Origin of the sequence: Variovorax sp. 38R, assembly GCF_014843395.1 — a bacterium.
Taxonomy (GTDB): Bacteria; Pseudomonadota; Gammaproteobacteria; order Burkholderiales; family Burkholderiaceae_C; genus Variovorax; species Variovorax paradoxus_H.
In genome coordinates this window covers 5,082,912-5,192,323 of sequence record NZ_CP062121.1, presented here as the reverse complement: position 1 = coordinate 5,192,323, position 109,412 = coordinate 5,082,912, and the positions used below count along the sequence as shown (strand labels likewise).

General features: G+C 68.1%; 114 protein-coding genes, 1 tRNA gene and 2 pseudogenes (2 of these 117 cut by a window edge). 64 read left to right on the top strand and 53 right to left on the bottom strand.

Annotation, left to right across the window (positions count from 1 at the left end; all coding sequences use genetic code 11):
- The 3 genes from pilB to IG196_RS24135 all read right to left on the bottom strand — a co-directional run.
- Positions 1-1,056, bottom strand: the 5' portion of a protein-coding gene (gene pilB / locus IG196_RS24145) for a type IV-A pilus assembly ATPase PilB (protein WP_101488972.1). 678 nt of this gene lie to the left of the window's left edge; 1,056 of the gene's 1,734 nt are visible here — the first part of the coding sequence; the start codon lies at positions 1,054-1,056; its stop codon lies beyond the left edge, outside the window.
- Positions 1,057-1,171: 115 nt separating this feature from the next.
- Positions 1,172-1,248 (bottom strand) — tRNA-Pro (locus tag IG196_RS24140).
- 49 nt (positions 1,249-1,297) lie between these two features.
- A complete protein-coding gene (locus tag IG196_RS24135; protein ID WP_192193332.1) occupies positions 1,298-2,290 on the bottom strand; it encodes a polyprenyl synthetase family protein in 993 nt (330 codons plus the stop codon).
- A 182-nt stretch (positions 2,291-2,472) separates the two neighbouring features.
- On the opposite strand from IG196_RS24135, the gene rplU reads away from it, so the two are divergent.
- From rplU to proB, 4 genes are all read left to right on the top strand, one after another.
- The gene (rplU, locus tag IG196_RS24130) at positions 2,473-2,784 is read left to right on the top strand and encodes a 50S ribosomal protein L21 (protein ID WP_042578903.1); all 312 of its coding nucleotides are present in this window, start codon (positions 2,473-2,475) and stop codon (positions 2,782-2,784) included.
- A gap of 12 nt (positions 2,785-2,796) precedes the next feature.
- Entirely contained in the window at positions 2,797-3,057 is a 261-nt protein-coding gene (gene rpmA / locus IG196_RS24125; protein WP_013543198.1) for a 50S ribosomal protein L27, read from the top strand.
- A 73-nt stretch (positions 3,058-3,130) separates the two neighbouring features.
- Positions 3,131-4,207, top strand: coding sequence for an Obg family GTPase CgtA (gene cgtA / locus IG196_RS24120; RefSeq protein ID WP_192193331.1), 1,077 nt, complete (start codon positions 3,131-3,133; stop codon positions 4,205-4,207).
- 80 nt (positions 4,208-4,287) lie between these two features.
- Positions 4,288-5,427 (top strand): glutamate 5-kinase, encoded by a 1,140-nt coding sequence (gene proB, locus IG196_RS24115; protein WP_192193330.1) that lies wholly within the window; start codon positions 4,288-4,290, stop codon positions 5,425-5,427.
- A 34-nt stretch (positions 5,428-5,461) separates the two neighbouring features.
- Here proB and IG196_RS24110 read toward each other — a convergent pair whose 3' ends face one another.
- Complete coding sequence (locus IG196_RS24110; protein ID WP_192193329.1) at positions 5,462-6,055, bottom strand: CNP1-like family protein; 594 nt, start codon at positions 6,053-6,055, stop codon at positions 5,462-5,464.
- Positions 6,003-6,671: an RNA pyrophosphohydrolase gene (locus tag IG196_RS24105; protein WP_099792345.1), complete on the bottom strand. Its 669-nt coding sequence runs from the start codon at positions 6,669-6,671 to the stop codon at positions 6,003-6,005. The genes IG196_RS24110 and IG196_RS24105 overlap by 53 nt, the downstream gene beginning before the upstream one ends.
- Before the next feature lie 135 nt (positions 6,672-6,806).
- On the opposite strand from IG196_RS24105, the gene IG196_RS24100 reads away from it, so the two are divergent.
- Both IG196_RS24100 and IG196_RS24095 read left to right on the top strand, forming a co-directional pair.
- The gene (locus IG196_RS24100; protein ID WP_192193328.1) at positions 6,807-8,552 is read left to right on the top strand and encodes a proline--tRNA ligase; all 1,746 of its coding nucleotides are present in this window, start codon (positions 6,807-6,809) and stop codon (positions 8,550-8,552) included.
- A complete protein-coding gene (locus IG196_RS24095) occupies positions 8,549-9,217 on the top strand; it encodes a lytic transglycosylase domain-containing protein (protein ID WP_192193327.1) in 669 nt (222 codons plus the stop codon). Before IG196_RS24100 ends, IG196_RS24095 begins: the two co-directional genes overlap by 4 nt.
- A 10-nt stretch (positions 9,218-9,227) precedes the next feature.
- Here IG196_RS24095 and IG196_RS24090 read toward each other — a convergent pair whose 3' ends face one another.
- From IG196_RS24090 to hemA, 5 genes are all read right to left on the bottom strand, one after another.
- Positions 9,228-10,547: a hemolysin family protein gene (locus tag IG196_RS24090; protein ID WP_192193326.1), complete on the bottom strand. Its 1,320-nt coding sequence runs from the start codon at positions 10,545-10,547 to the stop codon at positions 9,228-9,230.
- A gap of 92 nt (positions 10,548-10,639) precedes the next feature.
- The gene (grxD, locus tag IG196_RS24085; protein WP_056578246.1) at positions 10,640-10,969 is read right to left on the bottom strand and encodes a Grx4 family monothiol glutaredoxin; all 330 of its coding nucleotides are present in this window, start codon (positions 10,967-10,969) and stop codon (positions 10,640-10,642) included.
- Positions 10,970-11,000: 31 nt separating this feature from the next.
- Positions 11,001-11,849, bottom strand: a complete 849-nt coding sequence (gene prmC / locus IG196_RS24080; RefSeq protein WP_192193325.1) for a peptide chain release factor N(5)-glutamine methyltransferase — start codon at positions 11,847-11,849, stop codon at positions 11,001-11,003.
- Complete coding sequence (gene prfA / locus IG196_RS24075) at positions 11,849-12,937, bottom strand: peptide chain release factor 1 (RefSeq protein WP_192193324.1); 1,089 nt, start codon at positions 12,935-12,937, stop codon at positions 11,849-11,851. The genes prmC and prfA overlap by 1 nt, the downstream gene beginning before the upstream one ends.
- Positions 12,938-13,035: 98 nt before the next feature.
- A complete protein-coding gene (hemA, locus tag IG196_RS24070) occupies positions 13,036-14,307 on the bottom strand; it encodes a glutamyl-tRNA reductase (protein ID WP_192193323.1) in 1,272 nt (423 codons plus the stop codon).
- Positions 14,308-14,418: 111 nt separating this feature from the next.
- Here hemA and IG196_RS24065 point away from each other — a divergent pair, with 111 nt between their 5' ends.
- Complete coding sequence (locus IG196_RS24065) at positions 14,419-14,697, top strand: hypothetical protein (RefSeq protein ID WP_192193322.1); 279 nt, start codon at positions 14,419-14,421, stop codon at positions 14,695-14,697.
- Positions 14,698-14,868: 171 nt separating this feature from the next.
- On the opposite strand, the gene IG196_RS24060 is transcribed toward IG196_RS24065, so the two are convergent.
- The 4 genes from IG196_RS24060 to IG196_RS24045 form a co-directional block, all read right to left on the bottom strand.
- Positions 14,869-15,387: a GNAT family N-acetyltransferase gene (locus IG196_RS24060; protein ID WP_192193321.1), complete on the bottom strand. Its 519-nt coding sequence runs from the start codon at positions 15,385-15,387 to the stop codon at positions 14,869-14,871.
- A complete protein-coding gene (locus tag IG196_RS24055) occupies positions 15,387-16,181 on the bottom strand; it encodes an ABC transporter ATP-binding protein (protein WP_192193320.1) in 795 nt (264 codons plus the stop codon). The genes IG196_RS24060 and IG196_RS24055 overlap by 1 nt, the downstream gene beginning before the upstream one ends.
- On the bottom strand, positions 16,181-17,077 hold the full coding sequence (locus IG196_RS24050; protein WP_192193319.1) for an ABC transporter permease: 897 nt from the start codon (positions 17,075-17,077) through the stop codon (positions 16,181-16,183). The genes IG196_RS24055 and IG196_RS24050 overlap by 1 nt, the downstream gene beginning before the upstream one ends.
- Before the next feature lie 78 nt (positions 17,078-17,155).
- Entirely contained in the window at positions 17,156-18,133 is a 978-nt protein-coding gene (locus IG196_RS24045) for an ABC transporter substrate-binding protein (protein WP_180288568.1), read from the bottom strand.
- A gap of 211 nt (positions 18,134-18,344) precedes the next feature.
- Here IG196_RS24045 and IG196_RS24040 point away from each other — a divergent pair, with 211 nt between their 5' ends.
- Positions 18,345-18,815: an Lrp/AsnC family transcriptional regulator gene (locus IG196_RS24040; RefSeq protein ID WP_056578260.1), complete on the top strand. Its 471-nt coding sequence runs from the start codon at positions 18,345-18,347 to the stop codon at positions 18,813-18,815.
- 13 nt (positions 18,816-18,828) lie between these two features.
- On the opposite strand, the gene IG196_RS24035 is transcribed toward IG196_RS24040, so the two are convergent.
- The 6 genes from IG196_RS24035 to ugpB form a co-directional block, all read right to left on the bottom strand.
- Entirely contained in the window at positions 18,829-21,345 is a 2,517-nt protein-coding gene (locus IG196_RS24035) for a DUF3772 domain-containing protein (protein WP_192193318.1), read from the bottom strand.
- 51 nt (positions 21,346-21,396) lie between these two features.
- Positions 21,397-22,143, bottom strand: coding sequence for a glycerophosphodiester phosphodiesterase (ugpQ, locus tag IG196_RS24030; RefSeq protein ID WP_192193317.1), 747 nt, complete (start codon positions 22,141-22,143; stop codon positions 21,397-21,399).
- Positions 22,144-22,146: 3 nt separating this feature from the next.
- Positions 22,147-23,154 carry a sn-glycerol-3-phosphate import ATP-binding protein UgpC gene (locus tag IG196_RS24025; protein WP_192193316.1) on the bottom strand — a complete coding sequence of 336 codons (1,008 nt, stop codon included), beginning with the start codon at positions 23,152-23,154 and terminating at the stop codon, positions 22,147-22,149.
- A 2-nt stretch (positions 23,155-23,156) separates the two neighbouring features.
- Entirely contained in the window at positions 23,157-24,008 is an 852-nt protein-coding gene (gene ugpE, locus IG196_RS24020) for a sn-glycerol-3-phosphate ABC transporter permease UgpE (protein WP_099792315.1), read from the bottom strand.
- A 39-nt stretch (positions 24,009-24,047) separates the two neighbouring features.
- Positions 24,048-24,929: a sn-glycerol-3-phosphate ABC transporter permease UgpA gene (gene ugpA / locus IG196_RS24015; protein ID WP_101488987.1), complete on the bottom strand. Its 882-nt coding sequence runs from the start codon at positions 24,927-24,929 to the stop codon at positions 24,048-24,050.
- Positions 24,930-25,027: 98 nt separating this feature from the next.
- On the bottom strand, positions 25,028-26,338 hold the full coding sequence (ugpB, locus tag IG196_RS24010; RefSeq protein WP_101488988.1) for a sn-glycerol-3-phosphate ABC transporter substrate-binding protein UgpB: 1,311 nt from the start codon (positions 26,336-26,338) through the stop codon (positions 25,028-25,030).
- Between the two features lie 227 nt (positions 26,339-26,565).
- Between ugpB and serA the strand changes: the two genes are divergently transcribed.
- The 3 genes from serA to IG196_RS23995 all read left to right on the top strand — a co-directional run bounded on the left by serA (position 26,566) and on the right by IG196_RS23995 (position 32,297).
- The gene (gene serA / locus IG196_RS24005; protein ID WP_192193315.1) at positions 26,566-27,798 is read left to right on the top strand and encodes a phosphoglycerate dehydrogenase; all 1,233 of its coding nucleotides are present in this window, start codon (positions 26,566-26,568) and stop codon (positions 27,796-27,798) included.
- 186 nt (positions 27,799-27,984) lie between these two features.
- The gene (locus IG196_RS24000; protein WP_192193314.1) at positions 27,985-31,863 is read left to right on the top strand and encodes a DUF3683 domain-containing protein; all 3,879 of its coding nucleotides are present in this window, start codon (positions 27,985-27,987) and stop codon (positions 31,861-31,863) included.
- A complete protein-coding gene (locus IG196_RS23995) occupies positions 31,860-32,297 on the top strand; it encodes an HIT family protein (protein ID WP_192193313.1) in 438 nt (145 codons plus the stop codon). The genes IG196_RS24000 and IG196_RS23995 overlap by 4 nt, the downstream gene beginning before the upstream one ends.
- Before the next feature lie 15 nt (positions 32,298-32,312).
- On the opposite strand, the gene IG196_RS23990 is transcribed toward IG196_RS23995, so the two are convergent.
- Positions 32,313-33,101, bottom strand: coding sequence for a hypothetical protein (locus IG196_RS23990; protein WP_192193312.1), 789 nt, complete (start codon positions 33,099-33,101; stop codon positions 32,313-32,315).
- Positions 33,102-33,206: 105 nt separating this feature from the next.
- Between IG196_RS23990 and IG196_RS23985 the strand changes: the two genes are divergently transcribed.
- The 18 genes from IG196_RS23985 to IG196_RS23900 all read left to right on the top strand — a co-directional run bounded on the left by IG196_RS23985 (position 33,207) and on the right by IG196_RS23900 (position 47,830).
- Positions 33,207-33,620 carry a gamma-butyrobetaine hydroxylase-like domain-containing protein gene (locus tag IG196_RS23985; RefSeq protein WP_192193311.1) on the top strand — a complete coding sequence of 138 codons (414 nt, stop codon included), beginning with the start codon at positions 33,207-33,209 and terminating at the stop codon, positions 33,618-33,620.
- Positions 33,621-33,788: 168 nt separating this feature from the next.
- Positions 33,789-34,520 carry a bifunctional demethylmenaquinone methyltransferase/2-methoxy-6-polyprenyl-1,4-benzoquinol methylase UbiE gene (ubiE, locus tag IG196_RS23980; protein WP_056578284.1) on the top strand — a complete coding sequence of 244 codons (732 nt, stop codon included), beginning with the start codon at positions 33,789-33,791 and terminating at the stop codon, positions 34,518-34,520.
- A 41-nt stretch (positions 34,521-34,561) separates the two neighbouring features.
- Positions 34,562-35,575 (top strand): Tim44 domain-containing protein, encoded by a 1,014-nt coding sequence (locus IG196_RS23975; protein ID WP_192193310.1) that lies wholly within the window; start codon positions 34,562-34,564, stop codon positions 35,573-35,575.
- A 164-nt stretch (positions 35,576-35,739) separates the two neighbouring features.
- Positions 35,740-36,306 (top strand): hypothetical protein, encoded by a 567-nt coding sequence (locus tag IG196_RS23970; protein ID WP_192193309.1) that lies wholly within the window; start codon positions 35,740-35,742, stop codon positions 36,304-36,306.
- A complete protein-coding gene (gene ubiB, locus IG196_RS23965) occupies positions 36,303-37,868 on the top strand; it encodes a ubiquinone biosynthesis regulatory protein kinase UbiB (RefSeq protein ID WP_192193308.1) in 1,566 nt (521 codons plus the stop codon). Before IG196_RS23970 ends, ubiB begins: the two co-directional genes overlap by 4 nt.
- A gap of 19 nt (positions 37,869-37,887) precedes the next feature.
- Entirely contained in the window at positions 37,888-39,336 is a 1,449-nt protein-coding gene (locus IG196_RS23960) for a sodium:solute symporter family protein (protein ID WP_192193307.1), read from the top strand.
- A 105-nt stretch (positions 39,337-39,441) separates the two neighbouring features.
- Positions 39,442-39,777, top strand: coding sequence for an FmdB family zinc ribbon protein (locus IG196_RS23955; RefSeq protein ID WP_192193306.1), 336 nt, complete (start codon positions 39,442-39,444; stop codon positions 39,775-39,777).
- Between the two features lie 15 nt (positions 39,778-39,792).
- Complete coding sequence (locus IG196_RS23950; RefSeq protein WP_101488999.1) at positions 39,793-40,425, top strand: DUF502 domain-containing protein; 633 nt, start codon at positions 39,793-39,795, stop codon at positions 40,423-40,425.
- Positions 40,426-40,462: 37 nt separating this feature from the next.
- Positions 40,463-42,271, top strand: a complete 1,809-nt coding sequence (aspS, locus tag IG196_RS23945) for an aspartate--tRNA ligase (protein WP_192193305.1) — start codon at positions 40,463-40,465, stop codon at positions 42,269-42,271.
- 65 nt (positions 42,272-42,336) lie between these two features.
- Positions 42,337-42,606 (top strand): type II toxin-antitoxin system prevent-host-death family antitoxin, encoded by a 270-nt coding sequence (locus IG196_RS23940; protein ID WP_192193304.1) that lies wholly within the window; start codon positions 42,337-42,339, stop codon positions 42,604-42,606.
- A 6-nt stretch (positions 42,607-42,612) separates the two neighbouring features.
- Entirely contained in the window at positions 42,613-42,930 is a 318-nt protein-coding gene (locus IG196_RS23935) for a CcdB family protein (protein ID WP_192193303.1), read from the top strand.
- 8 nt (positions 42,931-42,938) lie between these two features.
- Positions 42,939-43,400, top strand: a complete 462-nt coding sequence (gene nudB, locus IG196_RS23930; protein ID WP_412556353.1) for a dihydroneopterin triphosphate diphosphatase — start codon at positions 42,939-42,941, stop codon at positions 43,398-43,400.
- Complete coding sequence (locus IG196_RS23925; RefSeq protein WP_192193302.1) at positions 43,397-44,161, top strand: endonuclease/exonuclease/phosphatase family protein; 765 nt, start codon at positions 43,397-43,399, stop codon at positions 44,159-44,161. Before nudB ends, IG196_RS23925 begins: the two co-directional genes overlap by 4 nt.
- A gap of 139 nt (positions 44,162-44,300) precedes the next feature.
- Positions 44,301-45,032, top strand: a complete 732-nt coding sequence (folE, locus tag IG196_RS23920; protein WP_192193301.1) for a GTP cyclohydrolase I — start codon at positions 44,301-44,303, stop codon at positions 45,030-45,032.
- Positions 45,033-45,035: 3 nt separating this feature from the next.
- Positions 45,036-45,458 (top strand): BLUF domain-containing protein, encoded by a 423-nt coding sequence (locus tag IG196_RS23915; RefSeq protein WP_101489005.1) that lies wholly within the window; start codon positions 45,036-45,038, stop codon positions 45,456-45,458.
- A 16-nt stretch (positions 45,459-45,474) separates the two neighbouring features.
- Positions 45,475-46,356, top strand: a complete 882-nt coding sequence (locus IG196_RS23910; protein WP_192193300.1) for a DMT family transporter — start codon at positions 45,475-45,477, stop codon at positions 46,354-46,356.
- Between the two features lie 13 nt (positions 46,357-46,369).
- Positions 46,370-47,191, top strand: a complete 822-nt coding sequence (locus IG196_RS23905; RefSeq protein WP_192193299.1) for a DUF429 domain-containing protein — start codon at positions 46,370-46,372, stop codon at positions 47,189-47,191.
- 135 nt (positions 47,192-47,326) lie between these two features.
- Positions 47,327-47,830: a BON domain-containing protein gene (locus IG196_RS23900; protein WP_192193298.1), complete on the top strand. Its 504-nt coding sequence runs from the start codon at positions 47,327-47,329 to the stop codon at positions 47,828-47,830.
- An 81-nt stretch (positions 47,831-47,911) separates the two neighbouring features.
- Here the strand turns inward: IG196_RS23900 and IG196_RS23895 are convergent, their stop codons facing one another.
- From IG196_RS23895 to IG196_RS23875, 5 genes are all read right to left on the bottom strand, one after another.
- Positions 47,912-48,424 (bottom strand): hypothetical protein, encoded by a 513-nt coding sequence (locus IG196_RS23895; RefSeq protein WP_192193297.1) that lies wholly within the window; start codon positions 48,422-48,424, stop codon positions 47,912-47,914.
- A complete protein-coding gene (locus IG196_RS23890) occupies positions 48,411-48,794 on the bottom strand; it encodes a hypothetical protein (protein WP_101489010.1) in 384 nt (127 codons plus the stop codon). Before IG196_RS23890 ends, IG196_RS23895 begins: the two co-directional genes overlap by 14 nt.
- A 57-nt stretch (positions 48,795-48,851) precedes the next feature.
- Entirely contained in the window at positions 48,852-49,226 is a 375-nt protein-coding gene (locus IG196_RS23885; protein ID WP_101489011.1) for a hypothetical protein, read from the bottom strand.
- Positions 49,227-49,280: 54 nt separating this feature from the next.
- Complete coding sequence (locus tag IG196_RS23880) at positions 49,281-49,445, bottom strand: DUF1328 domain-containing protein (protein WP_070063586.1); 165 nt, start codon at positions 49,443-49,445, stop codon at positions 49,281-49,283.
- Positions 49,446-49,649: 204 nt separating this feature from the next.
- Positions 49,650-51,020, bottom strand: a complete 1,371-nt coding sequence (locus tag IG196_RS23875) for a CHASE3 domain-containing protein (protein ID WP_192193296.1) — start codon at positions 51,018-51,020, stop codon at positions 49,650-49,652.
- Between the two features lie 130 nt (positions 51,021-51,150).
- On the opposite strand from IG196_RS23875, the gene IG196_RS23870 reads away from it, so the two are divergent.
- Complete coding sequence (locus IG196_RS23870; RefSeq protein ID WP_007837167.1) at positions 51,151-51,783, top strand: response regulator transcription factor; 633 nt, start codon at positions 51,151-51,153, stop codon at positions 51,781-51,783.
- A gap of 10 nt (positions 51,784-51,793) precedes the next feature.
- On the opposite strand, the gene IG196_RS23865 is transcribed toward IG196_RS23870, so the two are convergent.
- The gene (locus IG196_RS23865) at positions 51,794-52,195 is read right to left on the bottom strand and encodes a response regulator (RefSeq protein WP_192193295.1); all 402 of its coding nucleotides are present in this window, start codon (positions 52,193-52,195) and stop codon (positions 51,794-51,796) included.
- Positions 52,196-52,452: 257 nt separating this feature from the next.
- On the opposite strand from IG196_RS23865, the gene IG196_RS23860 reads away from it, so the two are divergent.
- Positions 52,453-54,474 carry an AsmA family protein gene (locus IG196_RS23860; RefSeq protein WP_192193294.1) on the top strand — a complete coding sequence of 674 codons (2,022 nt, stop codon included), beginning with the start codon at positions 52,453-52,455 and terminating at the stop codon, positions 54,472-54,474.
- A gap of 27 nt (positions 54,475-54,501) precedes the next feature.
- Here IG196_RS23860 and IG196_RS23855 read toward each other — a convergent pair whose 3' ends face one another.
- From IG196_RS23855 to gpmA, 3 genes are all read right to left on the bottom strand, one after another.
- Complete coding sequence (locus tag IG196_RS23855) at positions 54,502-55,266, bottom strand: HesA/MoeB/ThiF family protein (protein ID WP_192193293.1); 765 nt, start codon at positions 55,264-55,266, stop codon at positions 54,502-54,504.
- An 80-nt stretch (positions 55,267-55,346) separates the two neighbouring features.
- Positions 55,347-56,789: a S41 family peptidase gene (locus IG196_RS23850; RefSeq protein ID WP_153286197.1), complete on the bottom strand. Its 1,443-nt coding sequence runs from the start codon at positions 56,787-56,789 to the stop codon at positions 55,347-55,349.
- 123 nt (positions 56,790-56,912) lie between these two features.
- Positions 56,913-57,656, bottom strand: coding sequence for a 2,3-diphosphoglycerate-dependent phosphoglycerate mutase (gene gpmA, locus IG196_RS23845; protein WP_013543140.1), 744 nt, complete (start codon positions 57,654-57,656; stop codon positions 56,913-56,915).
- A gap of 105 nt (positions 57,657-57,761) precedes the next feature.
- On the opposite strand from gpmA, the gene IG196_RS23840 reads away from it, so the two are divergent.
- The 6 genes from IG196_RS23840 (at position 57,762) to nadA (ending at position 62,104) form a co-directional block, all read left to right on the top strand.
- On the top strand, positions 57,762-58,145 hold the full coding sequence (locus IG196_RS23840) for a rhodanese-like domain-containing protein (protein ID WP_412556395.1): 384 nt from the start codon (positions 57,762-57,764) through the stop codon (positions 58,143-58,145).
- 21 nt (positions 58,146-58,166) lie between these two features.
- On the top strand, positions 58,167-58,427 hold the full coding sequence (gene grxC / locus IG196_RS23835; RefSeq protein WP_101489017.1) for a glutaredoxin 3: 261 nt from the start codon (positions 58,167-58,169) through the stop codon (positions 58,425-58,427).
- 128 nt (positions 58,428-58,555) lie between these two features.
- Positions 58,556-59,020, top strand: a complete 465-nt coding sequence (gene secB, locus IG196_RS23830; protein WP_099792246.1) for a protein-export chaperone SecB — start codon at positions 58,556-58,558, stop codon at positions 59,018-59,020.
- A gap of 28 nt (positions 59,021-59,048) precedes the next feature.
- Positions 59,049-60,083 (top strand): NAD(P)H-dependent glycerol-3-phosphate dehydrogenase, encoded by a 1,035-nt coding sequence (locus IG196_RS23825; protein WP_192193292.1) that lies wholly within the window; start codon positions 59,049-59,051, stop codon positions 60,081-60,083.
- Positions 60,084-60,103: 20 nt separating this feature from the next.
- Positions 60,104-60,982: a carboxylating nicotinate-nucleotide diphosphorylase gene (gene nadC, locus IG196_RS23820; protein WP_192193291.1), complete on the top strand. Its 879-nt coding sequence runs from the start codon at positions 60,104-60,106 to the stop codon at positions 60,980-60,982.
- A 6-nt stretch (positions 60,983-60,988) separates the two neighbouring features.
- The gene (nadA, locus tag IG196_RS23815) at positions 60,989-62,104 is read left to right on the top strand and encodes a quinolinate synthase NadA (RefSeq protein ID WP_192193290.1); all 1,116 of its coding nucleotides are present in this window, start codon (positions 60,989-60,991) and stop codon (positions 62,102-62,104) included.
- A gap of 88 nt (positions 62,105-62,192) precedes the next feature.
- Here the strand turns inward: nadA and IG196_RS23810 are convergent, their stop codons facing one another.
- The 7 genes from IG196_RS23810 to IG196_RS23780 form a co-directional block, all read right to left on the bottom strand.
- The gene (locus IG196_RS23810; protein ID WP_192193289.1) at positions 62,193-62,594 is read right to left on the bottom strand and encodes a 6-pyruvoyl trahydropterin synthase family protein; all 402 of its coding nucleotides are present in this window, start codon (positions 62,592-62,594) and stop codon (positions 62,193-62,195) included.
- A gap of 57 nt (positions 62,595-62,651) precedes the next feature.
- Positions 62,652-63,290 (bottom strand): 7-carboxy-7-deazaguanine synthase, encoded by a 639-nt coding sequence (gene queE / locus IG196_RS23805; protein WP_192193288.1) that lies wholly within the window; start codon positions 63,288-63,290, stop codon positions 62,652-62,654.
- Positions 63,287-64,129: a pantoate--beta-alanine ligase gene (gene panC, locus IG196_RS23800; protein ID WP_192193287.1), complete on the bottom strand. Its 843-nt coding sequence runs from the start codon at positions 64,127-64,129 to the stop codon at positions 63,287-63,289. The genes queE and panC overlap by 4 nt, the downstream gene beginning before the upstream one ends.
- A gap of 19 nt (positions 64,130-64,148) precedes the next feature.
- A complete protein-coding gene (panB, locus tag IG196_RS23795; protein ID WP_192193286.1) occupies positions 64,149-65,054 on the bottom strand; it encodes a 3-methyl-2-oxobutanoate hydroxymethyltransferase in 906 nt (301 codons plus the stop codon).
- A gap of 72 nt (positions 65,055-65,126) precedes the next feature.
- Positions 65,127-66,710: an L-aspartate oxidase gene (nadB, locus tag IG196_RS23790; protein WP_192193285.1), complete on the bottom strand. Its 1,584-nt coding sequence runs from the start codon at positions 66,708-66,710 to the stop codon at positions 65,127-65,129.
- 20 nt (positions 66,711-66,730) lie between these two features.
- Positions 66,731-67,567 (bottom strand): segregation and condensation protein A, encoded by an 837-nt coding sequence (locus tag IG196_RS23785; RefSeq protein WP_192193284.1) that lies wholly within the window; start codon positions 67,565-67,567, stop codon positions 66,731-66,733.
- 68 nt (positions 67,568-67,635) lie between these two features.
- Positions 67,636-67,842, bottom strand: a complete 207-nt coding sequence (locus IG196_RS23780) for a DUF3460 family protein (protein ID WP_056578352.1) — start codon at positions 67,840-67,842, stop codon at positions 67,636-67,638.
- Positions 67,843-67,881: 39 nt separating this feature from the next.
- Between IG196_RS23780 and IG196_RS23775 the strand changes: the two genes are divergently transcribed.
- Positions 67,882-68,385 carry an outer membrane protein assembly factor BamE gene (locus IG196_RS23775; protein ID WP_192193283.1) on the top strand — a complete coding sequence of 168 codons (504 nt, stop codon included), beginning with the start codon at positions 67,882-67,884 and terminating at the stop codon, positions 68,383-68,385.
- Between the two features lie 3 nt (positions 68,386-68,388).
- Here IG196_RS23775 and IG196_RS23770 read toward each other — a convergent pair whose 3' ends face one another.
- Positions 68,389-70,068: a SulP family inorganic anion transporter gene (locus IG196_RS23770; RefSeq protein ID WP_192193282.1), complete on the bottom strand. Its 1,680-nt coding sequence runs from the start codon at positions 70,066-70,068 to the stop codon at positions 68,389-68,391.
- A gap of 134 nt (positions 70,069-70,202) precedes the next feature.
- Between IG196_RS23770 and IG196_RS23765 the strand changes: the two genes are divergently transcribed.
- A complete protein-coding gene (locus tag IG196_RS23765; RefSeq protein WP_192193281.1) occupies positions 70,203-71,915 on the top strand; it encodes a hydrogenase maturation protein in 1,713 nt (570 codons plus the stop codon).
- A 7-nt stretch (positions 71,916-71,922) separates the two neighbouring features.
- Here IG196_RS23765 and IG196_RS23760 read toward each other — a convergent pair whose 3' ends face one another.
- Genes IG196_RS23760 through IG196_RS23745 form a run of 4 tightly spaced genes read right to left on the bottom strand, consistent with a single transcriptional unit; the run spans position 71,923 to position 75,114 of the window.
- A complete protein-coding gene (locus IG196_RS23760) occupies positions 71,923-72,147 on the bottom strand; it encodes a hypothetical protein (protein WP_192193280.1) in 225 nt (74 codons plus the stop codon).
- Between the two features lie 34 nt (positions 72,148-72,181).
- Positions 72,182-73,345 (bottom strand): CaiB/BaiF CoA transferase family protein, encoded by a 1,164-nt coding sequence (locus IG196_RS23755; protein ID WP_192193279.1) that lies wholly within the window; start codon positions 73,343-73,345, stop codon positions 72,182-72,184.
- Positions 73,342-74,316: a Bug family tripartite tricarboxylate transporter substrate binding protein gene (locus IG196_RS23750; protein ID WP_192193278.1), complete on the bottom strand. Its 975-nt coding sequence runs from the start codon at positions 74,314-74,316 to the stop codon at positions 73,342-73,344. Before IG196_RS23750 ends, IG196_RS23755 begins: the two co-directional genes overlap by 4 nt.
- Before the next feature lie 42 nt (positions 74,317-74,358).
- Positions 74,359-75,114, bottom strand: a complete 756-nt coding sequence (locus IG196_RS23745; RefSeq protein ID WP_192193277.1) for an enoyl-CoA hydratase/isomerase family protein — start codon at positions 75,112-75,114, stop codon at positions 74,359-74,361.
- Between the two features lie 58 nt (positions 75,115-75,172).
- On the opposite strand from IG196_RS23745, the gene IG196_RS23740 reads away from it, so the two are divergent.
- Positions 75,173-75,844 (top strand): GntR family transcriptional regulator, encoded by a 672-nt coding sequence (locus IG196_RS23740; RefSeq protein WP_192193276.1) that lies wholly within the window; start codon positions 75,173-75,175, stop codon positions 75,842-75,844.
- Positions 75,845-75,866: 22 nt separating this feature from the next.
- Here IG196_RS23740 and metG read toward each other — a convergent pair.
- Positions 75,867-77,898 (bottom strand): annotated as a pseudogene (metG, locus tag IG196_RS23735) (methionine--tRNA ligase).
- 90 nt (positions 77,899-77,988) lie between these two features.
- Here metG and IG196_RS23730 point away from each other — a divergent pair.
- The 5 genes from IG196_RS23730 to IG196_RS23710 all read left to right on the top strand — a co-directional run bounded on the left by IG196_RS23730 (position 77,989) and on the right by IG196_RS23710 (position 81,860).
- Entirely contained in the window at positions 77,989-78,621 is a 633-nt protein-coding gene (locus IG196_RS23730; protein ID WP_192193275.1) for an LpxA family transferase, read from the top strand.
- 159 nt (positions 78,622-78,780) lie between these two features.
- Positions 78,781-79,812 (top strand): isocitrate/isopropylmalate dehydrogenase family protein, encoded by a 1,032-nt coding sequence (locus IG196_RS23725; protein ID WP_192193274.1) that lies wholly within the window; start codon positions 78,781-78,783, stop codon positions 79,810-79,812.
- A 32-nt stretch (positions 79,813-79,844) separates the two neighbouring features.
- The gene (locus IG196_RS23720; protein WP_192193273.1) at positions 79,845-80,567 is read left to right on the top strand and encodes a phosphodiester glycosidase family protein; all 723 of its coding nucleotides are present in this window, start codon (positions 79,845-79,847) and stop codon (positions 80,565-80,567) included.
- A gap of 41 nt (positions 80,568-80,608) precedes the next feature.
- Entirely contained in the window at positions 80,609-81,319 is a 711-nt protein-coding gene (locus IG196_RS23715) for a YceH family protein (RefSeq protein ID WP_192193272.1), read from the top strand.
- 85 nt (positions 81,320-81,404) lie between these two features.
- On the top strand, positions 81,405-81,860 hold the full coding sequence (locus tag IG196_RS23710) for a hypothetical protein (protein WP_192193271.1): 456 nt from the start codon (positions 81,405-81,407) through the stop codon (positions 81,858-81,860).
- Positions 81,861-81,870: 10 nt separating this feature from the next.
- On the opposite strand, the gene IG196_RS23705 is transcribed toward IG196_RS23710, so the two are convergent.
- Positions 81,871-82,344 carry an Lrp/AsnC family transcriptional regulator gene (locus tag IG196_RS23705; RefSeq protein WP_099792200.1) on the bottom strand — a complete coding sequence of 158 codons (474 nt, stop codon included), beginning with the start codon at positions 82,342-82,344 and terminating at the stop codon, positions 81,871-81,873.
- A gap of 87 nt (positions 82,345-82,431) precedes the next feature.
- Here IG196_RS23705 and IG196_RS23700 point away from each other — a divergent pair, with 87 nt between their 5' ends.
- The 3 genes and pseudogenes from IG196_RS23700 (at position 82,432) to IG196_RS32130 (ending at position 86,086) form a co-directional block, all read left to right on the top strand.
- Positions 82,432-83,613, top strand: coding sequence for a M20 aminoacylase family protein (locus tag IG196_RS23700; protein WP_192193270.1), 1,182 nt, complete (start codon positions 82,432-82,434; stop codon positions 83,611-83,613).
- Positions 83,614-83,641: 28 nt separating this feature from the next.
- Positions 83,642-84,811: pseudogene (locus IG196_RS32135) on the top strand (diaminopropionate ammonia-lyase); the annotation flags it as partial.
- A gap of 69 nt (positions 84,812-84,880) precedes the next feature.
- Positions 84,881-86,086, top strand: coding sequence for a M20 family metallo-hydrolase (locus IG196_RS32130; protein ID WP_225617098.1), 1,206 nt, complete (start codon positions 84,881-84,883; stop codon positions 86,084-86,086).
- Positions 86,087-86,117: 31 nt separating this feature from the next.
- Here the strand turns inward: IG196_RS32130 and IG196_RS23690 are convergent, their stop codons facing one another.
- Positions 86,118-87,323: a patatin-like phospholipase family protein gene (locus IG196_RS23690; RefSeq protein ID WP_192193268.1), complete on the bottom strand. Its 1,206-nt coding sequence runs from the start codon at positions 87,321-87,323 to the stop codon at positions 86,118-86,120.
- A gap of 93 nt (positions 87,324-87,416) precedes the next feature.
- Between IG196_RS23690 and apbC the strand changes: the two genes are divergently transcribed.
- From apbC to tsaA, 4 genes are all read left to right on the top strand, one after another.
- Positions 87,417-88,508, top strand: a complete 1,092-nt coding sequence (gene apbC, locus IG196_RS23685; RefSeq protein ID WP_192193267.1) for an iron-sulfur cluster carrier protein ApbC — start codon at positions 87,417-87,419, stop codon at positions 88,506-88,508.
- A gap of 296 nt (positions 88,509-88,804) precedes the next feature.
- Positions 88,805-89,755: a LysR substrate-binding domain-containing protein gene (locus IG196_RS23680; RefSeq protein ID WP_192193266.1), complete on the top strand. Its 951-nt coding sequence runs from the start codon at positions 88,805-88,807 to the stop codon at positions 89,753-89,755.
- A 52-nt stretch (positions 89,756-89,807) separates the two neighbouring features.
- Positions 89,808-90,155 (top strand): winged helix-turn-helix domain-containing protein, encoded by a 348-nt coding sequence (locus tag IG196_RS23675; protein ID WP_062478989.1) that lies wholly within the window; start codon positions 89,808-89,810, stop codon positions 90,153-90,155.
- Positions 90,152-90,649 (top strand): tRNA (N6-threonylcarbamoyladenosine(37)-N6)-methyltransferase TrmO, encoded by a 498-nt coding sequence (tsaA, locus tag IG196_RS23670; RefSeq protein ID WP_101489045.1) that lies wholly within the window; start codon positions 90,152-90,154, stop codon positions 90,647-90,649. The genes IG196_RS23675 and tsaA overlap by 4 nt, the downstream gene beginning before the upstream one ends.
- Here tsaA and IG196_RS23665 read toward each other — a convergent pair.
- Positions 90,610-91,290, bottom strand: coding sequence for a nitroreductase family protein (locus IG196_RS23665; RefSeq protein ID WP_192193265.1), 681 nt, complete (start codon positions 91,288-91,290; stop codon positions 90,610-90,612). The genes tsaA and IG196_RS23665 overlap by 40 nt on opposite strands.
- A gap of 7 nt (positions 91,291-91,297) precedes the next feature.
- On the bottom strand, positions 91,298-91,537 hold the full coding sequence (locus IG196_RS23660) for a hypothetical protein (RefSeq protein WP_192193264.1): 240 nt from the start codon (positions 91,535-91,537) through the stop codon (positions 91,298-91,300).
- Between the two features lie 115 nt (positions 91,538-91,652).
- Here IG196_RS23660 and modB point away from each other — a divergent pair, with 115 nt between their 5' ends.
- The 8 genes from modB (at position 91,653) to fdhD (ending at position 98,171) form a co-directional block, all read left to right on the top strand.
- Complete coding sequence (modB, locus tag IG196_RS23655; protein ID WP_192193263.1) at positions 91,653-92,339, top strand: molybdate ABC transporter permease subunit; 687 nt, start codon at positions 91,653-91,655, stop codon at positions 92,337-92,339.
- A gap of 28 nt (positions 92,340-92,367) precedes the next feature.
- Positions 92,368-93,117 (top strand): molybdate ABC transporter substrate-binding protein, encoded by a 750-nt coding sequence (modA, locus tag IG196_RS23650; RefSeq protein WP_192193262.1) that lies wholly within the window; start codon positions 92,368-92,370, stop codon positions 93,115-93,117.
- On the top strand, positions 93,114-93,902 hold the full coding sequence (locus IG196_RS23645; protein WP_192193261.1) for an ABC transporter ATP-binding protein: 789 nt from the start codon (positions 93,114-93,116) through the stop codon (positions 93,900-93,902). The genes modA and IG196_RS23645 overlap by 4 nt, the downstream gene beginning before the upstream one ends.
- A 34-nt stretch (positions 93,903-93,936) precedes the next feature.
- Positions 93,937-94,218: a YlcI/YnfO family protein gene (locus IG196_RS23640; protein ID WP_192193260.1), complete on the top strand. Its 282-nt coding sequence runs from the start codon at positions 93,937-93,939 to the stop codon at positions 94,216-94,218.
- The gene (locus tag IG196_RS23635; protein WP_192193259.1) at positions 94,215-94,529 is read left to right on the top strand and encodes a type II toxin-antitoxin system RelE/ParE family toxin; all 315 of its coding nucleotides are present in this window, start codon (positions 94,215-94,217) and stop codon (positions 94,527-94,529) included. Before IG196_RS23640 ends, IG196_RS23635 begins: the two co-directional genes overlap by 4 nt.
- A gap of 78 nt (positions 94,530-94,607) precedes the next feature.
- Positions 94,608-96,950: an FdhF/YdeP family oxidoreductase gene (locus IG196_RS23630; RefSeq protein WP_192193258.1), complete on the top strand. Its 2,343-nt coding sequence runs from the start codon at positions 94,608-94,610 to the stop codon at positions 96,948-96,950.
- Complete coding sequence (locus tag IG196_RS23625; protein WP_192193257.1) at positions 96,947-97,234, top strand: hypothetical protein; 288 nt, start codon at positions 96,947-96,949, stop codon at positions 97,232-97,234. The genes IG196_RS23630 and IG196_RS23625 overlap by 4 nt, the downstream gene beginning before the upstream one ends.
- Positions 97,235-97,253: 19 nt before the next feature.
- Positions 97,254-98,171: a formate dehydrogenase accessory sulfurtransferase FdhD gene (gene fdhD, locus IG196_RS23620; protein WP_225616773.1), complete on the top strand. Its 918-nt coding sequence runs from the start codon at positions 97,254-97,256 to the stop codon at positions 98,169-98,171.
- On the opposite strand, the gene mnmH is transcribed toward fdhD, so the two are convergent.
- Genes mnmH through IG196_RS23595 form a run of 5 tightly spaced genes read right to left on the bottom strand, consistent with a single transcriptional unit; the run spans position 98,096 to position 102,545 of the window.
- Positions 98,096-99,175: a tRNA 2-selenouridine(34) synthase MnmH gene (gene mnmH, locus IG196_RS23615; protein ID WP_192193255.1), complete on the bottom strand. Its 1,080-nt coding sequence runs from the start codon at positions 99,173-99,175 to the stop codon at positions 98,096-98,098. The two genes, fdhD and mnmH, sit on opposite strands and share 76 nt — an antisense overlap.
- A gap of 35 nt (positions 99,176-99,210) precedes the next feature.
- Positions 99,211-100,008 (bottom strand): phosphonate ABC transporter, permease protein PhnE, encoded by a 798-nt coding sequence (gene phnE / locus IG196_RS23610; protein WP_192193254.1) that lies wholly within the window; start codon positions 100,006-100,008, stop codon positions 99,211-99,213.
- Entirely contained in the window at positions 100,005-100,847 is an 843-nt protein-coding gene (locus IG196_RS23605; protein WP_192193253.1) for a PhnE/PtxC family ABC transporter permease, read from the bottom strand. The genes phnE and IG196_RS23605 overlap by 4 nt, the downstream gene beginning before the upstream one ends.
- Complete coding sequence (locus IG196_RS23600; RefSeq protein ID WP_192193252.1) at positions 100,844-101,668, bottom strand: phosphonate ABC transporter ATP-binding protein; 825 nt, start codon at positions 101,666-101,668, stop codon at positions 100,844-100,846. The genes IG196_RS23605 and IG196_RS23600 overlap by 4 nt, the downstream gene beginning before the upstream one ends.
- Positions 101,669-101,681: 13 nt before the next feature.
- Positions 101,682-102,545 (bottom strand): putative selenate ABC transporter substrate-binding protein, encoded by an 864-nt coding sequence (locus IG196_RS23595; RefSeq protein WP_192193251.1) that lies wholly within the window; start codon positions 102,543-102,545, stop codon positions 101,682-101,684.
- Between the two features lie 115 nt (positions 102,546-102,660).
- Here IG196_RS23595 and selD point away from each other — a divergent pair, with 115 nt between their 5' ends.
- The 3 genes from selD (at position 102,661) to IG196_RS23580 (ending at position 108,068) form a co-directional block, all read left to right on the top strand.
- Positions 102,661-103,740: a selenide, water dikinase SelD gene (gene selD, locus IG196_RS23590; RefSeq protein WP_101489057.1), complete on the top strand. Its 1,080-nt coding sequence runs from the start codon at positions 102,661-102,663 to the stop codon at positions 103,738-103,740.
- Positions 103,741-103,949: 209 nt separating this feature from the next.
- On the top strand, positions 103,950-106,466 hold the full coding sequence (locus IG196_RS23585) for an ABC transporter permease (protein WP_192193250.1): 2,517 nt from the start codon (positions 103,950-103,952) through the stop codon (positions 106,464-106,466).
- Between the two features lie 117 nt (positions 106,467-106,583).
- Entirely contained in the window at positions 106,584-108,068 is a 1,485-nt protein-coding gene (locus IG196_RS23580; protein WP_192193249.1) for an AAA family ATPase, read from the top strand.
- A gap of 21 nt (positions 108,069-108,089) precedes the next feature.
- On the opposite strand, the gene IG196_RS23575 is transcribed toward IG196_RS23580, so the two are convergent.
- Positions 108,090-109,010, bottom strand: a complete 921-nt coding sequence (locus IG196_RS23575; RefSeq protein ID WP_192193248.1) for a LysR family transcriptional regulator — start codon at positions 109,008-109,010, stop codon at positions 108,090-108,092.
- A gap of 127 nt (positions 109,011-109,137) precedes the next feature.
- Between IG196_RS23575 and IG196_RS23570 the strand changes: the two genes are divergently transcribed.
- On the top strand, positions 109,138-109,412 hold the 5' end (the start) of the coding sequence (locus tag IG196_RS23570) for an MFS transporter (RefSeq protein ID WP_192193247.1). It continues 1,249 nt past the right edge of the window; the window shows 275 of its 1,524 coding nt (coding positions 1-275); its start codon is at positions 109,138-109,140; its stop codon lies beyond the right edge, outside the window.

Here is a 109,412-nt window from a genome sequence, read left to right as displayed (position 1 = left end):
CAGATTCAGGCAGGTGTAGAGCGACACGGTTTTGCCCGAGCCCGTGGGGCCGGTCACCAGCACCATGCCGTAGGGACGGCCGATGGCATGGAGGAGCCGTTCCTTCTCGTCGGCGTCGTAGCCGAGGGCGTCGATGCCCATGCGCGCGCTGCTCGGGTCCAGGATACGCACGACGATCTTCTCGCCGAACAGGGTGGGCAGCGTGCTCACGCGGAAGTCGATCACGCGGTCGGGGCCGATCTTGAGCTTCATGCGGCCGTCTTGCGGCACGCGTTTTTCCGAGATGTCGAGTCGCGAAATGACCTTGATGCGCGAGGCGAGCTTGTCCTTGATGACGGTGGGCGGGGAGGCGATTTCGCGCAGCTCACCGTCGACCCGGAAGCGCACCCGGTAGTGGTGTTCGTAAGGCTCGAAGTGAATGTCCGAGGCCCGCATGCTCACTGCGTCGAGCAGCATCTTGTGCAGGAAGCGCACCACGGGTGCGTCTTCGACTTCGGCGATGGCCTGCTCATTCGCGTCGCCCGAGGTGTCAGCCGTGACATCGTCGAATTCGAACTCGGTGCCGACAATGCTGTTGATGGTTTCGGCTGCACTGGCTGCGGCGGCCTCGATCATGCGCGAGAGCTTGTCGTACTCCGCGATGACCCAGTCGACGCCCATCTGCGAGGCGAACTTGATCTTCTCCGCAGCCTGCTGGTCCGACGGGTCGGCCGTCGCGACGATCAGGCGGTTGTTGCGCTTGCTGAGAACGACGATGCGATAGGCGTGGCAGAGCTTCGGATCGAGCAGGTCCTTGGGCAGGCGCTGGTGATCGATGGCATCGAGGTCGAGCAGTGGGGCGCCGAAGGCGCTGGACAGGGTGTGGGCGAGGTCCGCGGCCGAGACGGCGCCGGTGCCGGTCAGTTCGGCGATGAAACTGGTGCGCCCGCTCAGCGACTTCTGATAGATCTCTTCGGCTGATTTCGCTGCAAGCTTGCCGGCGGACACCAAGGCGCGCGCCAAGCCGGGAAGGGCGATCTGCGTAGTTTCTTTAACGGGAATTTCGGCAGCGGCCATTCAGCGAATGCAAAAGATGTGAAAAAGTGCTTCACGATCATCGCTGAACACGCCTGTGCTGTAAATCGTTACACAGCAACAGGAGCTGACATTAACTGGACCAGTCGAGAAAAACTGGTCGGGGTGAGAGGATTCGAACCTCCGGCCTCTACGTCCCGAACGTAGCGCTCTACCAGGCTAAGCTACACCCCGATTGGTTGCAAAAATGAAATCGTCCTAGAGGCCAACTCTGGTGAGGTGTTCAGGCACGTCGCTCAAGCAACTGAGCCGCTAATTGTAGCAAACCTGAAGCGTGCAAATTCGACGGAAGGTCGCGCAACGCGTGAATTGCGCGTTTGGCCTCTGCGGCTGCGGCGGCGCGCGAAGCTTCCAGGGCGCCGGTTTCGCGAACGATCTCGACGATTTTTCCCAGCTGCGCGGTGTCACCGGCCTCGATGGCGGCGCGCACCAGTGCGCTCTGTTTGGGTGTGCCGCGCTGCATGGCGAAGATCAGCGGCAAGGTGGTCTTGCCTTCGCGCAAGTCGTCGCCGACGTTCTTCCCGGTCTCGTGGGCGTCGCCCGCGTAATCAAGTACGTCATCGATCACCTGGAAGGCCGTGCCCAGCGCCTGTCCATAGGTGGCGCAGGCTTCTTCGACTTCAGGCGTGGTGCCGGCCAGCACGGCCGCCAGCCGGGTGCTTGCCTCGAAGAGCTTGGCGGTCTTGGAGCGGATGACGCGCAGGTACGCTGCTTCGTCCAGCGAGGCGTCGTGCATGCTCATCAACTGCAGCACTTCGCCTTCCGCGATCACGTTGGTCGCTTCGGCCAGGATCTGCATGATGCGCATGTTGTTTGCATCCAACATCATTTGGAAGGCGCGCGAGTACAGGAAGTCGCCCACCAGCACGCTGGCGGGGTTGCCGAAGGATTCGTTGGCGGTGGCGCGGCCCCGGCGCAGGGTCGATTCGTCGACCACGTCATCGTGCAAAAGGGTGGCGGTGTGGATGAACTCCACCACGGCCGCCAGATTGAAGCGTTGGTCGCCGGTGTAACCGAGCGCGCCTGCCATGAGCAGCAGCAGTGCTGGCCGCAACCGCTTGCCGCCCGCCGAGATGATGTATTGCGAAACCTGGCTGACCAGTGGGACGCCGGTGTTCAGGCGCAGGGCGATCACACGGTCGACTTCGACCATGTCGCCGGCAATCAGGTCCAGCACAGTGGCGGTGGGGGAGGTGTCGGCGGCGGGAACTGGCAAAGCGAAGGCGCGGGGCGCTGCGAAGATGAGGGCGGCCCTGGAGGCCGGAACGCCGGAATTATAGGGAGCCGTGCACGAATCCCAGGTGCGTGTCAGAGTTGGGGTGGTGAGCGATCGCAAAGCGCGCTATAATCTTGGGCTCTGCGGAATTCGCTGCGGGGACTCATTTCTAAGAGGTTTACATGTACGCGGTCATAAAAACCGGCGGCAAGCAATATCGCGTTGCTTCCGGCGAAAAAATTAAAGTAGAACAGATTGCTGCGGACGTAGGCCAGGAAATCGTGATCGACCAGGTTCTGGCTGTCGGAAACGGCGCTGAAATCAAGGTTGGCACGCCCCTGGTGTCCGGCGCAACGGTGACAGTCACGGTACTGTCGCACGGCAAGCACGACAAGGTCGGCATCTTCAAGATGCGCCGTCGCAAGCACTATCAAAAACGTCAAGGCCATCGCCAGCAGTTCACCGAACTGCAAATCGGCGCGATCGCCGGCTAAGGAGCACATTCCATGGCACAGAAAAAAGGCGGCGGCTCAACGCGAAACGGGCGCGATTCCAAGCCCAAGATGCTCGGCGTGAAGGCCTTCGGCGGCGAACTGATCAGCGCAGGCTCGATCATCGTGCGCCAGCGCGGCACCCAGTTCCACCCCGGCGTGAACGTCGGCGTGGGCAAGGACCACACGCTCTTCGCCCTGGTCGACGGCCACGTGTCGTTCGGTCACAAGGGTGCGCTGAACAAGCACATGGTCAACGTGACGCCCGCGGCCTAAGCCCCGCTAGTCACTTCGATCTTTCCGAGGCCCCGCATTGCCGGGGCTTCTTCATTTGTAAACTGGACATCCCATGAAGTTCGTCGACGAAGCCTTCATCGACATCGCCGCGGGCGATGGCGGCAACGGCTGCGTGTCGTTCCGACATGAGAAGTACAAAGAGTTCGGCGGCCCCAACGGCGGCGACGGCGGCCGTGGCGGCCACGTGTTCGCGGTGGCCGACTCGAACCTCAACACCCTGGTCGACTTCCGCTACTCGCGCCGGCACGAAGCCAAGCGCGGCGAGCACGGCATGGGCTCCGACATGTTTGGCGCCGCGGGCGATGACATCGTCCTCAGGATGCCCGTCGGCACGATCATCACCGACGCCGAAACCGGTGAGGTTCTGTACGAGATGCTCACGGAAGGTGAGGTCGTCACGATCGCCAAGGGCGGTGACGGCGGTTTCGGCAACATGCGCTTCAAGAGCGCGATCAACCGTGCGCCGCGCCAGAAGACGCCCGGCTGGCCCGGCGAGAAGAAGAGCCTCAAGCTCGAGCTCAAGGTGCTGGCCGATGTGGGCCTGCTGGGCATGCCCAACGCGGGCAAGTCGACCCTGATCAGCGCCATCTCGAATGCCCGTCCCCGTATCGCGGACTACCCCTTCACCACGCTGCACCCCAACCTGGGTGTGGTGCGCGTCGGCCCCGAGCAAAGCTTCGTGGTCGCCGACCTGCCCGGCCTGATCGAGGGTGCGTCCGAAGGCGCCGGCCTCGGTCACCTGTTCCTGCGGCACCTGCAGCGCACGCGCCTGCTGCTGCACGTGGTCGATATGGCACCGTTCGACGATGCTGTTGACCCGGTCGCCCAGGCCAAGGCCATCGTGGGCGAACTGAAGAAGTACGACGCCGCGCTCTACGAAAAGCCGCGCTGGCTGGTGCTGAACAAGCTCGACATGGTGCCTGGCGACGAGCGCGCGGCACTGGTCAAGGACTTCGTCAAGCGCCTGCGCTTCAAGGGCCCGGTCTTCGAGATCTCGGCGCTCACGCGCGAGGGTTGCGAGCACCTGATCAAGGCCGTGTACCAACAGGTCAAGGCGCAGCAGGTGGCCGAGCACGAAACCGTCGTGGTCGATCCGCGCTTCGTTCCGCTGCCGCCCGAAGGAAACTGAGGGCGTCGCGGCGCCTTCGGTGCTGCAAAATGGATGGCAAGCAGCGCAGGCTGCATCCCTGAAACACGCCTTCTTCCTTCATGACCTCGAATTCCGGTTCCACTGCCTTGCGGGATGCCCGCCGTATCGTCGTCAAGGTGGGCTCCAGCCTTGTGACCAACGAGGGGCGGGGCCTCGATGAAGCCGCCATCGGCGAGTGGTGCCGGCAGCTGGCGCAGTTGGTGCGCGACGGACGCGAGGTGGTCATGGTGTCGAGCGGCGCGATCGCCGAAGGCATGAAGCGCCTGGGCTGGAAGACCCGGCCGCACGCAATCCACGAACTGCAGGCCGCAGCGGCCGTCGGGCAGATGGGCCTGGCCCAGATGTACGAGACCAAGCTGCGCGAGAACCAGATCGGCAGCGCGCAGGTGCTGCTGACCCATGCAGACTTGGCCGACCGCGAGCGCTACCTCAATGCGCGCTCGACCCTCGTCACGCTGCTGCGCCTGGGTGTGGTGCCGGTGATCAACGAGAACGACACCGTCGTCAATGACGAGATCAAGTTCGGCGACAACGACACGCTCGGCGCGCTGGTTGCCAACCTGGTCGAGGCCGATGCGCTGATCATCCTGACCGACCAGAAGGGCCTGTACACGGCCGACCCGCGCAAGGACCCCGACGCCAAGTTCGTGCACGAAGCCGCCGCGGGCGACCCGGCGCTCGAAGCCATGGCCGGCGGCGCCGGGTCGAGCATCGGGCGGGGCGGCATGATCACCAAGATCCTCGCGGCCAAGCGCGCGGCGGGTTCCGGTGCTTCGACGGTCATCGCCTGGGGCCGCGAAGCCGACGCGCTGCTGCGGCTCACGCGTGGCGAATCCATCGGCACGCTGCTGGTGGCGCAGACCGCCAAGCACCAGGCGCGCAAGCGCTGGATGGCCGATCACCTGCAGCTGCGCGGTGCCGTCATCGTCGATGCCGGCGCGGCCGCGAAGGTGCGCGGTGAAGGCAAGAGCCTGCTGCCGATCGGCATGACGAGCGTGTCGGGTGAGTTCTCGCGCGGCGACGTGATCGCGGTGCGCGATGTCGACGGTGTCGAGCTGGCCCGCGGGCTGGCCAACTATTCGAGCGTGGAGGCCCGGCTGCTGTGCCGCAAGCCCTCGGCGGAATTCGAGCGGCTGCTGGGCTACGCTGCCGAGCCGGAGATGGTGCACCGCGACAACATGGTGTTGATGCCGGGTTGATCGCCAAGGCGGGGTGCCATGCCCCGCCGCCGCTTCACGGCAGTTCGCGGAGCGGATTGCGGATGTTCTGCACCATCTCGTTGACCGAGCTGCGCGGCGCGTTGCCCCGGCACAGGCCCTGCGATGTCAACGCCGGCACGTAGCTGGAGTTCATGTCCTTCACGCGCTTCCACTCGGGCGACTTCGTTTCCTGCCAGGCGCCGTTGTTGTAGCGGGCATAGCTCTTCATCTCGGCCGTCGAGCAGCGCACACCTTCGTAGAACGCATTGACCGCGCCGCCGGCCCGGTTCTGTGCCACCACCACGTAACGCACGATGCCGTCCTTCGTGATGGCGATGGTGTTCGGGTCGACGCCGAACTTCAGCGTCATGTACGGCGGCATCGCGATCGGCAGCAGACGGCTTTCGCTGAAGGCAGGCGGCGGCGGCACCGCGGTTTCTTCCCACTCCTTGTCCTGCTCCGTGCTCTTGGGTGCGGGCGGCATGCCGGCCTGGGCCCAGTCGGGGTTGTCGGTGTCGTAGCCGCGGGAGGCGCAGGCGGCCAGCAGGCTGACGCAGGCGATGACGAGCGCACGCTCAGCGTGGCGTCGGGAAAGAAGAAGGCGCGCTGTTCTTGGGAGGAGGTTCATCGCTCGCAGAAGGAAGGTCGGGATGCGGATCGAAGCTGCCGCCGGGCGGCAGGTCGAGGCCCGCAGGTGCTCCATGGTCCAGCGTGTGGCGCTCGAATTCTCGGGCGCGCACGTTGCTGCGCAGGAAGCGGTTGCGGAAATCCTGCCGGGGCAGGTAGCGAGCAAGCTCGGTAAGCGCCATCTCGTAGACGCCGCGCTTGAACTCGACGACCACGTCGAGCGGGACCCAGTAGTCATGCCAGCGCCAAGCGTCGAATTCGGGATGGTCGGTGGCACGCAGGTTGAGATCCCAGTCGTGGCCGACAAGTTGCAGCAGATACCAGATCTGCTTCTGGCCTTTGTAGTGGCCCCGTGCGTCACGGCGGATGAACCGATCCGGCACCTCGTAGCGCAACCAGTCGCGGGTACGGGCCACGATGCGCACATGCTCCGGGTGGAGCCCGACTTCCTCGTGCAGTTCCCGGAACATGGCTTGCTCGGGACTTTCGCCACGGTCGATGCCGCCTTGCGGAAACTGCCAGGAATGCGTGCGTATGCGCTTGCCCCAGAAAACCTGGTTTCTCTGGTTGAGCAGGATGATGCCGACGTTGGGCCTGAAGCCGTCCCGGTCGAGCATAATCAAACCCCAATTTTTGAACTGAGTCGATTATGCATGCCGGGTTGCCCTCGGCAAGCGACCGGTTCCGGGCTCTCAGGGTCTATCCGGGGTGCCTGTCTCCCTCCTCACTTCGAACCCACCTGCGCGATCCCGATGAAAGCTTCCCGATTTTTTGTCTCCACCCTGAAGGAAGCGCCCGCTGACGCGGAGGTCGCGAGCCATCGGCTCATGATGCGCGCCGGCATGATCAAGAAGCTCGGCACGGGCATCTACACGTACATGCCCATGGGCCTGCGCGTGATCCGCAAGGTCGAGGCCATCGTGCGCGAGGAAATGAACCGCGCCGGCGCCGTCGAGCTCGCGATGCCCGTGGTCCAGCCGGCCGAGTTCTGGCAGGAGACCGGCCGCTTCGACAAGATGGGCCCCGAGCTGCTGCGCATCAAGGACCGCCACGACCGCGACTTCGTGATCCAGCCGACCAGCGAAGAGGTGGTGACCGACATCGCGCGCCAGGAAATCCGCAGCTACAAGCAGCTGCCGAAGAATTTCTACCAGATCCAGACCAAGTTCCGCGACGAGCGCCGTCCGCGCTTCGGCCTGATGCGCGGGCGCGAGTTCATCATGAAGGACGCTTACAGCTTCGACCGCGACCTCGACGCGGCCAAGGCCAGCTACCAGGTGATGGCCCAGGCGTACCGCAACATCTTCGACCGCTTCGGCCTGCGCTACCGCGCCGTCGCGGCCGACAGCGGCGCCATCGGCGGCGACCTGAGCGAAGAGTTCCAGGTGATCGCCGCCACCGGCGAGGACGCCATCGTCTACTGCCCCGACAGCACCTACGCGGCCAACATGGAAAAGGCCGAGGCACTGGCCCCGGCCGGTCCGCGTCCGGCTGCCGCCAACGCGCTCGAGAAGACGCCCACGCCCGGCAAGGCGACCTGCGCCGACGTGGCCGAGCTGCTCGGCGTGCCGCTGGCCACCACGGTCAAGTCGCTGGTGCTGGCCACCGACGTCCTCGACGCGGCCGGCAACATCAAGGGCGCGCAAGTCTGGCTGCTGCTGCTGCGCGGTGACCACGACATGAACGAGATCAAGGTCAGCAAGCTGCCTGGCCTCGACAAGGGCTTCCGCTTTGCCACCACCGCCGAGATCGACGAGCACTTCGGCTGCAAGCCGGGCTACCTCGGTCCGCTGAACCTCAAGAAGCCCGTCAAGCTCGTGGCCGACCGCGAGGCCGCCGTGCTGGCCGACTGGATCACCGGTGCCAACGAGGTCGACTTCCACATGACCGGCGTCAACTGGGGCCGCGACCTGCCCGAGCCCGACCTGATTGCCGACCTGCGCAATGTGGTCGCCGGCGACGCCTCGCCCGACGGCAAGGGCGTGCTGGCCATCGAGCGCGGCATCGAAGTGGGCCACGTCTTCGTGCTCGGCACCAAGTACAGCAAGGACATGAACGCCACCTACCTCGACGAAGGCGGCAAGCCGCAGTTCCTCGAGATGGGTTGCTACGGCATCGGCATCACGCGCCTGCCGGCCGCCGCCATCGAACAGAACCACGACGAGCGCGGCATCATCTGGCCCGACGCGCTGGCGCCGTTCACGGTGGTGGTCTGCCCGATCGGCATGGACCGCAGCCCCGAGGTCAAGGTCGCGGCCGAAGCGCTCTACGAAGAGCTGCTGGCCAAGGGCGTCGACGTGCTGCTCGATGACCGCGGCGAGCGCCCCGGCGCGATGTTCGCCGACTGGGAACTGATCGGCGTGCCGCACCGCGTGGTCATTTCCGACCGCGGCCTCAAGGAAGGCCAGCTCGAGTACCAGGGACGGCGCGACACCGCCGCCACCAAGGTGCCTGCGGCCGGCATCGCCGACTTCATCGCCGGCAAGCTCGCGGCATGAGCGTGGCGGGCGGCTTGTCGCGACGCAGCTGCCTGCTGGGCAGCACTGCGGCCAGCGCCCTCACGGCTCTGTCGCTGCCGCAAACGGCCTGGGCCGGCGCGCAGATCGAAGAGCCGCTGATCGACTCGGTGCGCACCGCGCTGAGCTCGGCCGTTCACAACAAGGCGCCACCGGTGCCGCAGTTTGCCGACACCGAGGCCCGCCTTGCGTACCTGCGGTGGCTCGGCGAGATGAGCGAGCGCCTGCGCAAGAAAGTGGCCGATGCGTCCACGCGCATCGAGTTCCTGCAGACCGTCTGGTACGAGGCCAAGCGCTCGGGGCTCGACGTGAGCCTGGTGCTGGGCCTGATCCAGGTCGAGAGCAACTTCCGCAAGTTCGCGGTCTCCAGTGCGGGCGCGCGCGGCTACATGCAGGTGATGCCGTTCTGGACCCGCGTGATCGGCGACAGCGACTCCGCCAAGCTGTTCCACATGCAGACCAACCTGCGCTTCGGCTGCGTGATCCTGCGCCACTACCTCGACCGCGAGAAGGGCGACCTGTTCATGACGCTGGGTCGCTACAACGGGAGCCGCGGCCGCGCGCCGTACCCGAACGCCGTGTTCGCGAACCAGCGGCTCTGGGCGTACGTCGACAAGGAACGCGAGCGCGACCGCTCGGCGGCCTGAACGCCTTCGCTCAGTCGGCGACCACGGCCTTGGCGGTGGTCGAGCCCCTGGTCACCATCACCTGGTCGATGCGGTAGCTGTCGACGTCCATCACCTCGAAGGTGTAGCCGCCCCAGGTCACGCTGTCCGTGCGCTTGGGCACGCGGCGCAGCATCACCATGAGGAAGCCCGCGAGCGTTTCGTACTCCTCGGCGTGCGGCAGCTCGTCGATGTGCAGCGCGCGCTGCACGTCCTGGATGGGCGTGATGCCGTCGATCAGCCATGAGTTCTCGTCGCGCTTCACGATCTGTTCTTCTTCGGGTGTCGACGTCGACACCAGGTCGCCCATCACCGTGCTCATCACGTCGTTGAGCGTGATCACGCCGACCACCAGGCTGTACTCGTTGACGATGATCGCGAAGTCTTCGCGCGCCTGCTGGAACTGCTCGAGCACCTCGGTGAGCGAGAGCCGGTCGGGAATCACCAGCGCCTTGTGCAGCGTCAGGCCCTGGTCGAAGGCCAGCGGCTGGCCGCTGAGCACGCGCTGGAACATGTCCTTGGCGTCCACGTAGCCCAGCACGTGGTCGATGTCGCCGTCGCACACCGGGTAGGCCGAGAACGGCTCGGCCACGATGCGCGCGCGCAGCACCGACTCGGGGTCGTCGTGCAGGAACCAGGCGATGCTGTCGCGCGCCGTCATCACGCTGCTGACGAGGCGCGTTTCCAGCTCGAACACGTTGGCAATCACCTGTTGCTCGCGCACCGCCAGCACGCCGGCCCGCGCGCCGGCCTCGGTCATGGCGAGGATGTCGGCCGAGGTGATCTTGTCGTCGCGCGCCATCGGCATGCCGAGCAGCTTGAAGAGCAGGTCGGTGCACCGCGTGAAGAACCACACCAGCGGCTTGAAGGTGGTGATCAGCAATTGCATGGGACCGACCAGGCGCACCGCCAGCTGCTCGGGGTTGCTCATGCCGAGCCGCTTGGGGAACAGGTCGGCGAACACCAGAAACACCGCAATCACGATCACGAATGAGCACAGGACGGCGATGTTGGCCGCAACCTCCACGCTCAGCCAGTTCTCGAAGAAGCGTGCGAAATACGGGCTCAGCGAGCCTTCGCCGACCACGCCGCCGAGGATCGCCACCGCGTTCAGGCCGATCTGCACCACGGTGAAGTAGTGGCCCGGCTGCTCCTGCACGCGCAGCACCTTTTCCGCGCGCGGGTCGCCCTCGTCGGCCATCTGGCGCAGACGCAGGCGGCGCGAGGCGGCCAGGCAGATTTCGGCGAGGGAGAAGAAGGCGCTCATCGCGATCAGCAGCGCGATGATGAGCAGGCTTTGGGTGAGAGTCATGGCGGCACGTTGTAGACCGCCATGGTGCCATGACTGGCACCGGGTTCGGGCGCGCGCGGGGCGCGGCGCCCGTCAAACAAGAAGCGAAAGGCTCAGGCGGACGCGCCGCCGCCGATCACCTGCTGCAGCTCGCCCGATTCGTACATCTCCATCATGATGTCCGAGCCGCCCACGAACTCGCCCTTGACGTAGAGCTGGGGGATGGTGGGCCAGTTGCTGTATTCCTTGATGCCCTGGCGAATGCCGTCGTCTTCGAGCACGTTGACGGTCTTCAGCGCCTTGGTGTCGACACCCACGGCCTTGAGGATCTGGATGGCGCGGCCCGAGAAACCGCACATCGGGAAGCTGGCGTTGCCCTTCATGAAGAGCACGAGTTCGTTGGATTTGACGAGGTCGTCGATGCGTTGTTGAGCGTCGGACATGGGGACTCCTGAAGAAAAGTGGGCTGGGGGATTATTTCACCGTGCGCCAGATGCCGCCGGAGCAGCGCGCGATGCCGGCAAGGTCGTCGCGGCTTTGCACTTCGGCAAAGCCGCGTTCGGCCAGCAGTTGGCGCACCGCCTCGGCCTGGTCGTGGCCGTGCTCCAGCAGCAGCCAGCCGCCGTCGGCCAGGTGGGCGGGCGCGTCGCGCACGATCTGGCGGATGTCGTCGAGGCCGTCGGCGCCCGCCACCAGCGCGCGGGTCGGCTCATGGCGAAGCGCGGGCAAGTGCGGATCGCCATCGGCGATGTAGGGCGGATTGCTGGCGATGACCGCGTAGCCGTCGGCGGCGCCGTCGAGCCAGCTCGATTCGGTGAAGCGCACCGGCAGGCCCAGGCGCTGCGCGTTGGCCCGGGCCACCGTGAGCGCGTCGGCGCTGGCGTCGACCGCGTCGACCTGCGCATCGGGGCGCGCATGCTGCAGCGCCAGCGCGATCGCGCCGCTGCCCGTGCCGAGGTCGAGCACGCGTGGGGCCGGCTGCGCATCGAGGCAGGCGAGGGCCCACTCGACCAGCGTTTCGGTGTCGGGGCGCGGCACCAGCACGCGGGCGTCGACCTGCAGCTGCAGGCCGTGGAATTCTTTCTCGCCCAGCAAGTAGGCGACCGGCTCGCCCGCCGTGCGGCGCGACAGCCGGGCCGCGAACGCGGGCCAGACCTCGCCGGGAAACGGGTCGGTGTCGTGCGCGAGCAGCCAGGCGCGGTCGTTCACGGGGCGGCCCAGCGCGTGCAGCAGCAGCAGTTGGGCGTCGAGGCGGTCGATGCCCAGGGCCACGGCCGCGGCCAGCGCCTGCGCCACGGTGGACGGTGCGGTGGCTTCGGTCATCACGCGGGCAGGCTCGATTCCAGCTCGGCCAGCTGCTCGGCCTCGCGCGCGGCGCGCAGCGCCTCGAGCACGTCGCCCAGGTCGCCTTCCATGATGGCGAGCAGCTTGTAGAGCGTGAGGTTGATGCGGTGGTCGGTGAGCCGGCCCTGCGGGAAGTTGTAGGTGCGGATGCGGTCCGAGCGGTCGCCGCTGCCGATCAGGCCCTTGCGCATCGCCGCGTCCTTGGCGGCGCGCTCGCTGCGGTCTTTTTCCTGAATGCGCGCCGACAGCACCTGCAGCGCCTTGGCCTTGTTGCGGTGCTGGCTGCGGTCGTCCTGGCACTCGGCCACGATGCCGGTCGGGATGTGCGTGATGCGCACGGCCGAGTCGGTCTTGTTGATGTGCTGGCCGCCGGCGCCGCTCGCGCGGTAGGTGTCGATGCGCAGGTCGGCGGGGTTGATCTGCACCGCCACGGTCTCGTCGGGCTCGGCCAGCACGGCGACCGTGCAGGCGCTGGTGTGGATGCGGCCCTGCGTCTCGGTGGCCGGCACGCGCTGCACGCGGTGGCCGCCCGATTCGAAGCGCAGCTTGCCGAAGACCTCGTCGCCGACGATGCGGATCACCACTTCCTTGTAGCCGCCGAGCTCGCTCGCGCTTTCGCTCACGACCTCGCAGCGCAGGCCGGCGCGCTCGCAGTAGCGCGTGTACATGCGCAGCAGGTCGCCCGCGAACAGCGCCGATTCGTCGCCGCCCGTGCCGGCGCGGATTTCCATGAAGGCGTTGCGCGCGTCGTCCGGGTCCTTGGGCAGCAGCAGGCGCTGCAGTTCGTCTTCGAGCTGCACCAGCTCGGCCTCGGCACCGGCGATTTCTTCCGTGGCCATCTCGGCCATGTCCGGGTCGTCGAGCATTTCTTTCGCGCCGGCGATGTCGGCCTCGCGCTGCTTGAAGCGCTCGTAACGGCCGGCGATCTGCGTGACCTCGGCGTGCTCGCGCGAGATGGTGCGGTACTGCGCCATGTCGCTCATGATGTCTTCGCGCGAGAGCAGGAAGTCGAGCTCGCCCAGGCGTTGGACATAACGTTCGAGTTGGTGGCGCAGAAAGGATTTCACGACGGAAGGGGCTCGAAAAATGGGAGGAACGCCGCAGTGCAGCGGCAGGGCGCATGAAAAGCGCGGCCCGCGCGGCGGGCCATCGACGCGCGTCGTCGCTAACGCTCTTTGCGCAGGAACAGGCGCGAGAGCGTCTGCGCCGTCTGTTCGCGCGAGGCGGCATCGCCCGCGTGCAGCTCGGCCATGGCGCCGTGCATCATCTTCTGCGTGAGCCCGCGCGACATGGCTTCGAGCACGGCCTCGACCGATTCACCCTTGGCGAGCAGCTTGCGCGCACGGGCCATTTCGGTGGCGCGCCATTCGTCGGCCTGCGCGTTGAGCTGCTGGATCAGCGGCACGGTGCCGCGTTGGCCCAGCCAGTGCATGAAGCTCTGCACGCCGGCGTCGATGATGACTTCGGCCTGCGCCACGGCGGCCTGGCGGTTGGCCTGGCCCTGCTGCACCACCTGGGCGAGGTCGTCCACGGTGTACAGGTAGATGTCTTCGAGCGCCTTCACCTCGGGCTCGATGTCGCGCGGCACGGCCAGGTCGACCATGAACATCGGGCGGTGCTTGCGTGCCTTGAGCGCGCGCTCCACGGCGCCCAGGCCGATGATCGGCAGCGTGCTGGCGGTGCAGCTGATGACGATGTCGAACTCGGCCAGCCGCGCCGGCAGGTCGGCCAGCCGCATGGCTTCGCCGCCGAAGCGGGAGGCCAGTTTTTCGCCGCGCTCCAGCGTGCGGTTGGCGATGGCGATGGCCTTGGGTTCCTTGGCCGCGAAGTGCGTGGCCGCGAGGTCGATCATTTCGCCCGCGCCGACGAACAGCACGCGCGTGGTGCGCAGGTCTTCGAACAGCTGGCCGGCCAGGCGCACGGCGGCGGCGGCCATGCTGATCGAGTGGGCGCCGATCTCGGTGGCGGTGCGCACTTCTTTCGCGACTGCGAATGAGCGCTGGAACAGCTGGTTGAGCGTGCTGCCGAGCGCGCCGGCGGTTTCGGCCACGCGCACGGCGTCTTTCATCTGGCCCAGGATCTGGGCTTCGCCGAGCACCATGGAGTCGAGCCCGCTGGCCACGCGGAAGGCATGGCGCGCGGCTTCGTCGTCGTGCAGGGTGTAGGCGTGCGAGCGCAGCAGGGCGGGGGCCACGCCGCCGCTCTGGGCCAGCCAGCCGAAGGTGTGGTCGAGCGCGATGTGCTCGGAGGCGCAATAAATCTCGGTGCGGTTGCAGGTCGAGATGATCGCGGCCTCGACTTGCGGGTGGCTGCTGCTGCCAAAAGAACTGCGCAAACTGTGCAGCGTCGGGGCGATCTGATCGAGCGCGAACGCGAAACGACCGCGCAGATCGAGCGGCGCGGTCGTGTGGTTCAAGCCGAGAGCCCAGACTGACATTCCATGATTATAAAATCAGCAGCCGGGCGAGGCGTTCCGAGGGACAAATGGCTTTCCCTATGACAGCCATATGCGCCGCCACATGGCCTTCGCGCTCACTCACGGCCCCTCATGGACCTGTTGGACCTCTTCAATCACCTGCTTAATTTTGCGGCACCCGCGGCTTTCATCGCCTGGGTGCTCGTGGCGGTGGGGCGCTTTCTTGGCGGCCCGCGCACCGGCATTCCGCGCTGGTGGATGCAATGGGCGATCACTTTCGGGGCCGGCTTGCTGACTTCGCTGGCCGGCCTGATCGTCACGGGCCGCGACGGCTCGATGACCACTTACGCCGCACTGGCGGCGGTCTGCGGCACCGTGCAGTGGCTCGTGATGCGCGGCTGGGGCCGCTGAGCCGACGTCAGAAGGTGGGAACGAACCCGCCATGTCCGCTCATCCCGCCCCCAGACACGGCCCCTCTGCGTTGCAAATGCTCGCCATAGCCCGAGCTATGGCTGCGCTTTGCGCCTTGATGGGACGCGCCTGGGCGGGCTGCTCGGCCACGCCGGATTCATTCACACCTTCTCAGTCCAGCCGGCGGGCCATGTAGACCGAGTGCCCGGGGTAGGTTGTCAGCCGGGCCTGCTGCTCGTCGCCGGCCGGCGCCGTGGCCGCATACCCCTGGCGCTCCCAGAACCCGACCGAGGCCTGCACCGACACCAGCGTCGAATGCCGCCAGCCCGCGCGCAGTGCGTGCGCCCAGGCGTGGCGCACCAGGCGCGGCCCCAGGCCCAGCCCCGAGGCCTCGGGGTGCACCGCCAGGTCGTGCAGGTAGAGCGCGTCGGCGTCGGGTGCGACCTCGAAGTCGCCGTGCAGCGGTGTGAGCTTGCCGCGCTGGGAGGGGTAGGCCGCCAGGTAGGCCCGCACGGCGCCGCCGTGCTCAGCCACCCAGCCGGTCTGCGGCGAGGCCGCCAGCCGCCGCGCGATGAGCACGCCGTCCTCCACGAACCCCGCGCCGTAGCAGGCGAGCTGGATCGCCAGCACGGCTTCGAGGTCGTCCCCGCGCATATCGCGCACGAGAAGGGCGGAAGGCACCGCGTGCATCAGGCCAGCAGCAGCTTGTCGTCGTCCAGCTTCTCGCCGCGCGTCTGCTCGAACATGCGCAGCAGGTCGGGCACGTCCAGGCCCGCGCGCTGGTCGCCGGCCACGTCGAGGATCACCTGGCCTTCGTGCAGCATCACGGTGCGCGAGCCGTAGTCCAGCGCCTGGCGCATGCTGTGCGTGACCATCATCGCGGTGAGCTGGCTGCCTTCGACGATCTTGGCGGTGAGCTCCAGCACGAAGGCGGCGGTCTTCGGGTCGAGGGCGGCGGTGTGCTCGTCGAGCAGCAGGATGCGCGAGGGCCGCAGCGACGCCATCAGCAGGCTCACGGCCTGGCGCTGGCCGCCCGAGAGCAGGCCGATGCGGTCGGCCAGCCGGTTTTCGAGGCCCAGCTTCAGGATCGACAGCTTCTCGCGGAACAGCTCGCGCAGGTTGCGGTTGAGCGAAAAGCCGAAGCCCCTGCGCTCGCCGCGCTTCCACGCCAGCGCCATGTTTTCCTCGATGGTCAGCGCCTCGCAGGTGCCGGCCATCGGGTCCTGGAACACGCGGGCCACCATGCCCGAGCGCTGCCAGGCGTTCAGGCGGGTCACGTCCTTGCCGTCGATTTCGAGGCGGCCCTTGTCGACCATCAGGTCGCCGCTGATCGCGTTGAGAAAGGTCGACTTGCCCGCGCCGTTCGAGCCGATCACGGTGACGAACTGGCCGGTCGGAATGTCCAGGCTCAGGCCGCGCAGCACGCGGTTTTCGATCGGCGTGCCGGGGTTGAAGGTGATTTCGAGTTGTTGCGCGCGCAGCATCAGTTCTTCCCTTTGAAGAGTCCGCCCAGCTTGCGCTTGTAGGCGGGCACCAGCAGCGCGAACGCCACGAGCACGGCGGTGACCAGGTTCAGGTCTTGCGCCTGCAGGCCCATGAAGTCGGTGTTGAGCGCCATCGCGATGAAGAAGCGATACAGCAGCGCACCCAGCACGCAGGCCAGCGTGGTGATGACCATGCTGCGCGCGGGCAGCAGGGTCTCGCCGATGATCACGGCGGCCAGGCCGATCACGATCGTGCCCACGCCCATCGAGATGTCGGCCGTGCCCTGGCTCTGCGCGAACAGCGCACCGGCCAGCGCCACCAGTGCGTTGGAGAGCGCCAGGCCCGCCATTGTGTGGAAGTCGGTCGAGATGCCCTGCGCACGCGCCATGCGCGCATTGCCGCCGGTGGCGCGCATCGCCAAGCCAGCTTCGGAGGCGAAGAACATGTCGACCAGGATCTTCGCGGCGATCACGATGATCAGCAGCAACAGCGGCTTGGCCCACTGCTCGGGCATGCCGCCGAAGCTGACCATGCTGAACACCGTGGGTTCGGTGATGAGCGCCACGTTGGGCTTGCCCATCACGCGCAGGTTGATGGAGTACAGCGCGATCATCACCAGGATGCTCGCGAGCAGCTGCATGATCTTCAGCTTGACGTTGAGCCAGGCCGTGAGCCAGCCCGCCGCGGCACCGGCCACGCAGGCCACGGCCGTGGCGGCGGCGGGGTTCCAGCCCGCGACGATGAGCGTCGCGGCCACGGCGGCGCCCAGCGGAAAGCTGCCGTCCACCGTGAGGTCGGGAAAGTTGATGATGCGAAACGACATGAAGACGCCCAGCGCGACCAGTCCGAAAATCAGACCGATCTCGATGGCGCCCAGCGAAGCAATGAGGGACATGGGGGCTTCCGGGGAGCGCAGTCGGCGGGCTGGCGCGCCCGGCCTGCGCCGGGAGCTAAAGGCCCGCCGGGGCGGCTTTTACTTGGTGCTGACGACCTTCGCCGACTTCAGCAGCGCGTCCGACAGGGTCACGCCCTGCAGCTTGGCCGCGCCGGGGTTCACCACCAGCTCGAAGTTGGTGCTGGTCTGCGAGGCGATGGTGCCGGGCTTCTCGCCCTTCAGGATGCGCACCACGATCTTGCCGGTCTGGCGGCCGATGTCGGTGTAGTTCAGGCCCAGTGCGGCCACGGCGCCGCGCTCGACGGTGGCGGTGTCGGCGGCCACCACGGGCAGCTTGGCCTGCTGGGCCACCTTCACGATGCCTTCGAAGGCCGAGACCACGTTGTTGTCGGTGGGCGTGTAGATCACGTCGGCCTTGCCGACCAGGCTCTGGGCGGCGGTGGGCACGTCGACCGTGCGCGCGGCGGCGGCTTCGACCACGGTCATGCCGGCGTCGGCAGCGGCCTTCTTCAGCGCGGTGACGATGGCCACCGAGTTGGCTTCACCCGGGCTGTAGATCACGCCGATGCGCTTGGCATTCGGCACAACCTTCTTGATCAGGTCGATGTGCTTCTCGAGCGGCGACAGGTCGGACACGCCGGTCACGTTGGTGCCCGAGGGCTCCCAGTTCTTCACCAGCTTGGCGGCCACCGGGTCGGTGATGGCCGAGTACACGACGGGAATCGTCTTGGTGGCGGCCACGGTCGCCTGTGCCGACGGCGTGGCGATGGCGACGATCACGTCGGGCGCGTCACCCACGTACTTGCGGGCGATCTGGGCCGCGGTGCCCACGTTGCCCTGTGCGCTCTGGTAGCTGAACTTGAGGTTCTTGCCCACCTCGTAGCCGGCGGCCTTCAGCTCTTCCTTCACGCCGTCGCGCACGGCGTCCAGCGCCGGGTGCTCGACGATGGCGGTCACGGCGACCGACTTGTCGGCGGCCAGGGCCGGTGCGGCGGCGAGCACGCCGAGGGCCAGGGCCACGGCGCTGAAGGGGGTGCGAAGCAAAGCGTTTTTCACGTAAGGGTCTCCGGGTGGGGAAAGGGGTGTGGGTGCGTTCGAAGCCGCCGGCAAAGCCTGGGGCGCCATTCAGCGGCCCGGATGGATGCAACGCCGTCCGGGCGCGTCGAAGTCTAGATCGTACTTTGCACAATTAAGGTGCATGAACCCCTCGGGCTTTCCCCGCTTTAAGAAACATAATTGCATCATTGAGGCATATAGAGAGACGAAATTGCAGATCATCGAACTCGACCGCACCGACCGGCGGATTCTGGACCACCTCCAGGCGCATGGCCGCGCGTCCAACCTGGACCTGGCCGAGGTGGCCCAGCTGTCGCCCGCGCAGTGCCTGCGGCGCCACCGGCGGCTCGAAGAACTGGGGCTGATCAGCGGCTACGCCGCGCGGCTGAACGCGCGCCACATCGGGCTCGGCGTGATTGCCTTCATCCACGTCACGATGGCGCGTGGCCACGTCGACGAGCTGCCCAAGTTCCAGGACCTGATCGCCGACATGCGGCAGATCCTGGAGTGCTACTCGGTGACCGGCGACTTCGACTACGTGCTCAAGGTGGTCGCGCGCGACCTGGAGGCGCTGTCGCAGTTCCTCATGCACACGCTGATGCACATGCCCGGCGTGTCGGCCGTGCGCTCCAGCGTGTGCCTGAACGAGATCAAGTGCACGGGGGCACTGCCGCTCGAATAGAGCGGCGAGTGCTTCAGGTGCTGGTGGTGCCCGGCAAAGGAGAGGCCGGCGTGGCCGGCGCCGGCGACGGCTCGGCGGGCAGCACCGGCGCGGCGGCCGCCATCACGAGCGTGGTGGGCGTGGCCAGCGGCAGGTCGGCCTGCTTGAGCGCATCGAGGATCGTGAACAGCAGATCGCTGCGCACGCCGCCCGCCAGCCGGGGGCTCGACACGTAGGCGATGGCCTGGAAGATCAGCAGCCCGTTCTCGATGCCTTCGAGCGTGAGCGAGGGCGCCGGCGTTTCCAGCACGCCCTCGTGCGCGCGGCAGGCCTCGAGGATCAGCTCGCGCACGCGCTGCGCGTCGGTGGTCAGCGGCATCGGCAGGCGGATCAGCACGCGGCCCTCGGCGTTGGCCAGCGTCATGTTGCGCACGGTCTTGGTGATGAACTCCGAGTTCGGCACGATCAGCGTCGAGCGGTCGCCCAGCTGGATCTCGGTGGCGCGCACGTTGATGCGCCGCACGTCGCCCTCGGTGGTGCCCAGCACCACCCAGTCGCCCACCTTCACCGGCTGTTCGGCCAGCAGGATGAGCCCCGAGATGAAGTTCTGCACGATGGCCTGTAGGCCGAAACCGATGCCCACCGACAGCGCGCTGGCCACCCACGCGATGCGCTCGATGCCGATGCCCAGCGCCGACAGCGAAAACGCCACCACCAGGATGCCGCCCACGTAGCCCAGCAGCGTGGTGATCGAGCTTTGCATGCCCGGCTCGAACTGCGTGCTCGGCAGATAGCTGCGCGAGAGCCAGCGCTTGAACACCCGCAGCACGATGAAGCCGATCACCGCGACGGCCACGGCGCTGAGGATCGCGCCCGGCACCAGCTGGAACTCGCCCACCTTCACGCCGGTGCCGAGCTTGCCGCCGCGCTGGAACACCTCGCCCGGGCCCGTGCCCAGCGGCGCGGCCAGCGCCACCAGCATGTAGAAGAACAGCGCCACGCGGCTCAGGCCCGAGAGCACCGTGGCCGCCTGGTCGAGCGTCTGCGGCGCCAGGCCGAAGCTCTTCTGCAGCCGCTGGCCGGAGGCGCTGCGCGACGACACCACGGCCATGAACAGGTCGTCGGCGAACTTGAACAGCACGTAGAAGGCCGCCGCGACGATGCCGCTCCAGGTGAGCTGCGAGGCCAGGAAACTCGCCAGCGCCACGTAGCCGAAGGCCACCAGCACCCAGATCGCGATCACCAGCACCACGATCAGCGCAACCAGCACCCCGACCCACATCGGCCGTTCGGGCAGGCCGGCGTCGGGCGCGTCGGCGCGCAGCGCCTTCAGGCGGTACACGACGGTGCCGACCAGCGCGGTGAGCAGCAGCGCCGTCGCGACATGCGTGGTGACCACGGCGGCAAAGCTGGCGTCGATGAGCGCGTTGATCTCGGCGGGCGTCCACGCCAGCGCGGCCACCAGCGCCACCAGCCACGGCAGCGCCGACAGGCGCTGCGCCGTGAGGTCGGGAATGGCCGGCAGGCGCCACGACGGCCGCCCGGTGGCCAGCAGCCCGCGTCCCAGGCCGATGATGAACGCCATGAAGGTCAGCGTCTGCGCCGCCGATTGCAGCGCCTTGCGCGCCTGCGCGTCCCACATCGCGTGGGCCTTGAGCACCTCGACGACGCCGTGTGCGGCCACGGCGACCAGCAGCACGTGCGTGGCGACGATGGCGATCACCAGCAGCGAGCGGCGCAGCCGTCCGGCCGGCAGCACGCGCGTGGCCAGCCGCGTCAGCCCGCGCTCGGCGGCCCAGACACCGAGCCATGCGAGCAGCAGCGCGCCGATGAAGGCGGCGATCACCGGCGTGCGGCTTTCGGGCTGCAGCGCCTGATCGAAACCATCGCCGAGCGCCGATCCGATCGCCTGCAGCCGGGCCAGGTCGTCGGGCCAGGCCTCGCGCAAGTCGTCCCAGAACTCGCCGCCGAGCGGCGAGGCGGCGCGGCTGGTGAGTTCGGCTTCGAACTGCTGGCGCCGCTGCGACACCACGTCGGTGCCGCGCTGGCGCACGTCGATCGCCAGCAGTTTGGCCAGGCGGATGTCCGCGTCGAGCGCATTGCGCTCCTTGGTCAGCTGCGCGCGCTGGCGCGTGATGTTGGGGTCTTCGGTGGCGCCGGCGGCGGGCGGGTTGCCGAGTTCGCCGAGCCGTGCGTTCAGGTCGGCCAGTTCGCTGGCGCGGGCGGCGACGAACTTGTCGGCCTGCACGCCGATCTCGTTGATCTGCGCGAGCTGCTTGCGTGCGTCGTCTTCGGCGCCCGGAACGACGCTGGCATTGGCCTTGCCCGTGGGCGCGATGCGCGCGAACTGCGCGCGCAGCTCGGCGATGGTGGGCGGCGGGGCGGCGGCCGCGGCCACGGTGTTGGCGCTGTTGTTGGGGTTGCCGTTGCCGGCGTTCATGCTGGCGTCGGGCTGCGCGAGGGCGCTGCCGCACATCAGCAGGGCCCACACGGTCAACGCGGCCAGGAGGGCGGGAAGGCGCAGGCCCGCGAGGCGAGAGGTCCGATTCATGGCCGCATCATAGAAGCCGCCATGACGTAAGAACGGGTAAGAAATGCAGCCTCAGCCCGCGGGACTGAACAGGTCGACGCGGTCGGTGATGATGCCGTCGGTGCCCAGGTCGATGAGCCGCTGCGCGGCCCAATCGTCGTTCACCGTGTAGCTCAGCGAGCGCAGGCCCGCGCCATGCACCTGCGCCACGGTGGTGGCGTCCCACAGTGCGTGGTTGCAGACGATGGCCTGGCATTCCAGGCTCAGCGCGGTGTCGAGCCAGCCGTTCCAGAGCGTGTCGAGCAGCAGGCCGCGCGGCAGTTCGGGCTGCACGGCCTGGGCGCCCTTCAGCGCGTCGATCTGGAACGAGGTGAGCAGCGGCGGCACGGCCGCGCCCTGCCAGAGGCGCGCGGCTTCGCGTGCCACCACCTCGCCGGTCTCGCGTTCGGTGCCGGGCGTGGGCTTGATCTCGATGTTCAGCAGCAGGTCGTTGGCGCGGCAGAAGCGCGCCAGGTTCTCCAGCGTGGGCAGCGGCTCGCCCGCGAACGCGCGCGAGTGCCAGCCGCCGGCGTCGAGCTGCGACAGCGCGCCCCACGCCTGCTGGCCGCCGATGCCGTGGCCGTTGGTGGTGCGGTCGAGCGTGGCGTCGTGCATCAAAAAGACCACGCCGTCGGCGCTGAGCTTGGCATCGCACTCGAACATGCGGTAGCCATGCGACGCGCCGAAGCGGAAGGCGGCGAGCGTGTTTTCAGGCGCCAGCTTGCCGGCGCCGCGGTGCGCGACCCAGCGGGGGTAGGGCCAGGGGCTGCGTTCGGCCATCGCTCAGTCGGCGCGCTTGCCGGAGCCGGCGTCGAACCAGTGCAGCTTGTCTTCGCGCGCGGCGATCTTCACCGTGTCGCCGGCCACCGGCGGATGGTCGCCTTCGTCGGTGCGCATGATGATCTGCTCGTCGCCGATGCGGCCGTACACCAGGCGCTCGGCGCCCAGCAGTTCGACCTGTTCGACCTGCACTGTCCAGCCGCTTTCGTCGAGCTTCATGTGCTCGGGGCGGATGCCGAGGATCTGGCCCGGGCGCACGCCCGGTGCGTGCCGCAGCAGGTTCATCGGCGGCGAGCCGATGAAGCTCGCCACGAACGTGGTGGCCGGGCGCGAATACACCTCTTCGGGCGTGGCGAACTGGTCCATCACGCCGCCGTTCATCACGATGATGCGTTGTGCCAGCGTCATGGCCTCGACCTGGTCGTGCGTCACGAACAGCGAGGTGATGCCCAGCTCGCGGTGCAGCTTCTGGATTTCGAGGCGGGTCTGCGCGCGCAGCTTGGCGTCGAGGTTCGACAGCGGTTCGTCGAACAGGAACACGCGCGGCTGGCGCACGATGGCGCGGCCCATGGCCACGCGCTGGCGCTGGCCGCCCGAGAGCTCGCGCGGCTTGCGCTCCAGCAGGTGGCCCAGCTCGAGGATCTTGGCCGCCTTGTCGACGCGCACCTTGATCTCGTCCTTCGGCACCTTGGCGATCTTCAGGCCGTAGGCCATGTTCGCGAACACGCTCATGTGCGGGTACAGCGCGTAGTTCTGGAACACCATGGCGATGTCGCGCTCGGAAGGTTCGAGCTGGTTCACCACCTTGCCGCCGATGGCGATCTCGCCGGCCGAGATTTCCTCGAGGCCGGCCACCATGCGCAGCAGCGTCGACTTGCCGCAGCCCGAGGGGCCGACGATGACGATGAATTCATGGTCGGCGATCTCGGCGCTCACGCCGTGGATGACCTGGTTGGCTTTCGGCCCGTGGCCGTAGCGCTTGATGACGTTGCGTAGAGAGAGAGCAGCCATAGTTATTTTTCAGTGTCCACGAGGCCCTTGACGAACCACTTTTGCATCAGGATCACCACCAGCGCGGGCGGCAGCATCGCCAGGATGGCGGTGGCCATCACGACGTTCCATTCGTTCTGTCCGTCGCCGCCGGCAATCATTCGCTTGATGCCGACCACCACGGGGTACATGTCTTCGCTCGTGGTCGCGAGCAGCGGCCACAGGTACTGGTTCCAGCCGTAGATGAACTGGATCACGAACAGCGCCGCGATCGAGGTCTTCGACAGCGGCAGCAGCACGTCGAAGAAGAAGCGCATGGGGCTCGCGCCGTCCATGCGCGACGCTTCGGTGAGCTCGTCGGGCACCGTGAGGAAGAACTGGCGGAACAGGAAGGTCGCCGTGGCCGACGCGATCAGCGGCACCGTCAGGCCCGCGTAGGTGTTCAGCATGTTCAGGTCGGACAGCACCTTGTAGGTGGGCAGGATGCGCACCTCCACCGGCAGCATCAGCGTCACGAAGATGGCCCAGAAGCAGATCTTCTTGAACGGGAAGCGGAAGTACACGATGGCGAAGGCCGACAGCAGCGAGATGGTGATCTTGCCGATGGCGATGACCATGGCCGTCACGAAGCTCACCCACATCATGTGCGCCACCGGGGCGTTGGAGCCCGCGCTGTTCTCGCGCCCGAAGAGCGCGCCCTTGTAGCTGTCGACGATGTTCGAGCCCGGTGTCAGGGGCATCGGCGCCTGCACGATTTCCTGGGCCGTGTGCGTGGACGCCACGAACGCCAGGTAGAGCGGGAAGGCGACGATGAACACGCCCAGGATCATGATGACGTGGGCCAGGATGCCCTGCGTGCCGCGTTTCTCAACCATGCTGCGCTCCGCCCAGTTTGATTTGTTCTTGTTGCTTCATCAGTACTGCACCTTCTTCTCGACGTAGCGGAACTGGATGACCGTCAGCGCCACCACGATCACCATCAGCACCACCGACTGCGCGGCCGAACCGCCCAGGTCGAGGCCCTTGAAACCGTCGTGGTAGACCTTGTAGACCAGGATGGTCGTGTCCTTGCCCGGGCCGCCTTGCGTGGCCGCATCGACGATCGCGAAGGTGTCGAAGAAGGCGTAGACCACGTTGATCACCAGCAGGAAGAAGGTGGTGGGCGACAAGAGCGGGAACTGCACGGTCCAGAAGCGGCGCCACGGGCGCGCGCCGTCGATGGCCGCGGCCTCGATCAGCGACTTCGGAATCGACTGCAGGCCGGCCAGGAAGAACAGGAAGTTGTACGAGATCTGCTTCCACACCGAGGCCATCACGATCAGCGTCATGGCGTGGCCCGAGTCGAGCAGGTGGTTCCAGTTGATGCCGATCTTGCCCAGGGCATAGGCCACGACGCCCAGCGAGGGCGAGAACATGAAGACCCACAGCACGGCCGCCACGGCGGGCGCCACGGCGTACGGCAGGATCAGCATGGTCTTGTAGAACATGCCGCCGCGGGTGATGCGGTCGGCGAACACGGCCAGCATCAGCGACAGGCTGATGCCAATGCCGGCCACCAGCACCGAGAACAGCGCGGTGGTCTTGAACGACTCGCCATAGGCCGGGTCGCTGAAGAGCTGGCGGAAGTTGTCGAACCCGACGAATTCGACCGACGTGCCGAACGCGTCCTGCTGCTGCAGCGACTGCAACAGCGCCTGGCCGGCCGGCCAGAAGAAAAACACGAGGATCACCGCCATCTGCGGTGTCAGCAGCAGCCAGGGCAACCAGCCCGAGCGAAAGAAAACGCGTTTTTCCATGAAGCCTCTACATAAAAAATCCCGCCCGGCGCGCCCTGGAACAAGGGCGTGCGGGGGCGGGCGATATTAGCCGGACACGGAGCCCGGAACTTCAATCGTTAGCTTTTGTTCGCTTTTTGGAAGCGTTCCAGCTGCTCGTTGCCGCGGGTCACGATGGCGTCGAGGGCCTCCTTGGCCGTCTTCTTGCCGCCCCAGACCTGTTCGAGCTCTTCGTCCTCGATGGCGCGGATCTGCACGTAGTTGCCCAGGCGGATGCCGCGGCTCTTGTCGGTGACCTTGCGGATCATCTGCGTCACGGCCACGTCGGTGCCGGGGTTCTGCTTGTAGAAGCCCGATTCTTCGGTGAGCTTGTACGAGGCGGTGGTCACCGGCAGGTAGCCGGTGCGCTTGTGGCTGGCGGACTGCACTTCAGGCGTCGAGATGAAGCTGAAGAACTTGGCCACGCCCTTGTACTCTGCGGCCTTCTTGCCCGACATGACCCACAGGCTGGCGCCGCCGATCACGGTGTTCTGCGGTGCGCCCGGCACGTCCGGGTAGTAGGGCAGGGGCGCCAGGCCGTAGGCGAACTTGGCGTTCTTGGCCACGTTGCCGTAGAAGCCCGAGGACGTGTTGATCATGGCGCACTCGCCCGACACGAACGACGCTTCAGGCACGTTGCCGCGGCCCTTGTAGATGAACAGGCCCTGCTTGGACATGCTGGCCAGGTTCTCGATGTGGCGCTGGTGCAGCGGCGAGTTCACCTTCAGGCGCGCGTCCAGGCCCTGCAGGCCGTTGGCCTTGCTGGCGAACTCGACGTTGTGCCAAGCCGAGAAGCTCTCGACCTGCGTCCAGTTCTGCCAGGCGGTGGTGAACGGGCACTTGTGGCCGCTGGCCTTGAGCTTGGCGGCGGCGGCCACCACTTCGGGCCAGGTCGACGGTGCCTTGTCGGTGGGCAGGCCGGCCGCCTTGAAGGCGTCCTTGTTGATGTAGAAGATGGTGGTCGAGCTGTTGAACGGGAAGCTCAGCATCTGGCCGTTGGGGGCGGTGTAGTAACCGGCCACGGCGGGGATGTAGGCGGCCGGGTCGAACTTCTCGCCCGCGTCCTTCATGACCTGGCCGACCGGAATGACGGCGCCCTTGCTGGCCATCATGGTGGCGGTGCCCACTTCGAACACCTGCAGGATGTGCGGTGCGTTGCCCGAGCGGAAGGCCGCGATGGAGGCCGTCATCGATTCGTCGTACGTGCCCTTGAAGGTCGGGACGATCTTGTAGTCCTTCTGGCTCTCGTTGAACTGCTTGGCCAGGTCGTTGACCCACTCGTTGTTGACGGCGGTCATGGAATGCCACCACTGGATTTCGGTCTGGGCCTGGGCTGCATTGAACAGCGTGGCGGCCAGCGCCGATGCCAACGCGAGCGTCTTGAATCGCATGAAGTCTCCTCGGGGAAAAAATGGAAAGCGCGAATGCTAGGGCATGTGCGTGACACAGCCGCGTCACATTGGGGCACGGACCCGGGGGCTATTCCAATCGGGGAAACCCCTTTAGCGTCAAGCCCGGCGCGGGCTGCGGGGCTCTTGCTGCGCTGCACCATGCTAGCATCGTCCTCCCCTTTTTTGGCCTAGCTTGTCGCCATGGCCGGGGCCTTCCTGAGTACGCCATGAGCAGCAAAACCTCCCTCGACAAAAGCAGGATCAAGTTCCTTTTGCTCGAAGGTATCCACCCTTCGGCCGTGGAGGTGCTGCGCGCCGCCGGCTACACCAACATCGAGGCGCTGCCGGGTGCGTTGCCCGACGCCGAACTCAAGGCCAAGATCGCCGACGTGCACTTCGTGGGCATCCGCTCGCGCACCCAGTTGACGGCCGATGTGTTCGCTGCCGCGCACAAGCTGGTGGCGGCCGGGTGCTTCTGCATCGGCACCAACCAGGTCGACCTCGACGCCGCCCGCGAACACGGCGTGGCCGTGTTCAACGCCCCGTATTCCAACACCCGCTCGGTGGCCGAGTTGGTGCTGGCCGAAGCCATCCTGCTGCTGCGCGGCGTGCCCGAGAAGAGCGCCGTGGCGCACCGCGGCGGCTGGCTCAAGTCGGCCGACAACGCCTTTGAAATCCGCGGCAAGACGCTGGGCATCGTGGGCTACGGCTCGATCGGCGCGCAGCTGTCGGTGCTGGCCGAGGCGCTGGGCATGCACGTGGCCTTCTACGACGTGGTCACCAAGCTGCCGCTGGGCAACGCCCGCCAGGTGCGCGAGCTGCACCAGCTGCTGGCCCAGAGCGACATCGTGACCCTGCACGTGCCCGAGACGCAGGCCACCCAGTGGATGATCGGCGCGGCCGAGATCGCCGCCATGAAGCCGGGGTCGATCCTGATCAACGCCTCGCGCGGCACCGTGGTCGAAATCGAGCCGCTGGCCGAGGCCCTGAAGAGCAAGAAGCTGCTGGGCGCTGCGATCGACGTGTTCCCGGTCGAGCCGCGCACCAACAAGGACGAGTTCCTGTCGCCGCTGCGCGGGCTGGACAACGTGATCCTCACGCCGCACATCGGCGGCTCGACCATGGAGGCGCAGGCCAACATCGGGCTCGAAGTGGCCGAGAAGCTGGTCAAGTACAGCGACAACGGCACCTCGACCTCGTCGGTCAACTTCCCCGAGGTGGCGCTGCCGGCGCACCCGGGCAAGCACCGCCTGCTGCACATCCACCGCAACGTGCCGGGCGTGCTGTCCGAGATCAACAAGATCTTCTCGGACAACAACATCAACATCTCGTCGCAGTTCCTGCAGACGAACGAGAAGGTCGGCTACGTCGTGATGGACATCGACGCCGCCTCGTCCGACCTAGCGCTGGAGAAGCTGGCCAAGGTGAACGGGACGATCCGCAGCCGCGTGCTGTTCTAAGCTCCTTGTCTTTCTCCCTCTCCCGCCGGGAGAGGGCGGGGTGAGGGCCGGCGGCCCCACGCCAAGGCAGGCATCGGGCCTGCCATAGGGAATAGCGGAACGGGAAGGGCAGAGACCCCAAGGCCTGCCCTAAAATCCACCCCCCGGCTACATGGGCGCGCAGCGCCTGGCCAAGGGCCCCACCCGATGAATGCTCCGACCGCGTTGAATACGCTGTTGTCACAGGCCGCAGAGCCTGTACGACTGCGCGAGATCCCCTACAACTACACCAGCTTCTCCGACCGGGAGATCGTGCTTCGCCTCTTGGGCGAACGCGGCTGGGAACTGCTTCAGATCCTGCGTGCCGAGCGCCGCACCGGCCGATCGGCGCGCATGCTCTACGAGGTGCTCGGCGACATCTGGGTCGTGCAGCGCAACCCCTACCTCGTCGACGACCTGCTGGACAACCCGCGCCGCCGCGGCCAGCTGGTCGACGCCCTGCGCCACCGCCTGGGCGAAGTGCAGAAGCGCCGCACCCCCGACAGCGACCTGCCGCGCGACCAGCTCGTGGGCGAGCTCACCGGCCTCGTCAGCCAGGCCGTCGCCGCCTTCGACGACACCTTCCGCGAAGTCACCGCCCTGCGCCGCAAGGCCACGCGCGTGCTGCGCCGGCTCACGGCCAAGGACAACATCAAGTTCGACGGCCTCTCGCGCGTGTCGCACGTGACCGACGCCACCGACTGGCGCGTCGAGTACCCCTTCGTCGTGCTGTGCCCCGACACCGAGGTCGAGATGGCCTTGCTGGTCAAGGGCTGCATCGAGCTGGGCCTGACCATCATTCCGCGCGGGGGCGGCACCGGCTACACCGGCGGCGCCATTCCGCTCACGTGGAAGAGCGTGGTCATCAACACCGAGAAGCTCGAGGCCATGACCGAGGTCGAGCACATCTCGATGCCCGGCCTGGATCACCCCGTGCCCACCATCTGGACCGAGGCCGGCGTGGTCACCCAGCGCGTGGCCGACGCGGCCGAGCGCGCGGGCTTCGTGTTCGCGGTCGACCCGACCTCCGCCGAGGCTTCGTGCGTGGGCGGCAACGTCGCCATGAACGCCGGCGGCAAGAAGGCCGTGCTGTGGGGCACGGCGCTCGACAACCTCGCCTCGTGGCGCATGGTGACGCCGCAGGCCGAGTGGCTCGAAGTGACCCGCATCGGTCACAACCTGGGCAAGATCCACGACGCCGAGAGCGCTCTGTTCGAGCTGCAGTACTTCGCCGCCGACGGCAAGACCCCGCTGCGCACCGAGCGCCTCGACATCCCCGGTAAGACCTTCCGCAAGGAAGGCCTGGGCAAGGACGTGACGGACAAGTTCCTCTCGGGCCTGCCGGGCATCCAGAAGGAAGGCTGCGACGGCCTCATCACCAGCTGCCGCTGGGTGGTGCACAAGATGCCGGCGCACACGCGCACCGTGTGCCTCGAATTCTTCGGCAACGCGAAAGATGCCGTGCCCAGCATCGTCGAGATCAAGGACTTCATGTTCGCCGAGCAGAAGCGCTCGGGCGTGCTGCTGGCCGGCCTCGAGCACCTGGACGACCGCTACCTCAAGGCCGTGGGCTACGCCACCAAGTCGAAGAAGCACGGCGGCCTGCCGAAGATGGTGCTGTTCGGCGACATCGCGGGCGACGACGCCGACGCGGTGGCGCGCGTCACCTCGGAAGTGGTGCGCATCGCCAACTCGCGCAGCGGCGAAGGCTTCATTGCCATCAGCCCCGAGGCGCGCAAGAAATTCTGGCTCGACCGCAAGCGCACGGCCGCCATCAGCAAGCACACCAACGCCTTCAAGATCAACGAAGACGTGGTGATTCCGCTGCCGCGCATGGCCGAGTACAGCGACGGCATCGAGCGCATCAACATCGAGCTGTCGCTACAGAACAAGCTGGCGCTCACCGACGCGCTCGAAGCGTTCTTCACACGCGGCAACCTGCCGCTGGGCAAGACCGACGACGCGCACGAGATCCCGGCGGCCGAGCTGCTGGAAGACCGCGTGGCGCAGGCCGTGGCGCTGGTGCACGAGGTGCGCGCGCTGTGGGCTGGTTGGCTGCAGAACGTCGACGCGCTGTTCCCGCAGCTGCAGGACCACACGCTGCGCGCCAGCTGGAAGACCCAGCTGCGCCAGCCGCTGCAGGAGATCTTTTCGGGCGCCGAGTTCGGGCCGATCCTGGCCGAGTGCACCGCCATCCACAAGCAGGTGCTCAAGGGCCGCGTGTGGGTCGCGCTGCACATGCACGCGGGCGACGGCAACGTGCACACCAACCTGCCCGTGAACAGCGACAACTACGAGATGCTGCAGACCGCGCACGCCGCGGTGGTGCGCATCATGGCGCTGGCACGCAGCCTGGACGGCGTGATCTCGGGCGAGCACGGCATCGGCATCACGAAGCTCGAGTTCCTGAGCGACGAAGAGCTGCGTCCCTTCACCGAATACAAGGCCCGGGTCGACCCCGAAGGCCGCTTCAACAAGGGCAAGCTGCTGCGCGCGCCCGCGGGGCAAGCGCAGACGCTGCACGCCGACCTGACCAACGCCTACACGCCGAGCTTCGGCCTCATGGGGCACGAGTCGCTGATCATGCAGCAGAGCGACATCGGCGCCATTGCCGACAGCGTGAAGGACTGCCTGCGCTGCGGCAAGTGCAAGCCGGTGTGCGCCACGCACGTGCCGCGCGCCAACCTGCTGTACAGCCCGCGCAACAAGATCCTCGCGACCTCGCTGCTGGTGGAGGCCTTCCTCTACGAAGAGCAGACGCGGCGCGGCATCAGCATCAAGCACTGGGAAGAGTTCGAGGACGTGGCCGACCACTGCACCGTGTGCCACAAGTGCCTCACGCCGTGCCCCGTGAAGATCGACTTCGGCGACGTGTCGATGAACATGCGCAACCTGCTGCGCAAGATGGGCCAGAAGAGCTTCCGCCCCGGCAACGCGGCCGCGATGTTCTTCCTGAACGCGACCAACCCGCAGACCATCAAGGCGGTGCGCGCGGGCATGGTGGGCGTGGGCTTCAAGGCGCAGCGCCTGGCCAACGACCTGTTGAGCCGTCTCGCGAAGAAGCAGACCGGCGCGCCGCCGGCCACGCTGGGCCCCGCACCCATCAAGGAGCAGGTGATCCACTTCATCAACAAGAAGATGCCGGGCAACCTGCCGAAGAAGACGGCGCGCGCGCTGCTCGACATCGAGGACGCTGACTACGTGCCGATCATTCGCGACCCGAAGACGACCACGTCGGAAACCGAGGCGGTCTTCTACTTCCCGGGCTGCGGGTCGGAGCGGCTGTTCTCGCAGGTCGGCCTGGCCACGCAGGCCATGCTCTGGCATGCGGGCGTGCAGACCGTGCTGCCGCCGGGCTACCTGTGCTGCGGCTATCCGCAGCGCGGCAGCGGCCAGTTCGACAAGGCCGAGAAGATGATCACGGACAACCGCGTGCTCTTCCACCGCGTCGCCAACACGCTCAACTACCTCGACATCAAGACCGTGGTGGTGAGCTGCGGCACCTGCTACGACCAGCTGCAGGGCTACCAGTTCGACAAGATCTTCCCGGGCTGCCGGATCATCGACATCCACGAGTACCTGCTCGAAAAGGGCATCACGCTCGCCGATGCCGGCGGTGGCGGCTACCTGTACCACGACCCCTGCCATTCGCCGATGAAGCTGCAGGACCCGATGAAGACCGTGAAGGCGCTGGTCGGCGACAACGTGCTCAAGAACGACCGCTGCTGCGGCGAGTCGGGCACGCTGGGCGTGTCGCGGCCCGACATCTCGACGCAGATCCGCTTCCGCAAGGAAGAAGAGCTGAAGAAGGGCGAGGCCGCGCTGCGCGATGCCGGCCAGGTCGGCGCGACCGACAACGTGAAGATCCTCACCAGCTGCCCGAGCTGCCTGCAAGGCCTCTCGCGCTACGGCAACGACCTGAACAACGGCCTGCTCGAGGCCGACTACATCGTGGTCGAGATGGCCAACAAGCTGCTCGGCGACGACTGGATGCCGAAGTACGTGGCGGCCGCCAACCAGGGCGGCATCGAGCGGGTGCTGGTATGACGGCTGTGGCGGGTTGCCCGCTGTGCGACGCGCCCGGCGGGCGCCTCGTGTTCGAAGGCGCGAAGCTGCGCGTCATCCATGCGCAGGAAGAAGGCTTTCCGGCTTTCTATCGCGTCGTGTGGCGTGACCATGCGGCGGAGTTCTCCGACCTCGATGCGGCCGACCGCGTGCTGTGCATGGAGGCCGTGGTGCGCGTGGAGCAGTGCCTGCGCGACGCGCTCGCGCCCACCAAGCTCAACATCGCCGCACTCGGCAACATGGTGGCGCACCTGCACTGGCACGTGATCGCGCGCTTCGACTGGGACAGCCATTTCCCCGGGTCGGTCTGGGCCACTGTGCAGCGGACCGCGCCGGCCAAGCGGCTGGCCGCCGTGCAGGCGCTGCTGCCGCAGGCGGAGGCCGACATGGTCCGCCGGCTCGCGACGCTGGCCTGAGGCCCTCGTTTTTTCTCAGCTGGCCGCGGCGGTGCGCGTCGCGCTGCCTGCCTTGCGGTCCGCACAGGCCTGCTTGAATTCCGGCGTGGCGCGCGTTTCCTTCGAGAAGCGCTTCGAGGCCACGCTGCCATCCCTGCACACACGATCGAGTTCGGTTTGCGCGCTCCTGTTGCCGGCATGCGCGGCATGGGCCAGCAGGCGCACCGCGTGGAAGGGCACGCCCGAGGTGCTGGACGACGCGGTGGCTGCAGCGGTCGTCGGCTGCGGTGTTGGTGCGGCCTTGACGGGCTCCGCGGGCAGCGTGCGTGCGGTGCTGGCCGAGGTCGGCAGGCGCTCGACAGCGGTGAAGTCGCCACTCTTGCCGGCACGCTCGACCATTTGCCGGTAGCTGTCCATCATGAACGACGTGTCCTTGGGCGTGAGTTCCTTCGCCGGCTTGGCGAGGTAGGCCGCCACTTCGGGCGGCAGCGCCGCGTTCACGGTGCTCAGTTCATGCGCGCCGCCGAAGCTTCGCGAGCCGGCCTGCGCGGCGTGCGCCGCGTCGTCGCCCAGCGCCATCGCGCCCTTCGCGGCGACGCCCGTCGCACCTTCGGCCGCCACCGCACCCGCGCCGACCGCCGCACCCTTGCCCGCCACGCCAGCCGCTTTCCCGGCCGTCGCAGCCTTGCCCGCCGCCTTGCCGATCAGGCCCCAGAAAGCGTAGGCGGGCGGGGCGAGGGCAGCGCCTGCGAGCGCGGCGCAGAGGACAAGGGCGGCCCGGTTCGGACGCGACAGGAGGAGGGGAAAGCGTGTGCGTGACGGCATGCCGCAATGCTAAGCGCAGGCAGCGGGCACGCCGCGGCGGAGCGCGCGGCATACTGCGCGACTCCGATCCCTTTTCTCTCTTCTCTTCCTTCGAACGGATTCCCCATGGCAGGTTTGCAAGCCGGCGCGCCGACGCCCCAATCGATCACCGTGCACGGCCAGTCGCGTGTGCTCGAAGTCGGCTTCTCGGACGGCGCGAGCTTCCGCATTCCCTTCGAGCTGATGCGCATCTATTCGCCGTCGGCCGAAGTGCAGGGCCACGGCCCGGGGCAGGAGGTGCTGCAGACGGGCAAGCGCGAGGTCGAACTGGTCGGGCTGGAGCCGGTCGGCAACTACGCCGTGCAGCCCGCCTTCAGCGACGGTCACAACTCAGGCATCTACACCTGGAGCCTGCTGTACGAGCTGGGCGCCCGGCAGGCTGAGCTGTGGGCCGACTACGAGCGGCGCCTGACCGAGGCTGGCGTGGACCGCGATGCGCCGATGGCCGACAAGGGCGGCAGCGCCTGCAGCAGCCACTGAGCGCGAGACCGAGGGTAAACATACCCTGTTGCTATTGAAAAGATAGCCTTACACGCAGCAAGCATGCGTGTTGCGGCGGCCCTGCGTTGGAGGAAAAAGCAACAAATGTCCGCCGTGCCTGCGGGGTCGTCGCCTTGAAGGAATGCCTTCCGGCCTAACATCGACCGCATGAGTACAACCCACTTCGGCTTCGAGAAAGTCGACGAAAGCGAGAAGGCGCAACGCGTTCGCGGCGTCTTCGACTCGGTGGCCTCGCGCTACGACATCATGAACGACCTGATGTCGGCCGGACTGCACCGGGCCTGGAAGGCCTACACCGTGATGGTCGCGAACGTGGGCGAAGGCTCGCGCGTGCTCGACATCGCGGGCGGCACCGGCGACCTCGCGCTCGCCTTCTCGAAGAAGGTCGGCGCCACGGGCCAGGTGGTTCATACCGACATCAACGAAGCCATGCTGCGCACCGGCCGCAACCGCCTGCTCGACGCCGGCGTGGTGCTGCCCACCACGGTCTGCGACGCCGAGAAGCTGCCCTTTCCCGACGACCACTTCGACGTGGTCACCGTGGCCTTCGGTCTGCGCAACATGACGCACAAGGACGTCGCGCTCAAGGAGATGAACCGCGTGCTCAAGCCGCGCGGCAAGCTGCTGGTGCTCGAGTTCTCGAAGGTCGCGAAGCCGCTCACGAAGGCCTACGACTGGTATTCGTTCAACGTGCTGCCGCGACTGGGCAAGCTCGTGGCCGGCGACGACGCGAGCTACCGCTACCTGGCCGAATCGATCCGGATGCATCCCTCGCAAGAGGAGCTCAAGACCCTCATGAAAGAGGGCGGTTTCGGACATGTGGACTATCACAACATGACGGGGGGAATTGCAGCCCTCCATGTTGGAATCAAGTGTTGATCACGATGACGACGCGATTTTTTCGCTCAAGAGGAGACGGCATGAAGAGTTTGGGTTCTTTGTTTTTGGCGGCTGCGCTGGTGCTGGTGAGTGTTCAGGCGGAAGCCGCTCGCATGGGCGGCGGCAAGTCCGTCGGTCGCCAGTCGTCCAACGTGACGCAGCGCCAGGCCACGCAGCCGACGGCCCCCGCGCAGCAGAACGCGACGAATGCGGCGCCGAAGCCCGCAACGCCCGCCGCCGCTGCACCGAAGCGTCCGTGGGGCGCGATGCTCGGCGGTCTTGCCGCCGGCCTGGGTCTGGCATGGCTCGCGAATTCGCTGGGCCTGGGTGCCGGCTTCGCCAACATCCTGCTGATCGCGCTGCTGGCCTTTGCTGCGCTCGCGGTGTGGCGCATCTTCAAGGCGCGCTCGGCCGCGTCGTCGGGCAACGCCAACCGCCAGGGCGCTTTCGCCTTCCAGGGCGCCGGCAACCCCGCCGATGCACGCGCACCGGCACAGTACAGCCCGGCCAACGTCGGCAACGACGCCTCGGCACGGCCGTGGGAGCGCAACGCCACGGCGTTCGATGCCACGCCCGCCGAGTCGGAGCGTCACGGCAGCAGCCTGTCGGCCGCGGGTGCCGCAGCCGGCGGCAGCATGATCGGTTCGGCACTGGCCGGTTCGCAGTCCTGGGGCGTCCCCGCGGGCTTCGATGCCGACGGCTTCCTGACCGCCGCCAAGCGCAACTTCGTGACCCTGCAAGACGCCTGGGACCGCGCCGACGTGTCGATGCTGCGTTCCATGATGACCGACAGCATGGTCGAAGAGATCCGCACGCAACTGGCCGATCGCGCCAGCCACACGGGTGGCTCGTCGAACAAGACCGAAGTCGTGATGCTCGACGCCAAGCTGCTCGGCATCGAAGAGCTGCCCGACGCCTACATGGCGAGCGTGGAGTTCTCCGGCATGATCCGCGAAGACGCCTCGGCGGGCCCGGCCCCGTTCCGCGAAGTCTGGAACATGACCAAGACCGGCAGCGCCGGCTGGTTGGTGGCAGGCGTGCAAGCGCTGCAGTGAAGTAAAAGGCTCGCCCCCAGGCTTCGCGCACTGCGTGTCGCTTCTCCAACCCCCTACCGGGGGCAACACCAGCGGCCCGGCAAAGCCGGTTCCGCGGTGTTTCTGGAAGGAGACGATGCAGTTCACGGGTTACGGGGCGCAGCACTGACGGGATAATGGGGACCATGGCTACACCATCGTCCCCTTTTTCTTTGCTCGGCGACCTGTTCAACCGCATCGGCGAACGCCTGCAACCGCCGGACTGGGCAGTCCACGAGATCCAGCACCGCGTGGTCCTGTTCATGAACCATGTGCTGCAGCAGGAGCCCGAAGCACAGCAGCGGCTGCTGCGCCAGCAGGGCCGGGTGGTGCGCTTCCAGTGGCGCTTCGTGACGATGGAGCTGGTGGCCACGCCGGCCGGCCTGCTCGACCTGGCGCCCGCCGGGTCCACACCCGAACTCACGCTCACCGTGATCGATGACTCCCCCTTCGACATCGCCAGCGCCACGCTGCGCGGCGACAAGCCCTCCGTGCAGATCGTCGGCGACGTGCAGCTTGCGGCCGAGGTCAACTGGCTGGTCGACCACGTGCGCTGGGACGTCGAGGACGACCTGGCCCGCGTGATCGGCGATGTGCCCGCGCACACGCTAGGCAATGGCGTGCGGCGCGTGGTGGGCGCGCTGCGCCAGTTCGTCGGCGACCGCTCGGCCCGTGCGGTCGGTGCGGGCGGTGCGGCGGGCCACGCCGAATGAGTCGCTTCTATCGCGGCCTGTTCATCGTCTGGGTCGCATTGCGCTATGGCCTGGACGAGCTCGTGCTCACGAGCTTCCAGAAGCCCTGGCTGCGCGTGGTGGCACGCATCGTTTCTGTCGGACGCAACCTCGACGCGCCGCGCGGCCAGCGCCTGCGCGAGGCGCTGGAGCGGCTGGGCCCGATCTTCGTGAAGTTCGGCCAGGTGCTGTCCACGCGCCGCGACCTGCTGCCGCCCGACATCGCCGACGAGCTGGCCTTCCTGCAGGACCGCGTGCCGCCGTTCCCCTCGGCGGTGGCCATTGCGACCATCGAGCGTGCCTTCCGCCGCCCGGTGAGCGACGTGTTCGTGCAGTTCGACGAAACGCCCATTGCCAGCGCCTCGATCGCGCAGGTGCACTTCGCGACCATCCGCACCAACCAGGGCGAGATCCGCGACGTGGCGGTGAAGGTGCTGCGCCCCAACATGCGCGGCGTGATCGAGAAGGACCTCGCGCTCATGGCCATGATGGCCGGCTGGATCGAAGGCCTCTCGGCCGACGGCAAGCGCCTGAAGCCGCGCGAGGTGGTCGGCGAGTTCGACAAGTACCTGCACGACGAGCTCGACCTCGTGCGCGAGGCGGCCAACGCCGCGCAGCTGCGCCGCAACATGGCCTCGCTCGATCTGGTGCTGATCCCCGAGATGTTCTGGGACTTCTGCCATCCCGAGGTGATGGTGATGGAGCGCATGAACGGCGTACCCATTGCCCAGCTCGACAAGCTGCGCGCGGCGGGCGTCGACATTCCCAAGCTCGCGCGCGACGGCGTGACGATCTTCTTCACGCAGGTGTTCCGCGACGGTTTCTTCCACGCCGACATGCACCCGGGCAACATCCAGGTGAGCCTGGCGCCCGAGACTTTCGGGCGCTACATCTCGCTCGATTTCGGCATCATCGGCACGCTCACCGAGTCCGACAAGGAGTACCTCGCGCAGAACTTCGCGGCCTTCTTCCGGCGCGACTACAAGCGCGTGGCCGAGCTGCACCTCGAAAGCGGCTGGGTGCCGCAGGGCACGCGCATCGACGAACTCGAGGCCGCGATCCGCACCGTGTGCGAGCCGTACTTCGACCGGCCGCTGAAGGAAATCTCGCTGGGCATGGTGCTGATGCGCCTGTTCCAGACCTCGCGCCGCTTCCACGTCGAGATCCAGCCGCAGCTGGTGCTGCTGCAGAAGACCCTGCTGAACATCGAAGGCCTGGGCCGAAGCATCGACCCCGAGCTCGACCTCTGGGCCACGGCCAAGCCGTTCCTCGAGAAGTGGATGCTCGACCAGATCGGGCCGAAGAAGCTGTTCCAGCAGCTGCGGGCCGAGGCGCCGCGCTACGCGAAATTGCTGCCGCAGTTGCCGCGTCTGCTGCACGATTTCCTGGAAAATCGGCCGCCCGATCACCGCCGCGAGTTGATGGAGTTGTTGGCCGCGCAGAAGCGCACCAACCGGCTGCTGCAGGCCATTCTTTATGGCGGCATCGGATTCGTCCTGGGTTTGCTCGCCATGCAAGTGCTGGTGCGCGTGCGTTTGTTCTAGAGGCTGGAGGAGTTTCACCGTGTTGCTGACGCTGGTCATCGTCTATCTGCTGGTCACCATCGCCATCGGCCTGTATGCGGCCAAACGGGTGAAGAACACCACCGACTTCGCGATCGCGGGGCGGCACCTGCCGCTGTTCATGATCGTCACGACCACCTTCGCGACCTGGTTCGGGTCCGAAACGGTGCTCGGCATCCCGGCCAAGTTCATCGAGGGCGGCCTGAGCGGCGTGGTCGAAGACCCGTTCGGCGCGGGCACCTGCCTGATCCTGGTGGGCCTGTTCTTCGCGGGCAAGCTGTACCGCATGACGCTGCTCACCATCAGCGACTACTACCGCGAGCGCTACGGCCGCAGCGTGGAAGTGGCCTGCTCGCTGATCATCATGCTGAGCTACCTGGGCTGGGTGTCGGCGCAGGTCACGGCGCTGGGGCTGGTGTTCAACGTGCTGTCGGCCGGCGCCATCAGCATCCCGGTGGGCATGGTGATCGGTGTGGTCTCGATCCTGGCCTACACGCTGTTCGGCGGCATGTGGTCGGTGGCCGTGACCGACTTCATCCAGATGATCATCCTGGTCGTCGGCCTGGCGGTCATCGCGATGTTCGCGGGCGACATGGCTGGCGGCGCCGACAAGGTGATCGCCTTCGCGGTCAGCAAGGACCTCTTCAAGTTCTGGCCCGAGCCCAACTGGCACGACATGGTGTTCTTTTTTGCCGCGGCCATCACGATGATGCTGGGCTCCATTCCGCAGCAGGACGTGTTCCAGCGCGTGATGTCGGCCAACAGCGTGAAGGCGGCCACGCGCGGCCCGGTGATCGGCGGCGTGGCGTACATCCTGTTCGCCTTCGTGCCGATGTTCCTCGTGGCCAGTGCGCTCCTCATCATGCCGGACGAGGTGGCCGTGCTGCTGAAGGAAGATCCGCAGAAGGTGCTGCCCACGCTGGTGCTGCAGAAGATGCCGTTCGTGATGCAGGTGCTGTTCTTCGGCGCGCTGCTGTCGGCCATCAAGTCGACCGCCTCGGCCACCTTGCTGGCGCCCAGCGTCACCTTCACCGAGAACATCTGGCGCCAGTTCCGCCCCGCCGGCACCGACCGCGAGAACCTGATGACGATGCGCATCACGGTGCTGCTGTTCAGCGCCGCCGTGCTCGCCTACGCCATCCGCATGCAGGGCACGCCCATCTATGAACTGGTGTCGGGCGCCTACCAGGTGCCGTTGGTCGGGGCCTTCGTGCCGCTGGTGTGCGGCCTGTACTGGCGCCGCGCCACCACCCAGGGCGCCATCGCCTCGATCGTCGGGGGCATCGGCGTCTGGCTGCTGTTCATGGCGATGCCCTGGGGCACCGCCTTCCCGGCGCAGCTGGCGGGTGTGCTGTCCGCGTTCGGGGGCATGGTCGTCGGTTCGTTGCTGCCGCAATGGATAGTGGACACTCACACGCCGCACCGCCTCCTGGCGACCGAGCCGGCCTGACGAAGGGTGGGGCCGCACCCCGTGCGGCCCTGTGGGCGGGGGCGCCCCTATAATCGAGGGCTTTGCGAGCGGCAGCTGCGTCGCTCATTTCCACCCCGATTCCCCATGCCCATTTACGCCTACAAGTGCAGTTCCTGCGGCTTTGCCAAGGACGTTCTGCAGAAGATGTCGGACACGCCACTCTCGGTGTGCCCGGAATGCGGTGCGAGCGCATTTGAAAAGCAGGTCACCGCCGCCGGCTTCCAGCTCAAGGGCTCGGGCTGGTACGTGACCGACTTCCGCGAGGGCGGCGGCAAGAAGTCCGAGGCCCCCACCGCGCCCGCCGCTTCCGGCGACGGCGCCAAGTCGGCCGACGCTTCTTCTTCGTCCTCCGCCTCCAGCCCCGCACCGGCGCCTGCGCCGGCCCCCGCTGCCCCGGCTGCGGCCAAGAGCGGCGACTGACGGAACCCCCTTCCCATGTCCGCCCTGCGCAAATGGTTGTTCTCCGGCTTGCTGGTGATCGTTCCGCTGTTCATCACCCTGGCGGTGCTGAAGTGGATCATCGACACGCTCGACCAGACGCTGTGGGTGCTGCCGGGCGCATGGCAGCGCTGGCTCTACGACAACAACATCCGCGGGCTCGGCGTGCTGCTCACGCTGGCGATCCTGCTGGTGGTCGGCGCCATTGCGAGCAACTTCGTCGGCAAGCGCCTGCTCGGGTGGGGCGACGCCGTGGTGCGGCGCATTCCGGTCGTGCGCTCGATCTACTCGAGCGTCAAGCAGGTGTCGGACACGCTGTTCTCCGAGAACGGCAACGCATTCCGCACGGCAGTGCTGATCCAGTGGCCGCGCGAGAGCGTGTGGACCATTGCCTTCGTGACCGGCGCGCCGGGCAACGAGGTGGCCGAGTACCTGGGCACCGAGGAATTCCTCAGCGTCTACGTGCCGACCACGCCCAACCCCACGGGCGGCTACTTCGTCATGCTCAAGCGCAGTGACTGCGTCGAACTGAAGATGAGCGTGGACGAAGCGCTCAAGTACATCGTCTCGATGGGCGTGGTCGTTCCAGGCGGCCCCTCCTCGGTGGCGATCAAGCCATCCAACTCATAAAAACGAACGCGCCACGACGGCGCCGGAAGTCCTTCCTATGGCCATGCGTACTCACTATTGCGGTCTTGTGACCGAAGCCCTGTTGGGCCAGACCGTCACCCTGTGCGGGTGGGTCAACCGTCGCCGTGACCACGGCGGCGTGATCTTCATCGACGTGCGCGACCGCGAAGGCTACGTGCAGGTGGTGTGCGACCCCGACCGCGCCTCGACCTTCGCCGTGGCCGAGAACCTGCGCAACGAGTTCTGCGTGCAGATCACCGGCCTCGTGCGCTCGCGCCCCGAAGGCACGACCAACGACAGCCTCAAGAGCGGCAAGATCGAAGTGCTGTGCCACGAACTGAAGGTGCTGAACCCGTCGGTCACGCCCCCGTTCCTGCTGGACGACGACAACCTGTCGGAAACCACCCGCCTCACGCACCGCGTGCTCGACCTGCGCCGCCCGGCCATGCAGCGCAACATGATGCTGCGCTACAAGGTGACGATGGAAACGCGCAAGTTCCTCGACGCCAACGGCTTCATCGACATCGAGACCCCGATGCTCGGCAAGTCCACGCCCGAAGGCGCGCGCGACTACCTCGTGCCCAGCCGCGTGCACGACGGCAGCTTCTTCGCGCTGCCGCAGTCACCGCAGCTCTTCAAGCAACTGCTGATGGTGGCCGGCTATGACCGCTACTACCAGATCGTGAAGTGCTTCCGCGACGAAGACCTGCGCGCCGACCGCCAGCCTGAATTCACGCAGATCGACATCGAGACCTCGTTCCTCGCCGAAGAAGAAATCCGCGAGATGTTCGAAGGCATGGTCCGCACCATGTTCCGCAACGCCGCGGGCATCGACCTGCCGGTGTTCCCGACCATGAGCTACGCCGACGCGATGTTCAAGTACGGCTCGGACAAGCCCGACCTGCGCGTGAAGCTCGAATTCACCGAACTCACCGAGCTGATGAAGCGCGTCGAGTTCAAGGTGTTCTCGAACGCCGCCACCATGACTGGCGGCCGTGTCGTTGCACTGCGCGTGCCCGGCGGCGGTGCCGAGGGCGGCATGTCGCGCGGTGAAATCGACGCGTACCAGGAATTCGTGAAGATCTACGGTGCCAAGGGCCTGGCCTACATCAAGGTCAACGACGCAGCCGCCGGCCGCGAAGGCCTGCAAAGCCCGATCGTCAAGAACCTCGACGACGCCACGCTGGCCGAGATCATCGCCCGCACCGGCGCGTGCAACGGCGACATCCTGTTCTTCGGTGCCGACAAGGAAAAGGTCGTCAACGACGCCATTGGCGCGCTGCGCGTGAAGATCGGCCACAGCCCCTTCGGCAAGAAGGCCGGCCTGTTCGAGGACCGCTGGGCACCGCTGTGGGTGGTCGACTTCCCGATGTTCGAGTTCGACGAGGAAGGCCAGCGCTGGAGCGCCGTGCACCATCCGTTCACCGCACCGAAGGACGGCCATGAAGACCTCATGGACACCGCGCCCGAGAAGTGCATCGCCAAGGCCTATGACATGGTGCTCAACGGCATCGAGATGGGCGGCGGTTCGGTGCGTATCCACCGCGAGGAAGTGCAGAGCAAGGTGTTCCGCGCGCTGAAGATCAGTGCCGAAGACGCACAGCTCAAGTTCGGCTTCCTGCTGGACGCGCTGCAGTACGGTGCCCCGCCGCACGGCGGCATCGCCATCGGCCTGGACCGCCTCGTCATGCTCATGACCGGCGCCGAGTCGATCCGCGACGTGATCGCCTTCCCCAAGACCCAGCGCGCGCAAGACCTGCTGACGCAGGCGCCGAGCCCGGTCGACGAGAAGCAGCTGCGCGAACTGCACATCAAGCTGCGCAACACGCCGCAAGCCGCTGCCTGAGGCTGGCCGGTTGGCACCGGGCAGGGTGATTGGCTAAAATGGCTAATCACTCCCCGGAGCCAGCCATGCAGATCACCGCCACCGAAGCCAAGAACCGATTCGGCTACTACCTCGGCCAGGCCGAGCGCGAACCGGTGCATGTGATGAAGAACGACCGCGTGGCGGTCGTTCTTGTTTCCGCGGCGCGCTTTGCGGAACTCGAGGCGCTCGAAAAGCAGAAGTCGATGGCGCAGCGCAAGCGCGAGTTCAACGAGGAATACAAAGACTGGATTGCCGCGCAGCATGAGCTGGTCGAGGCGCACGGTGTTTTCGGCGAAAACTTTCGCCCCTGGTAAGCACCCGTGGCGCAATTCGACATCTACGCCAATCCCGACAAGGCCCAGCGCGCCGCATTTCCGTGGTGTGTCGACATGCAAAGCGACCTGCTCGGCGTGTTGCCAACGCGGTTGGTCATGCCGCTGACGACCCAGAAGTACCTGCCGCCCAAGGCGCCGCACCGGCTGTGCCCGCCCGTCCAATGGGACGGCGAGACTTTCTTTGCGCTGCCCCAGATGACCTCGCCTTTTCGGGTGAAAGACCTGGGCACCGCGAAAGGCAATGTGCGCATGGCTTCGAATGACTTGGTGGCTGCGCTCGACGCGGTCATCAGCGGCGTCTGAATACTGCTGTGAAGCCCTTCAAGATCCCGGAGTCGGTGCTGGTCGTGATCCACACGCCCGCGCTCGACGTGCTGCTGATCCGGCGCGCCGATGCCCAAGAATTCTGGCAATCGGTCACCGGCAGCAAGGATGCCCTCGACGAGCCACTCGCGCTCACGGCCGCCCGTGAGGTCGTCGAGGAAACCGGCATCCAGTGCGGCGAGGGCACGTCGCTGGCTTCGCAGCTGGTCGACTGGCAGCTGCGCAACATCTACGAGATCTACCCCGGCTGGCGCGCTCGCTACGAGCCCGGCATCACCCACAACACCGAGCACCTGTTCGGCCTGTGCGTGCCCGAGCGCCTGACGCCCGTGCTCGCCGCGCGCGAGCACACCGACTGGCAATGGCTGCCGTACCGCGAGGCAGCAGACGCCTGCTTTTCCCCGTCGAACGCCGAAGCCATTCTGTTGCTGCCAGAATTTGCGCGATGAACCCACCGGCAGCCTCCGCAGCGCACAACCTTCGGGTCGCGACCTACAACATCCACAAGGGTGTGCAGGGCATCGGGCCGGCACGCCGGCTCGAGATTCACAACCTGGGCCACGCCATCGAGCAGCTCGATGCCGACATCGTCTGCCTGCAGGAAGTGCGCAAGATGAACCGGCAGGCCGCCGCGCGCTTTCCGCGCTGGCCCGAGCTGCCGCAGGCCGACTTTCTCGCGCCCGAGGGCTACACGGCCGTCTACGAGACCAATGCCGTCACGCGCCACGGCGAGCACGGCAATGCGCTGCTCACGCGCTGGCCGGTGATCCGCACCAGCCACCAGGACATCTCCGACCACCGCTTTGAACAGCGCGGCCTGCTGCACGCGGTGATCGAGGTGGAGGGCCGACCGATCCACGCCATCGTGGTGCACCTGGGGCTCATCAAGGGCAGCCGCGTGCGGCAGGTGGCGCGGCTGCGCGAGTTCATCGAGCGCGAGGTGCCGGCCGACGAGGCCGTGGTGGTGGCCGGCGATTTCAACGACTGGGGTGCGCGCATGCGCTACGCCATGAACGCCATGGGCCTGCGCGACGCCAGCGATTTGCGGGGCCCGCGCACGCTCACGTATCCGTCGCGGCTGCCGGTGGCGCAGCTCGATTTCGTCTACGGGCGCCAACTCGAGCCGCTGTCCTGCTCCGTGCCGCGCGGCCCGATCTGGGCCCGCATGTCCGACCATCTTCCGCTGGTAGCCGACTTCGCGTTGGCCTGAGCTCGCCCCCAGGCTTCGCGCACTGCGTGTCGCTTCTCCAACCCCCTACCGGGGGCAACACCTGCGGCCCGGCAAAGCCGGTTCCGCGGTGTTCCCCCTCTGGCGGTGCTGAAAAAGGGTTCACTGATACCATCCGCAGATGCTGAGGAAAACCGACGTCGAACCGCTTCCCGATCGAAAAGACGATGACGAGGGCACCCCCGTCTCCGTCAAGATCCGCGAGCGACTGAATGCAGCGCGCAAGCGTTTCCACGCCAACGACAACATCGCCGAGTTCATCCAACCCGGCGAACTGGAGTCGCTGCTCGACGAGGTCGAGGTCAAGATGAAGGGCGTGCTCGAGAGTCTCGTCATCGACGTCGAGAACGACCACAACACCGACAACACCGCGCGCCGCGTGGCCAAGATGTACCTCAACGAGGTGTTCCGTGGCCGCTACGTGCCGCCGCCGCCGCTCACCGAGTTTCCCAACGCCGAGCACCTGAACGAGCTGATGATCGTCGGCCCGATCACCGTGCGCAGCGCCTGCTCTCACCACTTCTGCCCGATCATCGGCAAGCTCTGGATCGGCGTGATGCCCAACGAGCACACCAACGTGATCGGCCTGTCGAAGTACGCGCGCCTGGCCGAATGGGTCATGGGCCGTCCGCAGATCCAGGAAGAAGCCGTGGTGCAGCTGGCCGACCTGATCCAGGAAAAGACGCAACCCGACGGCCTCGCGCTGGTCATGGAAGCCGAGCACTTCTGCATGGCCTGGCGCGGCGTGAAGGAAATGGACAGCAAGATGATCAACTCCGTCATGCGCGGCGTGTTCCTCAAGGACCCGAGCCTGCGCCGCGAATTCCTTTCCCTCCTGCCACGAAAGAGCTGAGCCATGCTGGTCCGTCTTCTCTACGCCAGCCGCGCCGTCGATACCAGCCCCGAGGCCATCGAGGCGATCCTCGCGAAATCGCGCACGCACAACCCGGCCTGCGGCATCACCGGCATCCTCTGCTACGGTGCCGGCACCTTCCTGCAGGCGATCGAGGGCGGGCGCGACGCCATCAGCGATCTCTACGGCCACATCCAGCGCGATGCGCGCCATAAAGACGTGGTGCTGCTGCACTACGAAGAAATCTCCGAGCGCCGTTTCGGCGGCTGGACGATGGGCCAGGTCAACCTCTCGAAGCTCAACGCCTCGACGCTGCTGAAATATTCGGAGAAGCCCGAACTCGATCCGTACAAGGTCTCGGGCAAGGTCTCGCTCGCGCTGCTCGAAGAACTGATGGCGACAGCCGCCATCGTCGGCCGCCACTGATCCCGGTTCCACCGGGGTGCCACTCTCCGCCTTTGCGCTGATCCTGCTGGCCGGGGTCATTCACGCCAGTTGGAACATCGCCGCCAAGAAGGCGAACGGCGACTCGCGCTTTGCGTTCCAGAGCGGCGTGTTCATGGCCGTGGTGTGGGCGCCCGTGGGCATCACGCTCGGCTGGAGCGTCGTGCCGACCTGGGGCACGAAGGAGTGGACGTTCATCGTGCTGAGCGGCGTGCTGCACGTCTTCTATTACGTCGTGCTGCTGCGCGGCTACCGCAAGTCGGACCTCACGGTGGTCTACCCGCTGGCACGCGGCTCGGGGCCGCTGCTCTCGTCGCTGGTTGCGATCCTGTTTCTCGGCGAGAAGATCGGCCTCGTCGGCGTGGCGGGCATTTTCGGCGTGGTGCTCGGCGTGTTCCTGGTGGCCGGTGGCCCGCGCCTCTTTCACAAGAAGCACGACCCGGTGCAGCGCGAGCGCGTGCAGAAGGGCATGCGCTACGGCGTGCTGACCGGCGCCTTCATCGCGGCCTACACGATCACCGACAGCTACGCCGTCAAGTTCCTTGCGATGTCGCCGATCCTGCTCGACTACATGAGCAACTTCGTGCGCCTCGTGCTGCTGCTGCCTGCGGCGCTGCAAGACCGGGCGACCACCGCGCGCATGTGGCGCGAGCAATGGAAGTACGCGCTGCTGGTGGCGGCGATCAGCCCCATCTCGTACGTGCTCGTGCTGTACGCGGTGCAGCAGGCGCCCATTTCGCACGTCGCGCCGGCGCGCGAGGTGTCGATGCTGTTTGCCGCGCTGATCGGCGGGCACCTGCTGCGCGAAGGCGACCGCATGCTGCGGCTGCTGGGCGCGCTGTTCATCGCGGCCGGCGTGATCGCGCTAGCACTGGGCTGACCGAAAGCGGGCGATGCTCTTCGGCTGCGATTTCTCGAGCGCACCGACCGCCCGCAAACCCATCGTCGTCGCCGTCGGCGAGATGGCTGGCGCCGATGTTGTCGCGCTGACCGGTCTGCATCGCTTCGCCACGCTCGACGCCTGGGGCGACTGGCTGCGCGACACGCCCGCCTGGGTCGGTGGCTTCGACTTTCCCTTCGGCCTGCCGCGTGAGCTGGTGGAGCACCTGCAGTGGCCCACGGCGTGGGATGCATTGATCGCTCACTACGCCGCTCTGAGCCGCGCCGAAATCCGCGACACCTTCGCCGCCTTCTGCGCGGCCCGCCCGGGCGGCGGCAAGTTCGCGCACCGTGCGACCGATGCGCCGGCGGGGTCGAGCCCGTCGATGAAGTGGGTGAACCCGCCCGTCGCCTACATGCTGCACGCTGGCGTGCCGCGCCTGCTCGCGGCGGGCGCAACATTGCCGGGCCTTCACACGGGCATGCACACCGACCGCATCGCGCTGGAGGCCTACCCGGGCCTGCTGGCGCGCGAACTCATCGGCCGGCGCAGCTACAAGAGCGACGACCTCGTACGCCAGTCGCCCGAGCGTGAGATCGCGCGTGCCGACCTGCTGGCCGGACTCGAGGCCGGGCGCACGCGACTTGGCCTGCGGCTCCAACTCACAGCCGCACAGCGCGACGGGCTGAGGGCCGATGCCAAGGGCGACGAACTCGATGCGGTGCTGTGCCTGCTGCAGGCCGCGTGGGCCCGCCAGCGCGCCGACAGCCTCGGGTTCGGCTACGGATTGCCAGGGGCCATGGACCCGCTCGAAGGCTGGATCGTCAGCGCCTGAGCCGCCTGCCGTCGCTTGCTTGTCCTACAGCGCTTCGGGCCTGCGGCGACACCCGGGCGCAGGCGACGGGGGCTAGATTGATTGGCGTGGACCAAGCCGGTCCATGCATTCATTCCGACCGCAGGAGGATTTCCCATGACAACGTCGAACCGTTCCCTCGCTCCCTTTGCCCCGTTTGCCACCTCGCGCACCTGGCTCGCCGTGCTCGCAGCCGGCGCCGCGCTGACCCTGGCCGCCTGCGACAAGCCGGGCAACCAGACGGCCGGCGAGAAGCTCGACAGCGCCGTCGCCAAGACCGAGCAGGCGGCCTCCGATGCCAAGGCCAAGACCGAACAGGCCGCGACCGACGCCAAGACCGGCATGGCCGGAGCCACGGCCGATGTGAAGGAAGCCGCCAAGGACGCCACCGCCGCGGTGACCGCCACGGTCGACGATGCCGCGATCACCGCCTCGGTCTCGGCCGGCCTGGCCAAGGACCCCGACCTGAGCGCGATCAAGATCGACGTCGACACCAAGGGCGGCACCGTGAGCCTCAAGGGGCCGGCACCGACGGCCGCCGCCAAGTCGCGCGCCGAGGAAATCGCCAAGGCTGTGCAGGGCGTGAAGTCGGTGAACAACCAGCTTGAAGTGAAGGGCTGACCGGTCCTTCCGCCAGAAACAGAAAAGCCCTCTTCGCGAGGGCTTTTTCTTGGGTGCGCAAAGCGCGCGCAGGCGTGAAGGTCAGGGCGGGTCTTGCCGTGGCGGCCGCGCGGGCTTCTGCAGCAGCGTGTTGACCAGGTCGGCCACGTCGGAGGTCTTGAGCACCGCCGCGATCACGGCCGTGGCCGAGAGCAGCCGCCAGGGCCGCACGAGCACCAGCAGCGAGCCCGTGGCTGCCGCGGCGGCCATGAGCTTGACGGGCTCCGTGCGGGCGTAGTGTTCGAGCAGAGGGCGGGCCAGCTGGCCGGCCGCGTGCGCGGGATGGCGACGCCACCAGCGCTGCACCACGCCGCGCGCCATGGCGCTCCAGACGTTGTGGCGGCGCCCCGGCGAGGCGGCGGGCGCATCGCCCGTGTCGGTGCGTGCGTATTCGAGATCGTCGTCGGTGTCACCGGCGGCAAAGGCACGGTGGGGCGCCGGTGCGTCCGGCTCGCCGCCGTTCAATTGCCGCACGAGCGCGCGGCGCGAGATGGCCAGCCGCTGTTGCGGCGTCAGCTGCGATGCGGCAGGGCGGCGGGGGTCAGGGCTGCTCATGGCGGGCTCCGGCGGCGTGCAGCGCGTCGAGGTCCGCGGCCAGCTGGGCGCGCAGATCGTCGAAGCCGTAGTTCGGACTCGGGCGGGTGGCGATCCAGGTGCAGATCGCCGCAATCACCACCGCCACCGCGGGCACCACCACCAGCACCCAGTGGAAGCTGCCGTGCAGCACACCGAGCAGCACGGCCACGCCGATCAGCCCGAGCGCCAGCACGGCGGTGGCCACGGCCAGGACGCCCGCGACCAGTCGGGCGACGAGGCCGCGTCCCGCCACGGCACTCTCCTGCCGGGCAAGGGCCGCGTAGTTGGCGATGTGATCGGCAATGAGCTCCGGGTGCCCGAGCACCGTCGAGAAGATCGGATGAAGCATGTGCGAGGGTGGTCGGGCGGGGTCGGTCGGTCAGTCAATCAATGGCGATGCAACGGATCAGTAGTCGTCGCGGCTGCGGCGGCTGGCCAGCACGATCAGCGCCGTGATGGCGGCGCCGGCCGCAGCGGCCAGCAGCACCGAGCGCACGGGCTGGTCGGAGATGTAGCGGCCCGTCACGTCGGCGGCCTGTTCAATGCGGCGGTGGGCGCGGGCGCTGGTGGTCGAGGCGGCGTCAAGGCCGCGTTGCACTGCTTGCTGCACGCGTGCGGCCAACTGCTCGACACCCGGCTCGGCGTCGCGGCGCAGTTCGCGGACCTTTTCACCCGCCGCATTCACCGCGTTCTGAGCGTAGGCGCGGGTGGTTTCTGCCGCTTCGTGAGCGGTCTGGCGCACGTCGTCGGCGAGTTGCGAAGGGGTCTTGGTCGTGTTCATGGGAGAGTCCTTTCCGGGAAGATGAAATGCGGGAGCCTATGGATCGTAACTACGCTACTTGCGTCGTAGCAAGCCGGCCAGGAAGCTGGCGATGGCGAGCACGGCAAAGATGATGAAAAGGACCTTGGCGATCCCCACCGCGCTGGCGGCGATGCCACCGAAGCCGAAGACGGCAGCGATGAGTGCGATGACCAGAAATACCACGGCGTAGTGCAGCATGCGGAACTCCTTCGAGGCTTCCCTCTTTTATGGTTTGAAACCGCGCATCCGACAGCAGAACCCAAGAAGCGATGCTGCACCGGATGACACAGGAACCACCTTAAAGCCAGGGCCGCACCGGCCCTGTCAGCGACCGGGGCGGGGGAGCGTAGGAGGCGACCGAGTCGCCGCAGGCCGTGGCGTGAAGAAATGCCACCGGCTGCGTCAGGCACTGCGCGACGTGGGGGTGTCGAGGCTCGCCGGCGTGCCGGCCTGCGGCGTGGGCTTCACCACCGGCAGCATCGCGCTGAGCCGCGTGCCCTGCCCCGGCGCCGAGGTGATGGTGAGCTTGCCGCGTGCCGCCTCGACCCGGTGGCGCATGCCCGCCAGGCCGTGTGTCGACGGGCGCATGCGTTGCGCGTCGAAGCCCTTGCCGTTGTCGGCCACTTCCACGATCACGTGGTTGGCGTAGTTCTTCAGCACGATGGTGGCTTCGGTGGCCTCGGCGTACTTGCCGATGTTGGTGAGGCTCTCTTGCACCATGCGGTAGATCGTGAGCTGGCGCGACTCGTCCATGCTCACGGGCTCCAGCGCCATCTCGATCTCCAGCCCCGAGCGCTCCCCGAACTCGCGCCCCAGGATTTCCAGCGAGGCGACCAGCCCGAGGTTCGAGAGCGACGAGGGCCGCAGGTCCTCGATGATGCGGCGCTTGAGCGCGATGCCGCTGTTGAGCAGTTCGGTCAGATGCTGCAGCCGCTGAATGGCATCGGGCGCATCGGCCAGGCGCGACTTCAGCCGCGCCACGTCGAGCTTGGCGGCCGTGAGCAGCGAGCCCAGTTCGTCGTGCAGCTCGCGCGCCAGGTAGCCGCGCTCGGTCTCGCGCACGTCCTGCAGGTGGGTGGCCAGCTCGCCCAGCGAGGCCGTGCGCTCGCGCACCTCGTCTTCGAGGGCATTGCGTTCGCGCTGCAGCGCCTCCTGCTGGCGCTCGCCGATGGAGCGCAGCGCGTGCGTCTGCCGCAGGTACAGGAAGAAGGCGATCAGCGCAGCCAGCGCCACGATGCCGGTGCCGATGCGCGCCAGCTGCAGCGACTTCATCACCTGCACCTGGCCGGCGTGCAGCGTTGCGTTGCTGGCCTTCACCAGCTCGTTGGCGGTGGCGCGGATGGCTTCCATCTCTTCGCGCCCGACGTCGGTGGTCATGACGAACTTCCAGGCGTCCTCGTTGCCCTCGTGGCGCAGCCGCACGCTCATGTCCATCTCGGCGATCTTGCGCAGCACGTGCTTGGACAGCTCGGTCAGCTGGGTGCGCTCGGCCGGGCGCTCGGCGTACAGCTGGCGCAGCGTGGCCAGGTTGCCGTCCACCTGCTTCACGGCCACGTCGTAGGGCTGGCGGTAGGCGGCTTCGCCCGTGAGCAGGAAGCCGCGCTGGCCGGTTTCGGCGTCCAGCATGTTCTGCAGAATCTGGTTGAGCGTGCCCCGGATCTGCTGGGCCTCGTCGATATCCGCCAGGGCGCGGCTCGACTGCCGGTATCCTGCCTCGTTGATGCCCACGAGGGCCAGTGCGGCCAGCGCCGCGAGCAAGAGGCTCACGGCCATTTTTTGGGGGGCTAACCAGTGCATGTCACCCTTAGGGTCGCATTCAATGCAACTTCGTGAATAATTGATAACAATCAGGGACCGGCATGCTGCGGCTTCCAAAGCAGCAGTACAACGACGAAAGTAACAGATGATCAAAATTGGAATTGTGGACGACCACGCCATCGTGCGATCGGGCCTCCGGCAGTTCTTCTCCGAGCACGTGGACCTGCGCGTGGCGGGCGAAGCAGCCAGTGGCCGTGAAGCCATCGAGCTGGTGCGCACGACCGAGCTGGACGTGCTGGTGATGGATCTGTCCATGCCGGGACAAAGCGGTATCGATGCACTCGCCATGATCCGCGCCAAGGCGCCGGACGTGGGCATCCTGATCCTCAGCGGCTACCCCGAGGAGCACTACGCGATGAACCTGATCCGTCAGGGCGCGAGCGGCTACCTCAACAAGGAATGCGATCCCATCGAGATCGTGAACGCAATTCGCACTATTTCGCTGGGCCGGCGCTACATCACGCCCGCCGTGGCCGAACTGCTGGCCCGCCAACTCGACCGCAAGGACGACGCCGCGCCGCACGAGCAGCTCTCGGAGCGCGAGTTCCAGGTGTTCCTGAAGCTGGCCAAGGGCGAGACCGCCGGCGACATCGCCAAGACGCTGTCGCTGTCGGTGAAGACCGTGAGCACCTACCGCACGCGGCTGATGGAGAAGATGAACCTGTCTTCCAACAGCGACCTGACCTACTACGCGCTGAAGAACAAGCTCATCGATTGAGCAACAGAGACTAGGCATCGCCGGGTGGCCGCAGTGCGGCGGCCTGGCGGATGCAGAAGTCGACCAGTGCGTCGATTTCGTTCGACTTGTCGAACACCGCGTCGACCCCGAACTCGGCGCAGCGGCGCCGGATGTCGGGCGTCGCATAGTTGCTGAGCACCACCACCGTCTGGCCGGGCTTGCGCGACTGGCAGGCCTGAAGGATGCCCAGGCCACTCCCTTGCTTGAGAAAGAGATCGACGATGGCCAGGTGCCACTCGTCGGCATGGTCGCGCAGCCAGTCGCGCGCGTGCTGCTCGTTGTCGGTGAAGCCGACCACCGTGGTGCAGGTGAGCTCTTCCAGAGTGCCGATGAGGTTTTCACGGATCGTGGGGTTGTCTTCGACAACATAGGTCTGCAATCTGGAATCCATGCCGAACCGCGCTTCCTCTGAGGTGGGCAGGTGCTCGTGTCCAAGCGCCCTGCGGAGGAGAGAGCCTGCCCATGGACATTGAGGCTTTCCCGCAGTGGATCATGCAGGGTTCAAGGGCCGCGCGTTGTAGGCGGGTTCCGACGCCTGTGCAGGCGGCTGTCTTCACGCGGCTTCGCGCCCTCCCGTAGGCCAAGCCGCACGGGGTCTGCGGCCCGCCGCCGACCCGGCCCGGGCGCGCATCCGGGTAAGAATCGACCATGGCAACCCAATCCCTTCGCGCCCGGCCGCGCTGGCAGAAACTGCTGGCGGCCTTCGTGCTGCTGGTCGCCGTCCTGCTGACCGCGTTCGCGCTCCTCGTCGCCTTCTTTCCGTGGGACTCGCTGCGCGAGCCGCTCAACCGCTTCGTGAGCGAGAAGACCGGTCGCAAGTTCGAGATCACGCGCCGGCTCGACGTCGACCTGGGCTGGAAAGCCGCCACCGTGAATTTCGACGGCATCGAGTTCGCCAACCCCGAGTGGGCGCGCGACCCCTACCTGGTGAAAGCCGAGCGCGCGAGCTTCGAGATCCGGCTCTGGCCGCTCATCGACAAGCGGGTGGTCATTCCGCGCCTGGCGCTCACCGCGCCCACCGTCGGGCTGCAGATGGAGCCCGACGGGCGCCGCACCTGGGCCTTCGGCAAGGACACCTCGGACACCGGCACCGTGCCCACCATCGGCCTGATCCAGGTCGACCAGGGCGCCGTCGACTTCCTGGCCACGCACCTGGGCGTCGACGTGCATGCCGACCTCGACTACGACAGCAACCGCGGCGAGCTGCCGCTGCACTACCGCATCAAGGGCCGCTACAAGGGCCAGCCGCTCACGGCAAACGGGCGCACCGGCAACGTGCTGCAGATCAACGCCGCGGGCGCGCCGCCGTTCCCGCTGGAGATCGATGCCGCCGCCGGCCAGACGAAGCTCAAGGCCAGCGGCACGGTGGCCCAGCTCGCGGGCTTCGACGGCATCGACGCCACGTTCCAGGTCAAGGGCCAGACGCTGAGCGCGCTGTTCCCGCTGACCGGCGTCGTGCTGCCGCAGACCCCGCCCTACGCGCTGAGCGGCGGCCTGCGCAAGCGCGGCAAGGTCTGGGACGCGACGGGGCTCAACGGCCGGCTGGGCCTGTCGGACATCGGCGGCGACATGAGCTTCGACCAGGCCGGCAAGGTGCCGCGCCTGTCGGGTACGCTGCGCTCGCGCGTGATGGACATGGACGACCTCGGCCCGCTGATCGGCCTACCGCCCACGGCGCGTTCCGCCAACGCGGTGGAAGGCGTGGCGCCGGTCGCCTCTGCCCAACCCAAGCGCCCGCCCGGCGGCAAGGTGCTGCCGACCAACCCCTTCGACTTCGGGCGGTTGCACGCCATGAACGCCGACGTGGGCTACACCGCCGAAACCATCCGCAATGTGCGCCAGGTGCCGCTGGACCGCGGCAGCGTCAAGATCAAGCTGACCGACGGCGTGCTGTCGCTCGACCCGCTCGATCTGGGCGTGGCCAACGGCAAGCTCGCGGGCGCCATCCGCATCGACGCCACCAAGACACCGGCCGACATCCGCGCCTCGCTCGACGTGCGCGGCCTTCGGCTGGCGCGGCTGATTCCCAAGCTCGAGAACTCGGGCAACAGCGTCGGCCGGCTCGACGGGCGCATCAACCTGTCGGGCGCCGGCAATTCGGTGGCCAGCTGGCTCGGCAGTGCCTCGGGCGACATGGCGGTGCTGTCGGGGCGCGGCCAGTTCGGCAACCTGATGCCCGTGTTCGCGACGCTGGTGGGCGGCGACATCCTCAAGTTCTTGCTGCGCGGCGATCGCGACGTCGAACTGCGCTGCGCGGCGCTGGCCTTCGACGTGAACAAGGGCGTGATGAACGGGCGCACGCTGGTGCTGGACACCACCAACGCCGTCTTCACCGCCACCGGGCAGGCCAACCTCGCGACCGAGTCGCTGGACTTCGTGATCCGCCCCGAGCCCAAGAGCCCGAGCATCTTGTCGCTGCGCACGCCGCTGGTCGTGAGCGGCACCTTCGGCGCGCCCAAGGGCGGCGTCGAGATCGGGCCGCTGGCCGGCCGTGGGCTGGCGGCGCTGGCGCTCGGCGCCATCAACCCGCTGCTGGCGCTGGCCGCGACCATCGAGACCGGGCCCGGCGAGAACGCCGACTGCACGGGCGTGCTGGCGTTGGCGAACCGGCCGACGACGGGGGCGGCGTCGCGCGGTGCCGCGCGGGCCAAGGGCGCCCGTCAGCCTTGACGAAAGAAAGAAGAATAGGGCGGGCGCTCAGGCGCCGGCCTGAGGCCGTTGCGCGCAGACGCTGCAGTGCGGGTCGCGCGAGACGCGCAGCGTGTCGAAGCTGGTGCTGCGCCCGTCGAACATCAGCAGCTTGCCCGCCAGCGATGGGCCGATGCCCGCCAGCAGCTTGAGCGCCTCGCTGGCCTGCAGCGTGCCGATGGTGCCGACGACCGGGCCGAACACGCCGAGCACCGCGCAGCGCGTTTCCTCGAAGCTGGCCTCGGGCGGGAACAGGCAGGCGTAGCAGGGGCAGGCCGCGTCGCGCGTGTCGTACACGCTCAACTGCCCGTCGAAGCGGATCGCCGCGCCCGCCACCAGCGGCTTGGCGTGCGCCACGCAGGCGCGGTTCACGGCCTGCCGGGTGGCGAAGTTGTCGCAGCAGTCGACCACCACATCGGCAGCGGCCACGAGCTGCGACAGCAGCGCCTCGTCGGCGCGCACGGCGTGGGTTTCGATGGCGATGTCGGGGTTGATGTCGCGCATGGCCTGCGCGGCGGAGGCGACCTTCGGCTGCCCCACCCGCGCGTGCGTGTGGGCCACTTGCCGCTGCAGGTTGGTGAGATCGACCTCGTCGTCGTCGACCAGCACGATGTGGCCGGCCCCCGCTGCCGCGAGGTACAGGGCCACCGGCGAGCCCAGCCCGCCGGCGCCGATGACGAGCACCCGCCCGGCACTGACGCGCGCCTGGCCGTCGATGCCGAATTCTTCGAGGAGGATGTGGCGCGAATAGCGCAGCAGGTCGTGATCGTCCATGCGCGCTGCCTGGAACTTCGCGGAGGAAGGAAAAACGCCGGTGGCGCGAACCGCACGCAGGGTGCGGCCCGCTTGCCGGATCAGTTTTCCTTCTTCTCGTCCTTGTTGTCGACGATGACCTGTGTCTTGCTCACGAGCACCGGCTGGCCCTTCAGGCGGTTGAGCGCCTGCACCAGCGGGAAGTCCTTGTCGGTGCCGAACTCGGGCACCTTGCGGTCCTGCGGCGGCTTCTTGGCTTCTTCCTCGAGGCGCTTGCGGGCTTCGTCGCGGGCCTTTTCACGTTCGGGGTCTTTCACCTCGGGGCCCTGGCCGCTGGCCAGGTGCTTCTCGAGGTCGGCCTCGCGCATGCGCAGGGCGGCGAAGGGGCTGCCCTCGGCGCTTTCATCGATCAGCACGTTGGGCACGATGCCCTTGGCCTGGATCGAGGTGCCGCTGGGCGTGTAGTAGCGCGCCGTGGTGATCTTCAGGCCGGTGTCGGGGCCGAGCGGGCGCACCGTCTGCACCGAGCCCTTGCCGAAGGTCTGGCTGCCCATGATGGTGGCGCGCTTGTGGTCCTGCAGCGCGCCGGCCACGATTTCGCTGGCCGAGGCCGAGCCTTCGTTCACCAGCACCACCAGCGGCACGTTCTTGAGCGCTGCCGGCAGGTTGCGCAGCGGGTCGCTGCCCGAACGGCGCTGGTAGAACTCGGGCGCCGCCTTGTAGATCGACTTGCTTTCGGCCAGCTGGCCGTCGGTGGTGACCACCGTGACGTTCTCGGGCAGGAAGGCCGCCGACACCGCCACCGCCGCATCGAGCAGGCCGCCCGGGTCGTTGCGCAGGTCGAGCACCAGGCCCTTGAGGTTCGGGTCTTCCTTGTATAGCTCTTCGATCTTCTTGACGAAGTCGTCGACCGTGCGCTCCTGGAACTGCGACAGGCGGATCCAGCCGTAGCCCGGCTCGATCATCTTGCCGCGCACCGACTGGGTACGGATTTCCTCGCGCGTGATCGTGACCGGGAAGGTGCGGCTCTCGTCCTTGCGGAAGATGGTCAGCAGCACCTTGGTGTTGGCCTCGCCGCGCATGCGCTTGACGGCTTCGTTGAGCGACAGGCCGCGCACGGCGGTGTCGTCGATCTTGGTGATCAGGTCGTTCGGCTTCAAGCCGGCGCGGAAGGCCGGCGAGCCCTCGATGGGGGAGACGACCTTGATGAGGCCGTCTTCCTGCGAAATTTCGATGCCTACGCCGACGAAGCGGCCCGTGGTGCCCTCGCGGAATTCCTTGAAGGACTTCTTGTCGAAGTACTGCGAGTGCGGATCGAGCCCGGCGACCATGCCCGAGATGGCGTCGGAGATGAGTTTCTTCTCATCGACCGCCTCGACATAGTCGCTCTTGACCATCCCGAAGACGGCTGCGAGCTGCTGCAGTTCCTCGAGGGGGAGCGGCGCGAGCGAACCTCGCGCGACCGTCTGCAGCGAGACGGTGGTCAGGACGCCAGCAACGGCGCCGGCGGCGACCCAGCCGGTGATCTTCAGTTTCTGGCCCATCATGAGTGAAATGTCCTGTATGTCGACGGCTGTCGAACCAATATACACAGCTTGGAAGCAAATTGCCTGCCGGGGTTCCACGGAGGGACCGGCAAGCCGGGTTTTCTTCTTTTGCTTACGTCTTCAGCCCTTGCCTTGCGACGCCACCGCGGCGGCGGCCTTTTCGGCGGCTGCGGCATCGCCCAGGTAGTAGTGGCGCAGGGGCTTGAGGTCGTCGTCGAGCTCGTAGACCAGCGGAATGCCGTTCGGGATGTTCAGGCCGACGATGGCGTCGTCCGAGATGCCGTCCAGGTATTTCACCAGCGCGCGGATCGAGTTGCCGTGCGCGGCCACCACCAGCCGGCGGCCGGTGCGGATGGCCGGGGCCATCGACTCGTTCCAGAACGGCAGCACGCGCGCTACCGTGTCCTTCAGGCACTCGGTCAGCGGGATCTGCTCGGGCGACAGCTTGGCGTAGCGCACGTCGGAGCGCTCGCTGCGCGGGTCGTCGGCTTCCAGCGGCGGCGGCGGGGTGCTGTAGCTGCGGCGCCAGACCAGCACCTGCTCGTCGCCGTACTTCTTGGCGGTTTCGGCCTTGTTCAGGCCCTGCAGGCCGCCGTAGTGGCGTTCGTTGAGGCGCCAGGAGTGCACCACGGGCAGCCAGGTGCGGTCGAGTTCGTCGAGCGTGTGCCAGAGGGTGCGGGTGGCGCGCTTGAGCACGCTGGTGTAGGCCACGTCGAAGTCGTAGCCCTCGGCCTTGAGCAGCCGGCCGGCCTGCTTGGCCTGCTCGACGCCGGTCTCGGTCAGGTCGACGTCGGTCCAGCCGGTGAAACGGTTTTCGAGATTCCAGGTCGATTCGCCATGGCGGATCAGTACCAGTTTGTGCATGTCGGAGGCCTTTGGCAGCGCGTGGGAAAACCAGCATTCTAAAATCCCGGGTTTGCCATCCAAGGAACCCCCGTGAAATTGATCGAATTCGTCACCGCGAACTGGATGCTGATCCTGATGGCGCTCACGTCGGGCGGCATGCTGGCCTGGCCGATGCTCCGGGGTGCGGGCGGTGGCACGCTCACGGCCCAGGGTGCTGTACAGCTCATCAACCGCGAGCGCGCGGTGCTGGTCGACGTGCGCGAACCCGAAGAGTTTGCTGGCGGCCACATGATCGGCGCCAAGAACGTCCCGCTGAACCTGCTCGAGGAAAAGCTGGCTGGCACGGTCAAGAACAAGAACGTGCCGCTGCTGCTGGTGTGCGCCACCGGCGCCCGCGCCCAGCGCGCCGTGGCCACGGCCAAGAAGCTCGGTTACGAGCAGGCCCAAGCGGTGGCTGGCGGGCTCAAGGCCTGGAAAGAGGCTAATCTGCCGGTTGAAAAGGCTTAACTCTTCCCCAAGGTAAAGCGCATGCAAGCCGTCAAGATGTACACCACCGCGTTCTGCCCGTACTGCACGCGTGCCAAGCAGATCCTCAAGGCCAAGGGCGTCGAAGAGATCGAAGAGATCCGCATCGACACCGACCCGCAAGCCCGCAACACCATGATGGAGATCACCCAGCGCCGCACGGTGCCGCAGATCTTCATCGGCGACACCCACGTGGGCGGTTGCGACGACCTGCAGGCGCTCGACAGCCGCGGCGGCCTCGTCCCGCTGCTGCAGGCCGCCTGAAGCCCACGGCGGCCGGGCGTCACGAAAGTGCGCGGGCCGTCGGGCGATAATCGTTTGTTCCCTCATCTGCAGCCCGCTGCGGGACCCTCTCCCCGGCGGGCATTGTTTTGATCCTCGAAAGTTCAGCCATGGCCGACCAGCAAGCCCAAGATCCCGTGTTCCAGATCCAGCGCGTCTACCTCAAGGACCTGTCGCTCGAACAACCCAACTCGCCCGCGATCCTGCTGGAGCAGACGCAGCCCACCGTCGACATCCAGCTCGGCGTGGACGCCCAGCCCGTGGCCGACGGCATCTTCGAGATCACCGTGTCGGCCACCGTGCAGACCAAGATCGACGACCGCACCGTGTTCCTGGTCGAGGCCAAGCAAGCCGGCATCTTCGAGATCCGCAACCTGCCGGAAGACCAGATGGGTCCGATCCTGGGCATCGCCTGCCCGCAGATCGTCTACCCGTATCTGCGCGGCAACGTCGCCGACGTGATCCAGCGCGGCGGCTTCCCGCCCGTGCACCTGGCCGAAATCAACTTCCAGGCCATGTACGAGCAGCAGCAAGCCCAGGCCGCCGGCCAGGCTGCACCCACCCTGGCCCAGTAAACCGGCCGCACGACGCCGCCAGCGCACGATGAAGATCTGCGTTCATGGCGCCGGTGCCTGGGGCACGGCCGTCGCAGTCAACGCGGCGGCCCGCCACGAGGTCACGCTGTGGGCGCGCGACGCCGCCCAGGCCGACGCCATGTCGGCCGCGCGTGAAAACACCCGCTACCTTCCCGGACTGGCCCTGCCGGCCTCGCTGACCGTGCGCGCGGGCGACATCGCCCAGGCGCAGGCCGGGGCCGACCTCGTCATCGTCGCCACGCCCATGGCTGCCCTGCGCGAACAGCTGATCGCCCTGCGCGGCACCACCGTGCCGGTGGCGTGGCTGTGCAAGGGCGTCGAGCCTGCGCTCGATACCTCGCCCACCGCCTTCGGCCTGCTCGCCCACGAAATCTGGGCGCAGGTCGCGCCTGAACTGAAGGCGGGCGTGCTCAGCGGCCCCAGCTTTGCGCAGGAGGTCGCCGAAGGGCGTCCGACCGCGCTGGTGGCCGCCAGCCCGCACGCCGGCGTGCGCGATGCGCTGGTCGACGCCTTCCACGGCCCGGCCTTGCGCGTGTACGCCAACGACGACATCGTCGGCGTCGAAGTCGGCGGCGCCGTGAAGAACGTGCTCGCCATCGCCACCGGGCTGTGCGACGGCCTCGCGCTCGGGCTCAACGCCCGCGCGGCGCTGATCACCCGCGGCCTGGCCGAAATGACCCGCTTCGGCCTGGCGCTCGGCGCCCGCGCCGACACCTTCATGGGCCTGTCGGGCCTGGGCGATCTTGTGTTGACTTCCACCGGCGACCTTTCGCGCAACCGCAAGGTCGGGCTGCTGCTGGCCCAGGGCCGCACGCTCGCGCAGGCCGTCGATTCGCTGGGCCACGTGGCCGAGGGCGTGTACTGCGCCCGCACCGTGGTGCAGCGCGCGCGCGGCCTGGGCATCGAGATGCCCATCGCCGAAGGCGTGGTCGCGCTGCTCGACGGCCAGGTGAGCCCGCGCGATGCCGTTGCGGCGCTGACCGGGCGCGACCCGGTGCCGGAATCGGTGCAAGCCGGTTCGGTCCCCCGTCACTCCTCCTGAAAATTAGAGATTCCAGAGACATGAGCCTTCGCTTTGATTTCTCGGCGTCGGCCGTCGCCGCGCTGGCCGAGTCCGATGTCGCCCGCGCCCTGCAGGAAGACGTCGCCGACGGCGACCTGACCGCCTCGCTGGTCGACGCCTCCCGCACGGCCCATGCCCGCGTGCTCGCGCGTGAAGCCGCCGTGGTGTGCGGCGCGCCCTGGGTCGAGGCCACCGTGCGGCGGCTCGATCCGCAGGCGCGCATCACCTGGCTGTGCGGCGAGGGCGAACGCTGCGCCGCCGACCAGCCCGTGCTCGAAATCGAGGGTGGCGCCCGCGCGCTGCTGACGGCCGAACGCACCGCGCTCAACTTTTTGCAGCTGCTGAGTGCCGTCGCCACCAAGACCTCGCTGTACGCCGACGCCGTGAAGGGCACGCGCGCGCGCATCGTCGACACCCGCAAGACCCTGCCGGGCCTGCGCCTGGCGCAGAAGTACGCCGTGCGCACGGGAGGCGGGCTGAACCACCGCATCGGCCTGTACGACGCGGTGCTCATCAAGGAAAACCACATCGCCGCGGCCGGTGGCGTGGCCGCCGCCCTGCGCGCGGTGGCACCCGTGGCCGCGCAGGCCGCGTTTGTCGAGGTCGAAGTCGAGACCCTGGCCCAGCTGCAGGAAGCGCTGGACGCCGGCGCCCGCATGGTGCTGCTCGACAACATGGACCTGCCCACGCTGCGCGAGGCCGTGCGCCTGAACGACGCCGTGGGCGACGATCGCAAGGCCGTGCTCGAGATCTCGGGCGGCGTCACGCTGGACGGCCTGCGCGCCCTGGCCGAGACCGGTGTCGACCGGATCTCGATCGGCGCGTTGACCAAGGACGTGAAGGCCATCGACTACTCGATGCGCTTCCTGAATCACTGAACCGCCATGACGACCGCTTCCGTCATCGATGTCGACTACGAACAGCCCGCGGAGGGCTCGGTCTGCGACACGCGCCACGCCTGGGCCCGCGTGCCCCCCGAGCCTTCGCCCGATGAACGCATCGCGCTGAAGGACCGCATTCGCCGCCTGCTGCGCGAGCGCAACGCGGTGATGGTGTCGCACTTCTACGTGCACCCCGACCTGCAAGATCTGGCCGAGGAAACCGGCGGCATCGTGAGCGATTCGCTCGAGATGGCGCGCTTCGGCCGCGACCACGCCGCCACCACGCTGGTGGTGTCGGGCGTGCGCTTCATGGGCGAGACCTCGAAGATCCTCTCGCCCGAGAAGCGCGTGCTGATGCCCGACCTCGACGCGAACTGCTCGCTCGACCTGGGCTGCCCGGTCGACGAATTCAGCGCCTTCTGCGACCAGCATCCCGACCGCACCGTGGTGGTCTACGCCAACACCAGCGCGGCCGTGAAGGCGCGCGCCGACTGGCTCGTCACCTCCAGCTGCGCGCTCGATGTGGTGAACGCGCTGCACGCGGCCGGCCAGAAGATCCTCTGGGGCCCCGACCGCCACCTGGGCGACTACATCCGCCGCCAGACCGGCGCCGACATGGTCAGCTGGAACGGCGCGTGCATCGTGCACGACGAATTCAAGTCGCTCGAACTCGAGCTGCTCATGAAGGAACACCCGAAGGCCAAGGTGCTGGTGCACCCCGAGTCGCCGTCGGACGTGATCGCGCTGGCGCATGCGGTGGGTTCCACCTCGGCCATCCTGAACGCGGCGCAGCGCTTCGACGCGACCGAGTTCATCGTCGCGACCGACACCGGCATGCTGCACAAGCTGCGCACGCTGAACCCCGGCAAGACCTTCATCGAAGCGCCCACGGCGGGCAACGGCGGCACGTGCAAGAGTTGCGCGCATTGCCCGTGGATGGCGATGAACGGGCTGGTCGAACTCGCGAATGCGCTGGAAACCGGCGCGGGCGAGATCCACGTCGATCCGGCACTGGGCGTGCGGGCGCGCGTGCCGATCGATCGGATGCTGGCGTTCACGGCTGGGTTGAGGAATGGGCAGCAGCCTGGCAGTCTGATCGAGGGCATCGGCGCCGCCTGAAGTCTTGTTCCCTCTCCCGCGTGCGGGAGAGGGTTAGGGTGAGGGCAGGGGCCTCACAACATCGCGCCGCGTTGATTGCCGCTCACCCTCACCCCAACCCTCTCCCCGAGGGGAGAGGGAGCAAGACTTTAAACTCCACCGTGCAGCTATCGCCCAGCGCCTCGCGCCACACGCGCACACGCGCCAGCGACGCCCGCAGATCCGGCAACGCCTCTGCAATGAACACGCACAGGTTCTCCAGCGTCGGCGGATGCAGCCCCGGCACGTCGTCCAGCAGATGGTGGTCGAGCTGCTCGCGCACGTCCTCGAGCCGCCGGCGCAGCAGGCCCAGGTCGATCACCATGCCCGTAACCGGGTCGCGCTCGCCCGCCAGCCACACCTCTGCGTGGTAGGTGTGGCCGTGAATACGGCGGCTGCCTTCGACTTCGATCTCGCGTTTGAGCGTGTGGGCGGCGTCGAAGAAGAAGCGTTGGCTGATGGTGAAGCGCATCGTCGGAAGAAAAAAGAAACTCGGAAACAGAGAAAAGAGAAGAAAGAGGCTGCCGCGTCAGCGGATGCCCGTGATCTTGTGGGTCTGCACGCTGAGGCGCCACAACGGCTGCTTCATGCATTCGTCGATGCAGCGTTCGGTGTTGGCGAGGCGGTCGGGTCCGTCCATCGGCTGCAGGAAACGGTGCGTGAACTCGCCGGTGCGCGCCATCGTGTCGAGGTCGAAACCGGCCTGTGGCCACACCAGCTTGAGCTCCTGGCCGTGCTGCTGCACCCACGGCGCGCCGGCCTTGGGGCTGATGCACAGCCAGTCGATGCCTTCGGGTGCGGCGACCGTGCCGTTGCTCTCGACCGCGATGCGGAAGTGCCGCGCGTGCAGCGCGTCGACCAGCGCCGTATCGACCTGCAGCAGCGGCTCGCCGCCGGTGAGCACGACCAGCCGGTGCGCGGTGTCGCCGGCGGGCCATTGCGCGGCGATGGTGTCGGCGAGTTGGTCGGCGCTCTTGAACTTGCCGCCCAGCGTGCCGTCGGTGCCGACGAAGTCGGTGTCGCAGAAACGGCAGACGGCCGTGTCGCGGTCTTCCTCGCGGCCGGTCCAGAGGTTGCAGCCGGCGAAGCGGCAGAACACGGCCGGCATGCCAGCCTGGCCGCCTTCGCCCTGCAAGGTGTAGAAGATTTCTTTGACGCTGTAAGTCATGAAGCGAGCGGGGTGTCGATTTCGAGGTTGTCGATGAGCCGCGTGCTGCCCAGCCGCGCGGCGGCCAGGGCCACGAGTGCATCGCCGGCCTTCGGCGCCTGCAGGTCGGCGCGGCGGCGCAGCACGAGGTAGTCGGGTTGCCAGCCGCGCTGCGCGAGCGACTGCATGGCGCGCGCCTCGAGGGCGGCCACGTCGTGCTCGCCGGCGCGCACGGCCTCGGCCATGTCTCGCAGCGCCTTCGACAGCTGCACGGCCTCGGCGCGTTCGGTGGCGCTCAGGTAGCCGTTGCGCGACGAGAGCGCCAGGCCGTCGTCGGCGCGGAAGGTCTCGCCGCCCACGATCTCGATGGGCATCGCAAACTGCCGCACCATGTGGCGGATCATCATGAGCTGCTGGTAGTCCTTCTTGCCGAACACGGCCACGCGTGGCTGCACGCACTGGAACAGCTTCATCACCACCGTGCACACGCCGATGAAGAAGCCGGGGCGGAAGTGCCCTTCGAGCAGGTCGGCCAGCGCCGGGTCGGGGTGCACCTTGCAGGTCTGGGGCTCGGGGTAGAGCGCCTTCTCGTCGGGCGCGAACAGCACGTCGCAGCCGGCGGCGCGCAGCTTCTCGCAGTCGCTGTCCCAGGTGCGCGGGTAGGTGTCGAAGTCTTCGTGCGGCAAAAACTGCAGGCGGTTCACGAAGATGCTCGCCACGGTGGCGTCGCCCAGCGGCTTGGCCTGGCGCACGAGCGCGAGGTGGCCCTCGTGCAGGTTGCCCATGGTGGGCACGAAGGCGGGGCGGCGGCTGGAAGACAGGTGCTGGCGCAGTTCGTCGATGGTCTTGGCGATGTACATGGTCGGTGTCTTTCTGGGCTTACCAGGCGTGGAGGCGGTCGTCGGGGAAGCTGCCGTTCTTCACGGCCTGCACGTAGGCCTGCAGCGCGGGCAGCACGCCCGGCGCGTCGGCCATGAAGTTGCGCACGAACTTCGGCATCTTCCCGAGGTTGATGCCCAGCATGTCGTGCAGCACGAGCACCTGGCCCGCGGTGGCCTGGCCGGCCCCGATGCCAATGGTGGCGCAGTGTTTCAGCTCCGTGGTGAGTTCGGCGGCCAGCGCGGCCGGCACCATCTCGAGCACCAGCATGGCGGCGCCCGCGTCCTGCAGCGCGTGGGCCTGCTGCTTGAGCAGCGCGCCGGCGGTGTCGCCCTTGCCCTGCACGCGGTAGCCGCCGAGTGCATGCACGGTCTGCGGCGTCAGGCCTAGGTGGGCGCACACGGGAATGCCGCGCTCGACCAGGAAGCGCACGGTCTCGGTGGTCCAGCCGCCGCCTTCGAGCTTGACCATGTGCGCGCCGGCCTGCATCAGCACGGTGGCACTGGCGAGGGCCTGTTCGCGCGACTCCTGGTAGCTGCCGAAGGGCAGGTCGGCGATGAGCCAGGTCGTGCCCTGCACGCGGCGCAGGCCGCGCGAGACGCTGTCGGTGTGATAGCGCATGGCGTCCAGGCTCACGCCCACGGTGCTGTTCAGGCCCTGGCAGACCATGCCCAGCGAGTCGCCGACCAGCAGGCAGTCGATGCCGGCCGCGTCGGCCATGGCCGCGAAGGTGGCGTCGTAGGCAGTGAGCATGGCGATTTTTTCGCCGCGCGCATGCATGTCCGCCAGCCGCGGCAGGCTCACGGGCTTGCGCTGCGCCAGCGGCGAGGCGGGCGGCAGCGTGCCGTAGGGCGTGCCGGCGGGCGCTTCGGACGGTGGGGGGGGTGTGGAAGGTGTGTTCGACATGGTTGGCTTTCTCCCTGCGGGCGTCGGTGGCCGGGCATCCTGAGGGTGATCGAAAGGTGACGAAGGGTGGGCTCAGTCGACCGGCGGCACCAGCACGGTGGGTGCGGTGGGCTCGGCCAGCGAAGGGTAATCGCGACTGAAATGCAGGCCACGGCTCTCGTGGCGGGCCTGCGCGGAACGCACGATCAGCTCGGCCACCTGCACCAGGTTGCGCAGTTCGAGCAGGTCGCGCGTGACGTGGAAGTTCGCGTAGAACTCCTGGATCTCGGCCTGCAGCAGCGCGATGCGGTGGCTCGCACGCTCCAGGCGCTTGTTGGTGCGCACGATGCCGACGTAGTCCCACATGAAGCGGCGCAGCTCGTCCCAGTTGTGGGAGATGACCACGGCTTCGTCGGCGTCGGTGACGCGGCTTTCGTCCCAGGCGGGCAGCGCGGCGCGTTCGCGCGACGGGGCGCCGGCAATGGCATCGGCCGCGGCGCGCGCGAACACCATGCACTCGACCAGCGAGTTGCTGGCCAGCCGGTTGGCGCCGTGCAGGCCGGTGCAGGCGGTTTCGCCGATGGCGTACAGGCCCGGGATGTCGGTGCGCCCGGCCAGGTCGCTGAGCACGCCGCCGCAGGTGTAGTGCGCGGCGGGCACCACGGGAATCGGCTCGCGCGTGATGTCGATGCCCAGCTCCAGGCAGCGCGCCAGGATGTTGGGGAAATGTTCCTTCAGGAACGCGGGCGGCTGGTGCGAGATGTCGAGGTACACGCAATCGAGCCCGTGCTTCTTCATCTCGAAGTCGATGGCGCGGGCCACCACATCGCGCGGTGCGAGTTCGGCGCGTTCGTCGTGCTTTGGCATGAAGCGCGTGCCGTCGGGCAATTTCAGCAGCCCGCCTTCGCCACGCACCGCCTCGCTGATCAGGAACGACTTCGCGTGCGGGTGGTACAGGCAGGTCGGGTGGAACTGGATGAACTCCAGGTTCGACACCCGGCAGCCCGCGCGCCAGGCGGCGGCAATGCCGTCGCCGGTGGCGGTGTCGGGGTTGGTGGTGTACAGGTACACCTTGCCGGCGCCGCCGGTCGCCAGGATGGTGTGCGGCGCGCGGAAGGCCAGCACCTCGTCGGTCTCGTCGTCCAGCGCGTACAGGCCCTGGCACGACGGATCGGCCAGCCCGAGCTTGGTGCCGGTGACCAGGTCGACCAGCGTGTGGTGCTCGAACAGCGTGATGTTGGGCGTGCGGCGCACGCGCTCGATCAGCACCTGCTGCACGGCCGCGCCGGTGGCGTCGGTCACGTGCACGATGCGGCGCTGGCTGTGGCCGCCTTCGCGCGTCAGGTGCAGATCGCCACCTTCTTCCGAGAAGGGCACGCCCAGTTCGCGCAGCCAGCCGATGGCCTGCGGCGCGCCTTCGACCACGAAGCGCGTGGCTTCGGGGTCGCACAGGCCGGCGCCGGCCACCAGCGTGTCTTCCACGTGGGCGTCGAAGCTGTCGCCCGCCGCCAGCACGGCCGCGATGCCGCCCTGCGCCCAGGCACTGGAGCCGTCGTTCAGCGCGCGCTTGGTGAGCACGGCCACGCGGTGGGTGGGGGCCAGGTGCAGCGCGGCGGAGAGGCCTGCGAGGCCGCTGCCGACGATGAGGACGTCGAAGTCACGTACGGCAGAAGTCACGGGGAGTGGAACCGGTTGGGTCAGGCGGGCGAATAGGCCAGTCGGACGTAGATGGGGGCGAAGGCTTCGGCCTGCGTGATGTCGATCAGTGTTTCTTTCGCGAGCTCGAGCATCGCGATGAAGGTGACGATCAGCACCGGCACGCCGCGCGAGACGTCGAAGAGCTTCTCGAACTCGACGAAACGCTGGCCCTGCAGGTGGCGCAGCACGATGCTCATGTGCTCGCGCACGTTGAGCTCTTCGCGTGAGATCTTGTGGTGCTGCACGAGCTTGGCGCGCTTCATGATGTCGGCCCAGGCGTCGCGCAGTTCGACCACGTCGACCTCGGGGAAGCGCGGCTTGATCGACTGCTCGATGTAGACCTGCGCCTTCCAGAAGTCGCGCCCGTAGGTCGGCAGCGCGCTGATGGCGGCGGCCTGCAGCTTGGTCTGTTCGTACTCCATGAGCCGGCGAACCAGCTCGGCGCGCGGGTCTTCGGCCTCTTCGCCGTCGGCCACCTTCTTGGGCGGCAGCAGCATGCGCGACTTGATCTCGATCAGCATCGCGGCCATCAGCAGGTATTCGGCCGCGAGTTCGAGGTTCGTCTGGCGAATTTCGTCGACGTAGCTCAGGTACTGCCGCGTGAGTCCCGCCATCGGGATGTCGAGGATGTTGAAGTTCTGCTTGCGGATCAGGTACAGCAACAGGTCGAGCGGGCCCTCGAAGGCCTCCAGAAAAACCTGCAGCGCCTCGGGCGGGATGTACAGGTCTTTCGGCATCGCGAACAGCGGCTCGCCGTAGAGCCGGGCCAGGGCGACCTGGTCGACGACCTCGGGCATGCTGGCCACGATCGTGCCGTTGTCCTCGTCTGCGCTCATGAGGCGGTTGCTATCAACTTAATAGCTGTGCGCGCACGCGGGGCGGCGGGATGCCGGGTGGGCACCATTCACTTGGGTTGGGTCTGGTAGACGTACGGCTGCATCGGCACGCGGGCTTCGCTGTACTCCTCGAGCAGGCTGCGGTCGAGGTGCTTGTCCCAGAGCAGGGCGCGGCCGGCGCGCTGTTCGGCTTCCAGCGTCGGCTTCTTTTCCTTCATCTCCTCGATGAAGTTCGTGATCTCGGAGGTGTAGTGGGGGCGGCGGAAGATGGACATAGACTGGACCTTTATCGCTCGAATTTTACCGGGGACGGCATGCAACGATTTCAGAAGGGCCGGATCGGCCTTGCAGCGGCTCTGCTGGCGGGGCTCATCGGGCTCGCCGGCTGCGATCCGCAGCGCATCAGCGAGCTCGAAGAAGGCGTCTCGACCGAGGCCGACGTGCGCGCGCGCTTCGGCGAACCCGAGAACGTCTGGGACGTGCCGAATGGCCGCGTGCTGGAGTTCAACCGCCAGCCGCAGGGCCAGAAGAACTACATGATCACCATCGGCGCCGACGGCAAGATGAGCGCGCTGCGCCAGGTGCTCACGCCCGAGAACTTCGCCAAGGTGCAGCCCGGCATGATGATGGAAGACCTGCGCAAGCTGCTCGGCAAGCCGGCCAAGGTCACGCCCTATGCGCTCAAGCGCGAGACTGAATGGGAATGGCGCTGGGTGCAGCCGCCCAGCTCGGCGATGGTCTTCACCGCCACGCTGAACGACGACCAGCGCGTGGTGCGCAGCGGGTCGTCGCCTGATCGGGGCACCGAAGCGCCGTAACAGCTACGCGCCGTGCGACGCGCCGGGCTGGCCCGTCGTCAGCTCCTCGGCAAACCCCGAGCGTTCCAGCACCTCGAGCGGCTGCGGCTGCAGCGACTCGATGCGCAGCAGCCCGTCGCGCGCCAGCACCGCCCGGTGCAACTGCCGCAGCGCATCGACGCCGGTCGCATCGATGTAGATCAGGTGCGTGGCGTCGAGCACCACCGTCATGCCGCGCGGCGCGCGCTCCGCGGCGTTCACTGCTTCGTCGAGCTTGGCCGCCGCGCCGAAGAACATGGCGCCGTACAGCCGGTAGGTGAGCACCGGCGGCTGCAAGGTCACGAGTTCGACGCTGAACAGCCCGCTCATGCGCCGGATGAAGAGCGCGCACGCGAGCACGAGGCCCGCCTGCACCGCCACCGTGAGGTCGAACACCACGGTGAGGAAGAAGGTGCCGAGCATCAGCAGCCGGTAGTGGCGGCTGAAGTGGCGCAGCTGGCCGGGCGTGAACTCGCGCCATTCGCCCATGTTCAGTCCGACAAACACCAGGATGCCCGCCAGCACCGCGAGCGGCACGTGGCGCGCCAGCGGCGCCGCCAGCAGCACGACGAGCAGCAGCGTGACCGCATGCACGATGCCCGCAATGGGCGAGCTGCCGCCCGAGCGGATGTTGGTCACGGTGCGCGCGATGGTGCCCGTGGCCGGCATGCCGCCGAAGAAAGGCGTGACGATGTTCGCGATGCCCTGCGCCATCAGCTCCTGGTTGGGGTCGTGGCGCGGCTGGCCGCTGACCTGGTCGGCCACGCGCGCGCACAGCAGCGACTCGATGGCGCCGAGCAGCGCGATGGTCAGCGTCGGCGTCACCAGCTGCTTGACGGTCTCCCACGAGAAATCGGGCAGCGCGAAGGCCGGCACGCCCTCGGGAATGCCGCCGAAGCGCGTGCCGATGGTTTCCACCGGCAGCGCGAAGCCCCACGACACCAGCGTGAGCGACACCAGCGCGACGATCGGCCCCGGGATGCGCCCGACGATCTGCACCGGGCGCGTCTGCACCCATCGGCCACCCACGCGCTGCACCGCACGCGCCAGCGCCGAGTCACCGCGAAACAGCCGCGACCACGCCAGCAGGCCGAGCACGCAGGCCAGCCCGAGCGCGAAGGCGTGCGGATTGAAGGTGTCCAGCCGCAGCGCCATCGCGTGCAGCTGCGAGAACACGTCGGCCGGCATGCGCTCCACCGTGAGGCCGAGCAAATCCTTGAGCTGCGACAGCAGGATCAGCACCGCGATGCCGTTGGTGAAACCCACCACGATCGACAGCGGCACGAAGCGCACCAGCCGCCCGAGCCCGAACAGCCCCGCCATGAACAGCAGCACGCCCGCGCAGGCGGTGGCGATCAGCAGGTTGGCCACGCCGTAGCGTTCGACGATGCCGTAGACGATCACGATGAACGCGCCCGCCGGTCCGCCGATCTGCACGGCCGAGCCGCCCAGCAGCGAGATCAGGAAGCCCGCGATGATCGCCGTCCAGATGCCGGCCTCGGGCTTGAGCCCCGAGGCGATGGCAAACGCCATGGCCAGCGGCAGCGCCACGATGCCCACCGTGGCGCCCGCGCCCAGGTCCCTCAGGAACCGCCCCCGGTCGTAGCCCGCCATCGTGTCCATCAGGCGGGGGCGAAAGCGGGTGAGGTTCAGCGGCGATGACATGTGCGGTCATTGTGGCCCGACCGTTGCGGCGGGCCCGCGATTTCCCGGGGGTGAGTACTTTCAGTCAGCTTATCGGCGGCGAGGCTGAAAGATACATTTTTGACGTTTAGAAACAAACGTCAATGAGGTCGCCCATGCACATCCTGCTCGTCGCGAGCGCTTTCAACAGCCTCACGCAGCGCGTGCTGGCCGAACTCCAGGATCGGGGTCACACAGCAGGCATCGTGCTGGCGCTCGGCGATGACGAGGCCTTGCGCGAAGCGGTGCGCCAGCACGCGCCCGCGCTGCTCATCGCGCCGATGCTGACCACCGCAATTCCCGAGGATGTCTGGCGCGCCCACACCTGCCTGATCGTGCATCCGGGCCCGCCCGGCGACCGCGGCCCGTCCTCGCTCGACCGGACGCTGCAGGGCGGCGTCGCCAGCTGGGGCGTCACCGTGCTCGAAGCCGTGGCCGAGATGGACGCGGGCGATGTCTGGGCCTGGTCGCCGCTGAAGGTGCCGCCGCAGGCCGGCAAGAGCGACCTCTACCGCGGCGAGGTGGCCGATGCCGCCGTCGACGCGGTGCTGCTGGCCGTCGAACGTTTCGCCTCGGGCACTTACAAGCCGAAGCGGCAGAAGGCGGCCGACCTCGCCGCCGGCTGGCGGCCCTTCATGAAGCAGGCCGAGCGCCGCATCGACTGGGCCACGCAGACCACCGAATCGGTGCTGCAGCATTTGCGCGCGGCCGACTCGCAGCCTGGCGTGCGCGACGAGCTGCAGGGCGCATCGTGGTTCCTGCACGGCGGCCATGCCGAAGACAAACTGCGTGGCACGCCCGGCGACCTGATCGCCACCCGCACCGGCGCGGTCTGCCGCGCCACCGTGGACGGCGCGGTCTGGCTCACCCAGCTGCGTCCCTGGCGCGAACCGGGCTCCGGCCTGCCGAGCTACAAGTTGCCGGCCGTCGAGGCGCTGGGCGCGCGGCTGCCTGCGGGCCTGCCCGAAGTGCCCGCGCCGCTCGAGTTGCCCGCTGGCCGCCGCACCTGGACCGACATGCGCTACAGCGAGCACGGCCCCGTCGGCGTGCTGAACTTCTCGTTCGCGGGCGGCGCCATGAGCACCGCGCAATGCCGACGTCTGCTCGCCGCTTACCGCTTCGCCTGCACCCGGCCGACGTCGGTGCTGGTGCTCGGCGGGCTGCGCGACTTTTTCTCCAACGGCATCCACCTGAACCTGATCGAGGCGGCGGCCGATCCGGCCGAGGAGTCATGGGCCAACATCCACGCGATGAACGACCTGGTCGAGGCCGTGCTCACCACCACCGACCGCCTCACGGTGGCCGCGCTGGGCGGCAATGCCGCGGCGGGCGGCGTGATGCTCGCGCTCGCGGCCGACGAGGTGTGGTGCCGCGACGGCGTGGTGCTCAACCCGCACTACACGTTGATGGGCCTGCACGGCTCCGAATACTGGACCTACAGCCTGCCGCGCCGCGTGGGCGCCGACGAGGCCGCGCGGCTCACGCAGTCGGCGCTGCCTGTGAGTGCGAAGCGTGCGGTGGCGCTGGGCCTGGCGCAGCGGGTGCTGCAGGTTGCGCCGGAAGAGCTGGGTGACGAGGTCGGGCGGCTGGCCGCCCAACTGGCGGCATCGCCGGACCTGGCTACGCGCGTCGCGCAGAAGCAGGCGGCGCGTGCCCACGATGAGGCGGCGAAGCCGCTGCAGGCTTATCGGGACGAGGAGCTGGCGCACATGCGGCGCAATTTCTTCGATCCCGCCGAGCCGCACGCGGCGCTGCGTTCGGCCTTCGTGCGCAAGGAAAAAGCGCAGCACACGCCGCCGCACCTCGCGGCGCTCGGGTTGCCGCGCTGAACGGCTGTCAGTCCTTGCTGTCGGGAATCACCGCGTCGGCCGTCGCGCCCACCACCTTGCCGGTGATGCGCGCGGTGCCGATGGCGGCATCGGCTGCGAGGCCGACCGCGCCGGCACCCACGCTCACGGCGGTGCTCGCGACGCTGACCACCGCGCAGCCGCTCAGCAGCAGCGCACTCGCGAGGCCGAGTGCGGAAAGGACGAAGGGGCGGAGGCGGTCACTGCGTTGCATGGGCCGGATTCTGCACCCGCAGGCCTTGTCCTGCTCAAGCCTGGGCGAGTGACGCCAGGATCGCTTCGCGGTCCTGGTCCAGCCGCGGCGGCTGCCGGCGCACCTGCGTGCGCAGCCCGCCGACATGCACCGGGTTGCCCGCCACCGTGAGCGACTGGCCGCCCTGCGTGCGCACCTGCACCAGCATCTCGCGCGCCTGCACCTGCGGGTCTTTCACCACCGCCGCCACGTCGTTGTAGTCGCCGGTGGGAATGTTGTGCTGCATCAGCAGCGCCTGCCAGTGCGCGCAGGGCGCAGTCGACAGGCGTTCCTCAAGCAGCTGCTTCAGCGTTTCGTGGTGCTGGCAGCGCGCCGCGTTGGTGGCAAAGCGCGCGTCCTCGGCGAGCGCGGGCAGGTCGAGCGCGGTGCACAGGCGCTGGAACAGCGCGTCGTTGCCCGCCGCGATCACGAACCAGCCGTCGGCCGCGCGGAACACGTCGAAGGGCGTGATCGACGGATGCCGCGAGCCGATCGGCCCCGGCGCGCGGCCCTCGGCTTCCATGCGCGAGATGGCGTTCTCGAGCAGCGCGACCTGGCAGTCGAGCATCGCCACGTCGACCCTGTCCCCCACGCCCGTGCGACCGCGCTGCAGCAGCGCGGCCTGCGTGCCGATGGCCGCGTACAGGCCGGCGCCGAGGTCGCCGATCGACACGCCCACGCGCGTCGGCGGTGCGCCCGGGTGGCCGGTGAGGCTCATGATGCCGCCCATCGCCTGCACCACCATGTCGTAGGCGGGGCGCTTGCTGTACGGCCCGGTCTGGCCGAAGCCCGAGACCGAGGTGAACACCAGTTTTGGAAAGCGCGCCTGCAGCGTCGGCCAGTCGTAGCCCAGCTTTTCCATCGTGCCGGGCCGGAAGTTCTCGACCAGCACGTCGGCCGTGGCCAGCAACTGCTCGAAGACCGCGCGGTCGGCCGGCGCCTTCAGGTCGAGCGCGATCGACTCCTTGTTGCGGTTGACCGACATGAAGTAGGCCGAGTCGCCCTCGACGAACGGGCCGATCTGCCGTGCGTCGTCGCCCAGGCCGGGCTGCTCCACCTTGATGACGCGCGCGCCCAGGTCGGCGAGCAGCATCGTGCAGTACGGGCCTGCGAGCACACGGGTCAGGTCGATGACGGTGAAGCCCCGCAGCGGGCCTGCCTTGAGTTCGGCTTGCGTCATTCGATGCTCGCGCCGGAGCGCGCGGTGAGTTCCTTCGACTTCGCGCCTTCGACCAGGGCCCAGGCACGGAATTCGGCCAGCGACTGGGAGGGTGCCGACTCGTTGCCCGACTTCTCCAGCCGCGCCTTGACCTCGGGGTCGTTCAGCGCCGCCACGCTGGCGTCGAACAGCTTCTGCGTCACCTCCGGCGGCAGGCCTGCGGGTGCGAAGAGGCCGAACCAGAAGGTGTAGTCGTAGCCCTTCACGCCGGCCTCGGCCACGCTGGGCACGTCGGGAAAGAGCGGCGAGCGCTGGCCCGAGGTGACGGCCAGCACGCGCAGCTTCTGGCCCTGCGCCATCGGCAGCACCGACGGCGGCGTGCCGAAGGTGAGCTGCACGTCGCCCGCGGCCACCGCCTGGATCGACGGGGCGCCGCCCTTGTACGGCACATGCAGCATCTGCACGCCGGCCGCCTTCTCGAACGACAGGCCGGCCAGGTGCGTGACCACGCCCGCGCCCGACGACGAGTACGCCAGCTTGCCGGGGTTCTGCCGTGCCTCGGCGATCAGCGCCTGCACGGTCTTTGCGCTCACGTCCTTGTTGACGGCCAGCAGCATCGGCGCGGAACTCCAGCGCGAGATCGGCACGAAGCTCTTGGCGCCGTCGTACTTCACGCTCTTGTAGAGCAGCTTGTCGCTGCCGTAGAGGTTGGCGCTGCCCAGCAGCAGCGTGTAGCCGTCGGGCGCGGCGCGCGCGACCTGGTCCGATGCGATGGTGGTGCCGGCGCCCGGCTTGTTGTCGATGACGATGGGCTGGCCGAGCAGCTTGGCCATCTTGTCGCTCACGATGCGCGCCACGGTGTCGGCGCCGCCGCCGGCGGGGAAGCCCACCACCAGCGTGATCGGCCGCGCGGGGTAGGTGTCGGCCAGCGCGCCGGCCGAGGCCAGCAGCGCGGCGGCCGCGAACGAGAGGGCTCGCAGTTCTTGCTTCATGGGTTTGTCTCCTGAGTCTTGTGGGGGGAAGGGCGGGCGCGCTCAGCGGCCCTGGAACACCGGCGTGCGCTTCTCGCGCCAGGCCCGGCCGCCCTCGGCGAGGTCTTCGGACGCGACGGTGCGCTGCACCTCGCGCGCGATCGAAGCGGCATCGGCGGTGCCGCGCGCGATCTGGTTCAGGTGCTTCTTCATGCCCAGCAGCGCCAGCGGCGCCATGCCGGCGAGCACGGTGCGCAGGCGCTGCACCTCGGTGTCGAGCGCCGCTGCGTCGTCGACCAGTTGCGTGAGAAAGCCGCAGTCGCGCATCGCGGCGCCGTCGAGCTTCTCGGCAGTGAGGAAGAGGCGCTTGGCCGTGTCCAGCCCGAGCCGCGACACGTAGCGCTCCATGCCGCTCTGGTAGTAGTGCAGGCCGAGCCGGGCGGCGGGCATGAACATCTCGGCGGCGCGGGCGCCCACGCGGAAGTCGCAGGCCAGCACGAGGTCGGTCGCGCCGCCGTAGACGCCGCCGTGCACCGCCGCGATGGTGACCGCGCGGCAGTTTTCGAACACATCGACCATCTCGCCGAAGCTGCGGCCCTCGGTCTGGCTCTGGGTCGCCACTTCTGATATATCAAACCCGCTGCAAAAGTACTTGCCCTCGGCGCGCAGCACCAGCACCAGCACCTCGGGCGTGCGGTTCACCGTGTCCACATGCTGGATCAGCACGGGCAGGTCGTCCGGCGTGAGCTTGTTGGCGGCTTGAGGACGGTGCAGCGTCAGGTAGGCGACGTGGCCGTTGATCGCGAGGGTGGGGGACATTGATGTACCAAACAGATGAATTGATATATCTGTAAGGTTAGCTAATATCCAGATCGCCATGCAACCCGCGAAAACCCTCGACACCACCAGCCTGCAGGACCGCATCCGCGCCCGGCTCGAACAAGACATCCTGGGCGGCGTGCTGTCGCCCGGCATGCCCATCGACGAAAAGGCGCTGGCCCTGAGCTTCAACACCTCGCGCACGCCGGTGCGCGAGGCGCTGCTGCTGCTCAGTGCGCGCGGGCTGGTCGACATCGTTCCGCGCACCGGCATCTACGTGCGCCAGCTGCGGGCGAACGAACTGGTGGCGATGATGGAAGCGCTGGGCGAGCTCGAAGGCGTGCTGGCGCGGCTGGCCGCGCTGCGCATCGGGCCGGCGCTGCGCGACGAATTGCTGCGCGCCCTGGCCGGCACCGCCGCGCAGGCGCAGGCGGACGATGCTGAGGCCTACCAGCAGGCCAACGCCGCGCTGCACGACGTGATCTACCGCGCCAGCGGCAACCCCTTCATCGTGGAACAGGCGCAGACGGTGCGCCTGCGCATCGCGGCCTACCGCGGGCGGATGTTCGAGAAGCCTGGCCGGCTCGCCGCTTCACAGCGGGAGCACGAACGGGTGGTCGAGTGGATTCTCAAAGGCCACGCGGACAACGCCGCGGAGGCGATGCGCGACCACATCTCGGTGGGCGGCAAGGTGTTTGCCGACCTCGTGTTGAACAACAAGTTCGGCTAGTTCTTCTCGTCTTCTGAACTGATCAGCGCACGCGCATGCCCGGCGTCGCGCCCGCCCAGGGCTCGAGCACGTGGATGCCCGGGTGGGCCTTTTCGTCGCCATGGCTCGCGGCCAGCACCATGCCTTCGCTGATGCCGAACTTCATCTTGCGCGGCGCGAGGTTGGCGACCAGCACCGTGAGCTTGCCGACCAGTTGCTCCGGCTGGTAGGCCGAGGCGATGCCGCTGAACACGTTGCGCGTCTTGCCTTCGCCGGCGTCGAGCGTCAGGCGCAGCAGCTTGGTCGAGCCCTCGACCTTCTCGCAGGCCACGATCTTCGCGAGGCGCAGATCGATCTTCACGAAGTCGTCGATGGTGATGGTCGGCGCGATGGCTTCGCCGCCCGGCAGGTCTTGCGCTTCCACGGCGACGGGCGCGGCGGCTGCTGCTGCCGCTTCAGGCACGTCGAACAGCTTGTCGACCTGCTTGGGGTCGGCGCGCTGCATCAGGTGCTTGTAGTCGCCGATGGCGTGGCCGGCCGGCAGCGCTTGTGCGGCATCGGCCCAGGTCAGCGGCGCGATCTTCAGGAAGGCCTCGACGTTCACGGCCAGCGCCGGCAGCACCGGCTTCAGGTACAGCGTGAGCAGGCGGAAAGCTTCGATGCACACCGTGCACACGTCGTGCAGGCGCGCCTCGGCGCCTTCCTTCTTGGCCAGTTCCCAGGGCTTGTTCTGGTCGACGTACTCGTTCACCTTGTCGGCCAGCGCCATCACCTCGCGCAGCGCGCGGGCGTAGTCGCGGCTGTCGTACAGCGACTGCACCTGCGTGGCTGCAGCGCGCAGCGTCGACAGCAGCGTTTCGCCGTCGGCCGACACCGCGCCCAGCTGGCCGCCGAAGCGCTTGCCGATGAAGCCGGCCGCGCGGCTGGCGATGTTGATGTACTTGCCCACGAGGTCGCTGTTCACGCGCGCCACGAAGTCGTCGGGGTTGAAGTCGATGTCTTCGTTGCGGCCGTTGAGCTTGGCGGCGATGTAGTAGCGCAAGGGGTCGTCGACAGGGTCGATGAAGTCAGACGTAGATGGCGTTGGGCGCCTTGCGGCCGCTGAAATGCAGCATCGCGGGCCAGAACAGCGTGTGGAAGGTGATGATGTCCTTGCCGATGAAGTGCACCTGCTCCAGCTCGGGGTCGGCCATGTACTCGGTGTACGAGATGCCGTCGCCGCCCAGCTCGATGCAGCGCTTGTCCAGCAGGTTCTTGAGCGACGCCAAGTAGCCCACGGGCGCGTCCATCCACACGTAGAAGTACTTGCCCGGCGCATCGGGGATCTCGATGCCGAAGTAGGGCGCGTCGCGGCTGATGTCCCAGTCGCCCAGGCCGCCCTTGCCTTCGTCGTCCTTGTAGAGCCACTCGCGGATCTTGTTCTGCACTTCGGATTGAACGTGGCCGGGGGCGGCGGTCCATTCCTTCAGGTAGGCCTCGCAGCGCGGGTCCGACAGCTTGAAGAAGAAGTGCTCCGAGCTGCGCAGCTCGGGCTTGGCGCCCGACAGCGCCGAGTACGGGTTGATCAGCTCGGTGGGCGCGTACACGGCGCCGCACACCTCGCAGTTGTCGCCGTACTGGTCCTTCGAGTGGCAGTTGGGGCACTCGCCCTTGATGAAGCGGTCGGCCAGGAACATGCCCTTGGCCGGGTCGTAGAACTGCTCGACGCTCTTGGTCTCGATGAGGCCGTTGGCGCGCAGGTCGCGGTAGATGTCTTGTGCGAGCTGGTGGTTCTCGGGCGCGTCGGTCGAGTGCCAGTTGTCGAAGGCGATGTGATAGCCATCGAGGTAGGGCTTGCGGCCCGCGGCGATCTCGGCCACGAAGGCCTGCGGCGTCACGCCGGCTTTGTCGGCCGCGATGGTGATGGCCGCGCCGTGCGCGTCGTCGGCGCACACGAAGTTGACCTCGGCGCCATTCATTCGCTGGTTCCGCACCCAGATATCGGCCTGGATGTATTCCATCATGTGGCCGATGTGGAACTTGCCGTTGGCATACGGCAGGGCGGTGGTAACGAAGAGCTTGCGCGGGGCGGACATCGGGGAGGGCGCTTTCGGGAGTGGTACGGACGGAACCGGGCATTTTAGGTGGCGGCGTCCGCCCGTGCGTTCGGTGGCAGCATCGACCCCATGACGCATGCCATCGACCTGTCCGCCTACGTCGCGGGATTCGCCGCTTCTCCCCTGGCGCCCTGGGGCGCGCTCCTGCCCTGGGAACTGCCGCCGCGCGCGCCCGAGATCGTGCGCCGGCTGCTCGCGGCGCTGCCGGCACATGTGTATGCCATCGACGGCGAGGTGGCCGTTCACCGCGACGCCGTGGTCGAGCCCGGCGCGGTGCTCAAGGGGCCGTTGATCCTGAGCGCAGGCTGTTTCGTGGCCGCGGGCGCCTACCTGCGCGGCGGCAACTGGGTCGATGCGCGCTGCACGATCGGGCCGGGCACCGAGCTGAAATCGTCTTTCGTGTTCGCAGGCTCGGCGCTGGCGCATTTCAACTTCGTCGGCGATTCGATCGTCGGCGCGGGCGTGAACATGGAGGCGGGCAGCATCGTGTGCAATCACCGCAACGAGCGCGCCGACAAGCAGATCAGGGTGCGCAGCGGACCGGGCGGGGCGCTGCAGCCCGCCGGTTGCGACAAGTTCGGCGCGCTGATCGGCGATGGGGCGTGCATCGGCGCCAATGCCGTTGTTGCGCCCGGTGCGTTGCTGGCCCCGGGCCGTGTCGTGCGCCGCGCGTCGCTCGTCGACCAGGAGGTCGAGCCATGAGCCACACGCTCCTCGTGCTGGCCGAAAGCGAGCGCCTTCGAATGACCCTTTGAGGCCGCGCCTGAGGCCCGGCGGCCGCGAGGGGCCGGCGTTATTCTTCAGCCTTCGCGCCGAACCGGCCGCGATCCCCTTCACCTGACCTCACGAGGGCGCCTTTCCATGACCACCCCCATTCCCGCAACCCTGATCCCCGGCGACGGCATCGGCCCTGAAATCGTCGACGCCACCCTGGCCGCACTCGATGCGCTGAAGGCGCCTTTCGTGTGGGACACCCAGATCGCCGGCCTGGGCGGCGTCAAGGCCTCGGGCGACCCGCTGCCCAAGGCCACGCTGGACAGCATCCGCAGCACCCGGCTCGCCCTCAAGGGCCCGCTCGAAACCCCCTCGGGCGGCGGTTATCGCTCGTCGAACGTGCGGCTGCGCGAGGAGTTCCAGCTGTACGCCAACCTGCGCCCCGCGCGCACCATCATCCCGGGCGGTCGCTTCGACAAGATCGATTTGATGATCGTGCGCGAGAACCTCGAGGGCCTCTACATCGGCCACGAGCACTACGTGCGCATCGACGGCGACCCGCACGCCGTGGGCATGGCCACCGGCATCAACACGCGCCAGGGCTGCCGCCGGGTGCTCGAGTACGCGTTCGACACGGCGATCGCCACCGGCCGCAAGAAGGTCACGCTGGTGCACAAGGCCAACATCATGAAAGTGCTGACCGGCCTGTTCCTGGAAACCGGCGAGCAGCTCTACGCCGAAAAGTACAAGGGCAAGTTCGAACTCGATTCGATCATCGTGGACGCCTGCGCCATGAAGCTGGTGCTGAACCCCTGGCAGTTCGACATGCTGGTGACGACCAACCTGTTCGGCGACATCCTGTCGGACCTCGTGGCCGGCCTCGTCGGCGGCCTGGGCATGGCACCGGGCGCCAACATCGGCACCGACGCTGCGATCTTCGAGGCCGTGCACGGCTCGGCGCCCGACATCGCCGGCAAGGGCATCGCCAACCCGACCGCACTGCTGCTGGCCGCCGCGATGATGCTCGACCACACGAAGATGCCCGAGCTGGCCACGCGCCTGCGCACGGCCATCGACCAGACGCTGAACATCGACAACGTGCGCACCGGCGACCTGGGCGGCACGGCGAACACCGCCGCTTTCACCCAGGCGCTGGTCGCGCGCATCAACGGCGGCTGAGCAAGCAAGCAAAAGGCAGCGCAGGTCGTCGCATGAAGAAATTGCTGCTGCCTGCGCTGGTCTTGTTGCTCGCCGGCCTGGCGTGGTCTGCGGCCGGGGCCACGGATGCGCCGCGCTACACCGTCGTGAAGGTCGACCTTCGCACCGAACGGCTGGCGCTGTTCCTGAACGACGACACGGGCACCGCCTTCAAGCGTTTCGACCGGCTTGAGACCTGGCTGAAGGCGCGCCACAAGCAACTGCTGTTCGCGGTGAACGCCGGCATGTACCACGCCGACTTTGCACCGGTCGGCCTGCTGGTGCGCGAAGGCCGCGAAGAAGCGCCTTTGAATCTGGCCGACGGCGTCGGCAATTTCTTTCGCAAGCCCAACGGCGTGTTCCTGGTGACAGCCGAGGGGCCGCGCATCGTCGAGGCGTCGGAGTACCCGGCGGTGGCTGCGAAGGGCGGCGTGCAGCTGGCGACGCAATCGGGCCCGCTGCTGCTGCGCCACGGCGCGGTGCACCCGGCGCTCATTCCGAATTCGGATTCGCGCAAGACCCGCAACGGCGTGTGCGTGTCGGGCGCGACGGCGGTCTTCGTCTTTGCCGAAACGCCGGTGAATTTTTACGATTTCGCGCTCTACTTCCGCGATGTGCTGCATTGCCGCGACGCGCTGTACCTCGACGGCACCGTGTCGGCGATCTACTCGAAGACACTGCAGCGCAACGACTTCGTGCGCGACCTCGGGCCGATGCTGGCCGTGGTGGCGCCCTGAGGCCCTGCTGCCTTTTCACTTCTGCTTTTTATCCCTGCGCCATGTCCACACCGCTGCCCGTCCTGTCCCTCCTTGAAACCCGCGTGCTGGGGGTGCTGGCCGAAAAGCAGCGCACCGTGCCCGACAGCTACCCGCTCACGCTCAACTCGCTGGTGTCGGGCTGCAACCAGAAGACCAGCCGCAACCCGGTGCTCGAACTCAGCGAGTCGCAGGTGCAAGCCGCCATCGAGAGCCTGAGGGGCTACAGCCTCGTGGCCGAAACCAGCGGCGGGCGCGCCTTCCGCTACGAACACAACGCCGACCGCGTGCTGCGCATCCCGTCGCAGTCGGTCATCCTGCTCACCGTGCTGATGCTGCGCGGCCCGCAGACGGCCGGCGAGCTGCGCATCGCCTGCGACCGCATGCACAACTTTGCCGACATCTCGTCGGTCGAGGGCTTCCTCAACGAGCTGTCCGAGCGTCCGGCCGGTGCGCTGGTGGTGAAGCTGGCGCGCCTGCCGGGCGCACGCGAAAGCCGCTGGGCGCACCTGCTGAGCGGGCCGCCGGCGGAAGAGGTGGCGGGGCCGGGCGCATCGGGCGACGGCGCCTTTGCGACGCACGGCGATTCGCTCGGCGAAGTCGCGGCGCTCAAGGCCAACGTGGCGCGGCTCGAGACCGAGGTGGCGTCGCTGAAGGCGCTGCTGGGACGTGTGTGCTCGGAGCTGGGCATTTCCCCTGACGCGCCAGACACGCCAGAAGCACCCGAGGCCTGATCCCCCGCGTTCACACAGGCTTCATCCAGCCCGCACATTCGCCGCCTACCGTCGGACCCATTGCGAACCCAATGGAGCTCCGACCATGGACCACGGACAGACAGCCGCCTGGCGCGACCACACACCCTTCGACGACATCACCCGCCGCTTGCTGGGCGGGCTGGCGGCTCTCGCCGGCCTTGCCAGTCTCTACGCCTTCTTCTGGTGGGCCGCCTCGGCCACCGGCTTCCTGCTGTTCGACGGCTGGTGGCACACCTGGCGCGGCCTGGGCACGGCCCTCGCGTTCCGCGACGTGGATTCGGCGTTCTACCTGCTGAGCTGGACGCTGTCGGTTCTCGGCGGTGCGCTCGGCTGGATCGCGCTGGTCGCCCTCGCCGTGACCCATCGGCGCGGCTGGGCCGCGGTGCCGACGTGGATCAAGGCCGGCTGCTTCATCGGCGCTATCGCAGGGCTGGCCTTCGAACCCGGTCGGCTGCTGGCCATGGCCCCGATCGTCGGCGCGGTGCTGTTGATGCTGCGGTCGATGCTGCCGGTGCGCTGAGCCCGCGCCCTCAGCCCCCCACCGACACGGGCACATCCAGGCTCACCTTCACCGGGTCCATCGTCACCAGCGTGCGAAAGCGCTTGACGTTGTTGCTCTGGAAAAACAGCTGGCGGGTGAGCGCGGTGTACTGCGCCATGTCGCGCACCACGCACACGAGGATGAAGTCCCACTCGCCCGTCACGTAGTAGCACTGCTGCACCTGCGGGCAGTCGCGAAAGCTCTGCTTCATGGCGTCGAGCCGTTCGATCTGCTCGCTTTCGGCCTCGACCTCGACCACGATGGTGAGCGGGTGCCCGAGCGCGGCGGGCGACAGCACGGCGCCGTGGCGCTGGATCACGCCCTCGTCGCGCAGGCGCTTGAGCCGACGGTTCACCGCCGCCGTCGACAGGTGGATGCGCTCGCCGAGTTCGCCCTGCGAGAGGCGGCTGTCAGCCTGGATCAGTTCGAGCAGGTGCAGGTCGAGGGCGTCGAGGGGCGTCATGAAAAGGCGATGTCTCACGCAAAAACGTTGCGCGGCAGCAGCTCATTTTGCGCACCTGTCCCGCTGCGTTGTCAATAGCATCTCGCCATGAAGTTTCCAGACCACCCCTTGCGCGACCAGCTGGCCGGCTGGCGGCACCAGCTGCATGCGATGCCCGAGACCGGCTTCGAAGAGGCGAAGACCTCGGCCTTCATTGCCAACGCGCTGCGGGCGCTGGGCCTCGAGGTCCACACCGGCATCGGCGGTACCGGGCTGGTCGCCAGCCTCACGGTGGGCAGCGGGCCGGGCGTGATCGGCCTGCGCGCCGAGATGGACGCGCTGGCCATCACCGAGCTCGCGACCGAGCGGCCCTACGCCTCCGGCACGCCCGGGCGCATGCACGCCTGCGGCCACGACGGCCACATGGCGATGGTGCTCGGCGCCGCGCAGCTGCTGCGCGAGCGGCGCGATTTCGACGGCACCGTGCGCTTCATCTTCCAGCCTGCCGAAGAGCACGGCCGCGGCGCCCGGGCCATGATGGACGACGGCCTGTTCACTCGCTTCCCGGTCGACGAGATCTACGGCCTGCACAACATGCCCGGCCTGCCCGCCGGCACCTTCGCCACGCGCGCGGGCGGCCTGATGGCGAGCGAGGACAACTTCGTCATCCACATCCACGGCCGGGGCACGCACGCCGCGCGGCCGCACATGGGCATCGACCCCATCGTGATCGGCGCGCAGATCGTGCTGGCGCTGCAGACCATCGTGTCGCGCACGCTCGACCCGGGTGCGCAGGCCGTGGTGTCGTGCACCGAGTTCATCACCGACGGCATCCGCAACGCGATTCCGTCGAACGTGGTCATCAAGGGCGACACGCGCAGCTACGACCCCGCCGTGCAGCGCATGCTCGAGGCGCGCATGCGCGAGATCAGCGAAGGCATCTGCCGCATGCACGGCGCGGACTGCACCTTCAGCTACACGCACGAGTTCGCGCCCACCGTGAACCGGGCCGAGTGCGTGCCGACCGCGGTGGCCGCCGCCACGGCCGTGGTGGGCGCCGAGAAGGTCGATGCCAATGTCGCGCCGATGATGATCTCGGAAGACTTCGGCGCCTTCCTGCGCGCCGTGCCGGGCGCCTTCGTCTTCCTGGGCAACGGCGCCGAGGGCGAGCCCGGCGGCACGCCGCTGCACAACGGCCGCTACGACTTCAACGACGCCGTGCTGACCACGGGCGCGCGCTACTTCGCGGAGATCGTGCGATTGCGGCTTCCCGTGCGCACCGCGGCCTGATCAATTCTTCTTTTCCGGTTTTCTTCTCATGCTCTTCGCCAATCCTCACGCGCAACGGCGCGGCTACGACGCGGCCCTGCAGGCCGTCATGAACATCGCACGCGGCCGCGAGAGCCGCCAGTGGCTGTCCACCTGGGACCGGCTCTCACCGCAGCCGACACCCGCGTGGCCCTTGCCCCGGCTCGCGGCGCAACTGGGCATCGCGCAGGTCATCGTGAAAGACGAATCGCGCCGCTCCGCGCTCGGTAGCTTCAAGGTGCTCGGCGCGCCCGTGGCCTTGCTGCGATTGGTGCTGCGCCGCTGGCCCGACCGGGGCTGGACGCCGGCCAACCTGTTCGCGGGCCGGCACGCCGCAGCGCTGCGCGACTTCGTCGTCATCAGCGCGACCGACGGCAACCATGGCCGCGCACTGGCCGCGGCCGCGCAGAGCATGGGCTGCCGCTGCGTGATCGTGCTGCACGCGCAGGTCAGCGAGGAGCGCGAGGCGCCCATCGCCGCGCTCGGCGCCGAGATCGTGCGCATCGCCGGCAACTACGACGCCTCGGTGGAGGAGGCCGCGCGCCTGGCTCAGGCCAATGGCTGGGAGGTGGTCTCCGACACATCCTACGAAGGCTACGAAGAGATTCCGCGCGACGTGATGCAGGGCTACGGCATCCTCGTCGACGAGCTGCTCGAGACCACCGCGCCCGGCGCGCCGTGCCCCTTCACCCACGTCATCGTGCAAGGCGGCGTTGGCGGGCTCGCGGCCGGCGTGGCCAGCCATGTCTGGGAGCGCTACGGCGCCGCGCGCCCGACGCTGATCGTGGTCGAACCCGAACAGGCCGACTGCCTGCTGCAAAGCGCGCGCAGCGGCCGCCCCGACCGCGCCACCGGCAGCGTCGATTCCGTGATGGCCGGGCTGGCCTGCGGCGAGACCTCGCCGCTCGCTTGGCGCTTTCTGCAGCCCTCGGTCGATCTCTTCATGACCGTGACCGATGCCGACGCCGAACACGCCATGCGCACCTTCGCCACCGGTGAGGCGGGCGACGTGCCCGTGCTGGTCGGCGAGTCCGGCGCGGCCGGCCTGGCGGCGCTGCAGGTGCTTGCGGCGGACCCTGAACTGGCGCGCGCCGCAGGCCTCGACGCCAGCTCGCGCGTGCTGCTGTTCAGTACCGAAGGCGCAACCGCACCCGGCGTGTACCGCGCGCTGACCGGCCGCTCGGGCGAAGAAGTCGTGACGGCGCAGGCGCAATGGCTGCAACGCGAAGGCATCGCCGAAGCGGCGCTGATGGCGCGCATCGACGCGCACGCCGCCATCGGCGCGACCGCACAAGGCGGCGTCTGCCGCATCGCGCTCACCGACGCCGACCGGGCGGGCCGCGACCGGCTCGTGCAGTGGATGCAGGACCTGGGCCTCACCGTGCGCATCGACCGCATCGGCAACATCTTCGGTATCCGCCCCGGCCAACGGCCCGACGCCAAACCCGTAATGACCGGCTCGCACATCGACACCGTCGCCACGGGCGGGCGCTACGACGGCAACTACGGCGTGATGGCCGGCCTCGAGGTGGTGCGCTGGCTCAACGAACGCCAGCGCCAGACGTTGCGCCCCTTCGTGGTCGCCGCCTTCACCAACGAAGAGGGCGTGCGCTTCATGCCTGACATGCTGGGCTCGCTGGTGCATGCGGGCGGCCTGGCGCTGGATGCGGCGCTCGACATCACTGCCACCGACGGCGCGCGGCTGGGCGACGAACTCGCGCGCATCGGCTACGCGGGCGACATGCCTTGCGGCACGCTGGTGCCGCATGCGTTTGTCGAGCTGCACATCGAGCAGGGTCCGGTGCTGGAGGCCGAAGGCGTCACCATCGGCGCGGTGGCCGACCTGCAGGGCATCTCATGGCAGGAGATCGTCGTCACCGGCCAGTCGAACCATGCGGGCACCACGCCGATGCGCCTGCGCCACGACGCGGGCTACTGCGCCGCCGCCATCGCGGTGTTCGTGCGCGAGCTGGCGCGACGCTACGGCGGCAGCCAGGTCGCGACCGTCGGTGCGATCGACCTGCATCCCAACCTCATCAACGTGATCGCAGCGCGCGCCACGCTCACGGTTGATCTGCGCAACACCGATGAGGCGACGCTGCAGGACGCCGAGTGCGAGTTGGCGGACTACCTGCGGCAGCTCGAAACAACCGAAGGCGTGACCATCGAAGCCCGCACGCTCGCGCGTTTCGAGCCGGTGCAATTCGACGAGCGATTGGTGCGCGTCATCGAAGCCAGCGCGCACGCACGCGGGCTGAGCCACCGCCGCATGACCTCGGGCGCGGGCCACGACGCGCAGATGATGGCTCGCATCGCGCCCGCCGCCATGATCTTCGTGCCGAGCGTGCGCGGCATCAGCCACAACCCGAAGGAGCACACGGCGAGCGCCGACCTGGTGCAGGGCGCGAATGTGCTGCTGGATGTGGTGCTGGGGCTGGTGGACGAGGCGGGGTGAGCGGCGGGCTTTCAGTCGACCGCTGGCGCCATCACTTTGGCACCCACCCAAAGAACCGCACCACCTCGTCCCGCTGCCGCACCGCATCCGCGCGCCCGAGCGCCATCAGCTCGCGCGTGTAGCCCGACTCGAACAGCAGATAGCTCGCCAGCGCGCCGCCCTTCACATCGGCCGCGACCTTCGAGCCGCCCAGCAGGTGCCGCACCGCGCCCGGCAGGGCATCGACGTGGCGCGCCGCGATCATGTCGATGCGCTCCGAGGGCGAGATCACCAGCAGGTCGAGCGGGCGCAGCGTGCTCGCGGCGCGCGCCTCTTCGGGGATCAGGCCCAGCGTGTGATTGATGCGGCGCAGCCGTTCGATGTCGACCGCGAGCGCATCGAGAAAGATGCTCGACAGCGCATGGCCCGCGATCTGCGCCATGGTCGGGTAGCCGCTGTGCGTGTTGGGCGCAGCCTCGTCGCGCGGCTCGTGCATGCGGCCCGCGCCGATCACCACGATGCGCTGCGCGCCCAGATGAATCGCCGCCGCGATGGGCGCGGATTGGCGCATCGAGCCGTCGCCGAAGTACTCGGTGTGGCCCGGCGGCATCGGCAACGCCGTGGCCGGGAACACGAACGGAATGGCCGACGAGGCCATCAGGTGCGCGTGCGTGATGCGGTCGCGCACCGACAGGCGCTGCGAGCGCACCCAGGGCTCCATCGGCACGGCCGCTTCAAAGAAGGTGACGTGTTCGCCCGAGCTGTAGCTCGACGCCGTGACGGCCAGCGCCTGCACGTGGCCCTGCTGCATGAGCTGCGGCAGCCGGTCCAGCGGCACCAGGCGCGCGAGCAGGTCGGCCAGCGGCGCGTTGTCGAGCAGCGACTTCGGCTTGATGCGCATCCAGTTGGCCGCGAAACGCCCCAGCCCAAGCAGCATGCGCCAGCGCGCGCCGCTGCCGAGCACCGAGAGCGAGTCGGCGCGGTAGACCTGCTCGGCGCGAAAGTTGCCCCACACCTGCGCAATGTGCGCGACCACGCGGTCGAAGTCGTCGGAGCCGCAGGCCAGCGCGGCGGCGTTGATGGCGCCGGCCGAGGTGCCGGTGATGACCTGGAACGGGTTGCCGCTGCCGATGGCCGCGCCGGCGGCCAGGGCGTCGCGCCGGATCTCGGCGATGGCTTCGAGCACGCCGACCTGGTAGGCGGCGCGGGCGCCGCCGCCTGTCAGCAGCAGGCCGGAGGCGGGGCGTGTCTCGGGCATTCTTTTTTGGTGTCTGGGTTTTCGGGTATTGAACGCTGTCCGGTGCGGGCTTGGCAGGCCGAATAGACTACCCGCCATTCAGGAGTTTGATCAATGGCACTCACCCCCGACGGGCTCATGGACGCGCTCAAGAGCGTCACGGACCCTAACACCGGCAAAGAATTCGCAGCGACGCGCTCGCTCAAAAACCTCCAGATCGCCGAGGGCGACGTCTCGTTCGAGCTCGAACTGGGCTATCCGGCCAAGAGCCAGCACGCGGCCATCCGCAAGTCGCTCGTGGCCGCGGCCAAGACCGTGCCGGGCGTGGAGAACGTGTCGGTCAACATCGTCACCAAGGTCATCAGCCATGCGGTGCAGCGCGGCGTGCAGCTGATGCCCAACGTGCGCAACATCGTGGCCGTGGCCTCGGGCAAGGGCGGCGTGGGCAAGAGCACCACGGCCGCCAACCTGGCGTTGGCGCTGGCCGCCGAGGGCGCCACCGTGGGCCTGCTCGACGCCGACATCTACGGCCCGAGCCAGCCCATGATGATGGGCTTGGACGGCCGCCCAGAGAGCATCGACGGCAAGAACATGGAGCCCAAGGAGCGCCATGGCGTGCAGGTGATGTCGATCGGCTTCCTGGTCGACACCGACCAGGCCATGATCTGGCGCGGCCCCATGGCCACGCAGGCGCTCGAGCAGCTGCTGCGCCAGACCAACTGGAAAGACCTCGACTACCTGATCGTCGACATGCCGCCGGGCACCGGCGACATCCAGCTCACGCTGAGCCAGCGCGTGCCGATGACCGGCGCGGTGATCGTCACCACGCCGCAGGACATCGCGCTGCTCGACGCACGCAAGGGCATCAAGATGTTTGAGAAGGTCGGCGTGCCGATCCTGGGCATCGTGGAAAACATGGCGGTGCACATCTGCTCGAACTGCGGCCACACGGAGCACATCTTCGGTGCGGACGGCGGCAAGAAGATGGCGGCCGAGTACCAGATGGAATACCTGGGCGCGCTGCCGCTGGACATCAACATCCGGCTGCAGGCGGACAGCGGGGCGCCGACGGTGGTGTCCGATCCGGACGGTGAAGTCGCTGCGCTCTACAAGGCCGTGGCGCGCCGCGTGGCGGTGGGGATTGCGGAGAAGGCGAAGGACTTCTCGGCGAAGTTCCCGACGATTTCGATCAGCAAGAACACGTGAAATAGGGGCGCGTTCCAGGGCGACGCTCCCGCCGACGGGGCGCCTTGCTCCGCGAATGTCCCCCGGCCTGCGGCCTCCTCCTTGATTTCGCTGCGCAAGGCACCCCATCGACGTGAGCGTCATACGCAGCGGTCGTTGATCGGTGAGCACCCACAGCGCGTCCTGTGCGCAGGACATTGGGTGCTTCCCGCAGCGAAATCAAGGAGGAGGGCGAAGCCCGGGGGACATTCGCGGAGGGAAGTACCCGGTGGCCTGTGCACGCGCCCCGAACGAGCGCACACAAAGGACAAGAAGAAATGAACCTGCTCGCCTCCATGCGCTACCTCGTCGCACTCAGCGAGCACAAGCATTTCGGCCGCGCCGCCCAGGCCTGCCACATCACGCAGCCGGCCCTTTCGAACGCGCTGCGCGCGCTGGAAGGCGAGTTCGGCGTCGTCATCGTCAAGCGCTCCCGCGTGTACGTGGGCCTCACGCACGAAGGCGAGCGCGTGCTGGCCACGGCGCAGCGCATGCTGCGCGACAACGAGGTGCTGCTGCAGGAGCTGCGCAGCGAGGCCGATGACCCGCGCGGGCGCCTGCGCATGGCCGCCGTGCCGACCGCGATCCCGATGCTGTCGCGATTTGCCGCGATGCTGCAGCAGCGCCATCCGGGCATCGTGCCGGCCGTGCTCTCGATGAGCTCGCAGGAGCTGGAGACGGGCTTGGAGAACCTCTCGGTCGACCTCGCGTTGGGCTACACCGAGCGCATGCATCTGCCGGGCGTCAAGCTCAAGGCCTGGCCGCAGAGCATCGAACATTACTTCCTGCTGCGGCGCGCCAAGAAGCCCTCGGCGGACCGGCTGCGCATCGGCCGCCCTATCACCTGGGCCGAAGCCGGCAAGCTGCCGCTGTGCCTGCTCACGCCCGACATGCACAACCGCGCCATCATCGACCAGGCCCTGCGCGACGCCGGCGTGGCCGCGGTGGCGCCGGCCATCGAAACGAATTCCGTGCTCACGCTCGCGCTGGCCGTGAGCGTGGGCACCGTCAGCAGCGTGCTGCCCGGCGCCATGGTGGCGGCCGTGCGCAGCCACCGCGAACTGGAGGCGCTGCCGCTGGTGTCGCCCGAGGTGCGCACGCCCATCGGCTTCATGACGCAGGAGAGCGTGCGGCCCGCGCGTGCGCTCGATGCGGCGCTGGCCTTTCTGCAGACGCCCGAATGGCAGGCGCAGGCGCGCGAGCACAGCGGCGCACTCGACGCCGCGTAGACCGGCGCGCGGGTGCCGATGGCACCGCGGATGGTTTACCCTTTGCGCCACCATGAAATCCAAAGCCCAGTTCCGCCTGCGCATCTACCGGGACGACACCATCGCCATCGGCCCCGGCAAGATCGCCGTGCTCGAAGCCGTGGCCGAGACCGGCTCGATCTCGGCGGCGGCCCGCCTGCTCGGCATGTCGTACCGACGTGCGTGGATGCTGATCGACGAGATGAACCAGACGCTGGCTTCGCCCGCTGTGAACACGGCAGCCGGCGGCTCGCGCGGCGGCGGCACGGCGCTCACGCCGGTGGGCGAGGACATCGTGAAGCGCTACCGCGCCATCGAGAACGCCGCGCGCCTGGCGACCGCGGCCGATGTTCGCGCGCTCACGCGCCTGCTCGCGCCATGAACGCCGCCGACATCGATCCCGTCGTCAGCCGCCCGGTCGGCATCGTGCGCAGCCGCTTCACGGAGACCTCGGGCATGCCCATCCAGACGGCCGGCGCGCCCGACGAAGTGGGGCGCCTCGAGGTGTTCGCCGAGTTCGCGCCGGGGCTGCGCGACATCGAAGGTTTTGATTACCTGATCCTCGTGACGCACCTGCACCGCTGCGCGCACGAACGGCTCGAGGTGGTGCCTTTTCTCGACGACGCCACGCACGGCGTGTTCGCCACGCGTTCGCCCGCGCGGCCCAACCGGCTGGGCCTGTCGATCGTGCGGCTCACGGCGGTGGACGGCACGACGCTGCACTTCAGCGGCAACGACATGGTCGACGGCACGCCCGTGCTCGACATCAAGCCCTACGTGCCGCGCTTCGACGTGCGCGAGACCGAGCGCGTGGGCTGGTTCGGCGCACGGCTCGATCAGCTGCCGCGCACGCGCTCCGACGGCCGGATGGATTGATCGCTGTCGGCTGAGCCGTCACCGGCCACGCCCGGCAGCAGGTCGCCCTGCCAGCACGACCACACGTCCTGCGACAGCGTCTCGCGCGCCTGCGGCGGCGCCTCGCGAATCGTGCCCATGCTGATGAAGCCCGCCAGGTACTCGCCCGGCTGCACGCCGACCTGGCGCACCAGCGTCTCGTCGAAGCAGCGCTCGCCGCTGAGCACGATGGCGCCGTAGCCCAGCTGGTGCGCAGCGGCCAGCAGGTTGCCCAGCGCCGCGCCGGCGCCCAGCCACTGTTCGCGCGCCGGGATCTTGCTGCGCTCGCGCGGCGACACCACGAAGCCCAGCAGCAGCGGCGGGCGCGTGGCGTGCTCGCGGGCGCGCCGCAGGTCGGTCGGGCTGGCGAGTGGGTCGCGGCGCAGCTTTTCCTGTTCGAAGCACCAGGCCAGCGCCTCGCGGTTCTGCGGGCGGAACTCGATCACGCGCCACGGATGCAGCCCGCCGTGGTCGGGCGCGCGCAGGCCGGCCTGCAGGATGGCGTCGAGTTCGTCGGGGTTCGGGCCGGGCGATTGCAGCCGCCGCGGCGACACGGAGCGCCGCGTCAGCAGCACTTCGAGGATGCGTTCCGCACCCGTCATGTGGTGCCACTGGGTCGTCATGGGAGAGTCATTGCTCGCGCCGGTCGGTCCACGCCGCGCTGCGGCGCAGCACCTCGCCGATGTCCTGCGCGTCGCCCGGCGCGACCAGGAACGACTGGCTCTCGCCGCCTGGCGCGATGATCGACAGCACCAAGCCGCCGGCGTCCAGCGTGCGTTCGATGCGCCATTCGTGCACCTGCGTCACATGGCGAAGCTCGGGCCTGCCGGAGGTCGAGCGGACAACGGTGTCGTGGATGGAAGGGCGCATGGGCGGATGGGAAAAGTCTCCAACGCTGTATTCGCCAGTATATGAAGACAGGCGCATTCGCGCATCCCCGTATGAATGAAAAGGACGGCGCGTGTAACAATCTCGCCGTATTCAAATGAACACGACGACCGCTTCTCTCATCGCCACCACCGACTGGTCTCCGCTGGTCCTGTCGCTGCAGGTCGCGGCGGTTGCGACCTTTTTGGCGCTGGTCGTGGGTGTGGCGCTGGGCTGGGTGTTCGCGCGCAAGCAGTTCGTCGGCTCGGGCGTGCTCGAGGCCGTGTTCATGCTGCCGCTGGTGCTGCCGCCCACGGTGATCGGCTACGCCATCCTGGTGGCGGCGGGGCGCCGCAGCCCGCTCGGTGCGTGGCTGCGCGAGCACTTCGACTACACCATCATCTTCAGCTGGCACGGCGCCGTGGTGGCCTCGGCCGTGGTCGCGCTGCCGCTGGTGCTCAAGTCGGCCAGCGCGGCGTTCTCGAACGTCGACCGCTCGCTCGAAGCCGCCGCCAGCACCCTGCGCCAGTCGCCGTTCTCGGTGTTCTTGCGCGTCACGCTGCCGCTGGCCTGGCCCGGCATCCTGGCCGGCACGCTGCTCGCGTTCGCGCGCGCCATGGGCGAGTTCGGCGCCTCGCTGATGGTGGCCGGCTCCATTCCCAAACAGACCCAGACCCTGTCGATGGCCATCTACGACGCCGTGCAGGCCGGCCACGACGACCTGGCACTGCTGCTGGTCGTCGTCACGTCGGTGCTGTCGATCGCGGTGCTGGTTGTGTCGAACCGCTTCTTTTCGCTTCGTTGATTTCCACTTTTTCCTGGAGACTGTGCCCATGCGTTCGTTGCGCCTCTTGTCTGTTGCCCTCGCCCTTGCTCTGCCGCTCGCAGCCGCCGCGCAGCAGATCACCGTGTCCGCCGCCGCGAGCCTGACCGACGCGTTCAAGGAAATCGGTCCCAAGTTCGAAGCCGCCAAGGCGGGCAGCACCGTGCGCTTCAACTTCGCCGCCTCGGGTGTGCTGCTGCAGCAGATCGCGCAGGGCGCGCCGGTCGACGTGTTCGCCAGCGCCGACCAGGACACCATGAACCGCGGCGCCGACCAGAAGCTCGTCGACACCGCCACCCGCAAGGACTTCGTCACCAACAGCCTGGTGCTGGTCGAACCCGCGCAGGGCGCCGTCGGCCTGAAGTCGCTGCAAGACCTGAGCGGCGCCAGTGTGAAGCGGATCGCCGTCGGCAAGACCGCCACCGTGCCGGTCGGACGCTATACCAAGCAAGTGCTCGACAACGCCAAGCTCTGGACCACGCTCGAACCCAAGTTCGTGCAGGCCGACAGCGTGCGCCAGGTGCTCGACTACGTGAGCCGTGGCGAGGTCGAGGCCGGCTTTGTCTACCGCACCGACGCGGCCGTGGCCGGCGACAAGGTCAAGGTCGCCTTCACGCCCACCGGCCACACGCCCGTGACCTACCCGATCGCCGTGGTGGCCGAGAGCCGGCAGAAGGCGCTGGCCGGCGACTTCATCGCGTTCCTGTCGACGCCCGCGGCCCAGGAAGTGCTCACGCGCTACGGATTCGGCAAGCCATGATCGATGTCGATCTGCAGCTCACGGTGAAGGACGGGGCCCGGCGCTTCGACCTCGCCGTGCGCTTCCAGACCGACGTTCCCTTTGCCGCGCTCTACGGCCCCTCGGGGGCCGGCAAGTCGCTGACCCTGCAGGCCATCGCCGGCCTGCTGCATCCGTCGGCGGGCCATGTGCGGCTCGACGGCCGCACGCTGTACGACGCGGCGCAGCGCATCGATGTGCCCGCGCCGGCGCGCCGCATCGGCTACCTGTTCCAGAATTACGCGCTGTTTCCGCACCTCACGGTGCGCGAGAACGTGGCTTTCGGGCTCACGGCGTGGCACCGCCGCACGCTGCACGCGCGTGACGCCGAGCGCGTGCAGGCGCTGCTCGACAGCTTCGGCCTCGCCGCGCTGGCCGACAGCCGGCCGCAAAAGCTCTCGGGTGGCCAGCAGCAGCGTGTGGCCCTGGCGCGCGCACTGGCCTGCGAACCGCAGGTGCTGCTGCTAGACGAACCTTTTGCCGCTCTCAACCCCATGCTGCGCGCCGAACTGCGCAACGAGCTGGCGCAGGTGCGCAAGCAATGGGGCATCCCGGTCCTGATGATCACGCACGACATCGAGGACGTGCTGGCCCTGGCCGATGTGGCTTTCGTCTACAAGGACGGGCAGGTGGTGCGGGAGATCGACCTGCACAACGCCGACAGCCGCGACTTCGCGCTGCGCGAGATTGCGGGTGTGCAGGAGGTCGAGGAGACGCCGCTGCGCAGCAAGCTGCGGGGGTTGCTGATGGGGGGCGCGCGCAGCTGACGCGTTTGCATCGCATCAGCGATACAATTTGGCGATGAAAACCGCCACCATTCCTTCCGTGCGTGTGGAGCCCGAATTCCGGGACGAGGTTGAGCAGGTGCTCGGCGAGGGCGAGTCGCTTTCGCAGTTCGTCGAGGCGGCAGTGCGTGCCAGTGTCTTGCAGCGCAAGAACCAGTCCGAGTTCGTGGCGCGCGGCATGAAGTCACTGGCCAGTGCGCGCCGCACGGGCGCGTATGTCGATGCCGATGAAGTGCTCCATCGGCTTCGCACGAAGCTCGAAGGGGCGAAGAAGCAGCTCGGCGCCGCGCGCCGGTGAGCTACACCGTCCGGTTCACGCGCCAGGCGGCGGAAGACCTGGAGCGGTTGTACGACTTCGTGCTCGAGCGCGAACTCGCGAGGGAGGGTGACCTGGCGCTGGCCACGCGCGCCCTCGAAGCGATCGAACGTGGGCTTGCTGCACTGGCCTTCTCGCCGTTCACTTGCCGCAAGGCGGGCGACAGCCCTTTCATCCGCGAACTCGTGATCCCCTTTGGCGGCACCGGCTACGTCGCGCTGTTCGAGATCGAAGGAGACGATTCGGTCGTCGTCGCCGCGGTCCGGCATCAGCGGGAAGACGACTACCACTGAGCCCTTCATTTCCATTTTGAATCGCCGCATGTCCCGATTCAATTTGACGCCACGCCCCCACAGGCCAACACTGCCGCCATGAGCGAGCAGAAGATCGAGTTTTACAAGGGTCCGGCCGGTGGCTGGGGCGCGTTGCGCAGCGTGACGAATGTGCTGCTGCGGCAGGACATTCCGGTCAAGGGCGCCAAGACGCTGCTCTCGGCCAACCAGCCCGACGGCTTCGACTGCCCGGGCTGTGCCTGGCCGGACCGCAACCATGCCTCGACCTTCGAGTTCTGCGAGAACGGCGTGAAGGCCGTGGCCGCCGAGGCCACCGCGCGCCGCGCGGGCCCGGCGCTGTTTGCGAAGCACACCGTGGCCGAGCTGGCGCAGCAGAGCGATTTCTGGCTCGAAGACCAGGGCCGGCTCACGCATCCGATGGCCTATGACGCGGCCAGCGACAAATACGTGCCCATCGATTGGGACGACGCTTTCGCATTGATCGCACGCCACCTGAACGCGTTGCCCGACCCGAACCAGGCGATCTTCTATACCTCGGGCCGCGCGAGCAACGAGGCGGCCTTTCTGTACCAGCTGTTCGTTCGCGAGTACGGCACCAACAACTTTCCCGACTGCTCGAACATGTGCCACGAGCCCAGCGGCAGCGGCATGCGTCCGCAGATCGGCGTGGGCAAGGGCACGGTCACGCTCGAGGACTTCGAGAAGGCCGACGCGATCTTCATCTTCGGCCAGAACCCGGGCACGAACCATCCGCGCATGCTCGGCGAACTGCGCGCGGCCTCGAAGCGCGGCGCGCGCATCGTGAGCTTCAACCCGCTGCGCGAGCGCGGTCTGGAGCGTTTTGCCGACCCGCAGGACAAGCTCGAGATGGCCACGCTGGGCTCCACGCCGATCAGCACGCACTACTTCCAGCTGCGCGTGGGCGGTGACTTCGCGGCCGTGAAGGGAATGATGAAGCACGTCATCGAGCGCGAAGACGCGGCGGTGGCGCGCGGCGAGCCCTCGGTGCTCGACCACGACTTCATCGCCACCCACACGCTCGGCTTCGAGGCGCTGGCCGACGACCTGCGCGCCGAATCATGGCCGCTGCTGGTGCAGGAGTCGGGCCTGAGCGAGGCGCAGATCCGCGCGGCGGCCGACGTGTACCTGGGCGCCAAGCGCGTCATCGCCTGCTGGGGCATGGGCATCACGCAGCACCAGCATTCGGTGGCCACGATCCAGATGATCGGCAACTGGCTCATGCTGTGCGGCCACATGGGGCGCGAAGGCGCGGGCGCCTGCCCCGTGCGCGGCCACAGCAACGTGCAGGGCGACCGCACCATGGGCATCTGGGAAAAGCCGCCGGCCGCGCTGCTCGACCGGCTGCAGCAGGTGTTCGGTTTCGAGCCGCCGCGCAAGAACGGCGTGGACACGGTCGAGGCGATCCAGCTGATGCTCGACGGCAAGGGCAAGGTGTTCTTCGCGCTCGGCGGCAACTTCGCGGCGGCCACGCCTGACACCTACCAGACGTGGAAGGGGCTGCAGCAGTGCGACCTCACGGTGCACGTGACCACCAAGCTCAACCGCAGCCACATCGTGCACGGGCGCGAGGCGCTCATCCTGCCGTGCCTGGGCCGCACTGAGATCGACATGCAGGCCAACGGCCCGCAGGGCGTGACGGTCGAAGATTCGATGAGCATGGTCCACATCTCGATGGGCATTAACCCGCCCGCGTCGGAGCACCTGCTGTCCGAACCGGCCATCGTGGCGCGACTCGCGGCGGCCACCATCGGCGCGCGCAGCAAGACGCCGTGGCTCTGGCTGGTGGAAGACTACGCCCGCATCCGCGACAAGATCGAAGCCGTGTTCGACGACTTCAAGGACTTCAACGCGCGCGTGGCGCACCCCGGCGGCTTTCGCCTGCGCAACACGGCGAGCGAGCGCGTGTGGGCCACGGCGTCGCAAAAGGCCGTGTTCTTCACGCACGCCGTGCCGATGGACACACACGCGCACCGGGCCCGCGCGCGCTTTGCGTCGCAGCGCGACACGCTGGTGTTCACGCTGCTCACCACGCGCTCGCACGACCAGTACAACACCACCATCTACGGCATGGACGACCGCTACCGCGGCGTGTTCGGCCAGCGCCGCGTGGTGTTCATCCACGCCGACGACATCCGCCAGCTCGGCATGAAGGACGGCGACTGGGTCGACATCCAGACCGTGTGGAGCGACGGGCAAGAGCGCCGTGTCGACCGCTTCAAGCTGGTGGCCTACGACATTCCGCGCGGCAACCTCGCGGCCTATTACCCCGAGACGAACCCGCTGGTGCCGCTGTCGTCGGTGGCCGAGAACGCGGGCACGCCGACGTCCAAGTCGATTCCCGTGGTGCTGTCGCTGCATGTGGCACCGGTCGCGATGGAAGTTGACGCCGTGGCGGCATGAGCGCCGGGTTCGACGCCGACGCCTTTTCCATCGCGATCCTGCGCGCGCTCGCAGAAGCACCGGGCGAGGGCGGCATGTCGCTGCCGCGCCTGGGCAAGCGGCTGGGGCAGGGCGCGAGCGTGGTCATGCGCCAGCTCACGCTGATGGGCGATGCAACCCTCGGCGGTGTGCGCGGGCCCGGCTGGGTGCGCGTGGTGCAGTTGGACGACCGCTGGGTCGCGCACCTCACCGACGCCGGTCGCGCAGTGGCCGAGAGCCTGCCCGCTGACGACAACGCCGGCTGAGCGGACAATGGCCGCGGCCATGACAAACACCCCCGAATCCGACTCCCTGCCGCCGCTCGCGCGGCATGCCGTGCATGTCTTCGGCGAGCGCGGCCTCGCGCCCGAGGGCGTGGTGCGCGACGACACGCTGGCCGCTGAAGTGCCGGTGGCGCTGGTGTTCAACGGCGTCTCGCACGCCGTGATGATGGCCACGCCGCAAGACCTGGAAGCCTTCGCGCTGGGCTTTGCGCTCAGCGAAGGCATCCTCGACAGCGCCGCCGATTGCCGCGGCATTGACGTGCAGGTGGTCGATGCCTCCGACGCCGGCCTGCCCGAGGGCATGCCGGGCATCGAGGTGCAGATCGACATTGCCACGCGCAGCTTCGAACGCCTGAAGGACCGGCGCCGCAGCCTCGCGGGCCGCACGGGCTGCGGCGTGTGCGGCGTCGAAAGTTTCGCGGGGCTCGACCTGTCGCCGCAGCGCGTGCCGCCGCGCGACTGGATCGAACGCATCGACCTGGCCACCGTGCTGCGCGCGTTCGCGGCCATGTCGCCGCGCCAGGTGCTCAATGCCGAAGCCGGCGCGATCCATGCGGCCGCCTGGGCCACGGTCGACGGCGAACTCACTGATCTGATGGAAGACGTCGGCCGCCACAACGCGCTCGACAAGCTGCTTGGCAAGCTCGCGCGTGCAGATCGGCTGCAGGAGCCGGGCTTCGTGCTGATGTCCAGCCGCGGCAGCCACGAGCTGGTGCGCAAGTGCGCGCGCCTGGGCATCGCGGCGATGGCGACCATCTCGGCGCCGACCGCGATGGGCGTGCGCATGGCCGAGCTCAGCGGCCTGCGTTTCTGGGGGCTGTGCCGCGCGCCGCGCGGCGTGCTTTACGCCGACGGGCTCGGTGCGGCGGGTGGATTGGCGAGCGCCAGCACCGCGTCGGCGACGGCCTCGATGCCCTGATCCGACAGGTCGGACGCCGCCACGCGCTGGCGCTTCGCCCACGCGCGAAAGTGCGTTTCCTGCGACTTCTCGTAGTGCGGGTCGTAGTGCAGCGACATGAGTTCGGCGAACAGGTGCGGCAGGTCGGCGTCGTGCGCCCATTGCTGCCAGCGTGTCACCGTTTCCTTGCCCTGCATTTCCTTCAGCACGCCCATCTTCTCGGCGAGCGCCGCGCGGTCGTCGCCCAGGTAGGCGTAGTCGCGCAGCAGGTAGGCCAGCCGGGCCTCGGGCGTGGCGGCCACCTCAATGCACGGCGCCGCGCGCATCTGCGCCACCAGCGCCAGCGGCAGCGACAGCCGCCCGATGCGCACGCTCTCGCCCTCGACATACAGCGGGCGCGAGAGGTCGATGGCGTCGAGCACGGTTGCGATGCGCGTCTCGAAGTGCTTTTGCGAAGGCTGCGCCACGCCTGGCAGCGCGCCGAGCAGCGAGCCCTTGTGGTTGGCGAAGTCTTCCAGGTCGAGCACCTGCGCGCCGCGTTCGGCCAGCGCATGCAGCACGCGCGTCTTGGCGCTACCGGTGGCGCCGCACACCACGCGCAGGTCGAGCTGCGGCGTCAGCGCATCGATCTGCGAGATCACGTGCCGGCGAAAGCTCTTGTAGCCGCCCGCGAGCTGTTGCGCGTCCCAGCCCACGAGCCGCAGCCACGTGACCATCGAGCCGCTGCGCATGCCGCCGCGCCAGCAGTAGACCAGCGGCTTCCACTTCTCGGGCCGGTCGGCCAGCGTGTCGCGCAGATGCGTCGCGATGTTGGCCGCGACCATCGCGCCACCGATGCGGCGCGCCTCGAAGGCGCCGGTCTGCACGTAGACCGTGCCGACGATGTGGCGCTCCTCGTCGTTGAGCACCGGGCAGTTGATGGCGCCGGGGATGTGGTCGAGCGCGAACTCGGCCGGCGAGCGGGCGTCGATGATGGAATCGAAGGCGTGGCGGTCGCCGACCCGCACGGGCTGGCGATGACTCATGGCAGTAGGGACCTCATGCCCCGATTGTCGGCCACTCAGGCGTAGGCGGGACCTAAGCCTTTTCGCAAGCGAGCGCTCGCCAAGTCGACAAAGGTGACCAGAACGAACATCGCGATCAGCACCGTCATCGCCTGCTGCTGCTGGAAGATCGACAGGTGGAAGTACAGCAGCTGCCCCAGCCCGCCGCCGCCGACAAAGCCCAGCACGGCCGCCATGCGGATGTTCATTTCCCAGCGGTAGAGCGTGTAGGCCACCCACTGCGGCAGGACGATCGGCAGGCTGGCGTAGCTGAAGGCGGCGACCGGGCTGGCGCCCGAGAGCGCGAGCGCCTGCTCGGGCTCGCGCGGTGCGTTCTCCAGCGCCTCGGCAAAGAGGCGGCCGAGCACGCCCGTGGTGTGCAGCGCCAATGCCAGCGCGCCCGCGAACGGGCCGATGCCGGCGGCCAGCACCATGAGCGCGGCCCACACCAGCTCGGGCACGCTGCGCAAGAAGTTGAGCACGAAGCGCGCGCCATGGCGCAGCGGCCCGCCGGTGCGGCCCGAGGCTGGCAGTGCGAGCACGGCGCCTGCCACGGCGGCCAGCACGGTGCCCAGCGCCGAGACGGCCAGCGTCTGCAGCGCGCCGTGGCCGACCTTGGCAAGGAATTCGGGCGACACGTCGGGCGGGAAGAACTCCGCGATGAACTTGCCCATCAGCCGCAGCGATTCGGCCGAGCCCAGCGCGCCGTAGTCGATGCCCAGGTAGACGAAGCTCGCGACCACGGCCGCGGCGATCAGCGCCACGGCGAACCAGCAGCGCAGGCACAGAGGAGGGCGTGGTGGCAGCGTCGTCATGCCAGCAGCTTTCGCAGTGCGTTGCTCAGCATGTCGGCCAGCAGCACGAGCGCCAGGAACACGAGCAGGATGCTGCTGGCTTCGCCGCCGTTGAGCATCTTCATCGACTGGTCCATCAACTGCCCGAGGCCGCCCGCGCCCACGAAGCCCATCACCACCGAGGCGCGCACCGCGCATTCCCAGCGGTACACGGTGTACGAGGCCAGCTCCTGCGCCGTGTGCGGCAGCAGGCCGTAGCACAGCGCCGCGAGCCGGCCGCTGCCGCTTTCGAGCAGCGCGCGCGCGGGGCGCGTGTCGGTCGATTCGAGGATCTCGGCGTAGACCTTACCCAGCATGCCGCCGTAGGTGATGGCCAGCGCCAGCACGCCGGCCGCGGGGCCGAGCCCGAGTGCGCGCACGAACAGCAGCGCCCACACGATCTCGGGAATGGCGCGCAGCACCATCAGCAGCCAGCGCGCTGCTTGGCGGACGATGCCGGCCTGCACGCGGCCAGGGCCGGGTCCGATGCGCGAGATGGAGAGCGCGCGCGTGGTCACGAAGCCCAGCGGCGCGCCGATCAGCAGCGCCATGGCCGTGCCGGCCGTGGCCATGGCCAGCGTCTCGAGCGTGGCCTTGGCGAGCAGCGCGAGAAAAGCCGGCGAGCCGTCGGGCGGAAAGAAGCCCGCGAGAAAGCCGCCGATGACGGCGAGCTGTCCGCTGCCGAACAGCGCCCACGGCTTGAATTCGGAGAGCGCCAGCATCGGCCATGCGACGACCAGCGCCGCAAGCCAGCCGGCCAGCCGGCGGCCCGCTTGCGGGTCGCGCAGGGCGGGAGACGAAAGCGTCGTCGTCGCCGTCACGGGCAGTCCGGCCGATGGAAGGCCGGTTCGGTGGTGCCAACCGGCGGTTCGACCGGTAGCGGCCCCTGCGTCGCCACGCCGCCTTCGCTCGCATAGAGCGCCTCGAGCAGCGCCGGCGTCACCTCGGCGGCCGGCAGGTCGAAGGCGACCTGCCCGTCGCGCATGCCCACGATGCGCGGAAACCAGCGCAGCGCCAGGTCGACCGCGTGCAGCGACGCGACCAGCGTGGCGCCGGTCGATTCGCTCTGCGCGACCAGTTGGCCCACGGCCGCGTGCGACAGCGTGGGGTCGAGCGCCGACACGGGCTCGTCCGCCAGCAGCAGCGCCGGGCGCTGGTACAGCACGCGCGCGATGCCCACGCGCTGCAGCTGGCCGCCCGAGAGGCGATCGCAGCGGTCGAACAGCCGGTCTTCGAGCGCGAGCCGGGCCAGCGCCTCGTGCGCGCCCGCGATGTCGGACGGATAGAAAAGCGAACCCAGCGCGCGCGGCACCGACCACTGGCCGAGCCGGCCCGCGAGCACGGCCGTGACCACGCGCAGGCGCGGCGCGATCGGCGGCGCCTGGTGCACGGTGCCGATGCGCGCGCGCAACTGCTTGAGCGCACGCGCCGGCAGCCGCCACGGGTGCTGGCCCAGCGCCTGCACCTCGCCTTCGCCGGGCCGCAGCGCCGCGCCGAGCACACGCAGCAGCGTGGTCTTGCCCGCGCCTGAAGGCCCGATGACGGCGATGCGCTCGCCGTTGTGCGCGGCCAGCGTCACGCCGGCCAGCGCGCGCTGGCCGTTGGGGTGGACGACGCCCACGCCGTCGAGCGAAAAACTCATCCGCGCGGTCCGCTTACTTGATGAGGCCCGCCGACTTGCCCGCCGTCTCGATGCCGTCATAGTTCGACGACTTGGTGGGAATGAACTTGCTCGCGCGCTGCAGCGCCATGATGTCCTTGTGCGCCGGGTTGGCCGGGTCGAGCTTCAGGAACGCATCCGTCAGCTTCTTTTGCAGCGCCGCGTCCATGCCCGGGCGCACGGTCCAGTTGTAGTCGTAGTAGGTCGGCGTGGTCGCGAGCACGCGCACCTTGGCGGCGTTGGGGTTCTTCGACTCGACCAGCTTGTCCCACACCGAGGCGTTGAGCACGCCGGCTTCGGCGCGCGAGGCGGCCACGAAGGCCACGGTGGCGTCGTGCGCGCCCGAGAACGCGACGGTCTTGAAGTCCTTCTCGGGATTGATGCCGGCCTGCAGCAGGAAGTAGCGCGGCATCAGGCTGCCCGAGGTGGACGAGGGCGCGCCGAAGGCAAAGGTCTTGCCCTTCAGGTCGGCCAGCGTCTTGGCGGGGCTGTCGATCGGCACGATGAACTTGCTGGTGAACACCTCGTCTTCCGCGCGCTGCACGATCGGCACCGCGCCGCCGTTGGTGCGGATGCGCGCCTGCACGAAGGTGAAGCCGCCGAGCCAGGCCATGTCGATCTTGTTCGTCGCCAGGCCTTCGACCACGGCGGCGTAGTCGGTCACGGGCGTGAACTGCACGTCCATGCCGGTTTCCTTCTTCAGGTAGTCGCCCAGCGGCGTGAACTTGCGCTGCAGCTCGGTGGGCGCCTCGTCGGGAATGGCCGAGACGCGCAGCACGCTCTGGGCGAAGGCGCCCACGGCGGTGAGGGACAGGGCGAGGGCGATGGCCAGCCGGGACACGGTTTGTTTCGTTTGCATGGTGTGAGTGAAGCGTTCAGTGGAGAAGAAAGAAAAGGGTGTGTTCGGGTATGCAGGCAGACGGTGGCGCGGGCTTCGATAATTGCGGCTTGTTCCATTCGACCGACCTGCCGCCATGATCGAAGCCGCACCTTCCAAGCTCCTGAATCCGTTGGCGCCGCTGCGGCTCACCAGCTTCTCGCATGGGGGCGGCTGCGGCTGCAAGATCGCGCCGGGCGTGCTGTCGCAGATCCTGCGCCACCATGGGGGCGGGCTGATTCCGCCCGAACTCATGGTCGGCATCGAGACCGCCGACGACGCGGCAGTCTACCGGCTCAACGACGAGCAGGCGCTGATCGCCACCACCGACTTCTTCATGCCCATCGTGGACGACCCCTACGAGTTCGGCCGCATCGCCGCGACCAACGCGATCAGCGACGTCTACGCAATGGGCGGGCGTCCGATCATGGCGCTGGCGCTGGTCGCCATGCCGATCAACGAACTGCCGGTGGAGGTCATCGCCGAGATCGTGCGTGGCGGGCAGGACGTGTGCCGCGCGGCCGGCATTCCCATTGCGGGCGGCCACACCATCGATTCGGTCGAGCCGATCTACGGGCTGGTCGCGATGGGGCTGGTGCACCCGAAGCGCGTACGGCGCAACGCCGACGCGCGGGCGGGCGACGTGCTGGTGCTCGGCAAGCCGCTGGGCGTGGGCGTGCTGTCGGCGGCGCTCAAGAAGCAGCAGCTGTCCGAGGCCGGCTACCGCCAGTTGATCGAGAACACGACCAAGCTCAACACGCCGGGCATCGCGCTCTCGGCGCTGGACGGCGTGCATGCGCTGACCGACGTCACCGGCTTCGGCCTGGCCGGCCACACGCTCGAACTCGCGCGCGGCGCGGGGCTCACCGCGGTCGTCGAATGGTCGCGCGTGCCGCTGCTCGACAACGTGATCGCGATGGCGGCCGGCGGGCTGGTCACCGGCGCGTCGGGCCGCAACTGGGCGGGTTATGGCGGCGACGTGCAACTGCACGAAGGCCTGCCGGCCACCGCGCAGGCGCTGATGACCGATCCGCAGACGTCGGGTGGCTTGCTCGTGAGCTGCGCGCCTGAAGTGGCGGAGGCGGTGCTGGAGATCTTCCGGCAGGAGGGTTTCGGGCAGGCGGCGGTGATTGGCAGTGTGGAGGCCGGCGCGCCGGGCCTCGTCGTGCTGCCGTAGGCCCCCGTGTTTCTCCCTCCCCCGCTGGGGGAGGGCAGGGGTGGGGGCAAGCGGCGTTCGATCAAGCGCTGCCATCGTGCGAGCGCCGCGTGCCCCCATCCCCACCTTCCCCCGGGAGGGGAAGGAGCAAGACAAGGGCAGAGCTCCGGCGCGCCACAAATAACCCTTGAGTCCGCCGGTGCCGGTAGGCGTCGGCTATCGTTCGCGCCATGAATGCTTCCCTTCGCCTTGGCTGGCGCACGCTCTGGCGCGACCTGCGCGCCGGCGAACTGCGCCTCTTGATCGTGGCCGTGGTGCTGGCCGTGGCCGCGCTCACGGCGGTCGGCTTTTTTGCCGATCGGCTGCAGGGCGGATTGCAGCGCGACGCGCGCCAGCTGCTGGGCGGCGACGCGGTGATCGTGAGCGACAACCCGACACCCGAGGCCTTCATCACCCAGGCGCAATCGCTCGGCCTCGCGGGCACCGGCACCTTCGGCTTTCCCACCATGGCGCGGGCCGAAGAGGCGCAGGGCGGCGCCAGCAAGCTCGTGGCCCTGAAGGCCGTGACGCCGGGCTACCCGCTGCGCGGCAACCTGCAGACGGCCACCACGGCCGAGGGCGCGGGCACCGTGACGCGCGACGTGCCGGCTTCTGGCGAGGTCTGGGTCGATGCTTCGCTGCTCGACTCGCTGGGCCTGAAGGTCGGCGACACGCTGCTGCTGGGTGACACCGGCCTGCGCGTGGGCCGCGTGATCACGCTCGAGCCCGACCGGGGTGCGGGCTTCATGAGTTTTTCGCCGCGCGTGATGCTCAACCAGGCCGACGTGGCACGCACCGGCCTCGTGCAGCCGGCCAGCCGCGTGGGCTACCGCTACGCCGTGGCGGGCGACGATGCCGCCGTGAAGCGCTTCAGCGACTGGGCCGAGGCGACCATCAAGAAGGGCGAGCTGCGCGGCGTGCGGCTCGACTCCTTCGAAGGCGGCCGGCCCGAGATGCGCCAGACGCTGGACCGCGCCGAGAAATTCCTGAGCCTCGTCGCGCTGCTCGCGGCGCTGCTGTCGGCCGTGGCCGTGGCGCTGGCGGCGCGCGGCTTCGCGGCCAGCCACCTCGACGATTGCGCCATGCTGCGCGTGCTCGGCCAGAGCCAGCGCACCATCGCCGCGGCCTATGCCTTCGAGTTCGCCGTGATCGGCACCGTGGCCAGCGCCATCGGCGTGGCCATCGGCTTCGCCGTCCACTATGTGTTCGTGCTGCTGCTGGCCGGGCTGGTCGAAACCGCCTTGCCCGCCGCCACGCTGTGGCCCGTGGCCTTCGGCCTGGGCATGGGGCTCACGCTGCTGTTCGCCTTCGGCCTGCCGCCGGTGCTGCAGCTGGCGCGCGTGCCGCCGCTGCGCGTGATCCGCCGCGACGTGGGCGGGCTCAAGCCCGCGTCGCTTGCCGTGCTCGGCATCGGCGTGGCGGGCTTCGCGGCCTTGCTGATGGCGGCCAGCAGCGACATCAAGCTGGGCCTGATCGCGGTCGGCGGCTTCGCCGGCGCCGTGGCCGTGTTCGCGCTCCTGAGCTGGCTGGCCGTGAAGGTGCTGCGTCGCAGCGTCAACGAAACCACCGCGCCGCGCTGGCTGGTGCTGGCCACGCGGCAGATCTCGGCCCGGCCGGCCTACGCCGTGGTGCAGGTCAGCGCGCTCGCCGTGGGCCTGCTGGCGCTGGTGCTGCTCGTGCTGCTGCGCACCGACCTCGTGGCGAGCTGGCGCAAGGCCACGCCGCCCGATGCGCCGAACCGTTTCGTCATCAACGTGATGCCCGAGCAGAGCGACGCGTTCCAGAAGACGCTGCGCGACGCGGGCGTCGCCAAGTTCGACTGGTACCCGATGATCCGCGGCCGGCTGGTGGCGATCAACGACAAGCCCGTGACGCCCGACGACTACACCGAAGACCGCGCCAAGCGCCTGGTCGACCGCGAGTTCAACCTGAGCAACAGCACCGCCGCGCCCGCGCACAACAGCGTCACCGCCGGCACCTGGACGCCCGAGGCGAAGAACGAGGTGAGCGTGGAAGAAGGCCTGGCCGAGACGCTGGGCCTGAAGCTCGGCGACACCCTGCGCTTCGACATCGGCGGCATGCAGAACGACGCGCGCATCACCTCGCTGCGCAAGGTCGACTGGGGTTCGCTGCACGCCAACTTCTTCGTGATGTACACCGTGGCCTCGCTGGCCGACGTGCCCGTGACCTACATGGGCGCCTTCCGCGCGCCCGAGACGCGTGGCTTCGACAACGCGCTGGTGCGCAGCTTTCCCAACGTGACCAACGTCGACATGAGCGCCACCATCAACCAGGTGCAGCGCGTGCTCGACCAGGTGATCCGCGCGGTCGAGTTCCTGTTCGGCTTCACGCTGGCGGCCGGGCTGGTGGTGCTGTTCGCCGCCGTCACCGCCACGCGCGAAGAGCGTGCGCGCGAATTCGCCGTGATGCGCGCTGTGGGCGCCCGCGCCAGCCTGCTGCGGCAGGTGCAGCGCGCCGAACTGATCGGCGTCGGTCTGCTCGCGGGCTTTCTCGCGAGCATCGTGGCTTCGGTGATCGGCTGGGGGCTCGCGCGCTACGTGTTCGAGTTCACCTGGACCGCCTCGCCACTCGTGCCAGTGGCGGGCGCGCTGGCCGGCGCGGTGCTCGCGCTGGCGGCGGGGTGGTGGGGCTTGCGCGACGTGCTGCGCCGGCCGGTGGTCGACACGCTGCGTCGCGCGGCCGAGTAGGGCGGCACCGCGGCAAGAGCGCACCGTACAGTTTTTTTCTTCCGCGATCGGCAAGACGGGGCCGGGGATGCAATACATTCCCCGGCCCCGTATTCAATTCAGAAGAGAAATTCCTGCATGCGCTTGGCGTCATTCCAGATCACCAACTATCGCTCGATCCACGACAGCGGCTCCATCGATTCCTCCCAGATCACAGCGATCCTCGGCCGAAATGACAGCGGCAAGTCGAACCTGCTGCGCGCGTTGCACAGCCTGAACCCGACCGACGGGCTCACGGCACTCAGCCCCATCAAGGACTTTCCGCGGCACCGACGCCTGGACGAATGCACCGACGACACCCCCGTCGTGCACACGCGCTGGGACCTCGACGCTTCCGAACAACTGGCGCTCGCCGCCATCCTGCCGCGCGCAGCGGGCGTGCGCCAGGTCACGGCCGGCCGCGGCTACGGCGCCACGCGCACGACCGGCTTCGAGGGCCTGGGCCCGTTGTCGATCGACGTGAGCGACATCAAGGCCAAGGTCCGCAAGATCGTGCCCGCCGTCAAGGCGGCGACCGAGAAGGTCGCCGACGAACTGAAGGCGCCGCTCGAACAAGAGGCCGATGCCTTCGACGCCGCCATGATCCCGAGCCCCGACTTCGTGAAGTGGTCGGCCGGCGCGCTGCTGGCACTGCAGGCGCTGCGTCAGGCGCTGGCCACGGCCGGCGCGGAAATCGCCGACAAGCAGGCGCAGATGCTGACCGAGCTCGAAGAGCTGGCACGCACGATCGACAACGACCAGCCCGCGCTGGCCCGCGCCCGCGCCTGGGTGCTCGAGAAACTGCCGCGCTTCATCTACGTCGAGGACTACGCCTCGCTGCCCGGCCGCCAGAACATCGCCGAGTACCTCACGCGCAAGGGCTGGGGCGAGCGCACGGCGGGTGAGCGCAATTTCGAGAAGCTGTGCCAGGTGGCGGGGCTCGATCCACAGCAACTGCAGGACCTGCTGGCGAAGAACGACCTGGCGACGCGCAACCAGTTGGTGAACCGTGCCGGTGCCGTCGTGACCGCCGAAATCCGCCGACTGTGGAAGGACCGTCCGCTCAAGATCCGCTTCAACCTCGACGGGCAGCACCTGGAGACGCTGGTGTCGGACCCGAACGGCGCCTACGAGGTCGAAGTGAACCTGGACGAGCGCAGCCGCGGTTTCCAATGGTTCTTCTCGTTCTACATCGCGTTCTTCGCCGGCACCCGGGGCGTTGCATCCGGTGAGGTCGTGCTGCTGCTCGACGAGCCCGGGCTGCATCTGCATGCGCGCTCGCAGGCCGACCTGCTCGCGCACCTGGAGAACGACTTCGGCCACCAGATCCTCTACACCACGCACTCGCCGTTCATGGTGCCGGCGCACCGGCCCGACGCCGTGCGCGCGGCCCACATCGACGACGTGACGGGCACCACCGTGCGCGCGGCGACGCCGGAGGACGCGCGCACGCTGTTCCCGCTGGACGCACTGGCGGCGCTGTGGGGCCGCACGGCTGCACCGGTGCAACCGCAGCCGGCCACTGCCGTGACTGCGCCAGCCCCGCTACCGGTCGAAGCGCCCGACCTCGCTGTCGCGGCCTGACGCACCAGTCCCGCCCGCCGTTCAACGGCGCGGCGGGCGGTTGTCTTTCTCTTCCTCGTCGGCGATCGCAGTGAACATGTGCTCACTCGCAAAGTCGACAAACGCCCGCACCTTCGGCGACAACTGCCGGCTCGATGGCCACAGTGCCGAGAACTGCCCTTGCCGCACGAGGTGCGGCGCCAGCACGCGCTGCAACTCGCCGCGGCGCAACGCATCACGCGCCAGAAAGTCGGGCATGTACGCGATGCCCAGGCCCGCAACCGCGGCGCCCAGCATGGCTTCCATGTTGTTGCAGACCAGGCCTGGCGGCAGCTGGGGTGGCAGGCCGGGCAGGTCCCAGTCTTCGATCTTTCCGCCGGTCACGAACTTGTAGCGTAGGCAGCTGTGGCGCACGAGGTCGGCCGGCACCTGCGGCTTGCCGTGCTCCGCGAGGTAGGCCGGCGAGGCCGCGAGCACGAAGCTGAACGGGCCGAGCCGGCGCGCCACGAGCTGGGAGTCGACCAGCTCGCCGCTGCGGATCGCCACGTCGACACCCTCGGCCACCACGTCGACCAGCCGGTCGTTGAAGTCGAGGTCGAGCTCGATCTCGGGGTAGCGCGCCTTGAACGCCGGCAGGATCGGCAGCAGAAAGCGGTAGCCGATGGTCGGCAGGCTCACGCGCAGGCGGCCGCGCGGCGTGGCGACGGCGTCCTGCAGCATGGCGCGCGCATCGCCGAGCTCGTCGAGGATGCGGCGGCAGCGCTCGTGGAACATCGCGCCCTCGGCCGTGAGCCGCACCTGCCGCGTGGTGCGGTGGAACAGGCGCACGCCGACCTGCGCCTCGAGCCGCGCCACGTTCTTGCCCACGGCCGAGGCCGAGATGCCCAGGTCGCGGCCCGCCCGCGCAAAGCTCTGCAGGTCGGCCGCCCGCACGAAGGATTCGAGTCCGCTGAAGCTGTCCATGGGCTTGATTGGCAACCTTGGGTTGGCAGTGTGAGGATCGGAGGCCCTATTTTCGTTTCATTGAATCCTTTTTATCTTTGCTTCACGCATTTCCCCTTTTGTCTTCCTCTCGCGTGAAAGCCTTCCGATGTCTTCCCCCGATTCCAACAAGGCCTGGCTGCTCGCCGCCGTCTGCCTGGCCGCGCTCGGCATGCCGCTGAGCTTCACCGGCCCGGCCGTGGTGCTGCCCGCGATCCGCGACACGCTGGGCGGCACGCCGGTGCAACTCAACTGGGTGACCAACGCCTTCATGCTGAGCTTCGCCGCCACGCTGATGGCGGCCGGCGCGCTGGCCGATGCGTACGGGCGCAAGCGCGTCTTCCTGCTGGGCCTGGCGGTGGTGGCGCTGAGCAGTGCGCTGCT

Bases quoted from the DNA above. Each gene is read 5' to 3' on its own strand.
- IG196_RS23995 (WP_192193313.1), top strand. From the start codon at position 31,860: ATGACGGCTGTGGCGGGTTGCCCGCTGTGCGACGCGCCCGGCGGGCGC.
- ugpB (WP_101488988.1), bottom strand. From the start codon at position 26,338: ATGCGATTCAAGACGCTCGCGTTGGCATCGGCGCTGGCCGCCACGCTG.
- IG196_RS23580 (WP_192193249.1), top strand. From the start codon at position 106,584: ATGCGCTTGGCGTCATTCCAGATCACCAACTATCGCTCGATCCACGAC.
- secB (WP_099792246.1), top strand. From the start codon at position 58,556: ATGGCCGACCAGCAAGCCCAAGATCCCGTGTTCCAGATCCAGCGCGTC.
- IG196_RS23825 (WP_192193292.1), top strand. From the start codon at position 59,049: ATGAAGATCTGCGTTCATGGCGCCGGTGCCTGGGGCACGGCCGTCGCA.
- modB (WP_192193263.1), top strand. From the start codon at position 91,653: ATGAACACGACGACCGCTTCTCTCATCGCCACCACCGACTGGTCTCCG.
- IG196_RS24110 (WP_192193329.1), bottom strand. From the start codon at position 6,055: ATGAACCTCCTCCCAAGAACAGCGCGCCTTCTTCTTTCCCGACGCCAC.
- IG196_RS23985 (WP_192193311.1), top strand. From the start codon at position 33,207: ATGGCAGGTTTGCAAGCCGGCGCGCCGACGCCCCAATCGATCACCGTG.
- grxC (WP_101489017.1), top strand. From the start codon at position 58,167: ATGCAAGCCGTCAAGATGTACACCACCGCGTTCTGCCCGTACTGCACG.
- IG196_RS23975 (WP_192193310.1), top strand. From the start codon at position 34,562: ATGAAGAGTTTGGGTTCTTTGTTTTTGGCGGCTGCGCTGGTGCTGGTG.
- grxD (WP_056578246.1), bottom strand. From the start codon at position 10,969: ATGTCCGACGCTCAACAACGCATCGACGACCTCGTCAAATCCAACGAA.
- IG196_RS23850 (WP_153286197.1), bottom strand. From the start codon at position 56,789: ATGGGCCAGAAACTGAAGATCACCGGCTGGGTCGCCGCCGGCGCCGTT.
- queE (WP_192193288.1), bottom strand. From the start codon at position 63,290: ATGACTTACAGCGTCAAAGAAATCTTCTACACCTTGCAGGGCGAAGGC.
- IG196_RS23705 (WP_099792200.1), bottom strand. From the start codon at position 82,344: ATGACGCCCCTCGACGCCCTCGACCTGCACCTGCTCGAACTGATCCAG.
- IG196_RS23640 (WP_192193260.1), top strand. From the start codon at position 93,937: ATGAAAACCGCCACCATTCCTTCCGTGCGTGTGGAGCCCGAATTCCGG.
- hemA (WP_192193323.1), bottom strand. From the start codon at position 14,307: ATGTCAGTCTGGGCTCTCGGCTTGAACCACACGACCGCGCCGCTCGAT.
- IG196_RS23955 (WP_192193306.1), top strand. From the start codon at position 39,442: ATGCCCATTTACGCCTACAAGTGCAGTTCCTGCGGCTTTGCCAAGGAC.
- IG196_RS24090 (WP_192193326.1), bottom strand. From the start codon at position 10,547: ATGACTCTCACCCAAAGCCTGCTCATCATCGCGCTGCTGATCGCGATG.
- IG196_RS23810 (WP_192193289.1), bottom strand. From the start codon at position 62,594: ATGCGCTTCACCATCAGCCAACGCTTCTTCTTCGACGCCGCCCACACG.
- IG196_RS24065 (WP_192193322.1), top strand. From the start codon at position 14,419: ATGGACCTGTTGGACCTCTTCAATCACCTGCTTAATTTTGCGGCACCC.
- IG196_RS23950 (WP_101488999.1), top strand. From the start codon at position 39,793: ATGTCCGCCCTGCGCAAATGGTTGTTCTCCGGCTTGCTGGTGATCGTT.
- IG196_RS23905 (WP_192193299.1), top strand. From the start codon at position 46,370: ATGCTCTTCGGCTGCGATTTCTCGAGCGCACCGACCGCCCGCAAACCC.
- IG196_RS23915 (WP_101489005.1), top strand. From the start codon at position 45,036: ATGCTGGTCCGTCTTCTCTACGCCAGCCGCGCCGTCGATACCAGCCCC.
- IG196_RS23755 (WP_192193279.1), bottom strand. From the start codon at position 73,345: ATGACGCAAGCCGAACTCAAGGCAGGCCCGCTGCGGGGCTTCACCGTC.
- IG196_RS23710 (WP_192193271.1), top strand. From the start codon at position 81,405: ATGGACCACGGACAGACAGCCGCCTGGCGCGACCACACACCCTTCGAC.
- prmC (WP_192193325.1), bottom strand. From the start codon at position 11,849: ATGACCGAAGCCACCGCACCGTCCACCGTGGCGCAGGCGCTGGCCGCG.
- panB (WP_192193286.1), bottom strand. From the start codon at position 65,054: ATGTCGAACACACCTTCCACACCCCCCCCACCGTCCGAAGCGCCCGCC.
- serA (WP_192193315.1), top strand. From the start codon at position 26,566: ATGAGCAGCAAAACCTCCCTCGACAAAAGCAGGATCAAGTTCCTTTTG.
- IG196_RS23600 (WP_192193252.1), bottom strand. From the start codon at position 101,668: ATGAGTTTTTCGCTCGACGGCGTGGGCGTCGTCCACCCCAACGGCCAG.
- IG196_RS24095 (WP_192193327.1), top strand. From the start codon at position 8,549: ATGAGCGTGGCGGGCGGCTTGTCGCGACGCAGCTGCCTGCTGGGCAGC.
- IG196_RS23785 (WP_192193284.1), bottom strand. From the start codon at position 67,567: ATGAGCGCAGACGAGGACAACGGCACGATCGTGGCCAGCATGCCCGAG.
- IG196_RS23860 (WP_192193294.1), top strand. From the start codon at position 52,453: ATGGCAACCCAATCCCTTCGCGCCCGGCCGCGCTGGCAGAAACTGCTG.
- ugpQ (WP_192193317.1), bottom strand. From the start codon at position 22,143: ATGGCCGAACGCAGCCCCTGGCCCTACCCCCGCTGGGTCGCGCACCGC.
- IG196_RS23990 (WP_192193312.1), bottom strand. From the start codon at position 33,101: ATGCCGTCACGCACACGCTTTCCCCTCCTCCTGTCGCGTCCGAACCGG.
- IG196_RS23750 (WP_192193278.1), bottom strand. From the start codon at position 74,316: ATGAAGCAAGAACTGCGAGCCCTCTCGTTCGCGGCCGCCGCGCTGCTG.
- IG196_RS23875 (WP_192193296.1), bottom strand. From the start codon at position 51,020: ATGGCCGTGAGCCTCTTGCTCGCGGCGCTGGCCGCACTGGCCCTCGTG.
- IG196_RS23765 (WP_192193281.1), top strand. From the start codon at position 70,203: ATGCACATCCTGCTCGTCGCGAGCGCTTTCAACAGCCTCACGCAGCGC.
- rplU (WP_042578903.1), top strand. From the start codon at position 2,473: ATGTACGCGGTCATAAAAACCGGCGGCAAGCAATATCGCGTTGCTTCC.
- IG196_RS23700 (WP_192193270.1), top strand. From the start codon at position 82,432: ATGAAGTTTCCAGACCACCCCTTGCGCGACCAGCTGGCCGGCTGGCGG.
- IG196_RS32130 (WP_225617098.1), top strand. From the start codon at position 84,881: ATGGCGCGCATCGACGCGCACGCCGCCATCGGCGCGACCGCACAAGGC.
- IG196_RS24055 (WP_192193320.1), bottom strand. From the start codon at position 16,181: ATGCTGCGCGCGCAACAACTCGAAATCACCTTCAACCCCGGCACGCCG.
- IG196_RS24000 (WP_192193314.1), top strand. From the start codon at position 27,985: ATGAATGCTCCGACCGCGTTGAATACGCTGTTGTCACAGGCCGCAGAG.
- nadC (WP_192193291.1), top strand. From the start codon at position 60,104: ATGAGCCTTCGCTTTGATTTCTCGGCGTCGGCCGTCGCCGCGCTGGCC.
- IG196_RS23925 (WP_192193302.1), top strand. From the start codon at position 43,397: ATGAACCCACCGGCAGCCTCCGCAGCGCACAACCTTCGGGTCGCGACC.
- IG196_RS23665 (WP_192193265.1), bottom strand. From the start codon at position 91,290: ATGACGACCCAGTGGCACCACATGACGGGTGCGGAACGCATCCTCGAA.
- IG196_RS23730 (WP_192193275.1), top strand. From the start codon at position 77,989: ATGACGCATGCCATCGACCTGTCCGCCTACGTCGCGGGATTCGCCGCT.
- fdhD (WP_225616773.1), top strand. From the start codon at position 97,254: ATGACAAACACCCCCGAATCCGACTCCCTGCCGCCGCTCGCGCGGCAT.
- IG196_RS23890 (WP_101489010.1), bottom strand. From the start codon at position 48,794: ATGCTTCATCCGATCTTCTCGACGGTGCTCGGGCACCCGGAGCTCATT.
- ubiE (WP_056578284.1), top strand. From the start codon at position 33,789: ATGAGTACAACCCACTTCGGCTTCGAGAAAGTCGACGAAAGCGAGAAG.
- apbC (WP_192193267.1), top strand. From the start codon at position 87,417: ATGGCACTCACCCCCGACGGGCTCATGGACGCGCTCAAGAGCGTCACG.
- IG196_RS24100 (WP_192193328.1), top strand. From the start codon at position 6,807: ATGAAAGCTTCCCGATTTTTTGTCTCCACCCTGAAGGAAGCGCCCGCT.
- IG196_RS23970 (WP_192193309.1), top strand. From the start codon at position 35,740: ATGGCTACACCATCGTCCCCTTTTTCTTTGCTCGGCGACCTGTTCAAC.
- IG196_RS23575 (WP_192193248.1), bottom strand. From the start codon at position 109,010: ATGGACAGCTTCAGCGGACTCGAATCCTTCGTGCGGGCGGCCGACCTG.
- IG196_RS23870 (WP_007837167.1), top strand. From the start codon at position 51,151: ATGATCAAAATTGGAATTGTGGACGACCACGCCATCGTGCGATCGGGC.
- IG196_RS23595 (WP_192193251.1), bottom strand. From the start codon at position 102,545: ATGCAAACGAAACAAACCGTGTCCCGGCTGGCCATCGCCCTCGCCCTG.
- IG196_RS23900 (WP_192193298.1), top strand. From the start codon at position 47,327: ATGACAACGTCGAACCGTTCCCTCGCTCCCTTTGCCCCGTTTGCCACC.
- IG196_RS23715 (WP_192193272.1), top strand. From the start codon at position 80,609: ATGTCCACACCGCTGCCCGTCCTGTCCCTCCTTGAAACCCGCGTGCTG.
- IG196_RS23630 (WP_192193258.1), top strand. From the start codon at position 94,608: ATGAGCGAGCAGAAGATCGAGTTTTACAAGGGTCCGGCCGGTGGCTGG.
- modA (WP_192193262.1), top strand. From the start codon at position 92,368: ATGCGTTCGTTGCGCCTCTTGTCTGTTGCCCTCGCCCTTGCTCTGCCG.
- selD (WP_101489057.1), top strand. From the start codon at position 102,661: ATGATCGAAGCCGCACCTTCCAAGCTCCTGAATCCGTTGGCGCCGCTG.
- ugpA (WP_101488987.1), bottom strand. From the start codon at position 24,929: ATGGAAAAACGCGTTTTCTTTCGCTCGGGCTGGTTGCCCTGGCTGCTG.
- proB (WP_192193330.1), top strand. From the start codon at position 4,288: ATGACCTCGAATTCCGGTTCCACTGCCTTGCGGGATGCCCGCCGTATC.
- IG196_RS24105 (WP_099792345.1), bottom strand. From the start codon at position 6,671: ATGCTCGACCGGGACGGCTTCAGGCCCAACGTCGGCATCATCCTGCTC.
- IG196_RS23855 (WP_192193293.1), bottom strand. From the start codon at position 55,266: ATGGACGATCACGACCTGCTGCGCTATTCGCGCCACATCCTCCTCGAA.
- IG196_RS23645 (WP_192193261.1), top strand. From the start codon at position 93,114: ATGATCGATGTCGATCTGCAGCTCACGGTGAAGGACGGGGCCCGGCGC.
- IG196_RS24060 (WP_192193321.1), bottom strand. From the start codon at position 15,387: ATGCACGCGGTGCCTTCCGCCCTTCTCGTGCGCGATATGCGCGGGGAC.
- IG196_RS23745 (WP_192193277.1), bottom strand. From the start codon at position 75,114: ATGTCCCCCACCCTCGCGATCAACGGCCACGTCGCCTACCTGACGCTG.
- IG196_RS23865 (WP_192193295.1), bottom strand. From the start codon at position 52,195: ATGGATTCCAGATTGCAGACCTATGTTGTCGAAGACAACCCCACGATC.
- phnE (WP_192193254.1), bottom strand. From the start codon at position 100,008: ATGACGACGCTGCCACCACGCCCTCCTCTGTGCCTGCGCTGCTGGTTC.
- panC (WP_192193287.1), bottom strand. From the start codon at position 64,129: ATGTACATCGCCAAGACCATCGACGAACTGCGCCAGCACCTGTCTTCC.
- nadA (WP_192193290.1), top strand. From the start codon at position 60,989: ATGACGACCGCTTCCGTCATCGATGTCGACTACGAACAGCCCGCGGAG.
- IG196_RS23940 (WP_192193304.1), top strand. From the start codon at position 42,337: ATGCAGATCACCGCCACCGAAGCCAAGAACCGATTCGGCTACTACCTC.
- IG196_RS24035 (WP_192193318.1), bottom strand. From the start codon at position 21,345: ATGAATCGGACCTCTCGCCTCGCGGGCCTGCGCCTTCCCGCCCTCCTG.
- mnmH (WP_192193255.1), bottom strand. From the start codon at position 99,175: ATGAGTCATCGCCAGCCCGTGCGGGTCGGCGACCGCCACGCCTTCGAT.
- IG196_RS24025 (WP_192193316.1), bottom strand. From the start codon at position 23,154: ATGGCTGCTCTCTCTCTACGCAACGTCATCAAGCGCTACGGCCACGGG.
- ugpE (WP_099792315.1), bottom strand. From the start codon at position 24,008: ATGGTTGAGAAACGCGGCACGCAGGGCATCCTGGCCCACGTCATCATG.
- cgtA (WP_192193331.1), top strand. From the start codon at position 3,131: ATGAAGTTCGTCGACGAAGCCTTCATCGACATCGCCGCGGGCGATGGC.
- aspS (WP_192193305.1), top strand. From the start codon at position 40,463: ATGGCCATGCGTACTCACTATTGCGGTCTTGTGACCGAAGCCCTGTTG.
- IG196_RS23725 (WP_192193274.1), top strand. From the start codon at position 78,781: ATGACCACCCCCATTCCCGCAACCCTGATCCCCGGCGACGGCATCGGC.
- IG196_RS23880 (WP_070063586.1), bottom strand. From the start codon at position 49,445: ATGCTGCACTACGCCGTGGTATTTCTGGTCATCGCACTCATCGCTGCC.
- IG196_RS23690 (WP_192193268.1), bottom strand. From the start codon at position 87,323: ATGCCCGAGACACGCCCCGCCTCCGGCCTGCTGCTGACAGGCGGCGGC.
- folE (WP_192193301.1), top strand. From the start codon at position 44,301: ATGCTGAGGAAAACCGACGTCGAACCGCTTCCCGATCGAAAAGACGAT.
- ubiB (WP_192193308.1), top strand. From the start codon at position 36,303: ATGAGTCGCTTCTATCGCGGCCTGTTCATCGTCTGGGTCGCATTGCGC.
- rpmA (WP_013543198.1), top strand. From the start codon at position 2,797: ATGGCACAGAAAAAAGGCGGCGGCTCAACGCGAAACGGGCGCGATTCC.
- IG196_RS23770 (WP_192193282.1), bottom strand. From the start codon at position 70,068: ATGTCATCGCCGCTGAACCTCACCCGCTTTCGCCCCCGCCTGATGGAC.
- IG196_RS23895 (WP_192193297.1), bottom strand. From the start codon at position 48,424: ATGAGCAGCCCTGACCCCCGCCGCCCTGCCGCATCGCAGCTGACGCCG.
- IG196_RS23585 (WP_192193250.1), top strand. From the start codon at position 103,950: ATGAATGCTTCCCTTCGCCTTGGCTGGCGCACGCTCTGGCGCGACCTG.
- IG196_RS23625 (WP_192193257.1), top strand. From the start codon at position 96,947: ATGAGCGCCGGGTTCGACGCCGACGCCTTTTCCATCGCGATCCTGCGC.
- IG196_RS23680 (WP_192193266.1), top strand. From the start codon at position 88,805: ATGAACCTGCTCGCCTCCATGCGCTACCTCGTCGCACTCAGCGAGCAC.
- IG196_RS23775 (WP_192193283.1), top strand. From the start codon at position 67,882: ATGCAACGATTTCAGAAGGGCCGGATCGGCCTTGCAGCGGCTCTGCTG.
- IG196_RS23840 (WP_412556395.1), top strand. From the start codon at position 57,762: ATGCTGATCCTGATGGCGCTCACGTCGGGCGGCATGCTGGCCTGGCCG.
- IG196_RS23760 (WP_192193280.1), bottom strand. From the start codon at position 72,147: ATGCAACGCAGTGACCGCCTCCGCCCCTTCGTCCTTTCCGCACTCGGC.
- IG196_RS23885 (WP_101489011.1), bottom strand. From the start codon at position 49,226: ATGAACACGACCAAGACCCCTTCGCAACTCGCCGACGACGTGCGCCAG.
- IG196_RS23660 (WP_192193264.1), bottom strand. From the start codon at position 91,537: ATGCGCCCTTCCATCCACGACACCGTTGTCCGCTCGACCTCCGGCAGG.
- tsaA (WP_101489045.1), top strand. From the start codon at position 90,152: ATGAACGCCGCCGACATCGATCCCGTCGTCAGCCGCCCGGTCGGCATC.
- IG196_RS23675 (WP_062478989.1), top strand. From the start codon at position 89,808: ATGAAATCCAAAGCCCAGTTCCGCCTGCGCATCTACCGGGACGACACC.
- gpmA (WP_013543140.1), bottom strand. From the start codon at position 57,656: ATGCACAAACTGGTACTGATCCGCCATGGCGAATCGACCTGGAATCTC.
- IG196_RS23720 (WP_192193273.1), top strand. From the start codon at position 79,845: ATGAAGAAATTGCTGCTGCCTGCGCTGGTCTTGTTGCTCGCCGGCCTG.
- IG196_RS24050 (WP_192193319.1), bottom strand. From the start codon at position 17,077: ATGTCCCTCATTGCTTCGCTGGGCGCCATCGAGATCGGTCTGATTTTC.
- IG196_RS23740 (WP_192193276.1), top strand. From the start codon at position 75,173: ATGCAACCCGCGAAAACCCTCGACACCACCAGCCTGCAGGACCGCATC.
- IG196_RS23780 (WP_056578352.1), bottom strand. From the start codon at position 67,842: ATGTCCATCTTCCGCCGCCCCCACTACACCTCCGAGATCACGAACTTC.